The sequence below is a fragment of the Bradyrhizobium sp. LA6.1 genome, from assembly GCF_040547805.1.
In the GTDB taxonomy this organism is placed as follows: Bacteria; Pseudomonadota; Alphaproteobacteria; order Rhizobiales; family Xanthobacteraceae; genus Bradyrhizobium; species Bradyrhizobium barranii.
The window spans coordinates 1-111892 of sequence record NZ_JBEPQK010000024.1; the positions used below are offsets into that span (position 1 = coordinate 1).

General features: G+C 64.0%; 106 protein-coding genes and 2 pseudogenes (1 of these 108 cut by a window edge). 45 read left to right on the forward strand and 63 right to left on the reverse strand.

Features of this window, described 5'->3' with window-relative positions:
- The 3 genes from ABIB99_RS38585 to ABIB99_RS38595 all read left to right on the forward strand — a co-directional run.
- On the forward strand, positions 1 to 350 hold a 350-nt coding region (locus ABIB99_RS38585), incomplete at its 5' end, for a transposase (RefSeq protein ID WP_354180945.1).
- Between the two features lie 701 nt (positions 351 to 1051).
- Complete coding sequence (locus ABIB99_RS38590) at positions 1052 to 2836, forward strand: amidohydrolase (protein ID WP_354180947.1); 1785 nt, start codon at positions 1052 to 1054, stop codon at positions 2834 to 2836.
- 205 nt (positions 2837 to 3041) lie between these two features.
- On the forward strand, positions 3042 to 4799 hold the full coding sequence (locus ABIB99_RS38595) for a hypothetical protein (protein ID WP_354180949.1): 1758 nt from the start codon (positions 3042 to 3044) through the stop codon (positions 4797 to 4799).
- Between the two features lie 176 nt (positions 4800 to 4975).
- Here the strand turns inward: ABIB99_RS38595 and ABIB99_RS38600 are convergent, their stop codons facing one another.
- Positions 4976 to 5215 (reverse strand): hypothetical protein, encoded by a 240-nt coding sequence (locus ABIB99_RS38600; protein ID WP_354180951.1) that lies wholly within the window; start codon positions 5213 to 5215, stop codon positions 4976 to 4978.
- A gap of 107 nt (positions 5216 to 5322) precedes the next feature.
- Here ABIB99_RS38600 and ABIB99_RS38605 point away from each other — a divergent pair.
- Positions 5323 to 5415 (forward strand): annotated as a pseudogene (locus ABIB99_RS38605) (universal stress protein); the annotation flags it as partial.
- A gap of 128 nt (positions 5416 to 5543) precedes the next feature.
- Positions 5544 to 5759, forward strand: a complete 216-nt coding sequence (locus ABIB99_RS38610) for a universal stress protein (protein WP_354180953.1) — start codon at positions 5544 to 5546, stop codon at positions 5757 to 5759.
- A 336-nt stretch (positions 5760 to 6095) separates the two neighbouring features.
- Here the strand turns inward: ABIB99_RS38610 and ABIB99_RS38615 are convergent, their stop codons facing one another.
- From ABIB99_RS38615 to ABIB99_RS38640, 6 genes are all read right to left on the reverse strand, one after another.
- Complete coding sequence (locus ABIB99_RS38615) at positions 6096 to 7043, reverse strand: ABC transporter substrate-binding protein (RefSeq protein WP_354180955.1); 948 nt, start codon at positions 7041 to 7043, stop codon at positions 6096 to 6098.
- Between the two features lie 233 nt (positions 7044 to 7276).
- Complete coding sequence (locus ABIB99_RS38620) at positions 7277 to 7567, reverse strand: ABC transporter substrate binding protein (protein WP_354180957.1); 291 nt, start codon at positions 7565 to 7567, stop codon at positions 7277 to 7279.
- 589 nt (positions 7568 to 8156) lie between these two features.
- Positions 8157 to 8999, reverse strand: a complete 843-nt coding sequence (locus ABIB99_RS38625) for an enoyl-CoA hydratase-related protein (RefSeq protein ID WP_354180959.1) — start codon at positions 8997 to 8999, stop codon at positions 8157 to 8159.
- 662 nt (positions 9000 to 9661) lie between these two features.
- Positions 9662 to 10777 carry a DUF2336 domain-containing protein gene (locus ABIB99_RS38630; protein ID WP_354180961.1) on the reverse strand — a complete coding sequence of 372 codons (1116 nt, stop codon included), beginning with the start codon at positions 10775 to 10777 and terminating at the stop codon, positions 9662 to 9664.
- Positions 10778 to 11165: 388 nt separating this feature from the next.
- A complete protein-coding gene (locus ABIB99_RS38635) occupies positions 11166 to 11894 on the reverse strand; it encodes a sulfite exporter TauE/SafE family protein (protein WP_354180963.1) in 729 nt (242 codons plus the stop codon).
- 47 nt (positions 11895 to 11941) lie between these two features.
- On the reverse strand, positions 11942 to 12130 hold the full coding sequence (locus tag ABIB99_RS38640) for a hypothetical protein (protein WP_354180965.1): 189 nt from the start codon (positions 12128 to 12130) through the stop codon (positions 11942 to 11944).
- 464 nt (positions 12131 to 12594) lie between these two features.
- Here ABIB99_RS38640 and ABIB99_RS38645 point away from each other — a divergent pair, with 464 nt between their 5' ends.
- The 3 genes from ABIB99_RS38645 (at position 12595) to ABIB99_RS38655 (ending at position 17149) form a co-directional block, all read left to right on the forward strand.
- Positions 12595 to 15699 (forward strand): ATP-binding protein, encoded by a 3105-nt coding sequence (locus tag ABIB99_RS38645; RefSeq protein WP_354180967.1) that lies wholly within the window; start codon positions 12595 to 12597, stop codon positions 15697 to 15699.
- 764 nt (positions 15700 to 16463) lie between these two features.
- Positions 16464 to 16925, forward strand: coding sequence for a universal stress protein (locus ABIB99_RS38650; protein WP_085403286.1), 462 nt, complete (start codon positions 16464 to 16466; stop codon positions 16923 to 16925).
- Positions 16926 to 17020: 95 nt separating this feature from the next.
- A complete protein-coding gene (locus ABIB99_RS38655) occupies positions 17021 to 17149 on the forward strand; it encodes a hypothetical protein (protein ID WP_256376431.1) in 129 nt (42 codons plus the stop codon).
- A gap of 66 nt (positions 17150 to 17215) precedes the next feature.
- On the opposite strand, the gene ABIB99_RS38660 is transcribed toward ABIB99_RS38655, so the two are convergent.
- From ABIB99_RS38660 to ABIB99_RS38685, 6 genes are all read right to left on the reverse strand, one after another.
- Positions 17216 to 17782, reverse strand: a complete 567-nt coding sequence (locus ABIB99_RS38660; RefSeq protein WP_354180970.1) for a DUF1697 domain-containing protein — start codon at positions 17780 to 17782, stop codon at positions 17216 to 17218.
- A gap of 171 nt (positions 17783 to 17953) precedes the next feature.
- On the reverse strand, positions 17954 to 18226 hold the full coding sequence (locus tag ABIB99_RS38665) for a hypothetical protein (protein WP_354180972.1): 273 nt from the start codon (positions 18224 to 18226) through the stop codon (positions 17954 to 17956).
- A 244-nt stretch (positions 18227 to 18470) separates the two neighbouring features.
- Positions 18471 to 18737: a DUF3551 domain-containing protein gene (locus ABIB99_RS38670; RefSeq protein WP_085403284.1), complete on the reverse strand. Its 267-nt coding sequence runs from the start codon at positions 18735 to 18737 to the stop codon at positions 18471 to 18473.
- 252 nt (positions 18738 to 18989) lie between these two features.
- Complete coding sequence (locus tag ABIB99_RS38675; RefSeq protein WP_063985328.1) at positions 18990 to 19499, reverse strand: DUF2867 domain-containing protein; 510 nt, start codon at positions 19497 to 19499, stop codon at positions 18990 to 18992.
- A gap of 162 nt (positions 19500 to 19661) precedes the next feature.
- A complete protein-coding gene (locus ABIB99_RS38680; protein ID WP_354180975.1) occupies positions 19662 to 20552 on the reverse strand; it encodes a sigma-70 family RNA polymerase sigma factor in 891 nt (296 codons plus the stop codon).
- Between the two features lie 20 nt (positions 20553 to 20572).
- Positions 20573 to 20881, reverse strand: a complete 309-nt coding sequence (locus ABIB99_RS38685) for a hypothetical protein (protein ID WP_063986663.1) — start codon at positions 20879 to 20881, stop codon at positions 20573 to 20575.
- Between the two features lie 263 nt (positions 20882 to 21144).
- Between ABIB99_RS38685 and ABIB99_RS38690 the strand changes: the two genes are divergently transcribed.
- The 3 genes from ABIB99_RS38690 to ABIB99_RS38700 all read left to right on the forward strand — a co-directional run bounded on the left by ABIB99_RS38690 (position 21145) and on the right by ABIB99_RS38700 (position 23939).
- Complete coding sequence (locus ABIB99_RS38690; RefSeq protein WP_354180977.1) at positions 21145 to 22551, forward strand: DHA2 family efflux MFS transporter permease subunit; 1407 nt, start codon at positions 21145 to 21147, stop codon at positions 22549 to 22551.
- 126 nt (positions 22552 to 22677) lie between these two features.
- The gene (locus ABIB99_RS38695; protein ID WP_063985331.1) at positions 22678 to 23415 is read left to right on the forward strand and encodes an SDR family oxidoreductase; all 738 of its coding nucleotides are present in this window, start codon (positions 22678 to 22680) and stop codon (positions 23413 to 23415) included.
- Positions 23416 to 23441: 26 nt separating this feature from the next.
- The gene (locus ABIB99_RS38700) at positions 23442 to 23939 is read left to right on the forward strand and encodes a DoxX family protein (RefSeq protein WP_063986664.1); all 498 of its coding nucleotides are present in this window, start codon (positions 23442 to 23444) and stop codon (positions 23937 to 23939) included.
- A gap of 58 nt (positions 23940 to 23997) precedes the next feature.
- Here the strand turns inward: ABIB99_RS38700 and ABIB99_RS38705 are convergent, their stop codons facing one another.
- Positions 23998 to 24666 carry a TetR/AcrR family transcriptional regulator gene (locus ABIB99_RS38705; RefSeq protein WP_063985332.1) on the reverse strand — a complete coding sequence of 223 codons (669 nt, stop codon included), beginning with the start codon at positions 24664 to 24666 and terminating at the stop codon, positions 23998 to 24000.
- 213 nt (positions 24667 to 24879) lie between these two features.
- Here ABIB99_RS38705 and ABIB99_RS38710 point away from each other — a divergent pair, with 213 nt between their 5' ends.
- From ABIB99_RS38710 to ABIB99_RS38735, 6 genes and pseudogenes are all read left to right on the forward strand, one after another.
- Entirely contained in the window at positions 24880 to 25713 is an 834-nt protein-coding gene (locus ABIB99_RS38710) for a sugar phosphate isomerase/epimerase family protein (protein WP_063985333.1), read from the forward strand.
- A gap of 19 nt (positions 25714 to 25732) precedes the next feature.
- Positions 25733 to 26812: a Gfo/Idh/MocA family protein gene (locus tag ABIB99_RS38715; RefSeq protein ID WP_063986665.1), complete on the forward strand. Its 1080-nt coding sequence runs from the start codon at positions 25733 to 25735 to the stop codon at positions 26810 to 26812.
- 100 nt (positions 26813 to 26912) lie between these two features.
- A complete protein-coding gene (locus tag ABIB99_RS38720; protein ID WP_063985334.1) occupies positions 26913 to 27581 on the forward strand; it encodes an amino acid ABC transporter permease in 669 nt (222 codons plus the stop codon).
- 9 nt (positions 27582 to 27590) lie between these two features.
- Positions 27591 to 28232, forward strand: a complete 642-nt coding sequence (locus ABIB99_RS38725; protein ID WP_063985335.1) for an amino acid ABC transporter permease — start codon at positions 27591 to 27593, stop codon at positions 28230 to 28232.
- Positions 28233 to 28254: 22 nt separating this feature from the next.
- Positions 28255 to 29097 (forward strand): transporter substrate-binding domain-containing protein, encoded by an 843-nt coding sequence (locus ABIB99_RS38730; RefSeq protein ID WP_428841292.1) that lies wholly within the window; start codon positions 28255 to 28257, stop codon positions 29095 to 29097.
- Positions 29098 to 29123: 26 nt separating this feature from the next.
- Positions 29124 to 29881, forward strand: a pseudogene (locus ABIB99_RS38735) (amino acid ABC transporter ATP-binding protein).
- A gap of 53 nt (positions 29882 to 29934) precedes the next feature.
- On the opposite strand, the gene ABIB99_RS38740 reads toward ABIB99_RS38735, so the two are convergent.
- The 7 genes from ABIB99_RS38740 to ABIB99_RS38770 form a co-directional block, all read right to left on the reverse strand.
- Positions 29935 to 30732 carry an adenylate/guanylate cyclase domain-containing protein gene (locus ABIB99_RS38740; protein ID WP_354180980.1) on the reverse strand — a complete coding sequence of 266 codons (798 nt, stop codon included), beginning with the start codon at positions 30730 to 30732 and terminating at the stop codon, positions 29935 to 29937.
- A gap of 89 nt (positions 30733 to 30821) precedes the next feature.
- Complete coding sequence (locus tag ABIB99_RS38745; RefSeq protein WP_014497603.1) at positions 30822 to 31034, reverse strand: hypothetical protein; 213 nt, start codon at positions 31032 to 31034, stop codon at positions 30822 to 30824.
- Position 31035: 1 nt separating this feature from the next.
- Positions 31036 to 31221 carry a hypothetical protein gene (locus tag ABIB99_RS38750; RefSeq protein ID WP_208089610.1) on the reverse strand — a complete coding sequence of 62 codons (186 nt, stop codon included), beginning with the start codon at positions 31219 to 31221 and terminating at the stop codon, positions 31036 to 31038.
- 79 nt (positions 31222 to 31300) lie between these two features.
- A complete protein-coding gene (locus tag ABIB99_RS38755; protein ID WP_354180983.1) occupies positions 31301 to 31513 on the reverse strand; it encodes a hypothetical protein in 213 nt (70 codons plus the stop codon).
- 706 nt (positions 31514 to 32219) lie between these two features.
- Positions 32220 to 33413, reverse strand: coding sequence for an adenylate/guanylate cyclase domain-containing protein (locus ABIB99_RS38760; RefSeq protein WP_354180985.1), 1194 nt, complete (start codon positions 33411 to 33413; stop codon positions 32220 to 32222).
- A 126-nt stretch (positions 33414 to 33539) separates the two neighbouring features.
- Positions 33540 to 34124, reverse strand: a complete 585-nt coding sequence (locus ABIB99_RS38765; RefSeq protein ID WP_354180987.1) for a HutD/Ves family protein — start codon at positions 34122 to 34124, stop codon at positions 33540 to 33542.
- Between the two features lie 101 nt (positions 34125 to 34225).
- The gene (locus ABIB99_RS38770; RefSeq protein WP_155795412.1) at positions 34226 to 34747 is read right to left on the reverse strand and encodes a hypothetical protein; all 522 of its coding nucleotides are present in this window, start codon (positions 34745 to 34747) and stop codon (positions 34226 to 34228) included.
- Positions 34748 to 35439: 692 nt separating this feature from the next.
- Here ABIB99_RS38770 and ABIB99_RS38775 point away from each other — a divergent pair.
- Positions 35440 to 35739 carry a hypothetical protein gene (locus ABIB99_RS38775; RefSeq protein ID WP_085403273.1) on the forward strand — a complete coding sequence of 100 codons (300 nt, stop codon included), beginning with the start codon at positions 35440 to 35442 and terminating at the stop codon, positions 35737 to 35739.
- Between the two features lie 57 nt (positions 35740 to 35796).
- On the opposite strand, the gene ABIB99_RS38780 is transcribed toward ABIB99_RS38775, so the two are convergent.
- From ABIB99_RS38780 to ABIB99_RS38790, 3 genes are read right to left on the reverse strand one after another with little or no spacing between them, the layout of a single operon-like run.
- The gene (locus tag ABIB99_RS38780) at positions 35797 to 36642 is read right to left on the reverse strand and encodes an SDR family NAD(P)-dependent oxidoreductase (protein ID WP_354180989.1); all 846 of its coding nucleotides are present in this window, start codon (positions 36640 to 36642) and stop codon (positions 35797 to 35799) included.
- Between the two features lie 10 nt (positions 36643 to 36652).
- On the reverse strand, positions 36653 to 37204 hold the full coding sequence (locus ABIB99_RS38785; RefSeq protein WP_354180991.1) for a carboxymuconolactone decarboxylase family protein: 552 nt from the start codon (positions 37202 to 37204) through the stop codon (positions 36653 to 36655).
- Positions 37182 to 37880 carry a TetR/AcrR family transcriptional regulator gene (locus ABIB99_RS38790; protein ID WP_085403270.1) on the reverse strand — a complete coding sequence of 233 codons (699 nt, stop codon included), beginning with the start codon at positions 37878 to 37880 and terminating at the stop codon, positions 37182 to 37184. The genes ABIB99_RS38785 and ABIB99_RS38790 overlap by 23 nt, the downstream gene beginning before the upstream one ends.
- Positions 37881 to 38048: 168 nt before the next feature.
- Between ABIB99_RS38790 and ABIB99_RS38795 the strand changes: the two genes are divergently transcribed.
- From ABIB99_RS38795 to ABIB99_RS38815, 5 genes are all read left to right on the forward strand, one after another.
- Complete coding sequence (locus ABIB99_RS38795) at positions 38049 to 39260, forward strand: ABC transporter substrate-binding protein (RefSeq protein ID WP_354180994.1); 1212 nt, start codon at positions 38049 to 38051, stop codon at positions 39258 to 39260.
- A gap of 4 nt (positions 39261 to 39264) precedes the next feature.
- Positions 39265 to 40158: an MBL fold metallo-hydrolase gene (locus tag ABIB99_RS38800; protein WP_354180996.1), complete on the forward strand. Its 894-nt coding sequence runs from the start codon at positions 39265 to 39267 to the stop codon at positions 40156 to 40158.
- A gap of 11 nt (positions 40159 to 40169) precedes the next feature.
- Positions 40170 to 41138, forward strand: coding sequence for a Bug family tripartite tricarboxylate transporter substrate binding protein (locus ABIB99_RS38805; RefSeq protein ID WP_354180998.1), 969 nt, complete (start codon positions 40170 to 40172; stop codon positions 41136 to 41138).
- 31 nt (positions 41139 to 41169) lie between these two features.
- On the forward strand, positions 41170 to 41709 hold the full coding sequence (locus ABIB99_RS38810; RefSeq protein ID WP_354181000.1) for a VOC family protein: 540 nt from the start codon (positions 41170 to 41172) through the stop codon (positions 41707 to 41709).
- 100 nt (positions 41710 to 41809) lie between these two features.
- Positions 41810 to 42619, forward strand: coding sequence for a class I SAM-dependent methyltransferase (locus ABIB99_RS38815; RefSeq protein WP_354181002.1), 810 nt, complete (start codon positions 41810 to 41812; stop codon positions 42617 to 42619).
- 115 nt (positions 42620 to 42734) lie between these two features.
- Here ABIB99_RS38815 and ABIB99_RS38820 read toward each other — a convergent pair whose 3' ends face one another.
- On the reverse strand, positions 42735 to 45473 hold the full coding sequence (locus ABIB99_RS38820; RefSeq protein WP_354181004.1) for an ATP-binding protein: 2739 nt from the start codon (positions 45471 to 45473) through the stop codon (positions 42735 to 42737).
- A gap of 548 nt (positions 45474 to 46021) precedes the next feature.
- Between ABIB99_RS38820 and ABIB99_RS38825 the strand changes: the two genes are divergently transcribed.
- From ABIB99_RS38825 to ABIB99_RS38840, 4 genes are all read left to right on the forward strand, one after another.
- Complete coding sequence (locus ABIB99_RS38825; protein ID WP_354181006.1) at positions 46022 to 46549, forward strand: hypothetical protein; 528 nt, start codon at positions 46022 to 46024, stop codon at positions 46547 to 46549.
- Positions 46550 to 46583: 34 nt separating this feature from the next.
- Positions 46584 to 47231 carry a cysteine hydrolase family protein gene (locus ABIB99_RS38830; RefSeq protein WP_354181008.1) on the forward strand — a complete coding sequence of 216 codons (648 nt, stop codon included), beginning with the start codon at positions 46584 to 46586 and terminating at the stop codon, positions 47229 to 47231.
- A gap of 105 nt (positions 47232 to 47336) precedes the next feature.
- Positions 47337 to 48314: an ABC transporter substrate-binding protein gene (locus ABIB99_RS38835; protein ID WP_354181010.1), complete on the forward strand. Its 978-nt coding sequence runs from the start codon at positions 47337 to 47339 to the stop codon at positions 48312 to 48314.
- A 23-nt stretch (positions 48315 to 48337) separates the two neighbouring features.
- The gene (locus ABIB99_RS38840) at positions 48338 to 49159 is read left to right on the forward strand and encodes an enoyl-CoA hydratase/isomerase family protein (protein WP_354181012.1); all 822 of its coding nucleotides are present in this window, start codon (positions 48338 to 48340) and stop codon (positions 49157 to 49159) included.
- A gap of 27 nt (positions 49160 to 49186) precedes the next feature.
- Here ABIB99_RS38840 and ABIB99_RS38845 read toward each other — a convergent pair whose 3' ends face one another.
- The 17 genes from ABIB99_RS38845 to ABIB99_RS38925 form a co-directional block, all read right to left on the reverse strand.
- The gene (locus ABIB99_RS38845; RefSeq protein ID WP_354181014.1) at positions 49187 to 50749 is read right to left on the reverse strand and encodes a L,D-transpeptidase; all 1563 of its coding nucleotides are present in this window, start codon (positions 50747 to 50749) and stop codon (positions 49187 to 49189) included.
- Between the two features lie 220 nt (positions 50750 to 50969).
- Positions 50970 to 51188, reverse strand: a complete 219-nt coding sequence (locus tag ABIB99_RS38850; RefSeq protein WP_071916378.1) for a hypothetical protein — start codon at positions 51186 to 51188, stop codon at positions 50970 to 50972.
- A gap of 100 nt (positions 51189 to 51288) precedes the next feature.
- Positions 51289 to 52482, reverse strand: coding sequence for a CaiB/BaiF CoA transferase family protein (locus tag ABIB99_RS38855; RefSeq protein WP_354181017.1), 1194 nt, complete (start codon positions 52480 to 52482; stop codon positions 51289 to 51291).
- An 88-nt stretch (positions 52483 to 52570) separates the two neighbouring features.
- Entirely contained in the window at positions 52571 to 53785 is a 1215-nt protein-coding gene (locus tag ABIB99_RS38860; RefSeq protein WP_502917546.1) for an ABC transporter substrate-binding protein, read from the reverse strand.
- Positions 53786 to 54001: 216 nt separating this feature from the next.
- Positions 54002 to 54697: an ABC transporter ATP-binding protein gene (locus tag ABIB99_RS38865; protein WP_063985355.1), complete on the reverse strand. Its 696-nt coding sequence runs from the start codon at positions 54695 to 54697 to the stop codon at positions 54002 to 54004.
- Positions 54697 to 55446 carry an ABC transporter ATP-binding protein gene (locus ABIB99_RS38870; protein ID WP_247311738.1) on the reverse strand — a complete coding sequence of 250 codons (750 nt, stop codon included), beginning with the start codon at positions 55444 to 55446 and terminating at the stop codon, positions 54697 to 54699. Before ABIB99_RS38870 ends, ABIB99_RS38865 begins: the two co-directional genes overlap by 1 nt.
- A complete protein-coding gene (locus tag ABIB99_RS38875; RefSeq protein WP_354181022.1) occupies positions 55443 to 56723 on the reverse strand; it encodes a branched-chain amino acid ABC transporter permease in 1281 nt (426 codons plus the stop codon). Before ABIB99_RS38875 ends, ABIB99_RS38870 begins: the two co-directional genes overlap by 4 nt.
- Complete coding sequence (locus ABIB99_RS38880) at positions 56720 to 57667, reverse strand: branched-chain amino acid ABC transporter permease (RefSeq protein ID WP_354181024.1); 948 nt, start codon at positions 57665 to 57667, stop codon at positions 56720 to 56722. The genes ABIB99_RS38875 and ABIB99_RS38880 overlap by 4 nt, the downstream gene beginning before the upstream one ends.
- 119 nt (positions 57668 to 57786) lie before the next feature.
- Positions 57787 to 59019: a branched-chain amino acid ABC transporter substrate-binding protein gene (locus ABIB99_RS38885; RefSeq protein WP_354181026.1), complete on the reverse strand. Its 1233-nt coding sequence runs from the start codon at positions 59017 to 59019 to the stop codon at positions 57787 to 57789.
- A 245-nt stretch (positions 59020 to 59264) separates the two neighbouring features.
- Entirely contained in the window at positions 59265 to 60392 is a 1128-nt protein-coding gene (locus ABIB99_RS38890; protein WP_354181028.1) for a mandelate racemase/muconate lactonizing enzyme family protein, read from the reverse strand.
- A 48-nt stretch (positions 60393 to 60440) separates the two neighbouring features.
- Positions 60441 to 61478: a tagatose 1,6-diphosphate aldolase gene (locus ABIB99_RS38895; RefSeq protein ID WP_354181030.1), complete on the reverse strand. Its 1038-nt coding sequence runs from the start codon at positions 61476 to 61478 to the stop codon at positions 60441 to 60443.
- Positions 61475 to 62434, reverse strand: coding sequence for a sugar kinase (locus tag ABIB99_RS38900; RefSeq protein WP_354181032.1), 960 nt, complete (start codon positions 62432 to 62434; stop codon positions 61475 to 61477). The genes ABIB99_RS38895 and ABIB99_RS38900 overlap by 4 nt, the downstream gene beginning before the upstream one ends.
- The gene (locus tag ABIB99_RS38905) at positions 62431 to 63504 is read right to left on the reverse strand and encodes an ABC transporter ATP-binding protein (RefSeq protein ID WP_354181034.1); all 1074 of its coding nucleotides are present in this window, start codon (positions 63502 to 63504) and stop codon (positions 62431 to 62433) included. The genes ABIB99_RS38900 and ABIB99_RS38905 overlap by 4 nt, the downstream gene beginning before the upstream one ends.
- Positions 63505 to 63510: 6 nt before the next feature.
- The gene (locus ABIB99_RS38910; protein WP_354181036.1) at positions 63511 to 64515 is read right to left on the reverse strand and encodes a zinc-dependent alcohol dehydrogenase family protein; all 1005 of its coding nucleotides are present in this window, start codon (positions 64513 to 64515) and stop codon (positions 63511 to 63513) included.
- 8 nt (positions 64516 to 64523) lie between these two features.
- The gene (locus ABIB99_RS38915) at positions 64524 to 65351 is read right to left on the reverse strand and encodes a carbohydrate ABC transporter permease (protein WP_085403252.1); all 828 of its coding nucleotides are present in this window, start codon (positions 65349 to 65351) and stop codon (positions 64524 to 64526) included.
- Between the two features lie 4 nt (positions 65352 to 65355).
- A complete protein-coding gene (locus ABIB99_RS38920) occupies positions 65356 to 66243 on the reverse strand; it encodes a carbohydrate ABC transporter permease (RefSeq protein WP_063986668.1) in 888 nt (295 codons plus the stop codon).
- 61 nt (positions 66244 to 66304) lie between these two features.
- A complete protein-coding gene (locus ABIB99_RS38925) occupies positions 66305 to 67606 on the reverse strand; it encodes an ABC transporter substrate-binding protein (protein ID WP_063986669.1) in 1302 nt (433 codons plus the stop codon).
- Positions 67607 to 67798: 192 nt separating this feature from the next.
- Between ABIB99_RS38925 and ABIB99_RS38930 the strand changes: the two genes are divergently transcribed.
- The gene (locus ABIB99_RS38930) at positions 67799 to 68839 is read left to right on the forward strand and encodes a LacI family DNA-binding transcriptional regulator (RefSeq protein ID WP_063985365.1); all 1041 of its coding nucleotides are present in this window, start codon (positions 67799 to 67801) and stop codon (positions 68837 to 68839) included.
- A 10-nt stretch (positions 68840 to 68849) separates the two neighbouring features.
- Positions 68850 to 69584 carry an SDR family NAD(P)-dependent oxidoreductase gene (locus ABIB99_RS38935; RefSeq protein WP_354181040.1) on the forward strand — a complete coding sequence of 245 codons (735 nt, stop codon included), beginning with the start codon at positions 68850 to 68852 and terminating at the stop codon, positions 69582 to 69584.
- A 10-nt stretch (positions 69585 to 69594) separates the two neighbouring features.
- Here ABIB99_RS38935 and ABIB99_RS38940 read toward each other — a convergent pair whose 3' ends face one another.
- Positions 69595 to 71031, reverse strand: a complete 1437-nt coding sequence (locus ABIB99_RS38940) for a lipopolysaccharide biosynthesis protein (RefSeq protein WP_354181041.1) — start codon at positions 71029 to 71031, stop codon at positions 69595 to 69597.
- A gap of 353 nt (positions 71032 to 71384) precedes the next feature.
- On the opposite strand from ABIB99_RS38940, the gene ABIB99_RS38945 reads away from it, so the two are divergent.
- On the forward strand, positions 71385 to 72452 hold the full coding sequence (locus tag ABIB99_RS38945; protein WP_354098116.1) for an endo-1,4-beta-xylanase: 1068 nt from the start codon (positions 71385 to 71387) through the stop codon (positions 72450 to 72452).
- A gap of 9 nt (positions 72453 to 72461) precedes the next feature.
- Here ABIB99_RS38945 and ABIB99_RS38950 read toward each other — a convergent pair whose 3' ends face one another.
- From ABIB99_RS38950 to ABIB99_RS38960, 3 genes are all read right to left on the reverse strand, one after another.
- Positions 72462 to 73415 (reverse strand): DUF6492 family protein, encoded by a 954-nt coding sequence (locus tag ABIB99_RS38950; RefSeq protein ID WP_354181044.1) that lies wholly within the window; start codon positions 73413 to 73415, stop codon positions 72462 to 72464.
- A gap of 95 nt (positions 73416 to 73510) precedes the next feature.
- Positions 73511 to 74305, reverse strand: coding sequence for a protein-L-isoaspartate O-methyltransferase family protein (locus tag ABIB99_RS38955; RefSeq protein ID WP_354181046.1), 795 nt, complete (start codon positions 74303 to 74305; stop codon positions 73511 to 73513).
- A complete protein-coding gene (locus tag ABIB99_RS38960) occupies positions 74302 to 77772 on the reverse strand; it encodes an ATP-binding protein (protein WP_247311692.1) in 3471 nt (1156 codons plus the stop codon). Before ABIB99_RS38960 ends, ABIB99_RS38955 begins: the two co-directional genes overlap by 4 nt.
- A 135-nt stretch (positions 77773 to 77907) precedes the next feature.
- On the opposite strand from ABIB99_RS38960, the gene ABIB99_RS38965 reads away from it, so the two are divergent.
- The 4 genes from ABIB99_RS38965 to ABIB99_RS38980 all read left to right on the forward strand — a co-directional run bounded on the left by ABIB99_RS38965 (position 77908) and on the right by ABIB99_RS38980 (position 86609).
- Entirely contained in the window at positions 77908 to 84351 is a 6444-nt protein-coding gene (locus ABIB99_RS38965; RefSeq protein ID WP_354181048.1) for a non-ribosomal peptide synthetase, read from the forward strand.
- A 142-nt stretch (positions 84352 to 84493) separates the two neighbouring features.
- Positions 84494 to 84667 (forward strand): hypothetical protein, encoded by a 174-nt coding sequence (locus tag ABIB99_RS38970; protein WP_193375704.1) that lies wholly within the window; start codon positions 84494 to 84496, stop codon positions 84665 to 84667.
- 233 nt (positions 84668 to 84900) lie between these two features.
- Positions 84901 to 85632, forward strand: a complete 732-nt coding sequence (locus tag ABIB99_RS38975; protein ID WP_014497649.1) for a 4'-phosphopantetheinyl transferase family protein — start codon at positions 84901 to 84903, stop codon at positions 85630 to 85632.
- Positions 85629 to 86609, forward strand: a complete 981-nt coding sequence (locus tag ABIB99_RS38980) for an LLM class flavin-dependent oxidoreductase (protein ID WP_354181051.1) — start codon at positions 85629 to 85631, stop codon at positions 86607 to 86609. Before ABIB99_RS38975 ends, ABIB99_RS38980 begins: the two co-directional genes overlap by 4 nt.
- Here the strand turns inward: ABIB99_RS38980 and ABIB99_RS38985 are convergent.
- Genes ABIB99_RS38985 through ABIB99_RS38995 form a run of 3 tightly spaced genes read right to left on the reverse strand, consistent with a single transcriptional unit; the run spans position 86606 to position 89611 of the window.
- On the reverse strand, positions 86606 to 87445 hold the full coding sequence (locus tag ABIB99_RS38985) for an ABC transporter ATP-binding protein (RefSeq protein WP_354181053.1): 840 nt from the start codon (positions 87443 to 87445) through the stop codon (positions 86606 to 86608). The genes ABIB99_RS38980 and ABIB99_RS38985 overlap by 4 nt on opposite strands.
- Positions 87442 to 88242 (reverse strand): ABC transporter permease, encoded by an 801-nt coding sequence (locus ABIB99_RS38990; RefSeq protein ID WP_063985374.1) that lies wholly within the window; start codon positions 88240 to 88242, stop codon positions 87442 to 87444. Before ABIB99_RS38990 ends, ABIB99_RS38985 begins: the two co-directional genes overlap by 4 nt.
- Before the next feature lie 4 nt (positions 88243 to 88246).
- Entirely contained in the window at positions 88247 to 89611 is a 1365-nt protein-coding gene (locus tag ABIB99_RS38995) for an ABC transporter substrate-binding protein (RefSeq protein ID WP_187388095.1), read from the reverse strand.
- Between the two features lie 19 nt (positions 89612 to 89630).
- Between ABIB99_RS38995 and ABIB99_RS39000 the strand changes: the two genes are divergently transcribed.
- Together ABIB99_RS39000 and ABIB99_RS39005 are read left to right on the forward strand one after the other, a co-directional pair.
- Positions 89631 to 89885: a hypothetical protein gene (locus ABIB99_RS39000; RefSeq protein WP_187387811.1), complete on the forward strand. Its 255-nt coding sequence runs from the start codon at positions 89631 to 89633 to the stop codon at positions 89883 to 89885.
- An 87-nt stretch (positions 89886 to 89972) separates the two neighbouring features.
- Complete coding sequence (locus tag ABIB99_RS39005; protein WP_371496430.1) at positions 89973 to 90812, forward strand: Crp/Fnr family transcriptional regulator; 840 nt, start codon at positions 89973 to 89975, stop codon at positions 90810 to 90812.
- Between the two features lie 116 nt (positions 90813 to 90928).
- Here ABIB99_RS39005 and ABIB99_RS39010 read toward each other — a convergent pair whose 3' ends face one another.
- From ABIB99_RS39010 to ABIB99_RS39020, 3 genes are all read right to left on the reverse strand, one after another.
- Positions 90929 to 91954 carry a histone deacetylase family protein gene (locus ABIB99_RS39010; RefSeq protein WP_063985375.1) on the reverse strand — a complete coding sequence of 342 codons (1026 nt, stop codon included), beginning with the start codon at positions 91952 to 91954 and terminating at the stop codon, positions 90929 to 90931.
- Positions 91955 to 92082: 128 nt separating this feature from the next.
- Complete coding sequence (locus ABIB99_RS39015; protein ID WP_354181056.1) at positions 92083 to 93024, reverse strand: SMP-30/gluconolactonase/LRE family protein; 942 nt, start codon at positions 93022 to 93024, stop codon at positions 92083 to 92085.
- Complete coding sequence (locus ABIB99_RS39020) at positions 92981 to 95047, reverse strand: PQQ-dependent sugar dehydrogenase (RefSeq protein ID WP_063986673.1); 2067 nt, start codon at positions 95045 to 95047, stop codon at positions 92981 to 92983. Before ABIB99_RS39020 ends, ABIB99_RS39015 begins: the two co-directional genes overlap by 44 nt.
- Positions 95048 to 95254: 207 nt before the next feature.
- On the opposite strand from ABIB99_RS39020, the gene ABIB99_RS39025 reads away from it, so the two are divergent.
- Together ABIB99_RS39025 and ABIB99_RS39030 are read left to right on the forward strand one after the other, a co-directional pair.
- Positions 95255 to 95488: a DUF6894 family protein gene (locus ABIB99_RS39025; RefSeq protein WP_014497658.1), complete on the forward strand. Its 234-nt coding sequence runs from the start codon at positions 95255 to 95257 to the stop codon at positions 95486 to 95488.
- Positions 95489 to 95497: 9 nt separating this feature from the next.
- Complete coding sequence (locus ABIB99_RS39030) at positions 95498 to 95674, forward strand: hypothetical protein (RefSeq protein ID WP_187387812.1); 177 nt, start codon at positions 95498 to 95500, stop codon at positions 95672 to 95674.
- Positions 95675 to 95695: 21 nt separating this feature from the next.
- Here the strand turns inward: ABIB99_RS39030 and ABIB99_RS39035 are convergent, their stop codons facing one another.
- The gene (locus ABIB99_RS39035) at positions 95696 to 96469 is read right to left on the reverse strand and encodes an enoyl-CoA hydratase-related protein (RefSeq protein ID WP_063985377.1); all 774 of its coding nucleotides are present in this window, start codon (positions 96467 to 96469) and stop codon (positions 95696 to 95698) included.
- A 119-nt stretch (positions 96470 to 96588) separates the two neighbouring features.
- Here ABIB99_RS39035 and ABIB99_RS39040 point away from each other — a divergent pair, with 119 nt between their 5' ends.
- Positions 96589 to 98178: a gamma-glutamyltransferase family protein gene (locus ABIB99_RS39040; protein WP_354181060.1), complete on the forward strand. Its 1590-nt coding sequence runs from the start codon at positions 96589 to 96591 to the stop codon at positions 98176 to 98178.
- 91 nt (positions 98179 to 98269) lie between these two features.
- Positions 98270 to 98500 (forward strand): hypothetical protein, encoded by a 231-nt coding sequence (locus tag ABIB99_RS39045; RefSeq protein ID WP_283018467.1) that lies wholly within the window; start codon positions 98270 to 98272, stop codon positions 98498 to 98500.
- 56 nt (positions 98501 to 98556) lie between these two features.
- Here ABIB99_RS39045 and ABIB99_RS39050 read toward each other — a convergent pair whose 3' ends face one another.
- The 4 genes from ABIB99_RS39050 to ABIB99_RS39065 are packed head-to-tail and all read right to left on the reverse strand — an operon-like array spanning position 98557 to position 102022.
- Positions 98557 to 99843 carry an NAD(P)/FAD-dependent oxidoreductase gene (locus tag ABIB99_RS39050; RefSeq protein ID WP_063985379.1) on the reverse strand — a complete coding sequence of 429 codons (1287 nt, stop codon included), beginning with the start codon at positions 99841 to 99843 and terminating at the stop codon, positions 98557 to 98559.
- Positions 99844 to 99855: 12 nt separating this feature from the next.
- A complete protein-coding gene (locus ABIB99_RS39055; protein WP_063985380.1) occupies positions 99856 to 100587 on the reverse strand; it encodes an amino acid ABC transporter ATP-binding protein in 732 nt (243 codons plus the stop codon).
- Positions 100584 to 101237, reverse strand: coding sequence for an amino acid ABC transporter permease (locus ABIB99_RS39060; RefSeq protein ID WP_014497665.1), 654 nt, complete (start codon positions 101235 to 101237; stop codon positions 100584 to 100586). Before ABIB99_RS39060 ends, ABIB99_RS39055 begins: the two co-directional genes overlap by 4 nt.
- A gap of 26 nt (positions 101238 to 101263) precedes the next feature.
- Complete coding sequence (locus ABIB99_RS39065; protein WP_063985381.1) at positions 101264 to 102022, reverse strand: ABC transporter substrate-binding protein; 759 nt, start codon at positions 102020 to 102022, stop codon at positions 101264 to 101266.
- 179 nt (positions 102023 to 102201) lie between these two features.
- Here ABIB99_RS39065 and ABIB99_RS39070 point away from each other — a divergent pair, with 179 nt between their 5' ends.
- Positions 102202 to 102843: a helix-turn-helix domain-containing protein gene (locus tag ABIB99_RS39070; protein ID WP_063985382.1), complete on the forward strand. Its 642-nt coding sequence runs from the start codon at positions 102202 to 102204 to the stop codon at positions 102841 to 102843.
- Between the two features lie 159 nt (positions 102844 to 103002).
- On the opposite strand, the gene ABIB99_RS39075 is transcribed toward ABIB99_RS39070, so the two are convergent.
- Positions 103003 to 104268 (reverse strand): D-amino acid dehydrogenase, encoded by a 1266-nt coding sequence (locus tag ABIB99_RS39075; RefSeq protein WP_063985383.1) that lies wholly within the window; start codon positions 104266 to 104268, stop codon positions 103003 to 103005.
- Between the two features lie 70 nt (positions 104269 to 104338).
- Positions 104339 to 105667: an omega-aminotransferase AptA gene (gene aptA, locus ABIB99_RS39080; RefSeq protein WP_354181065.1), complete on the reverse strand. Its 1329-nt coding sequence runs from the start codon at positions 105665 to 105667 to the stop codon at positions 104339 to 104341.
- Between the two features lie 149 nt (positions 105668 to 105816).
- On the opposite strand from aptA, the gene ABIB99_RS39085 reads away from it, so the two are divergent.
- The gene (locus tag ABIB99_RS39085) at positions 105817 to 106365 is read left to right on the forward strand and encodes a cupin domain-containing protein (RefSeq protein ID WP_231144261.1); all 549 of its coding nucleotides are present in this window, start codon (positions 105817 to 105819) and stop codon (positions 106363 to 106365) included.
- Positions 106366 to 106511: 146 nt separating this feature from the next.
- Positions 106512 to 106664 carry a hypothetical protein gene (locus ABIB99_RS39090; protein ID WP_166082130.1) on the forward strand — a complete coding sequence of 51 codons (153 nt, stop codon included), beginning with the start codon at positions 106512 to 106514 and terminating at the stop codon, positions 106662 to 106664.
- A 43-nt stretch (positions 106665 to 106707) separates the two neighbouring features.
- Here the strand turns inward: ABIB99_RS39090 and ABIB99_RS39095 are convergent, their stop codons facing one another.
- From ABIB99_RS39095 to ABIB99_RS39105, 3 genes are read right to left on the reverse strand one after another with little or no spacing between them, the layout of a single operon-like run.
- On the reverse strand, positions 106708 to 108969 hold the full coding sequence (locus ABIB99_RS39095) for a xanthine dehydrogenase family protein molybdopterin-binding subunit (protein WP_354181068.1): 2262 nt from the start codon (positions 108967 to 108969) through the stop codon (positions 106708 to 106710).
- The gene (locus ABIB99_RS39100; protein WP_166349723.1) at positions 108962 to 110017 is read right to left on the reverse strand and encodes an FAD binding domain-containing protein; all 1056 of its coding nucleotides are present in this window, start codon (positions 110015 to 110017) and stop codon (positions 108962 to 108964) included. The genes ABIB99_RS39095 and ABIB99_RS39100 overlap by 8 nt, the downstream gene beginning before the upstream one ends.
- On the reverse strand, positions 110014 to 110511 hold the full coding sequence (locus ABIB99_RS39105) for a (2Fe-2S)-binding protein (RefSeq protein ID WP_041955025.1): 498 nt from the start codon (positions 110509 to 110511) through the stop codon (positions 110014 to 110016). Before ABIB99_RS39105 ends, ABIB99_RS39100 begins: the two co-directional genes overlap by 4 nt.
- Positions 110512 to 110750: 239 nt before the next feature.
- Here ABIB99_RS39105 and ABIB99_RS39110 point away from each other — a divergent pair, with 239 nt between their 5' ends.
- Together ABIB99_RS39110 and ABIB99_RS39115 are read left to right on the forward strand one after the other, a co-directional pair.
- Positions 110751 to 111389: a TetR/AcrR family transcriptional regulator gene (locus ABIB99_RS39110; RefSeq protein WP_175618283.1), complete on the forward strand. Its 639-nt coding sequence runs from the start codon at positions 110751 to 110753 to the stop codon at positions 111387 to 111389.
- A 65-nt stretch (positions 111390 to 111454) separates the two neighbouring features.
- On the forward strand, positions 111455 to 111862 hold the full coding sequence (locus ABIB99_RS39115; protein WP_166349719.1) for a DUF4864 domain-containing protein: 408 nt from the start codon (positions 111455 to 111457) through the stop codon (positions 111860 to 111862).
- On the opposite strand, the gene ABIB99_RS39120 is transcribed toward ABIB99_RS39115, so the two are convergent.
- On the reverse strand, positions 111859 to 111892 hold the final stretch of the coding sequence (locus tag ABIB99_RS39120) for an MFS transporter (RefSeq protein WP_354181071.1). Its footprint extends 1232 nt past the window's final position; the window shows 34 of its 1266 coding nt (coding positions 1233–1266); the start codon falls outside the window, past its right edge; it ends in the stop codon at positions 111859 to 111861. The two genes, ABIB99_RS39115 and ABIB99_RS39120, sit on opposite strands and share 4 nt — an antisense overlap.

Here is a 111892-nt window from a genome sequence, read left to right on the forward strand (position 1 = left end):
CAGCGCAGTGGCGCAAGGTCGCCGACCAGCTTCGCCCCAAGCTGCCCAAGCTTGCCGGCTTCCTCGACGAGGCCGAGACCGATGTGCTCGCTTATATGACGTTCCCCCCGCAACACCGGACCAAGCTGCACTCGACCAATCCGATCGAGCGCCTCAACGGCGAGATCAAGCGCCGCACCGAGGTCGTCGGCATCTTCCCCAATGAAGACGCCATCGTCCGCCTCATCGGCGCGATCCTGCTCGAGCAAAACGATGAATGGGCCGTCCAGCGCGCCCGCTACATGACGCTGGAAACCATCGCGCCGTTGAGCGATGATCCCACCGTCAGCCTTCCGGCGATCGCCAGCTGACCTGCCCGGCTCTTGCCGGTGAACGCGGTGACCCACCGCCAGCTACACCACGCAACGGGACACGATCATCGAATGCCGCTAGCGCCGCTATTTGTTGATGTAAGTGACTGAAAAACACTTGCTGGCGCTCCCTAGGGGAATCGAATCCCTGTTTCAGCCTTGAGAGGGCTGAGCAGCAAGAGTGAGTTCGCAGCCGGCGTTTGTGGCTAGGATCAAGAGCCGAGCCCTTGGTTCAGGCGGAGTTCCGCCCATCCATCAAGGACTAGGTTGTTGGCTCGAGCTTTTGTCAGAATTCGCGGCCTAAACTTAGTTCACGAGTCGCGGCACGCTAGGCTGCTTTTGACGAGACTTCGACCTACGACATTTAGCGGGCAACGCGAACTCGGAACTCAATATCGAGCGCGCTTTCCCTATCGACTCTCGGGTTTTGGATTTTGGTGAAAATCGACTCATGATTGTTTGGTTTTTCGACTCGCGAATTTTTGGCAGGCCACGATAAATCAATGGGTTAAGCGACTCGCTTTTGATTGGTCCCGACACGCTTCGCGAGCTTCGGCTAGGCAAACCGGTGCCACAAATGGCAAGCGAAGCGGCGAAGGCTGCCGCGCCGAAGCCCGACGGGCGAAGGCGGGCTGCGAAATCAATGATTTGGGCCTTGACCGAATTTTCCGGTGGACCGGCTGATTTTGTTGGAGCCAGACATGATCAAGATCGCGACACTCCCCGTTGCGACGCGCGATGCCCGCGAGCGCATCCAGCGGCGGATGTGTGGCGCCGTTCCTGCCTCTCTCGTTCCTGCCTCTCTCATTCCTGCCTCTCTCATTCCGGGACTGAACATGCGCAAGCTTCTGGCGATTTTGGTGATCTCGTGCTGGGCCACTTCGGCTTACGCACAAAAGGCCGACCTCATTGTCACGAACGCAAAGATCGTGACGCTGGATCCCGCATCGACGATCGCGCGGGCGCTCGCCGTCCGCGACGGCAAGATCGTTGCAGTTGGCGGCAACGATGCCATGGAAGGCCTGATCGGGCCCGCGACGCGCCGCGTCGACGCCGGCGGACGCACCATCATTCCGGGATTGATCGATTCCCATATTCACGCCGTGCGCGCCGGCCTCACCTACGCCACCGAGGTCAACTGGATCGGCGCAAAGACCATTGGCGAAGCCATGGAACGCTTGCGCCAGGCGGCCAAAGCGCGCCCGGCGTCCTGGATCATCGTGGCCGGTGGCTGGAGCGAGTTGCAATTTGCGGAGAAGCGGCGGCCGACGCTCGCCGAGGTGATGTCGGCCGTGCCTGACAATCCGGCCTACATCCAGCTGTTCTATTCGGCGCTGCTGATGACGCCGAAGGCGCAGCAGGCCCTCGGGATCTCCGCGGATCAGTTGCCGGCCGGGATCACGGCCGAGCGCGCCACATCGGGCGAAACCACGGGCTGGTTCAACGGCTCCATCGTCAGTATCTCCGCGCTGTTCGATCGCCTGCCAAGGCCGAATTTCGAAGAGAATGTCGCCGGAACCCGGCAGTTCTTCACGGAGCTTAATCGTCTCGGAATTACCGGGATCGTGGATCCCGGCGGCTTCAGCATTTATCCCAGCCACTACGCCGCCTTGCAAAAGCTCTGGCGTGAAAAATCACTTTCGGTGCGTGTCGCCTACAGCCTGTTCGCCCAGAATGTCGGCGCCGAATTCGAGGAGTACAAGAACCTCACGCCGTTCCTGCCGATGGGATTCGGCGACGACATGCTGCGATTCAACGGAATCGGCGAGCGGATCACCGGCGCCATGTACAACAACATCGCGCCCGACGCGGCGGCGAAGGACAAGTTCCTCGAGATCATTCGCTGGGCGGCAAAACAAGGGCTGACGGTCACCATCCATTGGCAGGAAGACAAATCCGTCCATCAGCTCCTCGACCTCTATGAAGAGGTCAACAAGGAGACGCCGATCGCGCCGCTGCGCTGGTCCATCGCCCATCTCGACAACACCTCGCCCGAAACGCTGGCGCGGATGAAGGCCCTTGGTGTGGGCTGGACCATGCAGGACGCCATGTACCTCGGAGGCGACCGCATCGTGGCGCAGGCCGGCGAAGCTGCGCGCCAGATGCCGCCCATCGTCACGGCGTTGCGCACGGGCGTCCATATCGGGGCCGGCACGGATGCGCATCGGGTCGCATCCTACAATCCGTTCGTGGCGCTGCAATGGATGCTCGACGGCAAGACCGTCGGCGGACACTCGACGCGCGGCCCGGACGAAACACCCAGCCGCGAAGAGGCCTTGCGCCTCTACACCGTGGGAAGCGCCTGGTTCTGCTTCGACGAGACGCGGCGCGGCACGCTCGAAAACGGCAAGCTCGCCGACTTCGCGATTCTCGACCGGGATTTCATGTCCGTCCCCGTCGAGCAAATTGGCGCCACGGCGTCTCTGCTGACGGTCGTGGGCGGCAAGGCCGTTTACGCAGCGGATGTTTTCGCGAGCGCGAAATAGGAGCTGGAGGGCCGCCGGCCGCTCATAACGGTCTGGCTGCAGGTTCGAGTCCTGCCGGGCCCGCCAGCCTTGGCTCGCTTCGCGAGCAACATCATCAAATGCCGTCATTATCCTTCCAAGCAGTGCAACATCGGCTGAGACACCGCGTTTTTGCAAATCGTGCTAAATGTCTTTACCTGCTTTTCTGCGGACTAGGCTTCTCGAAATGAAGACAAGGGCTGACATTGCAGATCAACTGGCCGCCTTGGCCACCGCCGAACTTGAACGGCAGCGCCATGAGGTCGCTGCCCTGCCCAAGGACTCGCAAACGGTTCTCATAATCGAGGCTTGCCGTGTTGCAGACCTTCAGCACGTCGTTCAGCACATGTCGAATGACCCGCACCACTTCCTTTCCAACTTTGAATTCACTGTCATGGCACGCGGCTGGAATGCATTCTTGGCGCTGTTGCTGCCTTATGTCGGAAAGCTGAAGGGGATTCCCAACGTCGAAAGTACTCCCGAATTCCGGCAGTCGGTGCTCTCAATCATCATGGGCCTCGGGAGCGCGACACTCATGCGCGAAAACGCGGAGATGTACCGTCATGGCATGGCGGAATGCGTCATCGATGGCGATGTTATTACCTTCCGCATGAGTGACCGATGCAGCATCGATCACTTCCTCGATCGCATCGAGGCAGACAAGCTTCGGCGAGTCGAGGCGGCAATGCCAAACGAGAATATCTTCGAGGAATTCATCAAGCGAACCGCAGTTGAAAATCTGGACGACAGGATTCGATCGCTTGTTTACCCATGGCGCTTGAATGAAAAAGTCGCGATGACCGGCTACGACGCAGCACCCGATATAGATGAGCACTACTTTGCGCTTGTAGCTGAAACAACGCGCGATGGCATCGATGAAGCAGGCGTACACCGGGATACCGCCCTGGGATCAATCACAGGCAGAGAACTGCAGCTTGTTGTGTTCCTGCTTACAAGCTTTTACTTGAAACATATTCGCTTTGTGGGCGTAGCGAAGAGAGCGTACCCAGAAATAAACTATCCAATGAGCCTCACGATATGGCAACCAAAAGAGACGCTGATCGAGTCAATCACTGCATTCAACGGAATGGACAAAACGACCGTCGCAGCTGCAATCGACCTACTCACCGTCCGGTCCACTGATGCCGCCTATTTTTCGTCCGAAGCGACGGCCTACTTTCCCATGCTGATCGAGGTAGCGGACAATTATCTTCTCTCTCCCGTGAGCAGCATATTCCGAAATACTTTTCATGGAATCCGGATGCTGCATGAAATGAATAACGGGAAGGCAGCAATAAACCTTCGTGTGCATCGCGAACGTTGGATGATCTCCGAACTTCACAACCTTTTTCTCGGAAATCGTTACGTATGTATGCAAGGCACAACCAAGCTGCGTCGAAACGGAAAGGTCATCACTGACATCGATGCTGCAATTCTGGATATGGTCACCGGCGAGTTGGCGCTTTTTCAGTTAAAGTGGCAAGACTTCAGCTCCAACGATGTCGCAAGACAACGAAGCAAGGCGAAGAATTTCATCGAGAAGGTGGATGCTTGGGCTACAAGCGTTCAGGGCTGGCTCGCCGAATTCGGAACAGGCGCCCTTAAGCGATCGCTGCGTATTAAGAGTTCCACGGATGTCAAGCAGGTGCGGCTTTTCGCAATCGGGCGCTCCGCGGCGCGCTTCCAGAGTTACGGCTTTGCTTCGCAGGTCGAGGCTGTTGCATCAGCCACGTGGCGTCAATTCACGCGGCTACGGTACGAGGTCGGCCTCTCTGAAAATGTCTTCAACGATTTGCACGATGCCATTCAAGCCGACAGGACTACCCTCGTAAAATTGAAGCCTGTTCGCCAAGAAATGCCGATGGGCAGCCACACAATCGTATTTGAAAATCTGTGGAACGAATTCGAGGACGATGACGACGCGGTCTCGCAGGAGCCGATCTAACTAACCGGCGAACAGCTCGTTCGACGTAAATCCAGATCGATTAAGGTGACCGCGCACACTTTTCCTTTGGCCGATTTTTAAGTTCTTGGAAGCCTCAGAATGAGGTGCACCGCCGCTGTAATAAAACAGATGGCCAAGGACGAATGAGGCTGCTTCAGTTCACGGTTTCATTTACCCTACACAACCCGATCTTTTTCAACGCCAATACGGTTGCCGATCATTCCCCCGAGGATGCCAAGTACGACAGCTGCTGGTATGCCAAAAGCGCCGCCAAGGAGCGCCACGCCTATTCCTCCGAGGGATGATCCGGCCAAAACGCCCGCGACAACCCCATAGATGGACCAGCGTAGCTCCTTCGGCCGCGATTTCTGAATGCCACAAATAGCGGCTGCTGCGCGCACGATCTTATTCCTCACGACCTCTCCTCACGGGCGCCTATCTCTGACCGCGATCAAGGACCCGCGCCCCTTATCGGCCCATATTACCATGCATCACTTTGTTCGACGAGCAAAGGAGCCACCGCATGTACGCCAACATTCTCTTGAGCACGGACGGATCGGACGTCGCGCGAAAAGGCGTCGAACATGGCATCAACCTGGCGAAAGCCCTGAACGCCAGGCTGACGATCATCACCGTGACGGAAGCGCTGCCGGTCGATTATGGAGCGGACACGCCTCGGGATGGATTCCGACACAGGACGAGGTCGATAGTTTCGACGCGGCCAGCAAGGCTCGTGCGGGCAAGGTGCTCGATGAAGCGCGCGCCATGTCAGAGCAGATCGGCACGCCTGCAGAACTCCTGCATGTTCCCAATGCGCACCCGGCGACTGCGATCATTGAAACGGCAAAGTCCCGGGGATGCGACCTGATCGTCATGGCCTCGCACGGGCGAAGCGGCCTCAGGCGATGCCGAGTGCGTTCCAACGGCGCTCGCGGCGTCACGCCGGCCTCGGGATGCTGATCAACCAAGTGAAGAATGATCGCGGCGACCTCGAACATCTCGATACCGCAATCGACGGGCCGGAATCCGGCCATTCGGGTTTATCTTCAGATGCTCACCGCGACCGGTGCTGAAAGCTGTGGTGTTGAGCAACGCCAAGCATTGCCCCATAAGCCCTGTTGGGCCCAAACCAGGGAGCGGCGCCGCCGGGGAGTTCGAGGCCCATTCTGCCTGCTGGCGTCAACTCGCAGTCGTTCAATATATCCCTGTCGGGATATTGCGCCTGAAACGGAGCTGGATTTGAAGTCGCCCACGTCGGGCACTGGGCGTCCCTTGGTGGCTGCCCGGCAGCCGCGCTCATTCAACCACCTCGTCGGCGCGTAACAGGAATGATTCCGGTACTTTCAGACCGAGTGCCCTGGCGGTCTTCAGATTGATGACGAGGTCGAACTTGGTCGGCTGCTGGACTGGCAAGTCGGCGGGCTTCGCCCCGCGCAAAATCCTGTCGACAAAGGTCGCGGCAAGCCGCCATAGGTGGGTTGCGTCCACGCCGTAGGACATCAGCCCGCCCGCCTCGACGAACTCTCGGTATTCAAACATCGTTGGAATTCGCGCGGTCAGCGCTCGGGTCGCAATGGCGAAGGTGAGTGGGACGCCGACGGCATAGAGTGCGTCCGCACGGTCCCTGAGGGCCTCGAAAGCCGATGCAACGTCCTCCGCGCGCCGGATTTCCAATATCGTCGCCTCGAGGCCGAGCGCGGAGGCCGCCGCCTGCACCTCATCCATCCTGTTTTTGAAACCGGGGCTATTGGCATTGACCATAACGGACAAGCGGCGGAAACCCGGGACAACCTCGCGCAACAGCTCGAGGCGCTTGCCGGCAAGACTGATGGGGTTGAGCGCCAGGCCGGTCGCATTGCCGTCCGGTCGGGCCAAACTTGCGACGAGGTCGCTGCCAACAGGGTCGCCAGAAATCGAGACAATTGGGATGAGCGATGTCGCACGTTTTACCGCGAGGGTCGGAGATCCCCCCACCGTGACGATGACATTCACCTTGAGCCGGACGAACTCGGTCGCAATTTCGTTGGAGCGTTCGGTATGTCCCTCCGCAGAGCGATACTCGATCGCAACGGTCTGCCCCGCGATCCAACCGAGTTCGCGCAACCGATCCTCGAAATCTTGGGCCGACCAGGCCGGGCCCAAGAATCCGATGATGGGTAGCTTTTTCGTCTGCTCCGCCCGCGCCGGGCTCGGGCCCATAACCGCGGCAACGCCGACGAGCGTGATGAACTCGCGCCGCCTCATTGAGTTACTCGTTTGAAGCGCCCGACTGAGGCATACAACCTAGCATCTTTCAACCGGGAGCCGAGCGAGAAAAGGGCTGGCAGCCCGCCCTAACCGTGCGACGCAATGTCCGCAACGGGTCAAAAACGGCGCTTGGGAAGCCGGCCGGTCACTTCCGGTCCGCCCCGATAAGCGGACCACTTCGCAGTTCGCTTGCACTTCGCATTGGGGCCATCAGTAGAAGTAAGCCGTCCTCACTCGATCACTTCGTCAGTGCGGGCGAGGAGCCCTGGCGGTACAGCCACGTCGAGAGCCTTTGCCGTTTTGAGGTTGACTGCCAGCCACAGCTTGCTCGGAAATTCGATGGGGAGATCGCCCGGGTGTGCCCCCCTAAGGATCTTGTCCACGAAATAGCCGGCGCGACGATAGCACCAGCGCAAGTCAACGCCATAGCTCACAAGGCCGCCGTGGACAACGTGCTCGCGATATCCGAAGACGGTCGGCAGCCGCTTTTCAAGGGCGATGGCACCGATCTGCTCGCTCATGTTGAGCAGCTGGTTTGTCTGAAGGGGATTACGGTGACAGTGCACTCAATGCCTCGGGCCGCTTTCATGGGCTCGAAGGCTTATGGATTAAGTGCACTGTCACCGTAATAGCGTAATAGCCAGCGTTCCGCCTTTTCAAGGCGATCGAATTGTTGGGCAGCGAGCTTCCGATCACAGAGATTGCGTTGCGTCTCGGCTATTCATCAGCTTCATTCTTCGTATTCATGTTCCCGAACGGGGATTACGGTGACAGTGCTGGACTGTCCCCCGTAAGTGAGACACGCTAATTTCTGTGACAGGGGTGCAGTCCAGCACTGTCACCGTAATCGTGCCGAGTCGATCGCATGGGATCTGGGGCCAGAAGGGGTCCACGTCGCCTATGTCCTGATCGACGCGGTGATTGACCTCGAAAGAACGCGCGCTCGCCGTCCCGATGCACTCAACGACTTCTTTATCCAGCCCGCCGCCATCCCAATGAGGCGTGGCACGTCGCCCACCAGTCGAAGAGCGCCTGCCCTTCGGCGAGACTTGGTAGAACCAAATACGCTGGCGATACGCGAACGCGACACGACCGTCCGCGAGCTTGTTGTCACCGTCCCTCGTAAACGGGTGGACGCTTTTGTGCCTCGGCATCACGGCCTTCCTGGAAATCCCTGGTCGTGAGCAGCGCACGATATTGGTCGCCGAGCTTAGCGAGCGCCGTCTGAGAGTCTTCGAGCGCCATATGGGAGGAGGCCAGGGACGTCTTAATCCCGAGAGGGCCGCATGCGGCGATCTTGTTGGCGATCTCGACAGCCTTCGCGAGAGCCGCATCTCGGTTTGGGGCCACTTCCTGAACCGTTCCCATCCGGAGGGCTTCCTTCGCACCCCAATGATCGCCTGTTAGAATGAACCGCATGGCATTTCCCCATCCGGCTTCTCTGGGGAAACGAACCGTTGCACCGCCTCCGGGAAAACGGCCGTGCGTGTTCTCATCCTGACCGAACACCGTGTCTTCCGACGCTACGCGTATGTCCGCTACAAGGAAAAGCTCGTGCGCCATATTCCAGGTGTCGCCATGCACCGCGACAACCAGAGGCTTCGTGAGCGCTGGCCTGGTCCGCCCTAGAGGGTCGATGAAGCCGGGCCCATCCATCATCTTTTTTCCAGACTGAGCGAATGCCTTGTAGGCATCGACATCGACACCTCTGGAGAAGCGGTCGCCATAGCCGAACAGAACCGCCGCACGGAGCGAGGGGTCCCGATCATACTCGTAGTATGCTCTCGCCAAGCCTTCTGTCGCATCCGGATCCAGCCGGTTGTCGATGTAGGGCCGATTGATGCCAATCAGTACAATTTGGCCTCTGCGCTCGATGGTGATCTTCGTCTGCTGATCGTACGGGATGTCCGCCATAAGCCTGGACTGCGCGGCCTCGTCGGTTTGTGATGTCATCGACTTGTCTCCCGATTTCTGGGCCTGCAACGCAACCGTCCCGAAAAGAACGGCCACTACTCACCGCGATCGGTGCTGAAAGCTGTGGTGTTGAGCAACGCCAGGCATTGCCCCATAAGCCCTGTTGGCCCCATACCAGGGAGCCGCGCCGCCAGGGAGTTCGAGGCCCATTCTGCCTGCTGGCGTTAACTCGCAATCGTTCAATATATCCCTATTGGGATATTGCGCCTGAAACGAAGCTGGATTTTGAGTCGCCCACGTCGGGCACTGGGCACTTGCAGAGCTTATCGCGCCAATCGACATCATCGCTGCAATGATGGAAGTCCTGAATCCAATCATAATCGTACTCCGAACGGTTGTTGTTTTCGTGCGGAGCGTTCACGCTGGCTAGAATCGGCTGCTCTGTTGAAAGCGTTTCCTGCGACTTTTTTTGATAAGGATTAGCTAGGTATGCGCTTGAGAAAAGACACGCCGTGGAAAATCACAGCTGCGCGAACGGCAAATCGGTACGCTCACCGTTGCGTGAGCCGCACCCACATCCACGGATGTCTGACGTCGGGATTGCGGTGACAGCGCACTCAGTGAGTCCGGCCGTTTCACGGGTTCGAAGGCCCATGAAATAAGTGCACTGTCACCGTAATTGTGTCGCCGCAATTGCGATCCTAGATCATGCGCCGAGGCTGTTGAAGCGAGCCGCCGAAAACCTCCTCCTTTCGCGTTCGGTAGATGGTGACGACCTCCCGGCACGCTTTGACATTCAACCGGTGGAAATCGATCTTCAATTGATCCAGCTCGCCAACGGTTATCCGGTAGTTGGCCGCGCCCAGGAACAGCAGCGCCATCGTGGTGGGCCATGAGAAATCGAGAGACTTGGCCAGGATCAACACCGGCTCACGATCCTTCTCGATCAATGCCCGTTCCGCGACGTCTATTGGAAGCCCACAGAGCAACGACAGGGCAACGGTGGTCTCGTTGAACTTGAGAGAGTGAGCAAGTTCGAAGACCTTGTCTTCCGTCAATTCGCCTCTCTCGTGCAGTTTGGCCACCGTGCGTTTCGCCGTGAAGTAATCCTTCGACGCCGGGCCAAACCTGGCGTGAATGGCCCCGGTGACATCGACGACGACGCGATGGACCTGATGTTCGATATCCGGACGCTCCCTCTTCAGCTTTTGCCGCACCTCTTCGGAGGCCTTGGCGATCAACTGGTGGAAGAGATGTCGAGGAATATCCTTTCGAAGTCCTACCGATTCAGCGAGGATCGAATCCCCTTCCGACCGCCGCACCAGGTGCAGAAATCCGGATTTGGAGAGGTTCGCCCCGGCATTTGAAGCGACCGAGGTTACGACCTCGGGAGATCCGCGCACCACCAGGACATCGGTGACCGTTTCCGGGACCGTTTGCCGCTTGGAGATTGCAAGCAAATGTTGCTGGCTCTTGTTCTTGGCACACGCAATCAATGTCTCGGTGTCGAGGCGCTCCGACTGACTGAGAACCGGCCATGCGACATCGATGCAGTCGTCGCTTGCCATCTGCCGGGTCAACGCATAGGGCGCATTTGGGCTGCATGCGAGCTTTCCTGCGAGCTTCGCCCGCGCGCTCGTTTCAATCTCCTGCGCGAGACGACCGATGACCTCACCGAACGTCCAGATCTGCTCCTCGGAATAAGTGCCGGCGATCAGGATGTCTGCCGCATGCCAGAGCGCCCGCAGACAACTCTCGGGATTTCCTCTCGCAACTGCTTCGTCCAACTCGGCCAGGAATGACGTGATAGCAGCCATTGATGCGCTCGCAGTTTGAAAATAATCGAACGACAAAAGCGGATTTCAAAGGAATGGACGATGACACCACCCAGACCTGAACACGCGGTAAAATCATTCCGCCGCCTCGGAACGGGCATAAGGTCCGCCTAATCAGATCGATCGAATTTTAGGTATTGCCTGACCTGGAGGAAGCGGACGCCGTCAACAACCCGCCCAACGGAGCTGCACCCGCGAGATCGCGCGTTTTGACCAGCAGCAGCCTCTGGCAAGCGAAAGATGACCTCGGCTGGGACAGCAGCACGGCCCACCGAATGGTTCGGCTCGCGCTCAAGGGATTACGGCGGCAGTGCTACTGCGCGCCGTACTCGAATGGCTGCCATTGTAACTGGAGGCGCGACCGGCGTAACTACAATACCAGCAACAGTCCCGAAACCAGCAAGATGCCGAGGATAATTCGCCGGAACAGCGCGTCATTGACGCAGCGAAAGACGTAAATCCCGAGCGCCGTTCCTGCAACGAGCGCCGGGATGCCGACGGCGAAGTCAGCCAGGACCTTTGTCGACAGATCTCCTCGGATCAGCATGAGACCAAGTGCGAATATCTGCATGGCGGCGATGAAGGGTTGAACCATTCCGCGCTGTTCGGTTTTCGGCACGCCGTGAATGTCACACCATATGGTCGGTATTGCACCGGGCATTGCCGTCAACCCGCCGACAAAGCCTCCGCCGAAGCCGACTAATGCGTTACGTCCCGCATTCATCTGCAAGCGATGAGAAAGCGCCGGCCGGAACAACATGTAGGCCGCGTAGCAGGCGACGGCGAGACCAAAGCTCTCCCTGAAGATCCGGGCGTCTGCAGCTTGCAGCAACCACACGGCGATCGGAACGCCAAGCAATCCGCCGACGACCAGTCCCGAGCTCTGCTTCCAGCGGATGCTTTTTCTCAAGGCCCAAAGACCCGCGGCTTGCACGGTGATGCTGCAGGCCATCATCAGCGGGACCGCCTCCCGTGGTGGGAGAACGTGAAGGAGAATCGCGCCGGCCACCGCCGAAAAGGCAAAGCCCGCGAGGCCCGAGACGAAAGCGCCGCAAAACACAGCGATACTGAGCAGGCAAAACGACGCCATGTCGCCCATGAGCTAACCCTTCTTGTCTGTCAAATCCTGGAATAGCGACCTGGCGATCAGTCCTCGGACGACAGTCCGGGCGGCTCGGGCGGTGTCCCGGCATCGCTCCGGCGGGTCGACGTCAACATCGTGGCTGCAAGGATGTGAAAAATGACAACGCCGATGGCGATCGTTGCGAGCAGCGTATTCTCGCCCGGCGCCGAAATCCGAAGCTTGCGTTCGGACGGCTTTTCACTGACCGGCATTGTCTCGCCCTCCAACATCTGACCGAGAGGCAAACTGGGGCCACGCATTGTCGATCAGGTGGTGGTTCTGTCGAAGGGTGCGCTCTGCCTGCAGCCGTCGCGCATGGTGGAGCGCTTGAAGGAGGCGCCCAAACCAGCCTTCCTTTCGGGAAGACCCCGTGGAGGCGACAAACGAACTCGCTGAAATTGACGCATCGCCTCTGGGTGAAGCTCTGCCGTTAAACAATGGTACGGAGGATGCCACGAGCGACTGAAACATCTTGTGAAGCAACAACCCATAGAACACGCGGGTGAGACGCCGTGCCTTATCTTCCAAGCGCATGACACGAACACCTTGTGTGAGTGACCGGATACGGCTGGAAGTATCGAGCGGGACGCGGGGCCACGCTTTAAGGCGAGCTTAATTTGTTCTTATCGTTTCCTTGATTCTGAAGGGTGTGCTTGCTTTCGGGCCCGCGTACCGGTTGAATATCCGCCTTGCGCACACCTCCGAAGGCATTGTTTTGCTGTACCTATTTGACGAGTTTGTCCTCGACACCGACCGGCGGGAATTGCGCCGTGACGGACGTACGATCCCGTTGCAGCCCCAGGTTTTTGACATCCTCGAATATCTGATCCGCCACCGCACCCGGGTGGTGACCAAGGACGATCTGATCGGTGCAATTTGGGGCGGGCGCATCGTCTCGGAGTCAGCGCTCACCACCCGCATCAACGCAGCCCGTACCGGAATAGGCGATTCCGGCGAGGCGCAGCGGCTGATCAAGACTTTGCCGCGCAAAGGCGTCCGCTTTATTGGCACGGTGCGGGAAGCGGCCAGGGAGGTCGAGAACGCGGTCGTACCTTTGAAAACCGAAATCTCCACCCTGGTGGTCGGCCGGACCCCCTCCTTCGCGACGATCGACCAGATGACGCGGCACGTCCTGTCCGGCAAACGGCAGATGGCTTTTGTCACCGGAGAAGCCGGGATCGGCAAGACGGCCTTCATCGCCAAGGCGCTCGAGCAGCTGACGGAACAGGACTTCGATCAGCTCTATGGGCGCTGCACCGAACGGTTCGGAACAGACGAAGTCTTTCTTCCACTCATCGATGCGCTGGTGAGCCGTTATCGCGCAAACGGTCCGGAATTGATTTCGGCAGTCCGCGCCCACGCACCCACCTGGATCCTGCAATTGCCAGGCGTCATCGACGCATCGGAACGCGCGGCTTTCCAGGACGAAGTGTTCGGCGCGACGCGCGAGCGGATGCTGCGCGAATTTTGCGATCTTCTGGAAGCGCTGAGCATCGACCGCCCCTGGGTTCTTGTTCTCGAAGATCTGCACTGGAGCGACTTCGCGACACTCGACGTACTGTCTCGCTTCGCGCGCGGGAACGGCAAGGCGCGCGTGCTGGTCCTCTGCTCCTATCGTCCGGCCGACAGTTCCGTCGGCGGGCATCCCATCCCTCGCCTGCACCGGGATCTCGAGATTCACGGATATTGCAGCGAATTGCGCCTCGATCGGTTGTCGCGTCCGGAGGTCGAGCGTTACCTGGCATTGCGCTTCGGCGACCAGGAACTTGCCTCCAGCCTGTCAAAGCCGGTATTCGAGCGAACGCTGGGACATCCCCTGTTTGTTGCCACGCTGCTCAAACACTTGATCGACCAGGAGTCGATCATCGAAATGGACGACGGATGGCGCCTGTCCTCACAGGCGGCATTTGTGCAGGACCGCATTCCAGACAGCCTCGTGAACATGATCGGCCACGAGCTCGATCGCCTCACCGACAACGAGCGGCGTCTGCTCGACGTCGCCAGCGTTGCCGGCGAGGAATTCTCCGCGGCCCTCGTTGCGGCCGGCCTGTGCGACGATGCGATCGACGTTGAAAGGGATATCGAAGCGTCGATCCGGAAGGATCAGATCCTCGTTCGTTCGGGGGTTTCCGAGTGGCCCGATGGCACATATTCGGGCTGCTACGCCTTCCGTCACATTCTCTATCAGAACATCATCTACCAGAATCTGCCGCCCGGGCGCCGCGCACAAACGCACAAGTTCCTGGGCAAGAGGCTGGAGGAGGCCTATGCCGGCCGCACTCCTGAAATAGCGCCCGCGCTCGCACTTCACTTCGAGCAGGGTCGCGACTTTCCGAGCGCGTTGCGCTACCTCCGGGAAGCGGCAAAGAACTCGACGAAACGCCTCGGCCATGCGGAGGCCGCAAGCTATCTCACCCGCGCGCTTGGCATCCTCGATCGTTTCGATGCTGCCGACGAATTCTCAACCCGCGTCGCTCTTCTGCGGGAGCGAAGCTGGGCTCTTCGCTCGTGCGGCGACCTCGCCGGCTCCATCCGTGATCTGCGAGACATGATTGCCTGCGCGGAACAAGCGGGCGAGATCAAGCAACAGCTCAACGGCCTCACCGCGGTGAGCAGCCTCTGCTTGCGCGTGGATCGCCACGCCTGCCTCGAGGCCGCTGAAGATGTGCTGTCGCGAAGCCAGGCGCTGGCGGACGACACATTCAAGGCTCTGGTCCAGGGCAGCAGCGCGAGCGTCAACCTGTTCCTCAACGGCTGGCGCAAACAGGACGCTACGCTCTGCGACAGGGCGATCGAGCTGAGCGCGAATGCCACGAATTATGGCATCTTGATCAGGCGCAATGGAATATCCGGTATCGTCGATTGCTGGAGGTCGCGGTACCAGGAGTGCCGCCGCGCCGGCACGGAAGGCAAGCGGTTGGCGCGTCTGGCCGGCGACATCTACACTTTTGTTCTGTTCAACGTTCTTGAATCAATCGCGCTTATTCATCTGGGCGAATGGCGCGAATTGCGACTCGAAATCACGGCCGGCCTCGAACTGGCCGTCAGGAACGCGAACGGGCCCAGCAGCGCATTGTGCCGGCTGACGCTTGCGTGGTTGCACGTCGAAGCGATGGACTTTGATGGAGCCCGTGAGCTCTGCGAAAGCGTCGACGATAGTCTGCTGGTCGGAGATCAGTCGACGTACTTCCACAAGCGGGCCGTCCTTGCCAAGGCCTATGTCGGGCTGAACGACCCGTCGGGAGCTCGCAGGCAATTCGATGACATCGAGCGCCGCAGGCATGAAGAAGGAATCGACATCGAATTTACCGCCGCGACGCAGGTGTATCATTGTCTCGGCGAGTATTACTTGCAGGTTGACGACTTTACGCAGGCTGAGAGCTGTGCGCGCCAGCTCCACGACTATGTGGCCACGGCTCCGGATCTCAATCACCTGGCCCAGGCCCACGGACTGCTCGCGCGTACTGCGCTTGCCATGGGCAATTCAGCGGAGGCTCGGTTGCAGCTGTCCCGCGCGCTGGAGATCGTCGACAGCGCCGACTTCCCGATTGCTTCCTGGCGGGTGTACCGCACGGCCGCCGAGATCTTCGCGAAGTACGGCGACGTCGACAGGGCGGCGACGTATCGCATGCGATTCGTCGATACCGTCCGAAGGCTCGCGCAAAATTTCGAACCCGGGGATCGGCTGCACAAGAGCTTGCTCGCCATGTTGGCGACGCGAACAGCGCAACTGGAATCAATGACCTCTCTGCCTTCGCCGCCCGACAGTGCACGCCATTGACCTGATCCGCCTCGACACGCATGGCGGCCAGGTCTGCTATCTGCCGCTCAGTCGGCCGAAATGGCGCTAAACTGTGCGGCAAGTTGCGATGAAAATGGCTGGGCTACTTTGAGCTTCGCGCCGCGCGCCAATGCTTGCGAACGCCGGCGAGGTCGGATGCTCAGCATATCATCGGGTTATCCCCGTGATCGCAAACTCCACCCGGTTGATCCGAGGGCACTGGCGGAAACGCGTGGTAGGCTGGCGCAGCGATCGATCGCTCGCCCTCGAAGCGAGAGCTCGCCCCCACGCCCTGTTCGGTGTGCCGATCGCCGGTGCGGTGCTCACGCGCCTGGAGCGGCGTGCTGAAGATTGCGGTGACGACCAGTCCGGTCAACAGGGCCTTGGACAGGACTGATCCGACGAGATTTTTGAATGGTGTCATCGTGGTGGTTCCTTTCGTTTGGGGGATCCCCCGCGAGGCAAGAGATCCGATCCACCACCCTTAGACGTGCGTTGTCGCGCGCTTATTCCCAACTCACAAAGTAGTTTCCGAGGCGCGTACAATCTTCTCGGACACGAGACAGAGCTCTACGCCAGATTCGGTTGCCTGCATCGAACGTGAATAAAAGTTTAGTTAGCCGAGAACCGGACGCGTCCACGCGGTGCGAGGCGAGCCTTGTTGAGGCTGTGACGGCGAGACCGAAAACGCGCATGGACCCACGGCGCGTATAAGACCATATTACCCAGGCATCACTTTGTTCGAAGAGCAAAGGATTGGTCGAATGTACGCCAACATTCTCTTGAGCACGGACGGATCGGACGTCGCGCGAAAAGGCGTTGAGCATGGCATTGCCCTGGCGAAGGCGTTGAACGCCAGGCTGACGATCATCACGGTGACGGAAGCGCTGCCGGTCGACTATGGGAGCGGACACGCCTCGGGATGGATTCCGACGCAGGAGGAGGTTGACAGCTATGACGCAGCCTGCAAAGCCCGTGCAGGCAAAGTGCTCGATGAAGCGCGCGCCATGTCGGAGCAGATCGGCACGCCTGCGGAACTGCTGCACGTTCCGAATGCGCACCCGGCGACTGCGATCATTGAAACAGCAGAGTCGAGAGGCTGCGACTTGATCGTCATGGCCTCTCACGGGCGTCGCGGCCTCAGGAAGCTGTTTCTGGGCAGCCAGACATCCGAGGTCCTGGTGTACGGAAGCGTGCCGGTGCTGGTCGTGCCGAAACCGGCATAGTGCAGGGCTTACCCCACGCCACTCGGCTGTTCTGCTGGGCGAGCCCAACCGAAACAAGGCGCCAATCGACCGCTCTCACGCGGCAGGAGAATTTTATGGTCAGTGAAAAAGGCCCGAACATCAAGAAGAAGCAGAAATGCAAAAATTGCGAGGGCAAAGGCTTGCTCAAGAAGGGCGAGAAGGTGGTGAAGTGCCAGCGCTGCAAGGGCACGGGGGTGCGGTGATGTTGAGTTGATGACCGCTCTATTCCCGGGGGATTGCGATGACAGTGCTCTTCCCAGCAATCGATTTTATTTTTGATCAGCCTGGCTGGATCGGGCCGAAGTCACGGCGTCACCGATTCGCCTTAGCGTATTCGTGTTGCGCAACGTGCCGACGCCCTTCAGGCGCCCCGCGCCTAACGCCGAAAGCAAACGCGATCGCGCTGGATCGCCCGTAAAATGGATCCAGAGATCGCCGCCGGCGACGGCTATTCGTTCATCGCTGATATAGCGTGCCAGGGCGTTTTCGCCGCCTTTCGGGATTGGACTGCGCATCACGCGAACAGCGACCCTTTGCGGATCAGCGGTCGCTTCGGCACGAAACGGGTTTGCGCGTAGCAGGCGTCGCCACGCGTCAGCGTTGCGAACGATGATTGCGACATGCTTGCCGAACCGCACGTTGAAGGCGGCTTCGAGATTTTCTTCCAACTCGGAAATCGACGCCTTGTCGTTGTCAAACGTCAGATTTCCCGTCGCGCCGATGGTTCTGGGGTCGTGGAGGCCGAGGCCTTGCGCCATGGCACGCAGCTCGGCCATCGCCAATCGCCGGCCGAGCGGGAGAACCACACTGTAAAGCAGGGCCACATAGGTCGTCATCGTTGGATGGCTCTCGTTCTCGGTCGGCTATCCTGACCAGCGTTATCTTTCACAACGTCAAATATCTTTCGGGGTGCAGTCAAGCACTGTCACCGTAATAGCCCGCACCATGAAGCCACTGCTATTCCGGCCGGCAACATCAAGCTTCGTGCACGCATTCCGGGCGATCCATCACAGAAAGGTCGTGAGCTCATAAGCCAGCACGGCTCCGCCAAGACAGCGCCGCCATGGGTTCACCCCACGGAAAATCTCGTCGAGGGCCCAAATGATGAGGCCGCCTTTGAACACGGTGTCCAGGGCAATAGCGGCAGTGCCCGGCGGCTGCCAGACCCAGCGCAGGACACCGGCCACGATGACGACCCAGAGAACGAGGTTGGGGGCCTGGGCGATCGTGATGTCACCGGTTTCGCGATTCCGAAAGAACCATTGCAGGAACCTGGACATGATCGCGCTCACCTCTCCGATCGCGAAGATACTCGAATACTCCGGTCGCCGCGATTGCGGCCGTCCCGATGCCTGCGATCGAGGGCCGCATCAGGTCTTTCGCGATTTCGGGAGATGACGACGGCAGCGCTGGATGGCTCGCCATCGACGGGCCGCCCGTGCGTCCCGACGCATTGCGGCTGCTTCGGTGGAGCAGCCACATCGAACAAGGGCGCCGTCGCCGGCGCCCTTCATCGCTTGCCGCTCAATCCCGGCTGCGATGCAGCACGTGCCGTTGCTGCTGCGGCGCGTAGGCCCGCATCGGGTTGATACCGCAGCTCTCGTTGGTGCCGCTCGCGGTGGCACGGCACTGCTCATAGGTGGAAAACTCGCAATTGCCGGGGTAGCCCGATTGGCGGCCCTGCAGGCAATAATTGTCCTGCACCTCGGTTGCGGACGCCGCGGTAGAGGATGCCGCAACGGTCAGGGTGGAAACGGCCGCAAGGACGGCGATGGCAAGATGACGATGCATGAGGGAACTCCTGTGTAGCGCTCGCCGGATGCGAGAACTCTCGTGAGCTAACGTTTCGGATCTCGAATACTTCGCAGGCGGAGAGATTAAATCGCTGTTATGTGCCACAGGGGCGGCACGCCCGTGCTCCGCTCCACCACGCACTCCGCACCATCGATAACGCAGGGTGCGTGACGAAAATCCCTGATGGTGGCGGGCTTGTCGCCGACCCAGCACGTACCGAATTTGGTCCAGCCGGCTGGCCGCGCGACCTTACAGTTCAGCTGGCCAGCCCGATCGCTCGGCTCGACGCAAAGACGACTTTACGATCAGGCGATGGAAGGGTGCGATTCCCGCGATATAGGCTCGCCCTCCCAAATGATTGAAGGTCACGACCGTTGTGGCGACAAGTCGGCGGCACAAAGCGGACTCTTCAACCAAAACGGACAAACGGAAGTCGAGATGGCGATCGTCCTCGCCAAGAATAATCTCATGACGACGCCGATCGTAGACCCGAAAGAAATCGATCCTGTCGGTCGCAACGTCATCGCGCAAGTCAGACGATGTCTTAAGACCAAACCCCGCAACCAAAGTGTCCCTTAGAGCCACCAGCCAGCCAACCCACCGCGCCTGCCCCATAAGCATATGGGTGGCGAGGCGCTCGGCGTCGCCCGTCGCATGGCTCGGCAGATCGATCGCGAATGCGTCAGCGAAGCCCGCCTTGGCGTAGAGCGGCTTGAGCACTGAACGTTGCGGCAAATCCACTCGAGCAACGCGCGCCATAGATGTTCTGCCCAGACTGAATGGAAGCGAAGAGGTGGTGGAGACCAATAGCACCCGCGGGACTCTCCAACAAGCGGCGAGGCCACCGGGCAGGTCGGTGCCCCCTTCCCGATCAGCGGTCATTGAAACTCAAGCGCAGACCACGCTGTCGACCACACCCACTCACCCTCCATCCACCACGCACTCCGCACCATCGATAACGTAGGCTGCGTGACGAAAATCCCTGATGGTGGCGAGCTTGTCGGCGGACCAGTTCAAAAGCATGAAATATTTCGGCCGCCCGCTCGGCTCGTTCGGATCGAACACCAGGATCGCGGGACGTCCGTCGACCTGCCCCGTCACCAGGTGCCAGTCGCTGATCTTCGAATAATTGCCGAAATAGCGCGACACCTCGGCCTTGCCGTTCAGCCTGGTGCGGTTGACAAGCTCGAGCCTGACGTCATCGGCGATCATGGCGCGGATCGCGTCGAAGTCGCGGGCATTGAAATAGCCGACATAGGCGTTGAGCCGCGTGCGGTCGGCCTCCGACAGGCCCGGCTGCGGCGCGTCGTCCGGCTCCTCGGCCAACTCGCGCAGCTGCGTGCGCCCACGATGCAGCGCGGCCTTCACCGCCGGCAGGCTGAAAGCCATGATGTCGCAGACCTCGGCAAGCGAGCAGCCGAGCACGTCCATCAGGATCACGCTGGACCGCTGCGCCACCGGCAGTCGCATGAAGGTGCGCAGGCTGGTCGCAGCGATCTGGCGGCTTTCCACATCATCGAGCTGGTCGGCAATCATCTCCACCTCCTCAGCCGAATGCAGCGCCTCCTGCCGGTTGCGGCGACGCAGGAAATCCAGCGCGGTGTTGTGCGCAATGCGAAACAGCCAGCCCTCCGTATTAACGGCGGGCGTGACCGATTGCAGCGCTCCCATCGCCTTGATCAGCGCATCCTGCAGCACATCCTCACCGTCGATGACCGAGCCGACCATGCGCGCGCAGTAGCGATGCAGCTTCGGCCGCAACCGCGCCAGCAGCGCCTCGATATCGATGGTGGCCAGTGGCTCTGACGCCATTGCTCCTCCGCGTCGCCTGGTCAGGACTCGTCCAGCATACGGTAGTTGCCGACGATCCTCACATCACGAACCAGCGGCGGCTCGGCGCAGCGGTCGCGGATGCCGTCCTGGAACGCCTGAAACGCCCTGAGTTTCGGGATCGGGCTCGAGCCGTCCTCGGCCGCGGCCTCGACCAGATGGATGAAGGTGTCGTCCTCCAGCCGCAGCGTCAGATAGCGCACGCCGTCCGGCCCGGCCGCCTTCAATTCGGCAAATACGGCCGAAACCAGCTCGGCGTTCCTGTCGGCCAGCTCGGGCTTGGCCTTGTACCTGATCAACGTCCTTTTCATCGCGCTCTCCTTGCTCATCTCGCGACCTGGCTCGCCCATCGCGCGCCATCTTTCCATTTCGGCATGACCTTCCCGGAAAACCGGTGCCCCGCTTTCCGGATCAAGCTCGCGTCAATGGCCGCGTCATCCCCAAGGACGTTTGGCGGCCGGCGAAGGATGCGGCCGGGAAAAAATTATTTCCGGGCGCATCCTTTGCCCCTCCGACCTCGTCTAGCCGGCAGAACGCGCCGCGACAGGGTGGCGCAACACACGGAGAGAGGGCGATGCAGACCCCGACCAATCGCGCCGAGAAGAACTGGGTGCTTGGCGTCACCGCGCTGGCATCCTTCATGATGGCGCTGGACGCCATGATCATTACGACGGCATTCGCGACCATCCGCGCCGAATTCGGCAGCCCGGTCGAGACGCTGCAATGGACCGTCAACGCCTTCAACCTGACCTTCGCCGTGCTGCTCCTGACCGGCGCCGCGCTCGGCGACCGCTTCGGTCGCCGCCGCATGTTCGCGGCCGGGATCGCCCTGTTCGTCGTTGTGTCGGCGGCCTGTGCGCTCGCCGGCAATGCGACCGCGCTGATCGCCGCCCGCGCGCTGCAGGGCGCCGGCGCCGCACTGGTGATGCCGCTGGCGATGGCGATCCTCAGCGGCACGTTCGGCCGCGAGGAGCGCGCCCGCGCGCTCGGCATTTTCGCCAGCATCACCGGCTGCGCGCTGATCATCGGCCCGGCCATTGGCGGCTTCATCACCGAACATTTCGGCTGGCGCTGGGTCTTCTGGATCAACTTGCCGATCGGCCTGATCGTGATCACCCTGGTGCTGGCACGCTTGCGCGAAAGCTTCGGACCGGCTGCCGCATTGGACATCTCCGGACTGTCGCTCGTCGCCCTCGCGGCGCTGGCGCTGGTCTGGAGCCTGTTGCGCGGCAACGCAGTGGGATGGGCGAGCGCTGAGGTCATGGGCACGCTGATGTCAGGCCTGGTGTTCACCGCCGGCTTCGTGCTCTGGGAATTGCGCGCGGCCGCGCCAATGGTGCCGATGCAGCTGTTTGCATCGCGCGCCCTCGCCTCCGGCATGTCCGCAAGCGTCCTGTTCTACGCCGCGATGTATGGCGTCTTGTTCTTGCTGCCGCAGTTCCTGCAGACCGCGCTGGGCTTCGACGCCTTCGGCGCCGGACTTCGCCTGCTGCCCTGGACCGCGACGCTGTTCGTCACCGCCCCGATCGCCGGCGCCGTCGTCAACAGGTTCGGCGAGCGGCCGCTGGTGGTGACGGGATTGCTGATGCAGGCGATCGGCCTCGGCTGGATCGCGGCGATCGTGAGCCCCGCGGTTTCCTACTCCGCCCTCGTCGCGCCGCTGGTGCTGGCCGGCGTCGGCGTCTCGATGGCGATGCCAGCAGCTCAGAACGCGATCCTGAGTTCGGTCGCGGTGGCCGAAATGGGCAAGGCGTCCGGCGTCTTCAACATGGGCCGCTTCCTCGGCGGCATGTTCGGCATCGCTGCGCTGGTGGCGAACTTCTCGGCCAACGGCGGAGTCGATTCGGCCGCGCATTTCGAGCGCGGATTTGCCGCGGCGATGCGCCTCGCCGCAATGCTGTCGCTGGCCGGCGCGATTGCGGGGCTTTTCCTGCCGGCACGGCGACGGACCGCCGGCGCAACCGCGCCACAGGATGCGTGACGCTGACAGCGGCGGATACCGCACCATTCACTGTTCGTCCCACCCGAACAGTGAAGCCAATTCCAGCGGGATTATCCAGCCAACCTCCCCGCCTATTATCTCCCCATCAAACAGGGAGACCCCACCATGACCACCCAGCACCCACGCACAGCCATCGTCACCGGCAGCTCGAAGGGCATTGGCGCGGCGGTCGCCGAGCGGCTGGCGCGGGACGGCCTCGCCGTCGTCGTCAACTATGCGAGCGGCGCTGCGCCGGCCGAGGCGCTGGTGGCGAAGATCAAGGCCGCCGGCGGAGCGGCGATTGCGGTCAAGGCCGACATCAGCAAGTTGGCCGACGTCCGCGCGCTGTTCGACGCGGCCGAGACGGCGTTCGGCGGCATCGACGTGCTCGTCAACAATGCCGGGATCATGAAGGTCGCCCCATTGGCCCAGACCACCGACGAGGTGTGGGACCAGACCATCGCGATCAACCTCACCGGCACCTTCTATGCGCTGCGTGAAGCGGCGAAGCGGCTGCGCGAGGGCGGCCGGATCGTCAATTTCTCGACCAGCGTGGTCGGGCTTTATCAGCCGACCTATGCGGCTTACGCCGCGACCAAGGCCGGCATCGAGGCGATCACCCACATCCTCTCGAAGGAGCTGGGCGTGAGGCGGATCACGGTCAACGCGATCGCGCCGGGCCCAGTCAACACCGAGCTGTTCCACAACGCCAACCAGCACGACATCTCGCCGATCATCGACCGGACGCCGCTCCATCGACTCGGCGAACCCGACGACATCGCGCGCGCGATCTCGTTCCTGGTCGGGCCCGACGGCGGCTGGATCAACGGCCAGATCCTGCGCGCCAATGGCGGCATCATCTGAAGCCGCATCGTCTGGAGATCATGACCATGAGCGATGCGATCACGGGCGGGGCCCCACGGCACAGCCCCGCGTCCCTGCTGTTGCCTGGCTTGCGAAATTTCTACGAGATCGCCAATCCCGTTTCCTATGCGTTTCTGCGCGTTGCCTTCGGATTGATCCTGTTCACGCACGGCTTGCCGAAATTGCTCGGCGAGTCCCACGGCGCCATGGCCAATCCGTTCGCGAGCTCCATCAATTTCATCACCAATTCATTGCATTTTCCGGCCCCGGTGGCGTTCGGCTATTTCGTGATGCTGCTGGAAACCATCGGGGCCATCATGCTCGCCGCAGGGCTGTTCACCCGCCTCGTCGCGCCGATGGTCGCCGTGCAGATGGCGATGATCTGCCTGATCCATTATCCCAAATGGGCCTGGATCGATCGCGGCATGGAGTACCCGTTCCTGATGGGCCTCGTTGCCCTGCACATGTCGTTTCGGGGCGGCGGGCGATTTTCGGCGGACGGCTTGATTGGACGGGAGCTTTGAAGGCGCGCCGGGCGGCCCTGCCCGCTCCGGCCGCGCGAGGTCTTCACACCGCCGCCGTTCAATCCCCCCGCACACAACGCCACAGCAGATCGGCGATCTCGGCGCGGCGCTGCGCCCTCGCCTTTGACGAGGACATGTCGAAGGCGAATTGCGCCTCGAACGTGTGACGGTTGGCGACCGCGAAGAAGCTCAGCGCATTCAGCGTCATATGCAGTTCGACCGGATCGATGCCGGGCCGGATCGCGCCGCAGGCCGCGCCGCGCTCCAGCACCTTGGCAATCTGGCTGATGCTCGGCTGCGTCATCTCCTTGAGCCTGCGGCTGATGGCCATGTGCCGTCCGCGATGGATGTTCTCGATGCTGACGAGGCGGACGAATTGCGGATGGGCCTGGTGGAAATCGAAGGTGAATTCGGCAAGCCGGCGGATCGCGGCCTCCGGCTCCAGCGCCTCGAGATGAAGATCCTCCTCGGCGGCGCGCATCTCCGCATAGGCCATCTCCAGCACCGCGGTGAACAGCTCTTCCTTGGAGTTGAAGTAGTAAAAGATCAGCCGCTTGGTGATGTTGGCGCGGGCGGCGATGGCGTCGGTGTTGCCGCCGGACAAGCCGTTCTCGGCGAACTCCTCGAAGGCGATGTCGAGGATCTCCTGCCGCGTCCGCTCGCGGTCGCGCCGCTTGATCGGCACCGGCTTCGCCGCCCGCAGGGGCTGCTTCGTCACACCTGGCATCTGGCCCTTCGGTCCTTCACGGCGGCCGGTCGCGGCATCGCCCTCCCTCCATAGCGCAATCGCGGGCCCTTGACATCAATTATCCCATTGGGTAATTAGTAATTAACCTATAGATTAATTAAGAGGGAGGAGACACATGCGCCTGATCGGCCACCGCCGCGCCAGCTCCCGACCACTGCGACTGCCGGGATTGCCTGTGCAGGCGAGCAGGCCATGATCGCGCTCGGCCTCGCCCATCTCACAGCGTTGGAGCTTGCGCCCACGGCGCTGGTTGCCGAGGCGGCGCGAGCCGGGTTTGCAGCCGTCGCGCTACGCTTCATCCCGGCAACCAGCGACGGGCCGGCCTATCCGACGCAGGTCGGCACCGAGGCCCACCGAGCGCTGAAGCGCGTGCTTGACGGCGAGGGCGTGCGGGTCAGCGACATCGAGCTGGTCCAGCTCAAGCCCGCCATCGACATCTCCTCGCTCGCAGGCTGTCTCGAAGCCGGCGCCGATCTCGGCGCCACCGCGATCATCGCTTCGGGCGACGATCCGGATCGGTCCCGGCTCACCGCGCGTTTCGCCGAGCTCTGCCAACTCGCCGCGTCGTTCGGACTGCGCGTCGACCTCGAATTCATGCGCTGGCGCGCGATCGGCAATTTGGCGCAGGCCGCGGCGGTCATCCGCGACGCAGGCCAGACCAACGGCTCCATCCTGGTCGACGCGTTGCACCTGGCGCGCTCCGGCGGCCGGGCCGGCGACCTGATCCCGCTTCCCGATCATTGGCTTCGCGCCGCGCAACTCTGTGATGCCGTCGCCGAAGCGCCAGCAACGGACGCGGCCATCATTGCCGAGGCGCGCGCGGGACGGCTGCCGCCCGGCGACGGCGCTCTGCCCCTCGGCGCACTGCTGGAGGCCCTGCCCGCTGACACCGCCCTCAGCGTCGAGATGCCGTTGCCGGCGCTCGACGCGAGAGAGCGGATCGCCACGGCGTTCAACGCGACCAGGAACTTGCTCGAAGGCCAGGCCCGCGGCGCCAGACGCCGCGACTGCCACGGCTGGGCCTAAACCCAACGGAATGCACGAGATGACAAAAATCAGGATTGGCGTGATCGGCGCAGGATTGATCGGGCGCAAGCATCTGCGCAAGCTGGCCGAGCACGGCGACTACGAGCTCGCCGGCATCGCCGACGTCAACGCCGAGCAGGTCGCGGCCGAGCAGCCCGGCGCACGCGTCTTCGCGGATTACCGGAGGCTGCTCGACGAGGCGCGGCCCGAGGCCGTGATCATCGCATCGCCCAATCAGCTCCACGCCGAGAACGGCATCGCATGCGCGCGGGCCGGCATCCATATCCTGATCGAAAAGCCGGTCACCGATACGCTCGAGACCGCCGCCGGCCTGATCGCGGAGGTCCGCAAGGCGGGCATCCGGTCGCTGGTCGGGCATCACCGCCGCCATCATAGGCAGGTGAAGGCGCTCAAGGCGCTGCTTGGCGAGGGCCGCATCGGCGATGTCGTCGGCGTTTCGGCGATCTGGGCCACGCACAAGCCGGCCGACTATTTCAAGGCGGCGCCCTGGCGGTCGCAGGCCGGTGGCGGGCCGATCCTGATCAATCTGATCCACGAGATCGACTTCCTGCGCTTTGCGGTCGGCGAGATCGTCGCCGTGGAGGCCATCGCCGCGAACCGGCAGCGCGGCTTCGCGGTCGAGGATACCGCCGCCGCGCTGCTCGAGTTCGAGAACGGCGCGCTCGGCACGTTCTTCCTCAGCGACTGCGCGGTGACGCCCTGGACGATGGAACAGGGTCTCGGCGAGGCGCCGGAGTTTCCGTTCAGCGGCCAGAGCAGCTACCGCCTGATGGGCCGCCGCGGCGCGATCGAATTTCCAAGTCTCGATCAATGGACGCAGGAAGGCGGCGCGCAGGACTGGAACAGGCCGATCCAGGCGCAGGCCAATCATGCGGCGTCGATCGATCCTTACGTCGCCCAGCTCGATCATTTCCGCGACGTGGTCCGGGGTGTGACGCCGTCGCTGCAACCGGTCGAGGACGGCGCGCGAAGCCTGCTGGTGACGCTCGCGATCGCAGAGGCCGCGACGGCGCGACGGCGCATCGACCTGCGCGAGCGCTACGCGGCGCTCGGGCAAGGTGAGCAGGCAACGACCTAGAGCACGGCTTTCACCGCCGTCGGACAGACGCGAACGGGCCAAGCCACGCCAAGGGGGCGGCCCGGCCACGCCAAGAGAGCGGCCCGGAGGGAGGAGCGAGGTGAACTACAAGTTCGATTTCGGACCCGTGATCGAGGGCCTGCCGGAGCTGCTCTGGGGCTGTGCCGGCACGCTCGGCCTGGCGCTGTCGGGCATGGTGCTGGCGCTGATCATCGGGATCGGCGGCGTGCTGCTGCGCGATTCCCGGCTCGCGCCGCTGCGCTGGCTCGTCATCGCGTTCGTCGAGACGATCCGCAACACGCCATTTCTCGGCCAGATCTACTTCGTCTTCTTCGCGTTGCCGATGGTGGGCATCCGCCTCGATCCCACGCTGACCGCGATCATCGCGCTCGGCGTCAACGGCGGCGCCTATGCGATCGAGATTATCCGCGGCGGCGTGCAGTCGATCAACAAGGGGCAGGTCGAGGCCGGACTGGCGCTCGGCCTGAGCCGGACCCTGATCTTCCGCCTGATCGTGCTGAAGCCGGCGCTGCGCGCGATTTTCCCGTCGCTGACCAGCCAGTTCATCATGCTGACGCTGACGACGAGCATCGCATCGGCGATCTCGGCCTATGAGCTGACCTCGGTCGGACAGGCGATCGAGACCAATACGTTCCGCAGCTTCGAGGTCTATGGCGTCGTCACGCTGCTCTATCTCGCGATGTCGTGGATGCTGATGCAGATGTTCGCGCGGATCAACGCGCGCTTCCTGCTCTATCCCGTGAAGTGAGGACGGCGCATGGACAAGAACCAGTTCCTGTTCCTGCTCGGCGGCCTGAAATGGACGCTGGCGCTGTCCGCGATCGGCTTCGCGCTCGGCTCGGTCGCCGGCCTCGGCGTCGCGCTGGCGCGCACTTCGGGCCGGCGCTGGCTCGAACGCGGCGCGGCCGCCTACATCGCGCTGTTCCAGGGCACGCCGCTGCTGATGCAGCTGTTCGTCGTCTATTACGGCCTCGCGCTCGCCGGGCTGAAGCTCGATCCCTGGGTCTCCGTCTCGATCGGCTTCACCCTGCATGCCGGCGCCTTCCTCGGCGAAATCTGGCGCGGCTCGATCGAAGCCGTGCCGCGCGGCCAGGTCGAGGCCGCCAAGGCGCTCAGCCTCGGCTATCTCGACCGGATGAAGGATGTCGTGCTGCCGCAGGCGATCCGCATCTCGCTGCCCGCGACGATCGGGTTCCTGGTGCAGCTGATCAAAGGCACCTCGCTTGCCGCCATCATCGGCTTCACCGAGCTGATGCGCGCCGGGACCATCGTGTCCAACCAGAACTTCAAGCCGCTGCTCGTGCTCGGCCTGGTCTGCGCGCTCTATTTCGCGCTGTGCTGGCCGCTTTCGCTCTATGGCGCCTGGCTGGAGCGGCGGCTCGTCACCGCCGCACGATGATGAATTCAACACAGAGGAGGGAATGATGACCAAAAAGACAATCCGGTTCAATCGCCGCCACATGCTGGCGCTCGGCGCCGGCGCGATCGCCTCGCCGTTCGTGCTGTCGCGCGCCGCCTACGCGGTGACGCCTTCGGAGATCAAGGCGCGCGGCAAGGTGTCGATCGGGATCCAGGGCGACAATCCGCCCTGGGGGTTCGTCAATTCCACGGGCAAGCAGGAGGGCCTCGATGCCGATCTCTCCGAGCTGTTTGCAAAAGAGCTCGGCGTAGCCGCCGAATTCACGCCGCTGGCCGTCGCCAATCGCATCCCGGCACTGACGTCGGGACGCGTCGACATCCTGTTCGCGACCATGGCGATGCTGCCGGAGCGCGCCAAGGCGGTGCAATTCTCAAAGCCCTATGGTGCCAACATCATCACCTTCATCGCGCCGAAGGAGATGGAGATCAAATCGCCGGCCGACATGGGCAAATATGTCATCGGTGTCGCGCGCGGCAGTGTGCAGGACACCGACGTGACCAAGGCGGCGCCTCCCGGCACCACCATCCGCCGCTTCGACGGCGATGCGCCGACCATGCAGGCGCTGCTGTCCGGGCAGGTGCAGGCGGTGGGCGGCAACATCTTCTACGTTCCGCGCCTCAACGAATCCAAACCCGGCACTTACGAGAACAAGCTCGAATTCACCAAACTCTATAACGGCGCCTGCACGCGGCTCGGCGAGAAGGAGATCAACGCCTTCGTCAACGGCTTCATCGACAAGATCATCGCCAGCGGCGAATGGGCCAGGATCTATCCGAAGTGGATGAACAACCCGCTGCCGGCTTTCCCCGACAGCATTCCCGGCATCCCCTTCACCGTCAGCTGAGGGAGAGTGCCATGTCGGTCACAGCCATGTCGGTCGCAGCCACGGCGGACACGATGATCGCGATGCGCGGTGTCAACAAATGGTACGGCACCTACCAGGTGCTCACCGACATCAACCTGGCGGTCCGTGCGAGCGAGAAGATCGTCCTGTGCGGGCCGTCCGGATCGGGCAAATCCACCCTGATCCGCTGCATCAATGCGCTGGAGAACTACAGAAGGGCGAGATCGTCGTCGACGGCGTCCATCTCGGCAGCCAAGGCAAGGCCATCGACGCGGTGCGCCGCGAGGTCGGCATGGTGTTCCAGCAATTCAACCTGTTCCCGCACATGACGGTGCTGGAGAACTGCACGCTGGCGCCGATCCGCTCTCGCGGCATTCCGCGCCCGGCGGCCGAAGAGACCGCGCGGCGGCTGCTCGACCGTGTCAAAATCCTCAACCAGGCGGACAAATACCCGGCGCAATTGTCCGGCGGTCAGCAGCAGCGCGCGGCGATCGCGCGGGCGCTGTGCATGGAGCCCAAGGTGATGCTGTTCGACGAGCCGACCTCGGCGCTCGACCCGGAAATGGTCAAGGAGGTGCTCGACACCATGATCGGGCTTGCGACCGACGGCATGACCATGATCTGCGTCACCCATGAAATGGGCTTCGCCCGGCAGGTCGCCGACCGCGTGATCTTCATGGCGGAGGGACGGATCGTCGAGGAGGCGGAGCCGGAACTCTTCTTCAGGGCCCCGCAGCACGAGCGCACCAAAAAATTCCTCGGCGAAATTCTGCCGCATCATTGAAGCCGTGCCGGCGCGGCGCGACGGCGGTCCGGTGTCCACCCTTGCCGGACGCCTCACGCCTCCACCCGATACAGCCTCCACCGCTCCGGCACACCCTTGAGCTGGTGCATGCCGTGATCCCTGAAGCTGATGGTTGATTGTGCCTTCAGCAAATCCTTGACCGCGCTCGAGACCAAGACTTCGCCGGCCCGCGCTTTCGCGGCGACGCGGGTGCCGATGTGGAAGGCGAGACCGACCATTTCGTCGCCGCTGATCGTATACTCGCCCGCATGCAGGCCGACCCTGATCTCTAGCCCCAGCGTGCGCACCGCCTTCTGGATCGCGGTCGCGCAACTGATCCCGGCAGCCGGCGCCTTGAACGTCGCCAGCACGCCGTCGCCCGTCGTCACGACTTCCTTTCCGCGCGAGCTCTTCAGCTCCTTGCGGACGGCTGCGTAATAATGGCCCATCACCTTGGTCCAGCGCGCATCGCCGAGCTTCGCGGCCTTGGCGGTGGAGCCGACGATATCGACGATCAGGATGGTGGCGAGCGCCCGCTTGAGGTCGGTGCCGCGCTCGGCGGAGCGGCGCCGGAGCGCGATAGCTCCGACCAGCGGCTCATAGCGATGGCTGCGGCGCCGCGCGATCGCAGCCTTTGCGTAATCCTGGGCACGCTGCGCCGTGCCGCACCGAACTGTCTTCTCCTGCGGCGAGCGCGTCCAGTAGACCTTGCGCCCGGCACCGGTGCCTTGGACCTCCACGCCGCCCCACTTCAGGAAAACAGCCGAGCCGACGCGCCTGACACACCACGCCTTCGACGTGTATCCCGATACGTTCGACTGATGGACTCCGATGCGAAGGAATTTTGGCATGAACGCGCGGCCAGTCGAAGGAACGTTTGGGCGGACCTGCGACCAACGTATTCGCACATGCCTGCATTGGCAACAGGGCTCCTCGCACCCTACGCTCCCCTGCGAGCCTCCTGCTTGCCGATCGAGCAGCGCCACGCCGCGAGACGTTCGGCTGGATGCTGCGCCATCCATTCGGCAAGCTGCGGCGCTCCCATCAGACAGGACTGCATCGTCACGTCAGCGAAATCCGAGGTCGTGACGATCTGCTCGTGGCAATCTGTCGGCGACGAGAGGCTGCAGAGCACGGCAATGATCTTGATCATGTCACGAGAGCTCCTTCGACGTACTCGGGCTCTGCGTCGCCGCCCGAGTGGTCGACCGCGGCTCGACGGGCCGCTCGCCGTCGGGATCGGCCGGCGGAAACACGGCGTCATAGTTAGCGCGCGCTTCGCGGATCAGCCGCGCACGCTCGCGCTCGGCTCTTGTGACCAGTCGAACAACTTCGCCCATATCGGCTCCACGGGGTGGCAAGAGAGGAAACTGACCAGACGGCCCTGATTGGGCGACCGGCTCACCGCGCAACCCGCAATCACGGGTACGATTCGTATCGCGTGCCGGCCGAACGCGCCGATGACCTCGCCGCATCGACGCTTGATGCCTTTTCGGCGCGCCGCTGATAGTCATTGGCCAACGTCTCGAGACGGGTCGCGACCACGATGTCCGTCATGGTCCGGGCCGCGCGCAGCAGGCTCTGCGCCGTCTCGAGATATTCCTTTCCTCGTCGTGACATCTGCATGGTCATAGGCGCCTCGCGCGGTTTTCTGAAAACATGTCGACAACCGACGGAAATCGACCGAACCAGTCGCGCTCACCCTGCCGGCGCGTCGCCAAACGTTCGACGCACTTTTTCGAGCAAAGGGGCTTTCGCCAAGAGTAGTAGCGGACCAGGCCAAACTTGCCGTCGCACGCGGCACAGCGAGCGGTTCGACTTTCAGAAACTTGGGAACAGCTTGGCATTGTCGTCTCCTCTTGTGGTCGCGTCCGATGTGTCGATCACCTTTTCTGTTGCATCGAGGCAGCCGCACCGACTGTCCTCGACCAAATCTTGCGGCACCAATCGCAACGCCGCCAGTGAAGCCAACCTAGGCGTCCTGCGCGAACATATCTTTCAACAACGCGTCCGATATTGCCCATAAGCACGACTTCCGTCGCGCGCAGGGGACGTACCCCGACAACTGCGCGTTTGCGCGATCGCCCGATTCCGGAACTGGATCGACGTCACAGCGACGCACGCATGCACCGTTAGTCACGGCACATCGAGGCCATGATGGGCGGCGATAGCGACCGTCGTTCGGAGATGCCGGGGTGTGCGGGACGATGGCAAGCTGGCGTTGCCGATGAGGATCAGGATTTCTCCGCCGTGCCGCGCAATCGGTGGCGCGCGGGCCATCGGCAATCCTGCGTCAGCGAGATTTCAACCGGACGGCTGCGGCGAGCATGCCGCCGCCTCAGCCGTGAAACGCAAACAGCTCGATCGGATCGCTGAAGCCGCGCACCTCGTATTTGCCGGCATGCTCGAGCTCGAACTCCCGCTCGACCAGCTCGGCGAAGGCGCGCGAGAGCAGCACCGGTCGTCCCAGCTGCTTGGTCAGGGCTTCGAGGCGGGAGGCCATGTTGACGGCGGGACCGATGACGGTGAAGTCGAGCCGGCTGGACGATCCGATATTGCCGTACATGACGTCGCCGACGTGGACGCCGATGCCGTAGTTCAGCGGCGCGCGGCCGGTCCCGTTGTTCCGTTCGTTCAGCGCGGCCATAGCCTGCCGGGCTTCAGTCACGGCGCGCAGCAGGTTTGCGCAGGCGCCGGGCCCGCTGAGCGGGAAAATGGCGAGCAGGCCGTCGCCGATGAATTTCAGGATTTCGCCGCCGTGCCGCACGATCGGCTCCGACATCGCGTCGAAATAGTCGTTGAGGAGATCGATGACGTCGTCGCGCGGCCAGTTGTCCGAGATCTTCGTGAAGTCACGGAGGTCGCAGATCATGATCGCGGCACGCACCGTCGTGCCGGTGCCGCGCCGCGTGGCCCCGGCCAGGATGAGCTCGCCGGCATGGGAGCCGACATAGGTCTCGAGCAGCGTTCGCGCCAGGCGGTTCTTGACGCGGATCTCGCTGACCAGCGCCAGCACCGGCAGCACGTTCTTGAGCGCAACCAGATGCGCGTCGTCGAAGCCGCCGGGGCGATCGGTCGCGAAGGTGACGAGATGGCGCTTGCCGAGTGTGTGGTGGAGCGGCCAGGCGACGTAGTCGGTCAGACCTTTCGTGCGCATCTCGTCATAGACCGCGTGCCTGCGGCCGAGCGACGGATCGCCTTCGAGGTTCTCGCGGAGTTCGCTCGCACCGTCCAGCATTTCGCTGACAGGGCTGCCGATGAACTCGGATCGCTCGAGCACATCGAAGTCGACCCGCGAGATCTTCGCCTCGCGCATGCCATCCAACCACATGAAGGCGGCGCCGAGCCATTGCGGATGCTGGATCCGGACGTGCATCGTCGACCGCTTGAGCGGAATGCCCGCCTGCTGGAGGCGGATGCACATCTCGGCAAAGATGTTGTCGACGAAGCGCTCGCCGCTCGTGCCGTTGGTCAGCCAGTCGACGACGCCGTCGGATAGCGTGGTGGGGCGATTTTGGTCTGGCGCGGTCATATCCTGCCCGTTCATATCGTGGCTTGCGCGGCGGTCCGCATGATCAGGGCAGATATCGTGTTCCGGCGCCGCGGCGTCAACCTAGCCATGTGCACGGATTGTGCGCATCCGCCGGGCGATTGCCATCTAGCCGACGAGCTGAATCGATCCCAGTACCGCCAGCCCTGAGACGAGTCCCAATCTGGACGCCTGGGTCTGCTCGACCTTCAGCGTGCTGCCGTCGGGGATGACAATATCCTCGCTATTGAGACGAATGCTGCAATCGCCGGAAACCGCGTAAACCAGGTGCGTGCCGGCGAACAAAGGCCGATCGCCGGGTTCCCTGAGTGCCAGCAGCTCGATCTCCGCCGCGCCGCGCCGGGCCATCAGGTTGACGACCTCGACGGGACCCGCCTCGAGCGCGGTCACGACCTCCATCTCGCCGGTGAAGCGCACCGTCGTAAAAGGTTCACGCTCGTCGAAGTCCTGGCTGGGCGACTTCAGCACCAGCCCGCGCCCACCGACGACCATTTGCAGGCGGTCGATGCCGGGCATGTAGGAGAAGGGCCCGGGCGCCACGATCGGCGTGGAGGCAAAGCGCCAGAGCAGGCTGTCCCAATCCTTCGCCGGCGCGTCGGCGCGATGGGCATCCGCGATATCGGTGAAGATGCCGCCGCCGTTCTTCCAGGGCGAGCGGGTGTAGTCTTCGGACTTCAGCAGCGTTGTTTTCATGTCTTGAATCTATCCGGGAAGGCATGTGGCCGAGATCGCCCGCGCATCATGCGCGGGTTGGGCCGGCTTTGCCAACCGGTTTCACCAGCGATGAATTGCCGTCACGCCTTGGCGTCGAGGTTCAGCCTGGTGCTCAGCTCGTTGACGAGCGAATCCACGAACTGGTTCTGATAGGCCGAGATGCCGTTGAAATAGACCGGGCCGCCGGACTGCACCAGCAGGCCGCCGCCGGACACTTCGGCATCCTTGGCACCGCTCTCGGATTGGGTATCGAGCTTGCCCATGGCGTCGTCGAGCTGCGCGGCGGTCTTGTCGTCCATCTCGCCATTGGCTTGAAGCGTGGCGAGCAAGGCCTGGTAGGCACTGCCGAGATCGGCTCCCGTCCCCGTCTCGGCCGTCGCCGAGAACGTGCCGTTGGTCTTGCCGCTGTAGCTCTTGTAGGTCAGCGTCTCCGTGGTGGTGCCGTCGCTGTTGGTTCGATTGTCGAGCAACAGTTCGAACGCGCTGCCATAGGCGCCCGTCGTCAGCATGTTCGGATCGTTCGGATTCTTGTTCTTGCTCGCGCCTGTCTTGTCGGAGCCTGCGGTCCAGTTCGGCGGAACGGTGTAGCTGACGTTGGTCACGGCGCGAATTCCTGTGTGCATTCCAAAGCGCGGAGAATGTTCAGCAAGATGTGTGCCAGCGGCGGCGCCGTTGATTCCTACCGGCTTTCCTTGTCGTAGCGCGCGGACTTCGCACAACGCTGCAAGAATTGCCCGGCAGTTTCATCCCGTCGCGCGATTGTGCGGAGCTTGCACCTGAGTTCGTAGCCCGGATGGATCGCAACGCAATCCCGGGGCCGCTCGCGCGATGAGGCTGTGCTCCCGGATGACCGAAGCTGGCCTCGGCCAGCTGAGCGGCCGCTTCCCCTTGCCCCCGCCGGCGGCAATTTAGGTCAGAAATCTACCCCTTTTGGGTACCTTGCACGAAGCTTGAAGCGCCGCATAATACAGACACTTATCCAAAGGTAATCCGCTCGCGCTTCGGCCAGGCAATTGCGTAACGCGCTCCTCTCAGTGGGAGAATTGCAATGCCCGTGTTGGACTTGCCGTACTGGTTGATCATTGCAGGCTCCGCGTTGGTATTGGGCGGGCTCATTGGCTTAGGGGTCAGCCGCAACAGGCGGGTTGAGAGCGATCCCATTCTGCTCCCGGGCGATTTGACGGCATGGAAAGCCGAGGGATCAGAGACCTCGGACCTTGCGGCTATCCGGGATTCGCACAACTGACGGCTTGCGCCCGTGGCCCATTCTGCGGAGCAAACTCTGGAGAGAGACATGACCCTGCACTTTACGCGCGTCGAGACTCCGGTGCATGAACTTGAAATCTGGATGGCGTGCAGCGGCGGATTTTCGTTCGTGATCAGTAACGAAAACCGCACCGGTCCTGGCCTTCACGGAAAGCCCGGCCTGGTTGCCTCATGGCGCCCCGTTGAAGAAAACAAGTCCGCGATCAAGCTTGGCGGCTCCCCCTTCAGTACCTTCGCCGAAGCCGAGAAGGCCTGCGAGGCCGTCCTGGAGGCACTTGAGCAGATGAGCGAATCGCAAACGCCGAAGATTGCGTCCTCGCCGCAATGAAGAGAGACTCTGCTCGCCGGGGCATCGAATTCCGCGCCGCCGGATTGTGCTGGCGTCTTACATTCCGCTCAGGCCGCTATCCACCGCGAGCGACTGTGCGGTGACGTAGACGCTTTCATCCGACAGAAAGAACAGCACGGCATAGGCGATCTCCCAGGCGGTGGCCTGGCGGCCGAAGGGGACGTGGCTCTTGCCACGCGAGGGCCGGCCGGCGCCGGCTTCGCGGCCGTTGGGGGTGTCGACGAGGCCGGGATAGACGAGATTGGCGCGGATGCCGCGGCGCGAGCCGAGATGGGCGATGTTGCGCATCAAGCCGCCGAGCGCGGCTTTTGAAGAGTCATATACCGCCATCTGCGATCCCGCTTTCAGCGCGGCGATCGAGGAGATGAAGACGATGGCGCCGCCATTGTCGAATTTCGGCATCGCCGCGCGGCAACAGAGCATGGGACCGCGAACGTTGACGTCGTAGATCCTGTTCCATTCCTCGGGGCTGACGGCATCGAGGCCGGTCTTGCCGAAGGTACCGATGTTCAGGACCATGCCGTCGAGGCCGCCCATCGCGCGATGCGCCTCCTCGATCATGCGCTCGACGTCAGGCTCCGACGTGACGTCGGCAGTGATGGCAAAACCCTCGCCGCCTTCGTCGGTGATGTGCTTGACGGTCTGCTGTGCGGACGTCCGGTTGAGATCTGCCACCGCCACCTTCGCGCCCTCACGTGCGCACAAAATGCTCATGGCGCGGCCATTGCCGATCGGATCGGTGGCGGCGTCGAACACGCGCTGGCCGCCGCCGACGATCAGGATACGGCGTCCCTTCAGGCGTCCCCTGCCCGGCGCTTCGCCCAATGACTCCGCGCTTGGTGGACGGACGTAACGCTCCGGCTTGCTATCGATTTCCGCCATCTCAGCCGCCCTACTTCTTGCCGCCGTCATAGACCTTCATGCCGGCCGCGGGATCGAGATCGGTTTCGGTTGCCTCGGTCAGGCGCGCCATCATCATATAGAAGCCGAGCGCGACGATGGCTTCGACGATCTCCTGATCGCTGAAATGCTTTCGCGCGGCAGTGAAGGTCGCCTCGGGCACGCGGACGTTCTCCACGATTTCGCGGCCGAATTTCAGCAAGGCTCGCTCCGCGTCGCTCAATGCGGCAGAGTCGTATTCGGTGCGTTTGACCGCATCGATCTGTCCTTGCGTGCAGCCGACCCCGATCGCGATCGGCACGTGCTGGCGCCATTCATAGGCGCCGCCCTCGAGCTGGGCGGCCTGCAAGATCAAAAGCTCGCGGTTGACGGCTGAGAGCTTCTGCTTGTGCAGGATCGAATTGCCGAGCCGCATCGCCGGGATCATGTTGGCCTCGGCGTGCGCCATCATGCGGAAGATGTTGAGCTTGACCGGCATGCGGTCGAACGAGGCGCGGATATCGCCGCTCGTCGTCTCCGGATCAATCAGGGGCAGCCTTGCCACGCGTTTCTCCCTTGGGTTTTCGTTTCTTGTTGTCTTCGCCATTGCCTGCCGCGATCAGCGACAGGAAAAAGGCGAGATAGCGGTCGATCGCCTCGATCACCTTCGGCCGCGGCGAAGGTGCTGCGCCCATCACGTAATGCTCGAGGCGGATGTAGATCAGGCCGGCCGCGAACAGCCGCGCGGTCTCGCGCGGATCGGGTGTCGAGACCAGGCCGGCGAGCGCAAAACCGCGAAAGTAATCCGTCATCATGCTCTGCTCGCGCGCATAGAAATGGTCGGCGAATTTGGCGCGGATGCCGGGCACGCGGTTACGCTCGGCGGTGATTACTTTCTGGAACTGGTGCTCACGCGGGTCAGACCATTGCTCGACGAGATCAAGCGCAAACTGACGGCAGAACGCGGCCGGCTGGCGCGCCAGCTGCTTGTAGCGCGGCTCTTCCAACCGGCTCGCCGAACTGGCGGGGCCGTGCTCGGCCACGATCGCTTCGAGGATCGCGGCCTTGCCGGAGAAATGGTTGTAGAGGCTGCTCTCGCGGATGCCGACACGGCGCGCGAGCTCGCGCATCGAGGCGCCGCCATAGCCGCTCTGCGCGAACAGATTGAGCGCTTCGGAGAGGATGCGCTCGCGGGTCGTGGGCGCAGCCGCTTCCGCCGCGCTGGAGGTGTGAACAGCCATGTGGCTTGACTAACGAACGATCGTTCGCTAGTCAACCGTACGAACGATCGTTCGTTTCGCCAGTCTGGCGGCAGCGGTCGCGGCCCCGCAAGTCCGCTTCGGGCGCTGTTCTCGCGTTTCAACTCCGCTCCAATGAGAGGCGGAGAGCAATTTTGGGGAGACGACCTCATGGCGCGCTTTGCCCGCCTTCGCCTTCGTGCGGCCTGCATCCTGTTGCCGCTGCTCGCAGCCAGTGCCGTTCAGGCCCAAAGCGCGAAATACGATCCCGGCGCCGACGACAAGACCATCAAGATCGGCACCACCGCGCCGCTGAGCGGGCCGGTGTCCGCCTTCGCGCAGATCGCGAAATCGGCGGAGGCCTATTTCCGCAAGGTGAACGACGACGGCGGCGTCAACGGCCGGCGCATCCAGATGATCATCGCCGATGATGCCTACAGCCCGCCGAAGACGGTGGAGCAGACCCGGCGGCTGGTCGAGAGCGAGGAGGTGCTGCTGATCTTCGGCGGCGTCGGCACGCCGACCAACAGCGCCGTGCACAAATATCTCAACGACCGCAAGGTGCCGCAGCTCTTCCTGGGCTCTGGCGCCGCGAAGTGGGACGATCCCAAGAACTTTCCGTGGACCGTCGGCTGGCAGCCGACCTATCGCGACGAGGCGATCGCCTACGCGAAGTACATCAAGGCGAGCCACGCCAACGCGAAGATCGGCGTGCTCTACCAGAACGACGATCTCGGCAAGGATTATCTGAAGGCGTTGGAGGAAGGGCTCGGCAGCGGCGAGGCGATCGTTGCGCGCGCGGCTTACGAGACCTCGGCACCGACCGTGGATACGCAGATCCTGCAACTGAAGACCGCCGGCGCTGACGTGGTGCTGGTAGCGGCGACGCCGAAATTTGCAGCGCAGGCGATCCGCAAGATCGGCGAGATCGGCTGGAAGCCTGTCACCATCATCTCCAATGTCTCGGCCTCGATCAGCGGCGTGCTGGAGCCGGCCGGCAAAGACAATTCCACCGGCGTGATCTCCAGCCAGTATCTGAAGGATGCGACCGACCCGGCCTCGAAGGACGACGCGGGCTATAAGGAATGGCTGGCGTTCATGGACAAGTACCTGCCGGACGCCAACAAGAGCGACTGGCTCAACGTCTACGGCTACACTATCGCGCAGACGCTGGTGACGGTGCTGAAGGCATCCGGAAACGACCTCACCCGCGCCAATGTGATGAAGCAGGCAACGACCATGAAGGACGTGCGCCTGCCGATGCTGATCAACGGTACCGCGGTGAACAATTCGCCCGAGCATTACACGCCGATGACGAGCCTCCAGCTCATCCGCTTCGACGGCACGCGCTGGGTGCCGTTCGGCGACCTCCTGAAGAACTGAGCCCATGCGGCAAGTCAGGATCGGCAGCATGCGGGTCGATCTCGTCAGCGAGATCCCTTCGCTTGCCTTCGAGAAGACCTGGCTGTTCGCCAACGTCACCGACGAAGTGATCGCGGAGAACCGGAGCTGGCTCGATCACCGCTGTATCGAACCGGAGACCGGACGCTTCATCCTCAGCCACCACTCCTATCTCGTGCGCACGCCGCGCTGGACCGCCATCGTCGACACCTGCTGCGGCAATCACAAGCCGCGGCCGCGCGTGCCGGTGTGGGACAACCTCAACCGGCCTTATCTCGACAACATGCAGGCGCTGGGCGTTGCCCCAGAAGAGGTCGACTTCGTGATGTGCACGCATCTGCATGTCGACCACGTCGGCTGGAACACGCGCCTCGTGGACGGCCGCTGGGTGCCGACCTTCCCCAATGCGCGCTATCTGATGGGGCGCGCCGAATATCGACACTTCGAAGCCGCGCACAATGCGGCGCCGAAGAACCCCGTGAACCACGGCTCGTTCGAGGATTCCGTGCTGCCGGTGGTCGCGGCGGGCCTCGCCGAGTTCGTCGAGACCGATCATCGCCTGTTCGCCGATCGCGACGCAGGCTTGCGCTTCGCGCCGGCACCGGGCCATACCGCCGGCAACATGCAGATCCACCTCAATGGCGGCCACGATCACGCGGTGATGTCCGGCGACGTCATCCACCATCCCATCCAGTGCGCGGCGCCGTGGCTGTCGAACGCCGCCGACGTCGATCCGGCCGCCGCGGTCGCAACACGGATGGCGCTGCTGGAAGAACTTGCGGACACGCCGAGCTATCTGCTCACCGGCCATTTTCCGGCGCCGACTGCGGGTCGCGTGATCCGGCACGGCGAGGCCTACAGATTTCGTTTCGAGGATTAGGGGAAACCATCATGAAGCTGCGCACCGTCACGCTGTCGTTGCTCGCATTGCTGTCGGCGGCGCTGCCGGCACACGCCGAGGATCCTGCCGCCTACCCCACCCACAAGATCAAAATGCTTCTGCCCTATGCGGCCGGCGGCGGCGGCGACGTGATCGGCCGCTTGCTCGCCGACAAGATGGGCAAGACGCTGGGACAGGGCGTCTATATCGAGAACCACACGGGTGCTGCCGGCACACTCGGCACGCAGATGGTCGCGGCGTCGCCGAACGACGGCTACACCATCACCGTCGGCGGGATGACCACGCATGTGCTGGCGCCGGCGATCTATCCAAAACTGCCCTACGATTCGATCAAGGATTTTACGACGATCGGGCGTATCGGGACGTCCTCGATCATGCTGGTGGCGACCAGGGATTTTCCCGCCAATGACATCAAGAGCCTGATCGCGCTTTCCAAGAAGGGCGAGCCGATCCAGTACGGCAGCTGGGGCATCGGGTCGACCGGGCAGTTCTGCGCGGAAATCCTGATGCAGCAGACCGGCATCAAGATGGATCACGTGCCGTTCAACGGCATCGCCAAACTCGCGGGCGACCTGCTTGGCGGCCACATCTCGCTTGCAACGCTGGACATGGCAACCGCAACGCCGCTGGTGAAGGACGGCTCTATCAAGGCGCTGGCCGCCTGCGGCGAGCGCTCGCCGAGCCTGCCTGACGTCGCAACCTACAAGGAACAGGGCGTGCCGTTCGAACGCAGCCTGTCCTGGGCGATGTATGGTCCCGCCGGCCTCGCGCCGCCGATCGCACAGAAATTGTCGGCGGCGTTGAAGGACGCGCTGGGCGATGCCGAAGTGAAGGAGAAGCTTTTGGGGCTCGGCATCACGCCGCAATACGTGCCGGGCGACGAGCAGCGCGACATCAACGCCCGCGACATCGCGGCCTGGAAGCAGGTTGCCAGGGACGCAGGCATCGAGGTCAAGTGACGATCGCGAGCGATCAGAAGGGAGCGCGGGCATGAGCCGCATTTTCGGCGCGGTGCGCCAGAACGGATACGTCGTGCGGGACATCCAGGCCGCGATGAAGCACTGGATCGAGGTGATGGGCGTAGGCCCCTGGTACTACATGGACCGCGTCAAGACCGACTGGTTCCGCCATCGCGGCCAGGACTCCGCGGTCGAGATGAGCATTGCGCTGGCCAATTCCGGCGATCTCCAGATCGAGCTGATCCAGCAGCGCAACGATGCGCCCTCGCTGTACAGGGAATTCCTCGACGCCGGCCACGAGGGCCTCCAGCACATGTCCTACTGGAGCCACGACTACCAGGCGCTCTACGACAAGGCACTCGGGCTCGGCTACAGGATAGGCCATGAAGGCCAGATCGGCGGAGAAAAGGGACGCTTTGCCTATTTCGACACCCAGGCCCATCCAGGAACCATCATCGAAATCTCCGACATCAGCGGCACCAAGGGGCCGTTCTTCGAGAAGGTCCGGCAGGCGGCGATGACCTGGGACGGGACGCGGCCGATCCGCGAAGTCGGCGGAGCGAAACCTTAAAATCCGACCGCCGGGTTGCGACCGGAAGAGGCCGCAGATGCGGTACGACCGCGATCCATGGTAGCATGAACCTCGTGTCCGAACCTTCAGCGAGGCAAGCATGTCCAACACTGACAAGGTTTTCGCCGGCTCGATTCCGAAAATCTACGACGAGTATCTCGTCCCGCTGATCTTTGCCCACTACGCCGCCGACATCGCGAAGCGTATCGCGGCTCTTTCCCCGTCGACGATACTGGAAACCGCGGCAGGTACCGGCGCCGTTACGCGGGCCGTGACCGCGGCGCTGCCTCCCGGCATCCGTTACGTCGCAACCGATCTCAACGAGCCGATGCTCGCGATCGCGGCGCAGCGCCAGGGTGAGGACCCGCGCATGACATGGCGTCAGGCGGATGCCACCGCCCTGCCCTTTGACGAAGCCGCGTTCGACGCGGTCTGCTGCCAGTTCGGTGTCATGTTCTTTCCCGACCGCGTCAAAGGCTATGCCGAGGCAAAGCGGGTGTTGCGACCGGAAGGCACGTTCGTATTCAACGTCTGGGACCGCATCGAGGAGAACGTGTTCGCTGACGACGCCACCGCCGCGCTCGGAAAAATGTTTCCCGATGATCCGCCCCGTTTCATGGTGCGGACGCCGCATGGCTATCACGACAAGGCCATTATCAGAGCCGATCTGGAACAAGCGGGCTTCCGCCACATCTCGATCCAAACGCTTGCTGCGGTGAGCCGCGCGCCGTCGGCCGAGTATGTCGCGATCGCGCTCTGCCAGGGCACGCCGCTGCGCAGCGAGATCGAGGCCAGGGATGCCAGCAAGCTTCAGGCAGCGACCGACCTCGTCGCCGAGGCGCTCCGATCGCGCCATGGGTCCGGAACGGTCGAAGGCAAGATTCAGGCGATCGTGATCGAGGCGCGGTAGTTGGTGCGGGAGCTGCTACGCCAGCGTAGCTAGCAGATTGGCAGCAAGCTTGAGATCTGCTGTTTCAAAGCCCTCGGAGAATCGACCGTATACGTCTCGAAGCAGCCGTTTCGCGCTATCGCGTCGTTTGGTCTCGGCCATGAGCGCCGCCAGATCCGTTGCCGCGCGCAGTTCCCAGGACCGTGCGCCCTGCGCGCGCCAGGTCGACTGATTGCTGGAAGCACGCTTCTGCCTCCTCTCGGCTCGCGCCCGGCGTCGCACTGAGCAGCTTGCCCTTCACGCGGAGCAATTCCGGCATCTGGAACAGCTCACCACTCCCGTTCACCCGATCGATCGCCGCATCGACGAGAGGGAGCCCATCCCCGGCTTGCCCGAGCGTGAGCAAGCCCAGCGCAAGCTCCATGTTGAACTCGGTGGTGAGCAGTTCGTGGCGCGCCGCGTGAATCGGCTTGAGGCCGGCCCGCAGATCGTCGACGCCTTGCCTCACATCTCCTCGCCGGATTGTCAGCTCGGCCTTGCGGCAACGCCCGATCGCCATCAGCGGTCCCATGGCGTTTGCCTCAGCCAGCGAATAAGAGCGATCGATGTAGTGCTGGGCGGCGTCAAGATCGCCGCGCCAGAGGAAGACTGTTCCCGCGCCGGCCAGCACCAGAGCCAGCGCAGCCGAATGCCCCATGGCCTCCGAGGCCTTGACCGCCTCTCTCGCGCGATCCGCCGCCCGATCCGGATAGCCGTGCAGCCAGAGCGTTCGCGCCAGCGCGACGATCGACCGGTAGTGCGGATCGTAGCCCAACAAGACGGAGCCCTGCTGAGCGTGCGACAGGACCCCCATCAGGGACTCGAGCTCGCGGCGCGAGCCAGCGAGATCGCCTGAAAACTGCAAGGCCATGCCGAGGGCGGAATGAGCCAGCGTTCTGATCGCAAGATCGCCGGATCTTTCGGCGAGCCCGTGGCACCGCTGGGCGTAGTCGAGCAAGATCCTGAAATGCCCGCTGCGGCCGTGGAAGATGTACTGCATGTTGAGCAGTCCGGCCTCGTACGCCGTATCGCCCCGCGCTTCGGCAATCGCGAGGCTCCTGTTCAGGGTGTCATTGACGGCGTCGCTCTCCCCGTACATCTGCGACGAGGAGACCCCAAGGCCGGCCTGGAGCCGCATCTCATCGGAACTCCCGACGGTGGCCGCGTCGAGCGCGATCAGTGCACGCTGGGACCAGCGGTGACACTCTGCAAGTAGGGACATCGCCAGGAAGACGTCAACGGCCGCCGCGGCGAGTTGAATCCCGAGCCTGATCTCTCCGCGCTCTCCAAAACACCATTCGAGCGCCGCACGCACGTTGTTCATGCTGGCGAAGTGCAACGCTCGTTCCGCTCCGCTCGCGAAGGTCGACCAGTCGCGGCCCCGCTGTTCCAGCCAATTGCGGTAGTAAGTCGCATGCCGGACTGCGAGGTCATGGGCTTCGTCCTCGGCGATCTGAATGTCCCGCGCGTAGGCACGCGTTGTATCCAAGAGACGGTAGCTCATCATGGTTCCGACCGGACGCGTCGCGACCATCGATTTCGCGATAAGACTGTCAATCGCGCCGAGAATATCCCTCTCGCCGACATCGCGTCCGCAGACGGAGATCACGGCATCGAGCGTGAAGTGCCCGACGAAGGCGGCAAGCCGGCGGAGAACTATTCGCTCCAGATCGGAGAGAAGGCCAAAACTCCAGTCTAGCGTCGCATGCAGCGTCCTCTGGCGGGGCGGCGCGCTCCTCGGTCCAAGCCAGGACAGCCCAAGCCTCTGGTCCAGCAGCGAGGCTGTCCCATGCACGCCATAGCTCTCGACACGGCGGGCCGCGAGCTCGATGGCAAGCGCCACGCCGTCAAGCTTGCGGCACATGTTGGCAACGATGGGCGCCTCGTCGTCGCTGAACTGCAGCTGGGCGCCGCTCGCGCGGGCTCGCTCAACGAAAAGTTGGATGGCCGGAAATGCCCTGGCAATTTCTGCCGTCAAGTCAGCACCCTCGGGCGGACAGGCCAAAGTGTCGAGACGGTAGACATTCTCTCCATCGGCCTGAAGCGCTTCGCGGCTCGTCGCGAGAATGTGAACGTTTGGCGCAGTCGCGAACACCGACGATGCGAACGCGGCGACAGGTTCGACCAGATGTTCGCAGGTATCGAGGATCAGCAATATCCGCTTGTCTCGGAGATAGGCGACGATGCTGGGTGTCGCGTCGCTGGATTGCACCGACAATCCGAGAAGGGAGGCAACGACCGTACCGACCAGTGCCGGATCGCTGACCATGCTGAAATCGACAAAGAGCACCGCCCCATCGAAACTCTGCATCAACCGGTGTCCGACGGCGATCGCGAGCGTCGTCTTGCCAACGCCGCCGGCCCCTACGATCGTCACAAAGCGTGTCGCCTTCAGTCGCGCGGGGATTTCCTCGATCTCGACCTCGCGGTCGATCATCGGAAGGCGCACCGGCAGATTGGCTTGTTGAAAGGACGGCGCGGCGGCTGCTTGCGGTTCTTGATCGACCGAGCGGGCAACCTGGGCAACGAAAGTATAACCCCGCCCGGAGGAGGTCACGATGTAGCGGCTGCCTTCGCCGCCCTCACCGAGCGCCCTGCGAAGGTTGGTCATATGAAAACGCAAGGCACCTTCTTCGACGACCAAGCCAGGCCAGACCTGACGCAGAAGCTCGGCTTTGCTGATCAATTCGTTGGGCCGCGATAGCAGTGCGACCAGGAGATCGTAGGCCCGCCCCTTAAGCTCCACGTGCTCGCTGTTCCGGGTCAGCACCCGTTCGGTCAGATTCAGACGGAACGAACCGAACGAAATAATCTCCGTGTTCTGCGCTGTTGGCATCTATCGGCGTATTCTTGCGTCGCGCGCTACAATTGGCTGATCGCGGAATGGCGGTGGAGACCGGCTTTGTACTGATCGTGATATCCGATCTCCGGGGCAAAGAGTAGTGCTGCGGCGCCACGTCCCGACATGGCGGCCCGCCGTTTTGCGCAGCAATGGCGCCCGCATTTTCGTCTTGAGCGACAATGGCTTGTAAGTTCTCCGACATTCTGTGCGGGACCCGTTTGGCCGGGACGGAAGAGCCCGCGGCATCGCCGCTGAGACCGCCGCTCATAACAAAATCTCGCAGCCTCTAACACTCGGCCTGCCGACCGCCGGGAAGGCGCCGCCGGCTCGTTTGGCGCAGGCTGCTCGCGGCTCCGTGAGGGGCTAACGATCCATAACAATCCATAACGAGCAAATTCCGATCGTCCGCACCAATCTAGCTACAGGACGAGCGGCCAATCGACCCGTTCAAAAGATCTGCGAATGCGCCACGCAGGTCAGAACACGGGGCCGTGAAGTCTCGAGCACGTCAACGGCGCGCAACGCAACGAGGAGATTGAGACATGACCAGCAACCAGATCGTCGATTCCAGCTTCACCGCCATCATCAATGCCCCGAAGGACAAGATCAACATTCCCGAGTGGTGCTTCAACCTGTCCGAACGTGAATATCAGGGCTGCTCGCCGGCGCACATCGCCGCCGGCTTCACGACTGCGCCGGACGGCAAGCGGATGTCCATCAACGTCGAGACCATCGGCGGCAGCCTGATGGTACAGCACTACGTCGAGACTCTCGGCGAGAAGGACCATCTGATCCTCGATTCGACCTCCGACGTCTTCACACCCACCGGACGCACGACCATTCACGTCACCTGGGAATTGAGCGTCAAGGAAATGGAACCCGGCAAGTGCGAGTTCACCAACCGCGTCCGGTCGCACGCGACCGACGAGTTCATGGCCTTCATCGGCAAGCAGGGCATCCCGTTCGACCTGTTCCGTGCGCAGCGCCAGCCCGCTTCGATCGCCCACAATCAGAGCGAAACACCGCTGTTCGCCGCCAGCATCGAACGCGCTGCGCTAGCGAACGCCTGACAATCGCGGCTGCATCGTCACAATGGAGAGTTCCATGACACTTTCTTCCTACGACAAGAGCATCACCGCCCTTCTCGTGGTCGATCCCTACAACGATTTCATTTCGGAGGGTGGCAAGATCTGGCCACGGATCAAGGCCGTGGCCGAAGCGAACAATTGCGTTCCGCACATGCAGCAGGTTCTGCATGCCGCGCGCGATGCGAAGCTTCGGGTCTTCTATGCCATGCATCACCGCTACCGCCCCGGCGACTACGAATCCTGGAAGTACGTCGCGCCGGTCCAGCGGAGGGCGTGGAAGGCCAAGAGCTTCGAGTTTGGCACCTGGGGTGGCGAATTCCGCGCCGAGTTCGTGCCTGAGCCCGGCGAAATCGTCGCCGGCGAACATTGGTGCTCCAGCGGCTTCGCCAACACCGACCTGGATCTCCAGCTCAAACGGCACGGCATCCAGCGTCTCATCGTCATCGGGCTGATCGCGCACACCTGCATCGAAGCGACCGTCCGTTTCGCCGCCGAGCTCGGCTACGACGTCACGGTCGTCAAGGACGCCGTCGCCGACTACTCCGACGAGATGATGCATGCCGCACTCGAGATCAACATGCCGAACTACGCCAGCGCCATCGTGACCACGAAGGAGATCGTCGAGGTGTTGGCGTCGGACCCGTCCGCAGTGGTCGCTGCCTAGTCGGGCCCAACCGATACGAAGGATCCGGACGGGCAACCACGCCATGCAGCCTGGCCGGATCCGACGAGGCAAGAGCAGCTCAGAACCAAATCTGGAGGCTCGATCATGAGACGCCGCGATTTTCTTGGAATTTTCGCCGGGTTTGCATTGTGGCCGTCCTTTGCGAAGGAGGAGCACGGCAAGCCTGTCATCGGCTTCATGAGCAGCCGGACGCCAGACGATTCGGCCCGCATCCTCGCCGCCTTTCGCAAGGGGCTCACCGAGGCCGGCTACGTCGAAGGCCAGGACGCGACGATCGCCTACCGCTGGGCCGAAGGCGACTATGAAAGGCTTCCGGCGCTGGCGGCCGAGATCGTCAGGCTCAATCCATCCGTGCTGATCGCGGCCGGTGGTGAGCCGTCCGCGCTCGCGGCCAAGGCCGCATCGGCCGACATCCCGACCGTCTTCTCTGTCGGCGGAGATCCCGTGAAGATCGGTCTCGTCAGAAGCATGAACCGGCCCGGCGGCAACATGACCGGCGTGAGCCTGCTGGCCACGGAGCTGGAGGCCAAGCGGCTCGGAATCCTGCACGAGCTATTGCCTCGCGCAAAAGTGCTCGGCGTTCTCATTGACCGCGAATTTCAGGAGTCCGGAACGCAAATCCTCGAGATCACGCAGGCCGCGGAGGACATCGATCAGCCCGTCGAGATCGTGTACGCGAGCAGCGACGACGATCTCGCGATTGCCTTCGAGCGACTGAAGATCGTGGGCGCCGAAGGCCTGCTCGTTTGCGCGTCCCCGTTCTTCGACACGCGAGGAAAGCACATCGTGGCTTTCGAGGCACAGGGACGCCTTCCGGCGATCCACCAATTCCGCGAATACGCCGTTCAGGGCGCCTTGATGAGCTACGGCGTCTCCCCGCCCGACGGCTACCGGCAAATCGGACTTTATGCCGGCCAGATCCTCAAAGGCACCTCGCCGTCCGACCTGCCTGTCGTCCAACCGACGACGTTCGAGTTCGTCATCAACGCAAAGGCCGCCGGCGCGGCGGGGCTCGATATCCCGGCGAGCCTGCTCGCACGCGCCGACGAGGTGATTCAGTGAAGCCGAAAAACAAGGAGACTCCCATGACCCGACAGATCATCATCGACAGGCCGTACTCCGGCCTATGGATCGCGACCTTCAACAATCCGCCGATCAATCTGATCGACCCCGACACGATCGGCGAGCTCCAGGAGCTGCTCACGGCGCTGGAGAGCGATGCGGACGTCAAGGTCGTGGTGTTTCGAAGTGCGGACCCGGATTTCTTCCTGGCGCATTGGGACGTGCTCGCCGACAAGGCGAAAGTGGCGGCGATGCCGCCCGGCCCGACCGGCATGCATCCCTGGATCGACGTGCTCGTACGACTGGCGCGCGCGCCGGTCGCCTCCATCGCTGAAATCCGCGGCCGTGCACGCGGCGCGGGAAGCGAATTTGTCCTGGCCTGCGACATGCGCTTCGCCAGCATCGAACGGGGCATTCTCGGACAGTTCGAGGTCGGCCTCGGATCGGTCCCCGGCGGAAATCCCATGGCGCGGCTCGCAGGCCTGATGGGGCGCGGGCGCGGCCTCGAGGTGATCCTGGGCGCAGATGATTTTTCGGCCAAGCTCGCCGAGCGTTACGGTTACGTCAACCGCGCGCTGCCCGACGCGGAGATCGAGGCGTTCGTCGAGGCCTTCGCTCGCCGGATGGCCTCATTCGAGAAGCATGCGCTGGTTGGCGCCAAGGCGCTCATGAATGACGTGACACTGCCGGCGGACAGCGTCTTCCCGCCGGCGCTAAAGGCCTTCTTCACCTCGGCTACTCATCCGGCGACGCGGGCGCGGGCCGCGTCTCTGCTGGAACGCGGATTGCAGCGGCGTTCCGACATCGAGTTGCGGCTTGGTGCGGCGGTGGCGGATCTCAGATGAGATCATACGGACGCTGCGTGCCGCGTCCTACCAGAAGCCCCGCTGCATCGGCTGCGCCGGCTGATAATACTGATACTGGCCGCGGCGGCGCGGATTGACGGGCTGCGGGTTCGGCTGCTGCTGGAAGAAGAAGCCGAAGCCGTTGCCGCCATTGCCCCAGCTGTCATCGCTTGCCATTTCCATCGGCGGCGGCGCGGTCGGCTTGCGGGTGATGAAGCCGCCCTGCGGATGATTGCTCAGCACCGCGACGAACTCGGTGCGGTAGTTGGTCTCGGCACTCAGCGGCTCGTCCGAAATCACGATCGACGAACGCGGCAATGCCGTCGGCCCGATGCGATCCCAGACGTCCTGCGGAATGGTGATGCGATCGAGCGCGTCCTTGGCGTCGTCGCCGTTCTCGATCGTGACCACGCTCCAGCGCAGGCCGGTATCGGCCTTCGCCATCGCGGTGAAGATATGCGTGCCGAGCGGCTGGTCGGGATTGCGGATGGTGACGGGCACCTCGATGCTGGTGTCGAACACTTCGCCGCCGCCATCCGGCGCCGGCTTGTGCGTGTTCCGCCGCACGTAGAGCTTCTGCGTCGCGCGGCTGATGTAGACGGACACCGGCTCAAGCGCGAGCTTGGCGTCGGTCGCAGCCGTCACGGCATCGGCCTTCCTGGTTGCCGCGACCTTTGCCGCCTCCTTGGTGGCGGCAACGGCGTCGCGCTTCGGCTGCGCGGCGGCCTTGGCGGCATCGAGCCCCGACGCAGCGTCGGCGGCCTTGGTCGCAACCTTCTGCTTCAGCTCCTCGGCCTGCGCCCGCGCTTGATCGGTCTTGGCGGCCGCGATCTTCTTGTCGGCGAAAGCGAGCTCGGCGTCGGCCTTGGCCTTCTGCTGTTCCAGCTTGCGCAGCGATGCGGGAAGCGACGCGGCCTCCTTCGCGGCCGCGGCCGCAGCCTTCTTGGCCTCGGCGGCAGCCTGGATCGCCTCCTCGGCTTCAGCGGAGAGCTTGTCGGACCGGTTCGGCACGGCCGCGATGGCCTCGCGCTTCGGCACGAACAGCGAGGGATGAGTGAAATCGATCGGGGCCGCGTCGTTCGGCGAGATGATCACGCGCATGCCGATGTTGGTTTTGTCGAACAGGCCCTCGGCAAAGCCGAAGGGCATCCGCACGCAGCCGTGCGAAGCGGCATAGCCGGGCAGCGGCCCGCCATGCAGCGCGATGCCGTTCCAGGTGATGCGCTGCATGTTGGGCATCCAGGCATCGTCATACATGGTCGAGCGGTGGTCCTTGTCCTTCTCGACGATGGCGAAGACGCCGGCCGGCGTCTCGCGCCCGGTGGTGCCGGTCGACACCGGTGCACGCAGGATCCAGCCGTCGGAATCGTAGAAAGTGACCTGCTGGCTCTTGATCGACACGATCGCCATGATCGGCTCGCCGGCCTCGCGCGGCGCCACCGCCTCGGCCGGCTGGCGGGCCTGCTTGGCCGCCTCGGCGCTTCCGCTCAGCGCCGTCAGGGCAACGGCCGTTGCGAGCGCAACAAGTCCGGGGGGCCGCCAACGCCGCATCGCCATGGTGGATTGCGCCGTCGTCATCAGGTCTTTCATGCCATTCCCCGGTCCAGTACCAGTCCGCGCCTTACGTCGATCACGTCAGATTGCGATCTTTGAATTAAGAATTCGCAGCCACCTTGCGTTCCGTATCCGGCAATATTCGGACCTATCAGGCGGCAAATCTCTCATATACGAGGGCTTGCGCGGGCGGAAGGTGGGCTGGGGCCGGAGCTGGCCCGGGGCTGGTCACGAATCGCTGCGGCACAATGTCCGGTTAGTGGGTTCGACGCCCGATCAGCCGTGTCATTGCAGCGCCGAACAGGCCGAACAGCGCATACACCATGAGCGGCAGAGCGTGCGCGGCAGCCTGCCCGACCGGTTCGTGCTCCACGATTAGCAGGACCGCGAACACGGTCAGGCTCAGGAGGACGCAGATGAGGGCGGCAGCAAGGCCCAGCCTGCGCAGAACGAAGGCAAAGTCGGTGGTGGTCATGACCGCATCCGGGGCGAAGATGAACAGACCTACGCTAGACCCGCCCGCGCCAGCAGGATGTGACCGTCATCACAGAGATGCGGTTCCCGAACGCCGCGGCTCAAGACGCGACCCCGACAGCCTTGCTATCCACCGCGGCCTGGATTTCCGCATCGCTCAGGCCCGCCTCGCGCAACACCTCGCGCGAATGCTCGCCGAGGCGCGGCGCCATGCGATGGATGCCGGCCGGGCTTTCCGAGAATTTCGTCGCGGGCCGCGCCTGCCGGATCCGGCCTTCGGTCGGATGATCGATATCCGCAAACAATGCGACGGCGGCGAGATGCGGCTGCTCGCCGATCTCGGTGAGCCGGGCGAAGGCGGTGTGCGGCACGTCCAGCCGCAGCAATAGCTCCTCCCATTCCGCCGTGGTGCGGGTCGGCCCGATCTCGCTCATGCGGTCGTAGACCTTGTCGATGTTCTGGGAACGAAGCACGGGATCGCGCACCCCGAGCTCCTCGATCAGCTCGGGGCGGCCGACAGCCTCGAAGAACGCGCACCAATTGTCTCCGGAGTAAGGCAGCATCGTCAGCCAGCCATCCTTGGTCTGCACCGGGCGCCGGTTCTTCATCCGCTTGTAGCCGGTCGGGCCGATCGGCGGATCGAACGCGTGCCCGCCCAGCATCTCGATACTGTTGAAGCCGGCGATGGTTTCCAGCATGGGGACTTCGACCATCTGGCCCTGCCCGCTGCGCTCGCGCCGGAACAAGGCCGCGGACACCGCGCCGACCATCGCCATCGCGCAGATCTTGTCGCCGATCAGGCTCGGAACGAATTCCGGCTCCTCGTCCGATCCGATCGATGACGCAAGGCCTGAAGCCGCCTGGATGATCTCGTCGAATGCGGGGCGCGCCGCCCACGGCCCGTCCTGGCCGAAGCCGGTCGCCGCGGCATAGATCAGCCGCGGATTGAGCTTTGCGCAGGCCTCGTAACCGAAGCCGAGCCGCGCCATCGCCGCGGGTCGCACATTGGTGACGAGCGCATCGACCGTCGGGATCAGTTTTGCCAGCGCCGCCTTGCCGTCCGGATGCTTCAGATCGAGCGCGAGGCTGCGCTTGTTACGGTTGACGGCCATGAACTGGCCGCTCATGCCGCGGTTCCGGAACACGCCGGTGTAGCGCCAGGTGTCGCCCGCGGGCGGCTCGACCTTGATGACATCGGCGCCCCAGTCCCCGAGCATCTGCGCGGCGTAGGGGCCGAACAGCACGCTCGTCAGATCGAGAACGCGGATACCGCTGAGGGGGCCGGTCGGTGTCATCGTCGTTTCACTGTCGTTGGAGGAAGCAACTGTAGGACAAGACGGGCGGCCAAGGCTGTGCCAGCCCGCCCGTCACATTGCGTCGATCCTATTCGCCGATCACGTCGCCGAACAGCTCCCAGGATTTGCCGTTGAAGCGCGCCATCTGCAACTGCCGGATCGGCGTCACCTGCTCGGCCGAGGTGTTGAGCTTGATGCCCGGCAGCAGCATCGGCAGCTCGACGTCCTTGAAGGATTGCGTCTGCTTCATCAAATTGGCGCGGGTGAGGTCGTTGCCGGCGCGCTGCAGCACCAGCTCCATGATCTGCGCCATGGTGTAGCCGGTGACGTTGAAGACGTCGGCCGGATCGGCGCCCGAATTGTACGTCTTCATCCACTCGCGCCAGGCTTTCATGCCGGAATCATTCTCCCAGCGCGGATCACCGGGATCCTTCTGGAAAGCACCAGTGACGATGCCGACGGAATTGTCGAGCCCGGCCGGCACCAGCACGGAGCCGACGGAGTTGGAAACGGCGGGAAGGATGATCTGCGGCTTCCAGCCGAGCTCGGCGATTTTCTTGATGGCCTGCGCCGCGAATTTCGGCGTGCACTCGTTGAAAACAACGTCGGCGCCGGCGGCCTTGAACTTGACGATCTGGGAGTCGACGGTCGGATCCGATGTCTCGTAGGTAGCCTCGGACACGATCTGGTTGACGTGCTCCCCTAACCCCTCCTTGAAGCCGGCGAGATAGTCGCGCCCGGGATCCTCGTTCGGCGTGATGACGGCGATTTTGGCATTCGGCTTGTTCGCAAGAATCCACTTGGCATAGATGCGGCCTTCGGTCCGGTAGGTCGGCTGCGAACCGGTGGTCCAGGGAAAATGCTGCGGATCGTTCCAGCGGCTGGCGCCGCTCGACGGGAACAGCTGCGGAATCTTCTTGGCGTTGAGGTATTTCTGCGCGGCGATGTTGGGACCGGTGCCGAGCATCGAGAACATCGCCAGCACCTCGTCGCTCTCGGCGAGGCGGCGAACCTGCTCGACCGTCTTCGACGGCGAATAACCGTCGTCCATGCTGAGCAGCTCGACATTACGGCCGTTGATGCCGCCCTTGTCGTTGAGCATCTTGAAATAGGCGATCTCGGCGCGGCCAATCGCGGAATAGGCGGAGGCCGGTCCCGAATAGGGCATGGTCTGCCCGAGCTTGATCGACGTGTCGGTCGCGCCGGTGTCGTAGTTTCCGGCCGTCGCGGCCGAAGCGGCGCCCAGAGCCGCAAGCAGAGCAACGACTCCACGGACCAGTTGTCTTCCCGGCATGCTCGGCATCTCCTTCCCAGGCAAGACGCATCGACGCGCGAGCTCACAGGCTGCCGCCGGCGCCCTCCACTTTCTTCTTGGTTATCATCGGCCGCATCGATTGCGATGCCGGCGAGCGCGACGATACAAGGATTATGAAGCGTGAGATGTAGCGAAGAATTCAGATGCGTATGCGCATCGCGCAGCCGTTCTATTTTACGCGTGCGTCACACGACAATGTGAGCGTCAGACTTCGAGCCATTCCTGACGCACGGCGGCGTTGGCCTTGAGCTCGTCCGGCGTCCCCTCAAACACGACGCGGCCGTGGCCCATGATGTAGACGCGCTTCGAGATCCGCATCGCGATCGAGAGCTTCTGCTCGACCAGCAGGATTGCGACGCCGGCCTGCGCGATGCGGGCGATGAGATCGCCGACCTGCTGTACGATCAGCGGTGCCAGACCTTCGGTCGGCTCGTCGATCATGATGAGGTCCGGATCACCCATCAGCGTCCGGCAGGTGGTGAGCATCTGCTTCTCGCCGCCCGACAACACGCCCGCGGCCGTATCGGCGCGCGCGGCGAGATTGGGGAACATCTCGAGCATGTCCTCAAGCCGCCATTTGCCGGGGCGGCGCGTGTCCTTGACGCCGAGCAGGAGGTTTTGGCGAACCGTCAGGCTCGGGAAGATATCGCGATGTTCAGGGACATAGCCGAGGCCGAGGTGCGCGATCTTGTAGCTGGGAAGGCCGGCGATGTCCTTGCCCTTGAAGCGGATCGTGCCTTGCGGCGCGACCTCGCCCATGATCGCCTTGACCGTGGTCGAGCGGCCGACACCGTTGCGGCCGAGCAGGCTCACGACCTCGCCCGCGGCGACGTCAAGGTCGACGCCCTGGAGGATGTGGCTCTTGCCGTAATAGGCGTGGAGATCCCTGACCTCGAGCATCAGTGCGCTTCCTCGCCGAGATAGGCTTCCTTGACCTTCGGATCGCGCCGGATCTCTTCCGGCGTGCCCGATGCGATGATGTGGCCGTAGACCAGCACGGAGATGCGGTCGGCAAGGCCGAACACCACGCTCATGTCGTGCTCGACGATGACCAGGGTCTTGCCCTCGGTCAGCCGCCGGATCAGCGACACCGCGCGGTCGGTTTCAGCGTGGCTCATGCCGGCGGTCGGCTCGTCCAGCATGACGACCGTGGCCCCGCTCGCGATGGTGATGCCGATCTCAAGCTCGCGCTGCTCGGCGTAGGTCAGAAGTCCCGCCGGAACATCGCGCCGGTGCGTGAGATGGATGTCGTCCAGGATCTGGGCCGTGCGCTCGCGCACTTCCGGCAGGCTGTCGACGTTCTTCCAGAAAGCGTAGCGGTGTCCCGTCGCCCACAGCACGGCGCAGCGGACATTCTCCCAGACCGACATGCGGGCGAACACGTTGGTGACCTGGAACGAGCGCGACAGGCCGCGCCGGTTGATCTCGAACGGCCGCAGGCCGGAGATCACATCGCCGTTCAGCTTCACCTCGCCCGAGGTCGGCTTGATGTGGCCGCTGATCAGATTGAACGTCGTGGATTTCCCCGCGCCGTTCGGACCGATGACGGCGTGACGCTCGCCTTTCGCGACGCTGAGGTTGAGGTCGCGGATGATGCCGACATTGCCGAAGCGCTTTTCGACGGCGCGGACTTCGATGGCCACGGTCATGCCAAATACCCCCGGTCACGGGCGACCGTCGCAGCCCTGTCCCACGCGTCCGCGATCCTCCGCCAGGTCAGCCGCGCGACGAACGCACCGCCGACGACGAGAACTGCTGCGGAAATCCACGTCACCGGGGATTTCGCATTGAAGGGAATGCCAAACAGGTTGATCGGGTCGCCGCCGGAATAGCGCGCGACCGTCTCGATGGTGAGGATGACGCCGCAGGCGAGCGCCAGGGTCGGCACGACAGCGACGAGATAGGACGGGATCACCGTCCACAGCGTTCCGGCGCGAACCAGCGGCCGGTGCATCATCAACAGGCCGGCGATGCCGCCCGGCGCGAACATCACGATGCCGATGAAGATGATGCCGAAATAGAGCTGCCAGACGCTGGTGAGGCCTGTCAGCCCGAGCTGGAGATAGGTCACCAGGATCGCGCCGAGGATCGGCCCGAAGAAATAGGCGATGCCGCCGATGAAGGTGGAGAACAGCACGAGGCCGGACTGGATCGCACCGAGCAGCGCGGAGTTCGCGATCTCGAAATTGATCGCGGTCAGGCCGCCGGCGACGCCCGCGAAGAACCCGGCAAAGCAATAGGCGAGATAGCGAACGACGTGAGGATCGTAGCCGATGAACTGGACACGCTCGGGATTGTCGCGGACGGCATTGCTGATCCGTCCCAGGGGCGTCCGGGTCAGCGCGTACATCACGATGGCCGACAGCACCAGCCAGAACGCGATCAGATAATAGACCTGAAGCTGCGGCCCGAACGACCAGCCGAACATCTTGGGCAACGCCGTGCGATCCGTGGTGATGCCGGCCTCGCCGCCGAACACCGAGCGCAGGATCAGTGAGGACGACGCCACCAATTCGCCGATGCCGAGCGAGATCATCGCGAACACGGTGCCGGCGCGCTTGGTCATGACCCAGCCGATGATGACAGCGAAGACGAGACCACCGATCCCGCCGAACAGCGGAATGAACGGCAGCGGGATCGGCCAGCCGTGCGACACCACCGCATTCATCATGTGGCAGGCCGCGAAGCCGCCGAGGCCGTAATGCACGGCGTGACCGAACGACAGCAGGCCGGTCTGGCCGAGCAGGATGTTGTAGGAGAGCGCGAAGACGATCGCGATGCCGATCAGGCTGAACGACGTCAGCGAGCCGCCGGAGGAGAAGATCAGCGGCAGGACGATCAGCGCGGCGATGCCGATCAGCCAGACGCCGTAGAAGCGCAGGCCGTCGCCGGCGGGCTTCGATGTCGAAATCGGTTTGGCGGTCATGACTCGCGCGTCCCCATCAGGCCCATGGGGCGAACGATCAGAATGAGCACCAGCAGCATATAGGGAACGATCGGCGCGACCTGCGCGATCGTGACGTTCCAGATGTCGGTGAGGACCGACGGTCCCGTCGACGGATCGAGCGGTCCAAACGCACTCGCCAGCGAGCCGTTCAGCGCCACCGCAAAGGTCTGCACCAGTCCGATGACGAGCGAGGCGACGAAAGCGCCGGGCAAGGAGCCGAGGCCACCGAACACGATGACGACGAACAGGATGGGCCCGAGCGCCGCGGCCATGTCCGACTGCGTCACCAGCGCCGGACCGGCAATGACGCCGGCAATGCCGGCGAGCGCGCTGCCGACGCCGAACACCACCATGAACACACGCCCGACATTGTGGCCGAGATGCCCGACCATGTGCGGATGCGTCAGCGCCGCCTGCACGATCAGGCCGACGCGGGTGCGCTTGAGCACGACCAGCAGCGCCACGAAGATCACGACCGACACGGCCAGCATGAAGATCTTGTAGGCGGGATAGTTGGTCGAGAAGATCGTGAAGGCCGGGAAGTCGAGCAACGACGGCACGCGATAGTCGACCGGGCTCTTGCCCCAGATCATCGACACGATTTCTTCGATCGCAAAAGCCAGACCGAACGTCAGCAGCAATTCCGCGACATGGCCGTGCTTGTGGGTGTTGCGCAGGCCGTAGCGCTCTACCGCCATGCCGATGGCGCCGACCAGCAGCGGCGCCAGCACCAGCGCCGGCCAGAACCCGATCCACTTCGTGAGCTGGAAGCCGAAGAAGGCGCCGAGCATGTAGAAGCTGGCATGCGCGAAATTGAGCACGCCCATCATGCTGAAGATGACGGTCAGCCCGCTCGACAGCAGGAAGAGCAGCATGCCGAACAGCACGCCGTTCAGGGTCGAAATGACAATGAGTTCAAGCACAGCGCACTCGTCTCTGTCCGGGGCCTGATGGCCCCGGTGAACATCGCCCAATCAAGAATAGTCCGGCCACCGCCTTCCCGCGACCGATGGCGGCCGCGGGAAAACGACGGCTGTCGTGATTACGGCCGCGCCATCTTGCAGGTCGTGGGGACCATGGCCTGCGCCGTGTCGACCTTGGAGACGAGGTGCCAGCCCCAGCCGGTGTTTTCCTCGTCGAACGGCTCGTTCTCGGTCAGCCTGCCGAAGGAGGAAATGTAGATCGGCTGAAGGAACTGGTGGTCGTCCTTGCGCATGATGCCGGAGCCGCCGTCCAGGACCTCGAACTTCAGGTCCTCGAGCGCCGCCGCCACCTTCACGGGATCGATCGAGTTGGCCTTCTCGGCAGCCGCCTTGAACATGCGCATCTCGTTGACCGCACGCGGGTACCAGAGCGACAGATTGACCTTGGCGCGGAACGCCTTCTCGTAATCCATCGCGACCTTGTTGCCGGAATTCGCAAAGCCTTCGGTGATCTGGAAGACCTGATGATCGAGACCGGTCTGCTTGACGGCAGTGGGGCCGCCGGCGCCGCCGGCATAATAGGTGTACCAGTTGACCTTCAGGCCGGCGTCAGCGGCAGCCTTGAGCAGCAGCGCGAAGTCCTGGCCCCAATTGCCGGTGACGACGCTGTCGGCGCCGGACGCCTTGATCTTGGCGATATAGGGCGAGAAATCGGTGACCTTCAGCAGCGGATGCAGCTCGTCGCCGACGATCTGGATGTCGGGCCGCTTGGCGCCGAGCATCTTGCGCGCGTCGGAGCGGACGGACTGACCGAACGAATAGTCCTGGTTGATCAGGTACACCTTTTTGATCGAGGCGGTGTCCTTCATGTAGTTGGTGAGCGCCTCCATCTTGATGTCGGAGCTCGCATCCCAGCGGAAATGCCAGTAGCTGCACTTCTCGTTGGTCAGGCTGGGATCGACGGCGGCGTAGTTGAAGTACAGCACTTCCTTGCCGGGATTGCGCGTGTTGTTCTTGGTGACGAAATCCGACAGCGCCGCGCCGACGGACGAGCCGTTGCCTTGCGTGATGTAGTGGACCCCGGCGTCGATCGCCTTCTGGGCCTGCACCAGGCTTTCCTGCGGATTGGTCTTGTTGTCGAGCGGCACGATCTCGATCTTGTGGCCGAGAATGCCGCCCTTGGCGTTGAGCTCGTCGGCCAGATACTGGAATGTCTTCAGACCACCCTCGCCGACGCTGGCACCACCGCCGGAGAGCGGATCGATGTAGCCGATCTTGAGGGTGTCCTCAGCCGACGCGGCATGACCGAGCATCGGGGCGATCACGGCAATGGCCAAAGTGAGCTTGCGCATTTTTTCGTTTCCTCGCTGGCTATCGACTTTAGTCGATGGGCTTTTTGCGCATGTTGCAGCGCAATTGCAGATCCCTAATGAGCAGAACGAACTTTGATTTTCAAGCTCGGCGAGACATGGCTCCGGCCATCGTTATGAAATGTGAAGGCGGCTACCCGTCTCGCCGGCAGCTTTCCGCGACGAGGAATAGAACGCAAGGGGAAACTGGCCTGCGCGGCGTCCGACGACGCAGGTGTCGCAGCCGCCTACAGGCTGCGATAGTCCGCGATTCCTGACAGGTCGGGCGTGAATCCGAGCCCCGGTTCCTCGCCGAGGACGATCGTACCATCAGTGACATTGGCAACGGCACCGCAGAACCGGTCGCGCAGCGGATTGTCGTTGGCATCGACCTCGAGCCAGCCGTCGCCGCCGATGCCCGCCAGCAGATGCGCCGAGGCGAGCAGTCCGATGCCGCCGCCGAGATAATGCGGGCAGAACGTCTTGCCCGCCTTCAGAATGTCGCGCGCGACGCCAGCGCATGCGCTCAGCCCGCCCCATTTCGCGATGTCAGGCTGAACGACGCCGAGCACGTCTTCGGCCAGGACGTCCTTGAATCCCTCGACGCTCGAAATGTTCTCGCCCGCGGCAATCGGCATTTTCGCGGCTGCCCGCAGCCTGCGCCATTCCTCGCGCGGCCGGTCGGCCCGGATGGGCTCCTCCAGCCAGCGCAGATCGAACGCGGCCAACCGCGGCAGCATCTCCAGCGCCTGATCGACCGACCAGCCCTGATTGGCATCGGCGGCGAGCATGCCCGCACCGACGATCGCGCGCAGCGCGGCCAAATTGGCGAGATCGGTCTCGGCACCGAAGCCGACCTTCAGCTTCAACGCGCGATGGCCACGCGCGTGCGCGGCTTCGGCCGTCTGCGCGGCGCCGCCCGGATTGATGCCGCTGGCATAGACCTTGATCCTGCGCGACTGCCCACCGAGAAGCCGCCACAGCGGCAAGCGCTGCCGACGCGCGGAGAGGTCCCACAGCGCGAGATCGATGCCGGAAATCGCCTGCGCGAACGGACCGGGCTCGCCGCATTGAAGCGCCAGCACTTCGGTACCCTTCGTCAGGACCTCGAAAGCCTGGGCGGGACCGTCGAACCTGCGCCCGACAAGGCCCGGAGCCAGCACTTCGTTGACAAGCCGGGCACGGTGCTCGGCGCCCGGTGCAGGAAAGTTGGACCAGGCTTCGCCCCATCCCTCGACACCGTCCTCGTCGACTGCGCGAACGAAGACGGCCGGACGGTTGAGCATCTTGCCGAACGACGTCACCACCGGCGTCGCCAAGGGATAGCGATAGCAGAAGGCCTCGATCGAGCAGATGGTGAAGCTGTCAGTCGTCATATTGCAGGTCCTGCGACCGAGGTGAGACCACGCGGGACCGTTACCATCTTAGTAGGCGCGCGCGAAGTCACCTTCCTGCTTGATATCAGCGAACACCGGGAAGCGCGCCTTCCACGCCGTACCCTTGGCCGTGGTCAGTTGATTGAGCCGTTCCAGCACCCCGAGGCCATCCTTGCGCAGGCTGGCCGATACCGCTGCGCGGTCCGGAAAGTTCTTCAGGACGGCATCCAGCCAGATGGTGCGGCCCGCCAGGAAACCGCTTGCGCCTGCGGCATAGGAGTAGTCGAGCACGCGCTCGAACTTTTCAGGCGCAGCGCCGCCCGACAGCAATACCCAGGGGATGCTGCGTTCGCGGCAGATATCGCCGATCGCATCGAACTCATTCTGCGCGGCCTTTGCTTCCGCGCTGCCGTCACGCGCCGGCAGGCTGTTGGCTGCAAGCGGGCTCTCCAGCTTGAGAAGATCGACGCCGTATTCAGGCTTTGCGAATTCACGCACGCTGTCGATGACGAGGCCCGGGAGCTTGCCGGGCGATTCCACGTAATCGGCCGTGTGATTGGCGCTGCCGAGGAACGGGTAGACCAGCAACTCGAGCACGTACGGGATATCGTGACGGGCGCAGTCTTCGCCGATTTCGCGCACGAAACGCTTCTGGTGCTCGTTCACCGCGGCATCGGCGTCCGGCCGGTACCAGGCCAGCACCTTGACGGCGTCGCCGCCCATGGCGCGGATCTTCTCCACGCTCCAATTGGTGATCGCGCGCGACTTGCGGCCGCCCGCGGTTTCCTCAACGCGGTGCTCTTCCAGCGTCATGATCAGGCCGCAGCGCGGCGGCAGCAGGTCGATCGCGGCAGGCACTGCGAAGTTCGGGTCGAACAGCATCGAGCTGCAATGCGGCGCGAGGTTCTCGACGAGGAGGCGCTTGGCCGCCGTGACGTCGGAATATTCGACCTGGTCCCGCGTGATCCCCTTTGCCTTCGCAATGGCGTCGAACAATGGCGGCCGCTGATCCAGCGCGACCATGCGAAAATGGCCATCCGCGTCAGCAAGCCGTGCCAGGCCGCGGTTCTTTCCAATCGTTCTCATGGCTTCGTCCTCATGAATACAAGACACTCGTTGATCTCGGGGATTCCGTTACGGCCGCCGGCGTGGCGGCATTTCATGGCGGCCGTCGCCGCCGAAAACGCCATGGCGGCGCGCACGTCGAGGCCGGCGCCGATCGCGAGCGCATAGGCGCCGTGGAAGACGTCGCCCGCGCCCGTGGTGTCGACGACGTCGACGGCGTAGGCGGCCTGCTGGTGCAGCTGGCGGTTCTCGTACCAACTCACGCCGCCCGCGCCGCGCGTGACGGCGATGACGCGGCAGCCGAAGCGCGCAAGGGCTGCGAGAGATTTGCCTTCGGCCGAGCCGGCAAAGGCAGCGAGCGCGGGCTCGGAGAAGATGGCGTGATCGGTCAAGGGCAGCAGCCGCTCGAATACCTCGGCATCGGCCATGTCGCCGTCGAGCACGGTCGGGATGTTGCGCGATCGCGCTTCGCGAAACAGCGTCGCGGCTCCCTCCACCCAGCGCGGATCGGCCAGCACGGAGGATGCGCGCGCGACAGATTCGAGCGGAAGCCAGTCTGCGGCTTCCGGATAAAGGCCGCGGAAATTGACGATCTGCCGCTCGCCGCTGCTGTCGACGATAATCCCGGAGACCGACGAGCGGCCATCGGGAAACAGCCGGAAATTCTCGACATCGACGCCTTCGGCCGTGAAGGCCGATTTCATCTCGTGGCCAGCGGCATCATTCCCTGCCCGCCCCCAGAACGCGACGGATGCGCCGAGCTTTGCCACCGCAACAGAAGCATTGGCGGCCATGCCGCCGCCAAGCGTGCCGTACTCGACCGCCTTGATCTTCTCGCTTCCACCCGCGAACGGCCGATCGACGCGCCAGACCTGGTCGAGCGCGGATAGCCCGAGGCAGATCACGTGCACGGGCTTCGCGCCGGACGCGAGGTCGGCCAGCGCCGAGAGATCGCCGATGTTTGCCGACGCACTCACCGCAAGACCTGTCCGTTGGATGCAGCGAACAAATGCGTCTTGCCCGACTGTGGGCGCAGATTGATGCGATCACCAACCTTCGGCCGCAGCGCCGGATCGACCCGCGCGATGGCGGATCCGCCGGCGAGATCGAAATGGATCAGCGTGTCCGAGCCGAGCGGCTCGACCAGCTTGACTTTGATGGCGATGCCATCGGCGGCATCAGTGGCGATGGCAAAGTGTTCGGGGCGAATGCCCAGCACGGCGTTGCCGGCCTTGCTCAGGCGGCCAGCGGTCTCGCCGTCCAGCGGCACCACCGTTCCGCCTTGCAACAGGATCGCGCGCTCCTGACGCCATTCGACCGGGAAGAAATTCATCGCGGGCGAGCCGATGAAGCCGGCGACGAACTGGTTGGTGGGCCGCTCGTAAACCGTCTCCGGTGTATCGTATTGCTGGATCGTGCCGCTCTGGAGCACGACGATCCGGTCGGCCATGGTCATGGCCTCGATCTGGTCATGCGTCACGAAGACCATGGTGGTCTTCAGCTCCTGCGACAGCGCCTTGATCTCCGCCCGCACCTGCCCGCGCAGCTTCGCATCGAGATTGGAGAGCGGCTCGTCGAACAAAAAGGCCTTGGGATTGCGCACGATGGCGCGGCCCATGGCGACGCGCTGGCGCTGGCCGCCGGACAACTCCTTCGGCTTGCGGTCGAGATAGGGCTCGATGTGCAGCAGTGCAGCCGCACGCCTCACGCGGGCGTCGATCTCGGCCTTCGGTGTGCCTCTCAGCTCCAACGCAAACGACATATTGTCGTAGACCCGCATGTGCGGGTAGAGCGCGTAATCTTGGAACACCATCGCGATATCGCGCTGCGCAGCCTGGACGCCGTTGACGCGCCTGTCGCCGATGTAGAGATCGCCGGACGAAATCGGCTCGAGACCGGCGATGATGCGCAACAAGGTCGACTTGCCGCAGCCGGACGGGCCGACGAAGACGACGAATTCGTGGTCCGCGATCTCCAGATTGAGATCGGGGATCACGGTGAAATTGCCGTAGCGCTTGGTGAGGTTGCGGATCGAGATCGAAGCCATGATTGCTCAGTCCAGCGCCAGCACGGGCTTGATCAGCTCGCCCTTGGCGAAGCGGGCGAAATTCTCTGGCAGAGCCGACAGGCCGAACTGACCGTCGACCAGGACGCGGTACTCGTCCTTGTATTTGCGCAGCAGTTCGACATTGGGCTCGAAATCCGAGACCGGGAAATAGAAGGTCCGGATCATGTAAAAGTCCTTGCGGCGGAAGACCTTGCCTTCCTCGATGGTCCAGGGCGCGGCGTTCTCGCCGACCAGCACCAGCGCGCCGCGCGGCAGGACCAGCTCGATGCCGAGGTTGCGCGCCGCATGCGCGCCGGAGCATTCCATGATGAGGGCGAAGCGCTTCGAGGCATCTCCGACCGGGTGCGCCTTTGCGCCAAAGGACTGCGCGATCTTCAGCCGTGCCGCGTTGGGATCGGCAACGTGGATGTCGTCGTAGCCGAGCGCGCGGAGCGCCAGCACGACGCCAAGGCCGACGGGCCCGGCGCCCATCACGAGGACCGGCCCCGCCTCATTCGGCGGCACAATGCGGCTGACGAAGCGCACGGCGTGGCCCGACGTGCCGATGGTGTCGAGCAGCAGCGGCGCAAGGCTGTCCTCGATATCGTCTGGCACCGGCAGCAGGCAGTTTTCCGGCACCGGCACATATTCGGCATAACCGCCCGGCCTGTTCCAGCCGATCAGGCTGGACACTTCCAGGCACATCTGGGTATCGCCGCGCTTGCAAGCCGCACAGTGACCGCAGTGCAAGGGGATATAGACGGCGCAGCGGCGGCCGTGCAGGCGATGACCGGGCTGCTCGACCACGCCAAAGATCTCGTGGCCCGCAGTGAACTCGGCGCCCTTGTGCCAGAGCTTGAAGTCGGAGCCGCACAGTGCGGTGCGCGAGACGCGGACGAGCACTTCACCTGTGCCGACATCGGGCATCGCGACGCGCTCGATGGTGATGCGGTCATTGCCGTGGAAGACCGCGGCCTGCATGATCGAATTCGGACGGGGCGACACGTTCATTTCGATACCTAGCCTTTCACCGCACCGAGCGTCAGTCCGGACACCAGCCAGCGCTGAACCAGGGCCGCCAGCACCAGCGGCGGCAACGCGATCAGCGTTGCTGCCGCCATGAGGGCGCCCCATTGCGTCGAGCCTTCGCCGATGAAGTTGAAGGCCGCCGCGATCAGCGTCTTGGTGTCGCCGTTGGAGAGCACCAGCGCAAACAGGAAGTAGTTCCACGAAAACACGAAGGCGAGGATCGCCGAGACGGCGACGCCTGACGCCACCAGCGGCAGCGCGATGCGCCAGAGGATGCGCGTGACGCTGCATCCATCCACTTGCGCCGCCTCGAACACGCTGCGCGGAATGCCGTCGAAGGACGGCAACAAAACCCAGATCACGATCGGCAGCGTGATGACGGCATGGCTGAGGATCAGCGCGGTGTAGGAGCCGATCATGCCGACCTGCCGGAACATCACGTACCACGGCAGCAGGAACAACGTTCCGGGCGCCATGCGCGCGGCGAGCGTCAGGATGGCCGGCCACGAAATCCGCGTCCAGGAGACCGCGAAGGCTGCAGGAATTCCAAACAGCAGACCGAGTGCGGTCGAGCCAACGGTGACAATGAGACTGTTGAGCGCGTAGCTGAGGAACGGCGTGGTCCTGGTCAGCTCGACATAGTTTTCCAGCGTCGGCGAGAAGCTCAGCGTCGGCGGATACGCGGTGACCTCGAACGACGGCTTGAACGAGGACAGCACCATCCAGACCGTCGGCGCCATGATGAGCACGCCGGCGAGCAGGAGCTGCACCGTGTTGAGCCAGCGGATCCAGCGGTCGGTGTTGGCGGCATCGTTCATGACATCACCAGGCCACCGCGCCGCGGAGGCGATTGAAGGCGAGCACGGCGCCGAACACGATCGCCGTCAGCGTCAGCATCAGGGCACTGGCATAGCCGATGTTGAAGAATTCGAAGCCGACCCGGAAGCCGTAGATGTTGAGCGTGTTCGAGGCGTTGCCCGGGCCGCCCTGGGTCGTGATGTAGATGATGTCGAAGAAGCGCAGCAGATCGACGCTGCGCAGGATCGCCGCGGTGACGATGGTCGGCAGCAGCAGCGGCAGCGTGATGCGCTGGAAAGTCCTGAATGGAGACGCGCCGTCGATCTGCGCCGCCTCGTAGACGCTCGGCGGCAGGGATTGCAGGCCGCCCAGCACGATCAGGGCGACATAAGGCGTCCACTGCCAGCTGTCGATCAGAGCCACGGTAGGAATGACCCAGGTCGGCGAGGCCAGCCAGTCCGACGGCGGCAGGCCGAACGACTGGAGGATATAGTTGGCAGCACCGAGCGACGGATCGAGGATCACCAGCCACATCATGCCCGCCACCACCGGCGGCATCATGAAGGGCGAAATGAACAACGAGCGCACGATCCCCGGCAGCCGCTTGGCGTGGAACAGCACCAGCGCCAACCAGACGCCGAAGACGAGCTGCAGCACCAAGGACAGCACGAATAGCGCAATGGTGATCCACAGCCCGTGCCAGAATTCGTAATCGGAGATCAGCTTCGAATAATTGGCGAGGCCAGCGAAGGACTGCTTGCCGGTCGAGGAGAAGGTCTGGAAGCCGAGCCAGATCGTATAGACGACCGGAAACGCGATCATCGCGACCGTGAAGACCACGGCCGGCGCCGATAGGGCCGCCATCTCCAGCTTCTGCCGGTCCTGCGTGAGTGTCGCAGCCGTATCAGACATGCGTTCGTATCCTCGATCGAGTTGGGTGCCGGCAGGCAGCAAGCCTGCCGGCATGAGGCCGTTAGTTCAGCGCGATTAGCGCATCCAGGGCCTTGTCGGCATCCGCGCAAGCCTGATCGACGGTCTTCTGCTTCAGGATCAGATCTTGCACCGCCTGCCCGATGAACTCGCGCGATTGCGGATTGGCGACGATGGGATAGCCGACCTCGGAGGAGCCCTTGGTGGCGAGCACGTCGAGCGCGGCCTGCCATTCCTTCCGCACCGGCTCCTCGTCGATCCACTTGCGATATTCAGGATCCTTGGCGACCGACGGACGCGGCGGGGCAATGCCCTGAAGCGCCATCTTCTTCTGCACCTCGGGGCTGGTCGCCCACTGCACGAAGTACCAGGCCGCATCCGGCTGCTTGCTGTGCGAGGACACTGCCATGCCCCAGCCGATCGTGGTCGGCACCTGGCCGGCATCGCCCGCCGGGAACGGCAGCAGGCCGGTGTCCTTCAGGCGCGCGCCGCCTTCCATCACCGTGCGCAATTCATTCGACGACTCAAACGCCATCGCGGCGCGGCCGCCGCGGTAGAGCGCCGAAATCTGCTGGAAGCTGTAGTTGACGACGCCAGGCGGTCCGAAATCGCGCAGCAGCCGGCTATAGGTGTCGAGCGCTTCCTTGCCCTTGGCTGAGCAGAGGTTCGACTTGCCGTTTGCGACATAGCTGCCGCCGACATTGTGCAGCATGTTGCTGAAGGTATAGGCGATCGCGGGCTTGAGGCCGCGCGAGACGAACGGCGTCACCGTGCTGTCGCAGCTCTTGATCTTCTCGGCAGCGGCCTCGACGTCCTTGATCGTCTTCGGCGCCTCGAGGCCGCACTTTTTGAAGATGTCGGTGCGGTAATAGAAGATCGGGCCTTCGATGTTCATAGGCATGCTGGTCAGCTTGCCGCCGAAGGTCGCGGCCTTCAGCAGGGCCTGGCTCAATCCGTTGGGGTCGTATTCCTTGGCCACCTCGTTCTTGGCCATCGCGGTGAGATCGCCGTACCAGCCGGCGGCGGCGAACTGCTCGCCCTCGCGCGAGGGCAGCGTCATGAACACGTCCACCTCGTCGCTGTTCGCATTCATGACGGTCACCAGACGCTGGCGCATCTGCTGCTCCTGATAGCCGTCGACCTTGAGGGTCATGCCGGTCAGCTTCTCGAAATCGGCCTTGTAGGTCAGCAGCGCCTGCGACACCGGATTGTTGTTGGCGAGAAAGGTGACGGTCTTGCCCTTGAACTTCATCCAGTCGAAATCGGCGGCGTGCGCCTGCGCGGTCGCCGCAGCAATCGCGAGAACGGGCAACGCGACGTGGGTCGCGAGCATCCTGGCCTTCATCGAACTCTCCTCCCGGCTGGCCGCCTTAAGCTGGCGGACCATTTTGAAAACGTTTGAGCAGCGCTTGAAAACGGTTACAAAATAGACCTCGCATTCGCCGTGTCAAGCGATGGACAAGCCGCACAATCTGCGGCAGATTTGCGACATTGCCGCTACCATGCGGTTCGCTACGCCCGATGTAACGTTACATTCATGAGACTGACCAACGCCAAGTCTGTGAAACAGGGCATCCGCGCCGTGGCGGCCCGCGCCGGCGTCTCGACGGCATCGGTCTCGCGCGCCCTCAACAACCCCGACGCGGTGAGCCCTTCCTTGCGGGCGCGTATCGAGCAGGCCATCGACGCGCTCGGCTACATCCCGCATGCGCCGGCGCGCATCCTGTCGTCACGCCGCTCGCGCACGCTTGGCGCAATCGTTCCAACGATCGACAACACGATGTTCGCGCGCGGCATCGCCTCGCTGCAGCAATATCTGTCGTCGGTCGGATACATGCTGTTTCTCACCACGAGCGGCTACGATCTCGACGTCGAATTGCAGCAGGCGCGCAATCTGATCAGCCGCGGTGTCGACGGCCTCGTGCTGCGCGGCGATTGCCATCACGACGGATTGCGCAAGCTGCTGGCGGACAATGCCGTACCGTTCATCAATGTCGGCATCTACCAGCCCGACCGGCCCTATCCTTGCGTCGGCACCGACAACGAAGCCGCCGCCCATCGCGCCGCCGCGCATGTCATCGAGCTCGGCCATCGCCGCATCGGGATCGTCTCGGCGCTCCAGCGCAACAACGACCGCGCCAGCGCGCGCGTCGCCGGTTTTCGCCGCGCGCTGACGGAGAACGGGCTCGAATTGCCTTCGCAATGGCATGTCGAGGTGCCCTATACGCTGGACGACGCGCGCGAGGCGGCGCGCTATCTCCTGGGCCTCGAGGACCGTCCGACAGCCGTTGTCTGCGGCAACGACGTCATCGCCTATGGCGTGCTGCTCGAAGCCGAGCGCAGCGGTTTTTCGGTGCCGCGTGACCTATCGGTGGTCGGCTTCGACGACCTCGACTGGAGCCGGCATTTGCGGCCGAGCCTGACCACGATCCACGTACCGACCGGAGAAACCTGGCAGCGCGCCGGCGAATATCTGGTGCGCAGCCTCGCCGGCGAGCAGACCATCATGCATCGCGAGATCGACTTCTCGCTGGTCGTCCGCGAGTCGACGGCTGCGCCTCCGAAATCCCTGAAGTGAGACATTCCCGATGAATCCGAATTTTTCTCTCGCCCCCGGCTTTCATGCCGTCGTGATCGGCGGCGCCGGTGACATTGGCGCCGCCATCAGCAATCAATTCTGCGATCTGGGTGCGACAGTGACAGCAACGGGTGCGAACGAGGCCGATCTTGCCCGCACCCTCCTCAAACCGCGCGCGGGTCTCACGCTCGCGACGCTCGATGTCACCGATGACGAGGCCGTCATGTCCTTCGCCCGGAAACACAAGCGCGTCGACGCGCTGATCAACTGCGCCGGCATTCTCGCGCGCGACAAGGAATTCGAGATCGAGACCTTCATGAAGGTGCTCGACGTCAATCTCACCGGCACGTTCCGGACCTGCATGGCCTTCCATCCCCTGCTCGCGGAGCAGACGGGATCGATCGTCAACATCGCTTCGATGAACGCGACGCTGGCGCTGCCGCGGATTCCCGCCTATTGCGCCAGCAAGGGCGGTGTCGTGATGCTGACCAAGGCGCTGGCTTTGAAGTGGGCCGAAGAAGGCATCCGCGTCAACGCGGTCGCGCCCGGCTATGTCGAAACCGCGATCAACGCCGCCGGCCGCAGCGATCTTGCGCATTATCAGCGCATCGCCGACCGCACCGCCTTCAAGCGCTGGGGACAGCCGGAGGACATTGCCGGCGCCGTTGCCTTCCTCTGCATGCCGGCTTCGCAATATGCGACCGGCACCGTCATTGCCGTGGATGGCGGCTTTCTCGCGGGGTAGCGCGCGGGTTCTATACGCCCAGCGCCTTGCGGTTGAACGTCCGCAGGAAGCGCAGCGACAACGTCCGCACGTTCGCGACGTTGAGCAGCCAGGCCGCGGCAGCGTAAGCAACCCCGCCCGCGGAGCTGACGACCATCAACGCCACGATACCGGTACCGCCGACTTGCGTCCGCGCAATGAGGATGGCGCCCGCCATCGCCGCAGCCGAAGCCGCAACGCCGGCGAGACGGTTGACGTCGAACGGCACGGGATGGGCGTGGCGCATCAGGGCAACGGCGACGACGAAGCCGAGCGCTTCGGTGGCGAGGGTGGCGAGCGCCGCGCCGTAAAGCCCGTAGCCGGCCACCAGCGCGAACATCAGCGTCACGCTCAGAACGAGCGTGAGGAACGATTGCGCCGCCAGCATGAACGGCCGCTCGGCGAGCTGGAAGCTGATCTGCACATAGAATTGATTGGCGATGCCGAAGAAGCGCGCGAGCACCAGCGTCGGCAGCAGCGCCGATACGCCGGCGCGGAAATCGACACCGACGAGCGTGCCCGCGACCTGGTCGGCCGCGAGCGCGAGCCAGACGGCGACGGGGGCGACGACGACGAGCAGCAACTCGAGGCTCTCGCTCAGCCGCTCCCGCGTCGTCTCGTTGTTCTTCTCCGACAGCGACCGGAACACCAGCGGCACGGTTGCCGCGGCGACGCTGGAGGCGATCATGACCATGAACTGTCGCGGCAGATCGGCGGCGACGCCGAAAATGCCGGCGGCGTCCTTGCCGAGCAGATAAGCGACGATGAGCCGGTCACAGGCCGAATAGACCGCAACGGACAATCCGGCCAGCGTCAGCGGCAGGCCGTAGCGCGCCAGCTGCATGAACTGGCTGCGCTCAAAGCGCGCGATCTTCGTGCGGTCGCCGACGAGATTGAGAATGATGCCGGTGAGCGAGCCCAGGCCGAACGCGGCGAGCAATCCCAACCCACCCCAGCCGAGCCAGATGCCGAGCAGGCCAAAGCCGACGCTCGACACGCTGCGGACGATCGAGATCGCCGCGAACCTGTAGGGGCGCAATTTGGCGCGCTCGAATTCCTGGCCGACATCGACGGCATTAGCCATGATCGCCACGAACATGCTGGCGAGCAGCAGCTCGACGCTGAGATCGCTGCGGAACAGAATGACCAGCGGTGTGGTGGCGCAGAGCACCGCAGCCGTCAGCGCGAAGGCGACCATCGCCGTGCCGCGAAAATCCACCTCCGCCGACATCGCCTGATAGCGGGACACCGACAGCTTGATCCAGGCGAAGAAGATCGCGCCCAATATGCCGGCAAGGCTGATGCCGACGACATAAACGCCGTACTCGGCCGGCGTCAGCAGCCGCGTGTAGGCCGTGACCGCGAAGAAGCCCACCGCTGCGGGCAGGATGTAGGCGACGAGATAAATCGAGAAATGGCGGTTCAGCATGCGAGCACAGGACCGGCAACGGTGTTGCGATGGTGACGGCCGTTAATCAATGACCTTGGCGGGGCGAACGAACTGCGCCGCAGCATCTCTCAAGAGTGTCACATAAGTCTGCAGATCGGGCGGCGAATGAGGCTGAGAGGCCGCTTTCGCGCGTTAGCGTTAAATTTGCCCTTTCCCTGGAGCGGTTGCTGCGATCACGACACGAAACCCTGATCCAGACTGGAACAGCGATGCAGCGCCACGCGCGTTGCGCACCGGACATCCGCAAAGGTTAACCCAACGACAGGAAACTCCGGCGTCGCAAGGCGCCGCTTGGTACGATGGCGCATTGGTTCCAAAAGGAACGTCCCACCGTGACCAGGCTCGACAGACGCGAATTTCTCCTCGGCGGCGCCGCAGCACTCGCGGCGGGGGCATCGGCGTCCGCCGCGCCGGCATCAAAACTCGCGCAGCGCCGTCCGGGCTTTGGCGCTGCGGCGACGCTCTGGGACCTGCAAGCCGATCCCAGGCTCGGCGAAGCCATCAGCACCTATTGCACCCAGGTGGTGCCGGTGCTCGAGCTGAAATGGCCGATGCTGCGGCCGAACGCGCACACGTTCAACTTCGAGCGCGCCGACGCGATCCTGGATTTCGCCAGGGAGAACGATCTGACGATGCGCGGCCACGCGCTCGCCTGGTATCACGACATTCCGGACTGGACCAAGCAGATCAAGGACACCAAGGGCGTCGAGAGCGCCTATGTCGACCACATCGGCACCGTCGTGTCCTATTACAAGGACAAGCTGACGTCGTGGGACGTCGTCAACGAGCCGATCCCGGACAATCCGAAGAAGATCACCGACCGGCGCGACACGTTCTGGACGCAGCATCTGGGCAACCGCTGGATTCCGCTGGCCTTCCGCACGGCGGCCGCGGCCGATCCCTTCGTCAAGCTCGCGATCAACGAATATGACATCGAGTCGGCGAAGGACTCGTTCATTGCCAAGCGCGCGGCGTACCGCAACCTGATCATGGACCTGCTCGACCAGGGCGTGCCACTGCACGCCGTAGGCCTGCAATCGCATCTGCATGCCGAGCTCGAGATCGACACGCATGGGCTCGCCGAATTCGTCACCGAGTTGCGCTCCTGGGGCCTCGATGTGCTCGTCACCGAGCTCGATGTCGACGACCAGAAGCTGACGGGAAGTCCTGCGGAGCGCGACGCCATCGTCGCCAAGCGCGTCGACGATCTCCTGACCGCGATCTCGACCAGCGGCCCGGTGCGCTCGATCCTGACCTGGGGCCTCTCGGATCGCTATAGCTGGATCAACGGCACCTTCGCCCGCGCGGACAAGCAGCCGAACCGCCCGTTGCCGCTCGACGGCGAATTCAAGCCGAAGCCGTTCATGGACGTCATCAGCAAGTTCACGAGGGACGCCTGAGACGCGGCCTTAGCGCGTCTTCGCCGGCACTTCGAATTCGGCCGCATCACCCATATCTTCAGGAGACAGGCTCGGGCTGCGTCGATCCCGCGAACTGAGGTGGAACACGTCGCGGATGTCGTCGATCGAGGTCGACGAATAGGACTGGATGCAGAGCGCGACCTGTTCGGGCGAGGCCGCGCGCATCATCGCTTCGATGGCGGGACGGTCGAGGGGCGTGTCGTCCCAATGCGAGACCGCAATGCTGTCTTCGGTGACCCGATGGGTGGCCAGATGCGCGGGCGACTTCGCGACGAAGTGTCCGTACATCAGATACTCCGAGAACTTCTTCTTCCGGCACAGCGCCAGAACCCAGTTCAAGCCCGTCGCCGCCTTGATGGCGTCGGTCATCGCGCGCGCGGTGTCCTTGTCCCAGACCAGCGCGTTGCCGACATAGTCATCGGCGGGGAACGAGCGTTCCTTGATACCGAGAAGCTGATCGACGGTGCGCAGCCACAGCCCATGCAGCGGATGGTCCGCGCCGATGTCCTTCGGGGTAACGAACAGCGGTGTCTTCTCGGCGCCGGCATATTGGCCAACGTCGAATTCGCGGAAGAACAGATTGTCCGAATCCAGGATGCAGACGCGTTGCTCCGGCGCGTTGAGGACGCCGGCGATCTTGAGGATCTGCTGGATGTGCCAGCCATGCACCGGCGACGACAGCAGCGACAGCCAGACGCGGCGCTTGCTGAGGAACTGAAGCGCCGGCGGCAGCGCCCACAGCCATTTCGGCAGATAATTCGAGGCCGGAACGATGACGCGCTTGTCGGACGCGAACCGCTCGAACAGCGGTACGTCCTCATCGTTAACGAGAACATAATGCCGCGTGTATCCCGAGAGCCAGGTGTCGATGCTCTCGCTGAGCAGCGAAAAGCGTTCGATATCCTTGGCGTAGCTGGCGGTCAGCAGGGCAACGGAATGCATGGAGCGCGCTCGAATGGCCATCAAGCCGCACTCATAGCCGCACCGCGAGATGCTGGAAACTCACAAACGGAATCAAGGTAAAACGAAACGAAGCATTAGCCATCCGACGGCAGCCCCTGCTCGATGCCGCGAAAACGCAGTGGCGCCAGCGCGGAGGCGCGCTGCCACCAGTCGGCGACGCGGTCGTCGAGTGCGGTCACACCGCGACCCTGGCCGGGGAAGATCCGGATCTGCTGCACCGCCTCGGCCTCGAACCCCCTGCCCTTGCGCGTGATCTTGAGGGCGGCGCCCTCGCGGTCGCGCTGCGTCAGCGGCGCCAGGAGGCGGCCGTGCGGGCGGAGCGACTGAAGCCAGAGCGGATGCGGGTGCGGGAAGCCGGCATGAACGATGATCACGTCGGCCGGTTCGCCGATCTCCTCGCATCCATCGCCATGCACGACCTCGACATTGCGATAGGGGCGAAGGTAGTTCGCGGCACGCGCCGCAAGCCGCCCGTCGCATTCGATTGCACGCACCCTGCCCCTGGGCCCCACGATCTTCGACAACACCGCCGAAAAATAGCCGAGACCGCAGCCGATCTGGACCACGCGGTCCTTCTCCCCGACGTCGAGCAGATCGATGAAGTGCGCCCACAGGCTCGGCAGCCCGGTGTCGAGCTTGCGGCGCGCATCGATCGCGACCAGCACATTGTCGTAGAGATGAACGGGATCGGGATCCGGCGTCAGCCGGTAGCTGCGCGCCGCCTCGCTCTTGATGCGCCAGGGTCCCTTCGCCAGAAAATCCTCGCGCGGGATGGCGGCGAGCGCTTCGAGCAGGCGTGGAGAGGCGATCCGCTCTCGCTTCGCAATCAACTCGACATAGCGCGCACGCGCGGCGGCAAGATCGCTCATTTCATCGCATCGGCCTGTTCAAGGACGGGCACGTCTCCGCCGAGCTCGCTGAGGAGCTGCATCGCCTGCTTCAGGTCCGGAGTATAAAAGCCCTCGCTGAACTTGCCGACGATCGGCAAAAGCAGAAGACTTGCGTGCTCGCGCTTGCCGGCTTGGTGCGACAGGCGCGCAAGGCTGACGGCGGTCCGAAGCTCCCATGACAGCGCGCCCTGCTTGCGCGCGGTCTCTAGCGACAGGGCGAACAGGTCCTCGGCCTCCTGCACCGATGCCGGATCACCGTCCGACATCGTGATCTCGCCCTGCAGCCGATAGACCTCGGCGAGATAGGAGTGATCGCCGGTCCGTCTCGCGGTCGCGAGCGCGCCGTCCAGCGCGCGCAAGGCGGCATCGCGCATCCCGACCTTGGCATAGGCTTCCGCAAGCAGGCAGCGGAACCAGCAGCCGGCGAGCCAGGAATCCATCGCCTCGTATTCGTCGAGGCCGAGGCGCATCTGGCTGAGACCTTCGTCGGCCTCGCCGAGCTGGGCCAGCGCCCAGCCGCGCAGGATCGCCGCCTGCTGCTTCCAGTGCAGGAAATTGTGCTCGGTGGCGATGATCATGGCGCGGTTGGCGTGGTCGCGCGTGCCCTCGACGTCGCGCAAATGCTGGCACAGATAGGCGCCGAACACGAGCGCGAAGGCGAGCGTGAAGGGATGGCGGATCTTCTCGGCATTCGCGATCGCCTGCTCGCTGTGCTGGCGCGCCGCGTCCGGCCGGCCGAGGAACCAGAGGAGATAGCCGAGATAGGACAGCGAAACGACGCCGGGATCGGTACCGTGCCGCTCCATCAGATCGGAGTGCAGATCGGGACTGTAGAGGTTGATGCAACGGTGCAGATGGTGCTGGGAGGCGGCAAAACGGCCGCGATAGAGCATCGTCATCGCGATCGAGCGGTGCGCCTCGATCAGATAGCCGGTCTGCTGCGCCGGCTGCGTGCGCTCGTTCAGCCGTTCGCGCTTGGCGAACTTCAACAGCTCGACGCTCAGATCGTGCGCGCGGCTGAGATCGGCACGGATGAAATGGCAGACCCAGAGCCCGCGCGTGGCGGCGAAGGCCTTCTCGTCGTCGTCGAGCTGCTGACCGAGCTCGAGCGCGCGGATGTAGTTCTCCTCGACCTCCTGCACGGCGTAGCCCTTGGCGGCAATCAATGCGTTGCCGAGCGCGATGCGCAGCTCCAGCTCCATCTCGTCGGCGCCCTGCATGCGTGCATTGGCCTGCACGACGCTCAAGCCCCGGCGCAAATGCCCGATCGCCTCCAGATTGGCGCCGCTCTTGGCCGCCTGCTTGCCGGCCTTGAGCCAGAAGCTGGCGGCGCCCTCGCTCTGGCCGGATTCGGTGAGGTGATGGGCGAGCAGCTCCGGTTCGCGCTCGGTCTTCTCCGGATACATCTCGGCGAGCACCTGCGCGATCCGCGAATGCAGCTTGCGCCGCTCACTGTGCAGCAGGCTGTCGTGCGCGGCGTTCTGGATCATCACGTGCTTGAAGGAGTAGAGCGCGCCCGGCGGATGGCCGCGGCGCATGATCAACCCGGCCTCCTCCAGATGATTGAGCGCGGCCTCGATCTGCTCCGCCGGCGTGTTGGCGACCGCGTGCAGCGTCTCGTAGGAGAACTCGCGACCGATGGTGGCGCCGATCTGCGCGATGCGCTTGAACGGCCCCATCCGGTCCAGCCGCGCCATCAGCGAGTCGGTGAGGGTCGCCGGGATCGCGAGCTGCCGCCATGGGCCCGACAGCACGTAGCGCCCGTGCCGCTCGGTCAGGAGGTTGGATTCGAGAACGGTCTTGGTCAGCTCTTCCAGGAACAGCGGCACGCCGTCGGTCTTGACGATGATCTCCTCGACCACCTCCTTGGGAAGCTCGCGGCCCGCGACGCGCTCGACCAGCGTCGTGCGCAGCTGCCGGCTCAGGCGGTTCAGCACCAGCGTGGTGATGTGCGAATGCGCGTTCCAGCTCGGCTGGAATTCGGAGCGCGCGGTGATGATGACAAGGACCGGCTGGTTCTGCACCCGGGCGACGAGGAGGTCGATCACCTCGCGGGAGGTCGGGTCGATCCAGTGCAGATCCTCAAGCGCGATCACCAGCGGCATGTCGCGCGCAAGGCCGAGGAAATGATTGACCAGCGCCGCGACGGTCGCATCCTTCTGCTGCTGCGGCGACAGGTCGAGCGGCGGATAGCGGTCTCCGGTCGGGATCGACAGCAGCGCGGCAAACAGCGGCGTGACCTGCTCGATGTCGCCATGGGCGGCCGCGATCGCGGTCTCCAGACCCGCCAGCGAGGTCGCGGATGGATCCTCGCGGTCGAGGCCGAGCGAGAATTTGAGCTGCTCGGAGAACGGATAGAAAGCCGTGGAAGTGTAATAGGGCGAGCACTGGAACGAGACGTGTCCATGGCGGTCGCCCGCGATCCGGTCGAAGATCTCCTGGATGATGCGCGACTTGCCGATGCCGGGCTCGCCGAACTTGACCACGACCTGGCCGTCGCCGTCCTTGACCTGCTGCCAGCGCCCCATCAGCAGCGCGATCTCCTCCTCGCGGTTGACGAGCGGCGTCAACCGCCCGCCCATGGCAGCGGCGAAGCGGGTTTCCGCCCGCGAGGCGCGCACCACGTGCCAGGCCTGCGTCTTCTCCGAGATGCCCTTCAGCGCATGGACACCGAGATTGCGGTAGTCGAACTTTCCCTTCAGCAGCGACTGTGTCGAGGACGAGATCACGACGCCGTTGGGTGGCGCCAGACCTTGCAGGCGCGCGGCGAGATTGACGGTTTCTCCGACCGCGGAATCGCGCTCCTCGGTGCCTTGGCCAACGAGGTCGCCGACCACGACGAGACCGGTTGCGATCCCGATGCGGACGGCGGGCGCGTGGCTCAGCGCACCGCGCGGCTCGATCGCGCGCGCAGTCGACAGCACCCGCACGATCTCGAGCCCGGCGCGCACCGATCGCTCGGCATCGTCCTCATGCGCGGTCGGATAGCCGAAATAGACAAGGATACCGTCGCCGACAAAGCGCGCGGCAAACCCCTCGTAATGTTTCACCACCCGGACACAGGTCTCGCGAAAGCTCGCGATCATGTCGCGCACGTCTTCCGGATCGAACTGCACCGACAGCGAGGTGGAATCCACCATGTCGCAGAACATGGTGGTGAGCTGACGCCGTTCGGCACCGACTTCCGCCCGGACTTGCGGGCGCGCGGCCGTATCGGGCTTCTCGGCGGTCTCAGCGTGGAATAGCGCCGACATCGCGCGCTGAAGCCGCTTGCGATCGCCGAGCGGCAATCCGAGCTCGACCAGGTCGGATTCCGTCAGGTCCCCCATCACATCGAGATCGAGGCGGTGCTGCGCGAAGAGATCGGTGTAATGTCCAAGACCGACGCCTTCGAGCCAGCGCTTCAACCCGCCTTCCGTCCCCGTAACAGGTTCATTCTCCAGCATGGTGATTCTGCCCGACCTTCACTCCGTCGAAGGGCTTTAGGCCCCTCAACCACAGATTTTGGGGCCCGAACTTCACCTCAGACTGGACGCGTTCCCTAAGTCTTGGGAAGAATAGCTCAATCAGATCAAAAGGGAATGGCATTGTCCCACATTGCATCCGTAGCGGGAGAGGATTCGGACAGCGCAGGCGCCGAAACCAGGACGTTTGCCGATATCGGCGGCCTTCTCGACTTTTATGCGCGCAAGACGCCGTCGGCACCGGCTCTCCTCGCGCCGGGCCGGCCGGCCCTCACCTACGGCAAGCTGGGTGAGTTGGTCCAGCAACTGGTCCGCACCCTGCGGGGGCTCGGCATTGCCCCTGCCGACGGGATCGCCGTTGCGCTGCCGCGCGGCGCCGACAGCGCGCTGGCGCTGATCGCGGTCGCCTCGGCCGGCGCCTGCGTCCCGGTCAATCCCGATCTGACGGCCGACGAGCTGCAGCGCTATTTCAGCGAATTGAAGCTGACCGCGCTCGTCACCCGGGCCGACATGAATTCACCAAGTCGTGACGTTGCCAAGGCACTCGATATCGCGGTGATCGATTTCGTGCCGGGGCCGAACGACAATCTCGGCGGCTGCGCGTTCATCGGCCCGGCAGTCGGGCCGGCCAGCACAAGCGGCGCCTCGCGCGGCGACGATGACGCCTTCATCCTGTTGACGTCAGGCACGGCGGCGCGGCCGAAAATGGTGCCGCTGACGCAGCGCAATGTGTGCCTGTCCGCATACAATGCCGGCCGCGTGCTGTCGCTCGCAGCCCACGACCGCCTGCTCAATGCCCTGCCCCTGTTTCACGCTCATGGTCTGATCTCCGGCCTGCTGACGGCACTTGCCGCGGGCTCCAGCGTGATCTGCACCAACGGTTTCGACGCATTGTCCTTCTTCGGCTGGATGCGGGAGCTGCGACCGACCTGGTACACGGCGGTGCCGACCATCCATCGCGCGCTGCTGACGGCGGCCGAGGCCGACCCGGACCGCGCCCGCTCGTCATCGCTGCGCGTGATCCGCTCGGCCTCGTCCTCGCTCGCACCCGCGATCCTGAACGGGCTGGAGGCGATGTTCGGCGTTCCCGTGCTCGAGACCTACGGCATGACGGAAGCGGCCTCGCAGATCGCGGCCAATCCGTTCGAGCTGCGCAAGGTCGGATCGGTCGGCCGCGCTGCGGGCCCCGAGATCGCGATCATGGACGGGGCGGGCCGCACGCTTGCGAGCGGCGAGCACGGCGAGATCATGCTGCGCGGGCCGAACATGAGCCGCGGCTATTATAATGACGAGGCGGCGACACGGGCCGCCTTCCGCAACGGCTGGTTCCGGACCGGCGACCTCGGTTATCTCGACGCCGACGGCTATCTCTTCATCGTCGGCCGCATCAAGGACGTCATCAACCGCGGCGGGCAGAAGATCTCGCCCCTGGAGGTCGAAGAGGTCCTGCTGAGCCATCCGGCGGTGCTGGAGGCCGGCGTGTTCGCCGTTCCGCACCAGAAGCTCGGCGAAAACGTCGCCGCCGTCGTGGTGCTGCGCCCGAATTCCGAAGCAACTCCGGACCAGCTTCGGCAGTTCGCGCGCAAACGTCTTGCGGCCTACAAGGTGCCGAGCCTGATCCGCGGCGTGGCCGCACTGCCGAAAGGCGCGAGCGGCAAGGTCAAGCGCAACGCGCTGGCCGATCTGATCGCAACCGCGGAGCATGGCGTCGAAGCGCAATTGCCGCGCAACGCGCTGGAGACCCAGCTCGCGGGGATCTGGGCCGGTCTGTTGGAGCTGCCGCAGGTCGGCACCGACCAGGATGTCTTTGCGCTCGGCGCGGACTCGCTCGCGGCGACGCAGATGCGCTCGCGCTTGCGCGAACGCTTCAATGTCGAGTTCTCCTTCGAGGACATCTTCGATTGCGCCACGGTCTCAGCGCTTGCGGCCCGGATCGAGACCGCCACAACCCATCGCGAGACGATGGTGCCCGCATGGCGCCAGGCGGCGGCAGCCGACGCGCCGCTGTCGTTCCAGCAGCAGCGGATGTATGTGCTCTCGCGGCTCGATCCGACCCGCTACAATTACAACGTCGTCGAAGTCGCCGTTCTCAAGGGACTGGTCGACGTCGCCGCGCTTTCTGCGAGCCTCGCCTCGATCTGCGCGCGCCACGAGGCGCTGCGCTCGGTCTTCATCGAACGCGAGGGCGAGCCGGCGCAGCGGGTGCTGCAATCACCTCCGCGATTCGAGCGGATCAAGCTCAAGCCCTGCGCCGCGGACAAGCAGGGCGCAATCATCCGGCGCGAGGCGCTCGTGCTCGCGCAATATCCGTTCGATCTCGCGCGCGAGCCGCCGCTGAAGGTCACCCTGCTGTCGTTCGACAAATCCAGCCACGCGCTGGTGGTCAACGTCCATCACCTCGTCACCGACGGCTGGTCGCAACGGCTGTTCTGGGAGGAGCTTGCCGCCCATTATTCCGCTGCGCGCAAGGCAAGCGCGGTGACGTTGCCCTCGCCCGCCTTCCAGTATCGCGACTTTGCGCTATGGCAGCAAAGCTGGGCTCAGACGCCGGCGGCGAAGGAGCAGCTCGATTACTGGCGGACCCAGCTCGACGGTGTCACCACACTGCCGCTGCGGACCGACCGGCTACGGCCGGAGGTCTGGAGCGGTCACGGCGCCCGTCACTATCTCGAATTCTCCAAGGCACTTTCGGCCGATCTGCGCGCGCTGAGCCAGGACCAGGGCGTCACGCCTTTCATGACGCTGCTCGCGGCTTTCCAGTGCCTGTTGTTCCGCCACACCGGACACGAGGATGTCGCGACGGGATCGCTGATCGCCAACCGCAACCAGATCGAGAGCGAGCGACTGATCGGACTGTTCGCCAACACCCTGATCCTGCGCAACGATTTCGGCGGCGATCCGGGTTTTGGCGAGATGTTGCGGCGGGTGCGGCAGGTCACGCTGGATGCCTACCGCAACCAGGACCTTCCGATCGAGGAAGTGCTGCGCGCGCTGCAGATCGCGCGCCGGAGCGATGGCAATCCGCTGTTCCGGATCATGTTCATCCTCCAGAACGCCTCGATCGAGGCGGCACGTTTCCCCGGCCTGTCGACGCGGCGGCTCGAGGTCGACCCGAAGGTCGCGCGCTTCGACATCACGCTCGAACTGGTCGAGGCCGACGGCCGCTTCACCGGCTTCTTCGAATACGCCACCGATCTGTTCGACGCTGCGACCATCGAAGGCATGGCCGCTCAGTTCAAGACCCTGCTCAAGGCCGTGATCGCCAATCCGGAGCAGCGCATCTCGCGCCTGCCGCTCCTGTTGGAGGCCGAACGCCGACAGTTGCTGGCGAAAGGCCAGGGCGTGGTGGCCAATTTCACCACGCGCGGCAATCTTTGTGAACGCCTCGAGCGCCAGGCGAAGAAGACACCGAACGCAGTTGCCGTGTCGGACGGACACACCTCTCTGACCTACCGGGAGCTCGCCCGCCGCAGCCAGGCGGCCGCACGCTGGCTCGCGCGCGAAGGTGTCGGCGCCGAGAGCGTTGTCGCCTTGCTTGCAGATCGCGGGCCCGACCTGCTTGCCGCGATGATCGCCGCGCAGCGCGTGGGCGCAGCCTTCCTCAATCTCGATCCCGACCAGCCGCCGGCGCGGCTTGCGACCATCCTCGGATCGAGCTGCGCCCGCATGCTGCTGACCGGGCGCGCCCAGTCGGCCATGGTCGAGGCGCTGCTCGAACCGCTGGTCGAGCGCATCCATGTCGCCGAGCTCGAGGACGCGATCGCACCCGGATCGACCAGGCCTGTCCGCGCCGCGCGGCGCGCAGCTGCGAGCCTCGCCTATCTCATCTACACATCCGGCTCCTCCGGCGCGCCAAAGGGCGTCATGATCGAGCAGCGCGGGCTGTCGAACCATCTGGCGTCGCTCATTTCCGAGCTCGGCATTACGGCCAGCGACGTGATCGCCCAGACTGCGCCGCAGAGCTTTGTCATCTCGGTCTGGCAGTTCCTTGCCGGTCCCATGGTCGGCGCGCGCGTCCATGTCTGCGCCAACGCAATCGTGCAGGACCCGATCCTGCTCGCGCGGGAGATCGAGCGCGAAGGCATCAGCGTGCTCGAGATCGTCCCGTCGCTGCTGCGGGTGATCCTCGACCGCATGGACGACGCGCAGGTCCAGCGCGCCTTTGCGGGATTGCGGCTCCTGATCTCGACCGGCGAGCCGCTGCCGGTCGATCTCTGCCGCGCCTGGTTCGCCCGCTGCCCAAAGGTGCCGCTGATCAACGCCTATGGCGCGTCGGAATGTTCCGACGACGTCTCGCTGCATCGCCTGACCAACGCGCCGGCGGCGGCGGCGAGCAACGTCCCGGTCGGCGCGCCGCTGCCCAACACCCAGCTCCATGTGCTCGATCAAAACCTCCAGCCGCTGCCGGTCGGCGTGACCGGGGAGCTCTGCATCGGCGGCGCCGGTGTCGGCCGCGGCTACATCAATGATCCCGCGCAGAGCCGTCAGCGTTTCCTGCCCGATCCGTTCTCGCGCCAGGAAGGCGCGCGGCTGTACCGGACCGGCGACCTCGCCCGCCGCCGCGCCGACGGCACCATCGAATGCCTCGGCCGCGCCGACCATCAGGTCAAGGTCCGGGGCTACCGTATCGAACTCAAGGAGATCGAGAACGCGCTTGCCGACCATCCCGCGGTGCGCGCCGGCATCGTCGAGCCGCGCCGCGAGGCGAGCGGCGATGTCAGGTTGATTGCCCATATCGTCGCAAGGGCCGGCAGCCAGAGCAGCGCCAGCGAGCTGCGCGACTTCCTGAAGAGCCGGTTGCCGGGCCATGCCATCCCGTCCGCATTCCTGTTCCTGGACCAGATGCCGCTCAATGCCCATGGCAAGATCGACCGGTCGGCGCTGCTGGCGCCCGCGCAGCAGGACGCCTCCGGACCGGACGCCGCCGTGCCGGCGCGGCACTTCACCGAAAAGGTGCTCTCGGACATCTGGGTCGACCTGCTGAAGGTCGAGAGCCTCGGCGTGACGGATAATTTCTTCGATCTCGGCGGCCATTCGCTTCTGGCGGGCCAGGCGATGGCGCGCGTCGCCCGTGCGCTCGGCGTGTCGCTGCCGATCAAGACCATCTTCGAGGCTCCGACGATCGAAGAGCTCGCCCGGCGGGTTGACGAGGCCGTGGCAGCAAAGCCGCGCAAGCCGGCAACAGGCATGCTGCGGCCTGCTGAAAGCGGGCTCCCAACGCTCTCGATCGCACAGGACCAGATGATGCGGATCGAGCAGAACCTGCCGGGCCTGCCGTTATTCAACCTGCCCTTCGCCTTCCGCCTCCAGGGCCCGCTCGATCCGACCACCCTCGCGCAGGCGTTCGGCGACATCGTGCGCCGCCACGAATCGCTGCGGACCGGATTCGGCCGGAGCGGCGAAGAGCCCGTCAGTCGCATCGCCACACCCGGCGAGCTCGGACCGGCCCTCACCATCGAGGTCATCGGCGACGGACGTCCCCACGACAACAAGCGGCGCAAAGCCCTCGAACTCAGGAAGATCGATCTCCTGATCGAGCAGGAGACCTACGCTCCGTTCGACACCGCGCGGCCGCCGTTGTTGCGGGCGCGGCTGTTGCGGCTCCATGCCGACGATCATGTGCTGCTGCTGACGCTGCATCATGCCATTGCCGACGGCTGGTCGATCGGCGTGCTGTTCGAGGAGCTGTCCAATCGCTATGCGGCGCTGGCCAGGCGTCCGTCCGTGCCGCTGCCGAAACTGCCGCTCGCCTTTTCGGACGTCGCCCGCTGGCAGCGCTGGTGGTGCGGCACCGACGCCGCACGCCGCCAGGCCGCCGACTGGACGGAGAATCTGCGCGGCGCGGCCCCCGTCTTCGACGGTGAAGCAAGCCCCGGCGCGTCCACCGGGCATCACCCTGTCAGCCTCGAGCGCGAGCTGATCGGCCGGCTCACGGCGTTCGCCGGCCGGCATAACAGCACGCTGTTCATGTGCCTTCTCACCGGCCTGAAAGCCCTGCTGCTGGCGCAGAGCGGCCGCAACGACATTTCGGTCGCCACCGCCATGGCCAATCGCGCCCAGCCGGATACCGACCGGGTCGTCGGTCCGTTCGAGAACACGGTGATCGTCCGTACCCGAATCACGCCGGAGCTGTCGTTCGCGCAAGCCCTGGCCCGGGTACGCCAGAGCGTGCTCGACGCGCATGCGCGCCAGGAGTTGCCGTTCAACATCCTGGCCGACCATCTGGAGCAGGAGGGGATCGATCCGGCCTCGCTGCTCCAGGTCTATTTCACCCTGCAAAATCCGCTGCGCCAGCCGCTCGATCTGGCTGACGTCACGATCGAATCGATCGGCAACGTCGCGCGCGAAGGCCAGCCGGTGCTGCCGATCGACCAGACCTGGCTGTCGCTGATGCTCAAGGAGCGCCCCACCGGAATCACCGGCTCATGCAATTACAAGGGCGAGCTGCTCGATGGCCGCAGGGTCGGTGAGTGGATGGCGCATCTCGTCGCGCTGCTGGATGCGGCCGTCGCCCACCCCAACACGCCGCTCGGCCGATTACTCGCTCGCAGGGCGGCATGACCGGCTGTGCGGGCCGGGAGAACACAGGTTCACTCGCCAAAGCTGTGAATGACCAAGTTGCATCTTGATTATTTGGCGCCAGCGCGCAAGATTATTCCCTCGATTTGATTTGGACGATTATTTTCAACCGGGGGAGTATGTTATGGGTTTCATCAAATTTACCAAGGGTACCTCGTTGAGCGACAAGGACCGCAAGGCCCTGCAAAAGCTGCTGGGCGCCGAGAAGAAGAAGCTCCAGTCCGCGCTCAAGGATGTCGATGCCAGCCTTTCGATGCTGGGCGGAGCGAAGAAAGCCAAGAAGAAGAAGAAGAAGTAAGGATCGTCGGCCGGGACGCCGCACGAATCCTCAGGCTTCACTTTCCGGATATGGGCCGCTCGCTTGTCGAGTTGGGGTCTCGCACAAGCTTGCGCCTGTAAACCGGCCTGCAAATCGACAAGAAATTGCCCGGGTGGACCGTTAGAAGCGGTCCGCTCAGTTGATTCTTGCTCAGTTGATTCTTCCGTCAGGGCCGGAGACTTGGCCTCCGCCTGACGCCATGGGCCTTATTGATGGCAGACGACAGAATTGAACTGTTTGTCGGACTGATCGAGACCATTGACGCTCCGGGCGCAGTCGATGCGTGCCGACGCCTGCTTTCGGTCGACGAACGGATCCGCGCCGACCGCTTCATGTTCGAGCGGCATCGGCGGCAGTATATCTTCGCGCACGCGATGCTGCGCCTGGCGCTGTCGCAGGCCGCACCGAACGTCGCACCCACCGATTGGTCCTTCGGGGCCGGCCGATACGGGCGTCCGTTTGTCGCGGCGCCCGCGACCTCGACCGCGCTGCATTTCAGCCTGTCCCATGCCGATGGCTGCGTTGCCTGCGTCGTGTCCGGGCATGAGACCGTCGGCGTCGACGTCGAAACCGTGTCACGGCGGGTCGCGCCACTGTCCACCGCGCTTCGCTTCTTTGCGCCGGAGGAGGTCGAAACGTTGCGCGGACTGCCGGAGCCCGCCGCGATCGAGCGCTTTTTCGACTATTGGACGCTCAAGGAGGCCTATCTGAAGGCAAGGGGGTTTGGGCTCAATCTGCCGCTCGACGCTTTCGCGATGCAGGTGTCCCGGGAGGCCATCGAGATCAGCTTCAAGCCCGATATCGCCGACGATCCGCATGCATGGCGCTTCTCGCTGTGCTCGCCGTCGCCCTCGCATCGCCTCGCGATCGCCGACGGCTCCCGTGCGCACGGCGGCCTTCCCATCACCCGCAATTCCTGGCCGTTCCAGGAAGCGGCTGAATGACGCCCCCGCGGCTGCGCGTCTTTCCCGCGATCTCGCGCAACCGCGATCCCAAGAAATATGTCGGCGAGCTGATGCGGGTGGCACAGTTCGCCGACCGCAACGGCTTCGAAGGCATCCTGCTGTTCGAAGGCAACGACGTGTTCGTCGAGCCCTGGGCGATGGCCCAGCACATCATGGGTGAGACTACGCGAAGCTCGCCGCTGATCGCGGTCAATCCGGTCTACATGCACCCGTTCGCCGCGGCAAAATTCGTCTCGTCCTTTGCGCAGCTCCACGGCCGCAAGGTCTATCTCAACATGATCACGGGGACCGCGGTCAGCGATTTGCAGGGGCTGGGCGACGAGCAGTCGCATGCGGACCGCTACGTCCGGCTCGGCGAATTCGTCGCGCTGATGCGCCAATTGCTGGAAAGCCCCCGCCCGGTGAATTTCGAGGGCCGGTTCTACCGCGCAAGCAATCTGCAACTTCGCCCGCGCCTGCCGGCGGAGCTGATGCCGGAATTCCTGGTCGCGGGCCAGTCGGAGGCGGCGCAGCGCGTGGCGAAGGAGACCGGCTGCATCAAGATGCAGATGCTGCCGCCCGATCTCGATCGCGGCCTCGATGCGCCCGGAATGAACTTTGGCATCTTCGCCCGCGAGGGACGCGACGAGGCACGGCAAGCCGCGAAGGCACGCTTCCGCGACAATCCCGATGATCGCGAGCTGCTCGCGCTCACCGTGGAGAACAGCGATTCCGTGTGGAAGCGGCGGCTCTATGACGGCCAGAGCGGCGAGCTCGCGGACAACGGTTACTGGCTGCTGCCGTTCCTCACCTTCCAGGCCGACTGCCCCTATCTCGTCGGCAGCTACGCCGAGATCGGCGCAAAGCTGAGGGATTTTGCGGCTAAGGGCCTGACCACGATCATGCTCGACATGGTCGCCGACGAGGCCGAGATGCAGCACGTCCGTAAGGCGCTCGCGGCGAGCGGGATGTTCTAGGACGTCACGCCGAGCGGACTGAGCCGTGCCAGCGGCTCGCTGCCTTCCGGCCGTCGCAAGAGCTGCATGACATGCCGCTTCAGGCGCACGAATTCGGGTTCGGTGACGAGATCGTGGCTCCGCGGCCGCGCAAACGGCAGCACGATGTCCTCGATCACCCGGCCGGGTCTTGCGCTCATCACGACGATGCGATCGGCGAGGAACAATGCCTCGTCGATGTCGTGGGTGACGAAGACCGTGGTGGTCGGGATCTTGCTCCAGATGTCGAGCAGGACCTCCTGCATCATGCCGCGCGTCTGCGCGTCGAGCGCGCTGAAGGGCTCGTCCATCAGCAGCACCCGCGGCTGGTTGATCAGGACTCGCGCGATTTCCACGCGCTGCTGCATACCGCCCGACAATTGCGCGGGATAGAACGCCTCGAAGCCGGAAAGGCCGACCAGCTTCAGGATCGCGTCGGCGGCGCGGTCGCGCTCCCTCCTCGCGAGACCCCGCATCTTCGGGCCGAAGGCGACATTGTCACGCACCCGCTTCCAGGGAAACAGCGTGTGCTGCTGAAACACCATGCCCCGGTCCGGGCTCGGGCTCTGGACCTGCTGGCCGTCGACCGTGAGACGGCCAGCCGTGATCGGCAAATGCCCGGCCAGCGCGCCGAGCAGCGTGGATTTTCCGCAGCCGGAGGGACCGAGGATGCAGACGAGCTCGCCCGGCGCAATCGCGACATCGAGACCGCTGACCGCTTCGAATGCATCGCCGCCCGATCCGAGCGAAATCGAGACATCGGCGAAGTCGATCCGACCGACGCTGTTCGTGCCGATATCCGCGACCCGGATGTTCATCGCGCCACCTTCGGGCTACGCCAGGGCATCAGAAGCCGCCCGGCCGTCGTCAGCAGCCAGCTCGATCCCATGCCGAGCAGGCCGATGATCAGCATGCCGACGATGATGTCGGCGTAGTTCTGGAGCGTGTAGGCTTCCCAAGTGTAATAGCCGATGCCGAACTGGCCTGAGATCATCTCCGCGGTGACGAGGCAGAACCACGAGGTGCCCATGCCGATTGCAAGCCCGGTGACGATGCTGGGCGCGGCGTCCGGCAGCACGACCTCCCTCAGGATCGCCAACTCCCCCGCGCCGAGGCTGCGGGCGGAGGCAACCAGCCGGCGGTCGACATTCGCGACACCGTGGACGGTGTTCAGCACGATCGGAAACAAGGCACCGATGAAGGTGATGTAGATCATCGAGAGTTCGGACGACGGAAAGATCAGGATCGACAGCGGTATCCATGCCACCGCCGGTATCGGCCGCAGCAATTCCAGCGGCGGCAGCAAAAGATCGCTCGCGGCGCGTGACCGGCCGATGGCAAAACCAAGGATCACGCCGATCACGACCGCCGCCCCGTAGCCCGCGAACACCCGCCAGAGGCTACTGGTGATATGTGCCGTCAATTTCGGCGAACGAAACAGGGCGAGCGCGGATTGAGCGACCTCGACCGGCGGCGGCACGTTGCGGAAGGTCACGATCCCCAGATTGAGATGCGTGGTCGAAGCGACCTGCCAAAGGGCGATGCAGGCCAGGATCGAAAGGCCGCGGACCATCCAGCGGATGCCCGCAGGTCGCGCCGGGATAGCGGTGGCCATCGCCTCACCGGCTCGCGACGAGGGACTCGCGCGCGGCCGCGAAGTCGAGCACCGCGCCACCGTTCTTCTTCGACCAGCCCTCGGCCGCCTGCTTGAGCAGGAACGCGCTCAGCTCGCCCTTGGACGACCGCACGAACCAGGCCTGGTTTGCAAACAGCTTGATGCCGCTCTCGCGATCCTGAGCGTAGACGACGCGGATGGTCTTGCCGTCCTTCTCGAGGCCGGCGAGCGCCTTGAGCGCGTTCTCGGGCGAGGCATAGTGGCGTACATGAGCCTCGTCCTTGACCCAGATCTGCGCGACGCGGCTGAAGTCGCTGATCTGGTCGCCCGTTGCGGCGTCCTTGGCACGAAGCGGAAGCTGCGCGTAGTTCTTCAGTTCGGAGTCGTAATCGCGTCCCGCCTGCGCCGCCGCGATACGGATGAACTTGTCGGTCACGAACTGGTTGATATCGAGATCACTGTCCGCGCGCTTGAGCAGCTTCAGCGTCTTGATCGAGGTTGCGACCGCCTGGCGGTACTCCGGCTTCCAGGTCACATCGCGGGTCTGGAGACCGAGCGGTCCGTGAAAGAGGTAGTCGACCTCCGCCTCGATGCCGGTCACCTTCGCGATCAGTTCGCTGTACTTCTCCGGCTCTTCCGCGATCAGGCGATCCGCTTCCAGCGCTGCGCGCAGATAGGCGACGACGATCTCGGGATATTTCTCGGCATAATCGGCATCGACCAGCCCGCCGTGGAATGTCGGGGCATTGGCCTGCGCGCCGTCAAAGATCTTGCGCGCGAAGCCGCGCCACGGGAACAGTTCGGCGAACGGAACGAAGTCGGCATGCGCCTCGATCTTGCCGGCCTGCAAGGCCGGCCCCGCAACCTCCGGCGCCTGCGTGATGATGTTGACGTCGGTCTCGGGATTCCAGCCCTTGGCCTCGATCGCGCGGAGCAGCATGCCGTGCGAGGTCGAGGCGAAGGGAACCGAGATGGTCTTGCCCTTGAGCTCATCGAGCGATTGCACCGGCGAGCTCGACGGCACCACGATGCCGTTGCCACTGCCCTTGGTGCTGCCGGACAGCACGCTGATGAAGAGGCTACGGCGTCCGGCCTTCTGGAACGCCACGCCGTTCAGCGAGCCCGGAAAGTCAGCCATCGCGCCGAAATCGAGCTTGCCTGCGACCATCTCGTTGGTGAGCGGCGCGCCGCTCGTAAAATTCTTCCACTGGATGTCGTAGGTGACATCCTTGTACTTGCCGTCATGTGGCAGAAATTTCTCAAGCAGCTTGAGCTCGCGAATGAGCAGTCCGCCGGTCGCGCAATTGATCGTCGTGTCCTGCGTCCCGACTGCCACACGGATCGTCTCCGCCTGGGTCGGCGCGAACATCGCAACAGTGATGGCCACAATGGCCACACTGAATCTCAAAGAGCTGAATTCGATCATCGAACTGTCCTCGGGAGGCCGGGCGCGTGCCGGCGGCAACGCTGGCCGGCACTATCGAAGGCGCGGCGCAACGCTTGAAGCAATTACTTGCGTCGCTGTCGCAGGACGTTCGCGTCATGATTCCGTCGCGCAACGACGCAAAGGATTTTCTCAGGACGGAGCCATGGACAGAGGAATCGTTTCGCTGCCGGTCGCCGCACACATCAAGCTTTGCTAAGTGATTTGGAACGATCGCAAAGAGATGGACATCGCACCACCGCCGCACTTACCTATTCGCAAGCCCCTGGAGAGCTGACGGATTGCGATGACCATACTCAAGGAAGCTGCCGCGACCGAGCCTGCCGCTTTCGCCGACCGGCCTCATGCAGGCGTTCCGTTCGACTGGACCGACCACAAGAAGACGCGGCGGGTCCGCAGCACACGCGCGAGGCCCGCAAGCTCGGCGCTGTTCATGAGCGAGACGATCGACGGGCTGAATGCCGGCGCGCATTTCCTCGACCGTTTGTCCGCGTCGGAGCAGGCGCGCGTGCACGCGGCCGGCCGCATCATCACGGTGCCGCAGGGCGAAATGGTATTCAGCCAGGGCGATGGCCACGACGGCATCTTCATCATCCGCCGCGGACAGGTGCGGGTCTACTACACCGCGCCGTCGGGCCGCGAGATCACGCTCGCCTATTGGACGCCGGGACATTTCATTGGAGGCCCCGAGATATCCGGCGGTGGCATTCACATGTGGTCGGGCATCGCCATCGAGGCCTGCGAGATTACGACACTCTCCGGCCCCGCGCTTGAGAAGCTGTTGACCAGCATGCCGAGCTTCGCGCTGGCGCTGATCGACGGCCTCATCGCCAAGGGCAAATGCTACTCCTCGATGGCGCAGATCCTCGGTACGCGATCGGTGATCGAACGGCTGGCGCAATTCCTGCTCACGCTGTCGGAATTGCATGGCACGGCCGACGGCGACACCATCGTCATCAACCGCAAGATCACCCATGACCAGATCGCGGCCATGGTGGGCTCGACCCGGCAATGGGTGACGATGATGCTGAAGCGTTTCCAGAACCGCCGCATCATCGCCATCGACGGCAGCACCATCCAGATCAGGCGGATCGACCTGCTGGAGCAGATTTTGTTCAAGGATTAGGCGCGGCGGGTTGTCTCCGTGCGCACGGTGACAGTCGAACTCGCGGAGAGTCCCCCTCACCCGGAATTTGCTTACGCAAATTCCGACCTCTCCCCGCAAGCGGGGAGAGGTAAACTTCACCGCGCCTCTTCAAACCCGGCCAGCACCGAGGTCAGGTTCGCGCCCAGAATATCCGAGAGATAGCCGCCCTCCTGCACGAACACGGTCGGCAGGCCCAGCTTCGCGATCGCCTGGCCGATGCGGCGGAAGCCCGGCGTGGTGACGGCGAGGCCCTTCAGTGGATCGTGCTCGGAGGCATCGAGGCCGAGCGCGATGACGAGGGCGCCGGGTGCAAAGGATTCGATCGCCTTGCGCGCGACATCCATCGCCTGGATGTAGCCGTCGTCACCGGTGCCGATGGCCAGGGGGATGTTGAGATTGGCGCCGAGGCCGGGTCCTTCGCCGCGCTCATGCGCGTAGCCCCACACATAAGGATAGTACGCGATGGGGTCAGCGTGGATCGACACCGTGTAGACGTCAGGGCGTGCGTAGAAGATTCCTTGCGTGCCGTTGCCATGATGGACGTCGACGTCCAGGATCACGACGCGCTCATGCTTGAGCCGCAGATGCGCGGCTGCGATCGCGCTGTTATTGAGGAAACAGAAGCCGCCGGCCATGTCGCGGTAGGCGTGATGGCCGGGCGGACGGCAGAGTGCATAGGTCGCATCCTCGCCGTCCATCACCATCTGCGCTGCCGTGACCGCAACATCGGTGGCAGCGCAGGCCGCGGCCCAGGTGCCGGGACCGATCGGCGCCGCGGTGTCGGCGGTGTGCCAGCCGAGCTTGCCGACGATATGAGTGGGATAGGTCGCGGCATGACGCACGGGATGGATGTTGCCGATCATCTCCGGGCCGGAATCGCCGAGCGCGGTCCAGGCGTCCCAGGCTTCGCTGAGGAACGACAGATATTCCGGGCTGTGAATCCGCGCACGCGGCCCCTGCCCGAATGTCGTCGGTTCGACCAGCTGATGCTTGCCGTCTTTCAACCCCTTGAGCAGGCGATCGGCGCGCTCGGGCTGCTCCGTGGTGCGCTTGACGACACCGCGAACCAGGAAGAATTGCGGATCGTGGCTGCGATGCAGTTCGGTATGGACGGCTTTCACTCAAACACTCCGTGGTCGCGTTGACGGTGCCCACAGATGTCTAAATGCCTGCGGCGGCCAGATGCAAGCAAGAAGAATGCCGCCGCTTTGGTGCTGCTCTGCGCCGGAGGCAGACCGCCCGTGATGCTCTAGCAGCGCCCGCGCTGGAGGCAGTGCTCGCGGCCCTGCTGGTCGGTGCGGAAGGACTCGACGAAGCCGCCCTGACGCTGGGTGACGAAGACGGTCTTGCCGTCGCTGCCGCCGAAGGCGAGATTGGTCGGCTCCTTGCCCTTCAGCGCGATCTCCCGCTCGACCGCACCATTGGGCTTCATCAGCGCGATGGTGCCCTTGAGGATGCGCGCGACATAGAGACGGCCGGCGACGTCGGTGCGCAGGCCGTCGACGGTGTCGGGCTGGAAGGCTTTGACGAGTTTTGCGCCGGTGAGCTCGTTACCGCGGACGGTGTAGGACCAGATTTCGCCGCTGCTGGATTCCCCGACATAGAGCGTCTCGCCGTCAGGGCTGAGGTCGATGCCGTTGGTGGTGCCCATCGCGCGCGGCGCGGGCATCACCTGCCCCTGCACCGTGCCGTCCGCAGATTTGGCGATGCGCCAGATGTGGCCTTCCCTGCCTTTCCAGTTCGGATCGCTCGCATAGATCGTGCCGTCGCGCGCGACCGTGATGTCGTTGGGCTGGTTCATCTCGTCGGAATGAAACCAGACGACGGGCTCGCTCGCGCCCTTCGGGATCGCGAAGATGTTGTGCTTCTTGTAGTCGGCGATGAACATGGTGCCGTCACGCGCAAAGCGGATGGCGTTGCCGACGCTGCCCGCGGGCAGTGCCGTAAACTGCTCCGAAGCCGCGCCGCCCACCGGCAGCTTGCCGATGGTGCCGGGCTTGCCAAAGTTGACCACGAAGAGATTGCCGTCGAGATCGGCCGCCGGCCCTTCGATGCCGAAGGTGTATTCGCCCGACGGCGTCACCTGCACGCTTTCGAACAGCTTTGTTTCAGCATGGGCCGGCGATGCCGCGATGACGAGAAGGAGGCTACTGCACAGGCACCAGAAATTCCTGCCGAATGTAATAGCCATCGTCGTCGCTGCACTCGCCATTCAGATAGGGATCGGCAGGCCGGAAGAATCGGCTGAAGCCGGGTTTGTCTACAGCGCTCCTTTGTGTCACGACAACGACCTTGCCGGCCGGTATTTCGCCGCATTCCTTGTTGGTCTTGCCAAAGAACTTGCGCTGCGGCGGGCCGGACTTGATCCGCATCCGCGTGCCCGGAACCATTTTCGCAACCAGCAGGTCCGCGGTATCGAGCAGGCGCGTGTAGCCAGGTTCGGTCCTGGGCAGGCTTTCGCCGCCCGGCGGCATCAGCTTCTCGGCGCCGATACCGCGCAGCCGCGTGCGCAGCTTCCCGGAGTCTGGATCGCCCGGATAGATCCAGCCGTCCTGCGACAGCATGAAGCGCAGCACCGTCGCGTCCTTTTCCGCATCCGATTGCCCTGCCTTCAGGCCGAAATCCGAGTGGCAGCCGACGCAGTGCTTTTCGACGAGCCCCTTGCGCAGCGTGGTGAGCCGGACACTGTTCTGCGCGTCTTTGGCGACGAAGGCCGCGAGCTGGTCGATCATCGCCTGGCTGCGCATGTCGCAAGGCAACGGCGGCGGATCGCCAGCAGCGCGATCGATGCGGATTACCGTCTGGTTCTTGTCCTCGACCAGCCAGATTGCGCCGTCCTCTGCGACCGTCATGCCGACGGGCGCTCCTTGCGGCCGCGCGCCGTTGACGCGGTGCCAGCCTGCGATCAGTTCGTCGAATGGCGCGGCGGCGACTTCTCCGGCGTCGGTCTGAAAGCTGTGGGTCGGATCTGCCGCGCAACTGACGTGGTAACGCACCGGCGCCGGGGCGGGCTTCGGGAAGCCATGGTCGTCGACGTCATAGAAGAGGACGCGGCTGCCGGTCGGACGATAGCCGTGCAGGCCGACTAGCAGCTTGCCTTCCAGCTCCGGGAATTTCGCGCCGTGATAATAGAGCATCGCCAGCGGCGCGCCGTGCGGCGGCATCAGAGAGAACGGTGCCTTGTAGAGCGCATTGGCCGTGCAGAGCGACCTGTAGACCCCGGATTGCAGCACGGGCTTGAATTCGGGGCTCGGCGTCGACAGGTCGTAGCAATAAGGCCAGCCATAATGCCTGCCCTGCTCGATCGCGTTGATCTCCTCGTTCGGCTTGAAGATGTCGGGCAGATCGCGGCCGTTCTCGCCCTGCAGGAAGGCGTAACCAGGATCGGGAAAATTCGGATGCAGCGCCAGCGCCATCGAGTTGCGCAGGCCGCGCGCATAGACGGTGTGCGGCGGGTCGGGATCGGCCGGCTTCAGCGCCGGGAAGATGCCGCCTGCGGGCGGTGTGAACAGCCAGATCGAGGCCATCGCGGACGCGCCCTCGGCCGCCGCGCATGGTTTTGTGATCGGCGCCGACGTGATGCAGTCGTCGCTGTGCGAGCCGACATTGACGAACAGCCGCCCGTTCCCGTCAAAGGCGAACTGCTTGAGCGGATGGGCACTCTCGTCGAGCCTGGTGCCGTCAGGCAATGTGATCCGGCGGCCGGGCATGTGCCGGATGATGGTCTCGACCGTGCTGCGGGGATTGTCGGCGAGCGGATCGAACCGGAAGATCGTCTCCGCGGTCGAGGCGTACAGCTTCTTGTCCGGGCCAATCACGAGACCGAACGGATATTCGATTGCGGTCAGCAGCTCCTTGAACCGCTGCCCCTGCGGCGCATGCGGATCGAGCAGCAGCAGCCGTCCATCGGTGTGGCCCCAGCCCCCCATGTCGGCGACCACGAACAGGTCACGGCCTGGCACCTGGATGATCGAGCGCGGAAATTTCAGGCGATCCTCTTCGCTGGCGACGAGACCGGCGCAGAATCCCGCCTTCATGTCGATCTGGATTCTGGGAAAGGCGAGATCGCCGCTGCCACAGGTTTCCGTGCCGATCGCGTAGCCGCTTTTCCTCACCGGCTCGGAGGAGGCTCCCGGGGCAAGACCGAACAGCGCTCCGGCGACGATCGCCGCAAACAAGCTTCGGCGTTCATGCCAGAATGTGAGCTGGTTCACGGCGATCCCCCGGACTTTCGGTCCAAAGTTGTTCCATGCCATGGGAACGCCGTCCAGTTGATCATCACCCCCCTGTGATCAAACCCGCTCGGGCCTTCGCAGCGACCAATCTCCGTAGATTCCCTTACCGGGCTCGCCCCGAATGTTTCGCGAAGGCCTCGGGTGGTATCGATTTGCCATCCCAGTCGCTCCCGACAGGAGACGCATATGGTCCAGGTCTATTTTCACTGCTCCAACACCGAAGGCACGCTGATCGATCGCAGCGGCACCGCGGTGGCCAGCCTGACCGAGGCGCGTGACCGTGCGGCCCAGATCATGCACTCGATGATCTACACCCCGGGTGCCGAAGACTGGCGCGACTGGGTGATCCATGTCAGCGGCTCCGACGGCGAGGAGATCTTCGACCTTCCCTTCACCGCCATGCTCGGCAAGCCGCATTGAGGTGATGCCGTGCTGTTCGCTTCATTAACCCTGCTCTGCCAGCCCCTCAACTTCGTCGCCACCAAGTGGCAGAAGCTGGTGCGGATCGCAGGCAACCCCTACCGCCCCGAACTTCACTACATGCGCGGGCCTGGCCCGAAATGGCACGCCAAATATCAGGCCAGCCGGCTGGACCGCGGGCTCTGAGCGCAGTCCGCGGCTGCTCCTCTACTTCCCCGTAAACTTCGCCTTGCGCTTCTCGACGAAGGCGGTGCGGCCTTCGATGGCGTCGGCGCTCTTGCGGATCGTGGCCTGAACCTCGATCTCGCGGCGGAACTGCGCCTCGTAAGCCGCATGCTCGCTCTCCTCGACAAGCGCACGCGTTGCGACCAAAGCGCGCGTCGGGCCGTCCGCCAAACGGCGCGCCAGGACCAGCGCCTCGTCCATCAGCTTCGCGTCGTCGACGACCTGCCGCACCAGGCCGATCTCCTGCGCACGTTCGGCCGTCAGGGGCTCGTTCAGCAACATCAGCTCGAGCGCGCGCTGCCGACCGACCAGCCGCGGCAACAGCCAGGTCGAACCGAGATCGGGCACCAGGGCGATCCGGCTGAACACCTGGATGAAGCTCGCCGACCGCGCCGCAACAATCATGTCGCCGGCCATCGCAAGGCTGAAGCCGCCGCCGGCCGCGACGCCGTTGACGGCGACCACGACAGGCACGCGGCATTCGCGCAACGCCTTGAACGCGGGCCAGTAGAACCGCATCACGCCGGCGGCGATGTCCTCGCCCAGCGCTTCCGATGCCTTCAAATTCTGTCCTGAGCAAAATCCGCGCCCCGCGCCGGTGAGGATCAGTGCGCGAATGCCCTCATCCCCAGTCATCTCGGCGACGGCGGCGGCGAGCGCGCCGAGCAGGTCCGGCGTCATCGCGTTCAGACTCGCCGGCTCGTCGAGCGTCAAGATCCCAACCGCGCCATCCCGCGCCTGTTTCACACCTGCCATGTCTCGTCTCCCTTTGGATTTTCTCGTTGGCGGCAATGTGCCATCCTTCGCACGCCCCGCCAATGCTGCAGCTTCCGCGTGAAGCCAGAACAACCGAATCCAGAGATCAAGACGACATCATGCCTCATCAGTTCAGCCTCGCCCAAGCCGTCCGCAAACCCGCCGTCACATCCAAGGGCGGCATCGTCGCCTCGCAATCGCGACGGGCGGCCGAAGTGGGCGCGCAGGTGCTGGCGGCGGGCGGCGACTGCGTGGACGCGATCGTCGCGACCACCTTTGCGCTGAACGTGCTGGAGCCCTGGAACAGCGGCATCGGCGGCGGCGGCGCCATGGTGCTCTACCGCGCCAAGGAAAATCGCACCGAGGTGATCGACTACGGCATGTGCGCGCCACAGAGCCTGCGCACCACCGACTACCCGCTCAGCGGCGAAGGCGCGGCCTCCGATCTGTTTCCCTGGCCGCGGGTGAAGGACGATCGCAACATTCACGGCCCCGGCTCGGTCGCCGTGCCCGGCGTCGTCGCCGGCATGGAGGAGGCACATCGCCGCTACGCCAAGATGCCGTGGAAGGATCTGGTCGCGCCGGCCGCCGCGCTCGCCGGCGAAGGCCTGCTGGTCGATTGGTGGACCACGCTGACGATCGCGGCATCGGCAGCCGATCTCAGGCGCTATCCCGCGAGCGCGGCCACCTTCCTGAAGGATGGCCTGCCGCCGAGCGCGCCGTGGGGCATCAAGTCCGAGACGCGGCTGCCGTTGGCCACGTTGAAGGCGACGTTGTCGCACCTCGCCGCTGCCGGTCCGCGCGATTTCTACCAGGGCGATCTCGCCAAAAGCATCGCATCCGACATCAAGGCCGACGGCGGCTCGCTGTCGGTGGAGGATCTCGCCGCGTTTCGCGCCCATCTGCGCGAGCCGCTGGCGATCCCCTATCGCGGCGGCAAGGTGTATGCGACGCCGGAGCTCACGGCCGGACCGACAATGGCGCATGCGCTGCGGCTGTTGCAGCAGAGTCTGAAGCCGGGAAGCGCACCCGACGCGACCACCTACAGCGAATATGCGGTGGCGCTGCAAGCAGCCTTCCGCGAGCGGCTCAAGGACATGGGCGATGCCGACGGCAAGCGATCGCTCGGCGCCGAATATCTGGCGCCCGCCTGCACAACGCATTTCTCCGTGGTCGACCGCCACGGCAACATCGCAGCGGTCACGCAGACGCTGCTCTCGTCCTTCGGCTCGAAATACGTGACGCCGCACACCGGCATTGCCATGAACAACGGCATCATGTGGTTCGACCCGACGCCGGGCACCACCAACTCGCTCGCTCCCGGGAAGCGCTGTCTCTGCAACTACACGCCCGTCATCGCCGAAACGAAGGACGGCAAGCGTCTCGCGGTCGGCGCCTCCGGCGGCCGCCGCATCCTGCCGTCGGTGATGCAGCTCGTGTCCTTTGCGATGGATTTCGGCATGGACCTCGACACGGCCATCCACCAGCCGCGGATCGACGCAAGCGAAGGCGCGGTCGTGATCGGCGATATCAGACTGCCGGCAGACGTGCGCAAGACACTTGCCGCACGCTTCGATTATGAAGAGACGCAAGTGCAGGCCCTGCCGCAGAAGTTCGCCTGCCCCAGCGTGGTGATGCGCGAGGACGATACGAATTCGGGCGCGGTCGAGATCTTCCAGCCCTGGGCCGACGCTGTCGCCGAATCCTGAGCGTCACGACTCCTCCGCATTTGCACGCGACACCGCGATCGATGTTCGTTCGTCGAACGGACAGATGCGTGCCTAACAGGAGAGATTTCGGATGAAGAAACTTGCGCTCGCCGCAACACTGATCATCGCGGCCGGCTTCACCATGCCAAACGCCGCATTCGCCAGGGGCGGCCACGGACATGGTCATGGCCATGGCCACGGCCATCATGGCGGATACCATGGACATCGCCATGCCACTCATCTCGGATGGCACCACGGGCGCAAGGTCGGCTGGCGCGGCAGGGGCTGCCCGCCCGGCCTGTGGAAACAGGGTCGCTGCTGACGCCCTATCTGCAAGTCATGCAAGGCGTCGCTCCTGACGGGGCGGCGCCTTCTTCTTCAAACGCCCAGCCGATCCCGCACCCGGCCCGTGATCACAGCAGTCGCAACCCCCAAGGGCCAAAATGCGTGCATCGGAATCGGCTTGATACCCGTGACGGGCATGTCGATCTCAGCCTTGGCACCGCCGATCAGCCGGCGCGCGAGCTGCGCGCCCATCGCGGTCGAGAGCGCGACGCCGCGGCCATTGCAGCCGAGCGAGATCAGGACGCTCTCCGCCGGCTCGTGCACATGCGGATAATGATCCTTGGTGATGGCGAGCCGGCTGTTCCAGCCATGCGTCCAGGCGGCGCCCTTGAGCTGCGGCCATAGCCGCTCGGCATAACGCATGAGATAGGCGACGTCGTTGGGCGACTTGATCCAGCGCATCGGGCCGCGGCCGCCCATCAGCAGGCGGTTGTTTTGATCGATCCGATAATAGACGGTGATATGACCGCTCTCGTAGAGCACCGGCCGTGTCGGCATGATCGAGCGGGCGACCGCGTCGGAGAGCGGCGCGGTGGCGGCAATCGAAGAGAATACCGGCACGATGGTACGGCGGAGCGCCGGCCAGAGATCGTCGGTGAAGCCGTTGGTGGCGAGCAGGACCTTGTCGGCATGCACCACCGCGCGCGGCGTCTCGATGCGCCAGCGCGCGCCGTCGCGACGGAGCGACAGCGCCGGCGTTTCGCCATGGACCTTCGCGCCCGCGGAAATCGCGGCGCGCGCGAGGCCACGGGCGTAGCTGAGCGGATGCAGATCGCCGCCGCGCGAGTCCAGCATGGCGCCGATGTAGCGGTCCGTGCCGGTCATCTCGCGCAACTGCTCGCGGTTCAGATATTGCACCGGCATGCCGCGGCGCATGCATTGCTGCGCCGTCTTCTCGATCGCGGCGGCGCTGGCCTCGTTGTAGGCCGCGCGCAGCGTGCCATTCTGCCGCGCTTCGCAGGGGATCTGGTAACGGCGGATCAGGTCGTGCGTGAAATTGGTCGTGCCGTAGGAGAAGTCGATCATGCGGCGGCCGAGCTCGGCGCCGAAATCGGCCTCGATCTGATCGGGGTCATGCTTCAAGCCGGGATTGGTGTGACCACCATTATTGCCCGATGCGCCCCAACCAGGTTCCTGCGCCTCCAGCACCAGCGCCTCGACACCTCGCTCCGCCAGATGCAAGGCCGTGGACAGACCGGTGTAGCCGCCGCCGACGATCGCGACGGGGACGGTCTTGTCCGCGTCGAGCGGCGGCGTGGCAACCGGCGCGACGGCGGTGTCGGCATAGAGCGAGGGCGGCAGAGGCAGGCGCGTAGTCATGACGAGGACCGATCAGAGCGGATGCAGCACGCGGCGCAAAAAGTCCTGCGTGCGCGGGTGCTGGGGTTGATTGAGGACGGCCTTCGCCGCGCCCTGCTCGACGATGACGCCGCCGTCGATGAACAGCACGCGGTCGGCGACGTCGCGGGCAAAGCCCATCTCGTGGGTGACGACGACCATGGTCATGCCGTCATCGGCGAGCTTGCGCATCACGCCGAGCACGTCACCGACCAGTTCGGGATCGAGCGCCGAGGTCGGCTCGTCGAACAGGATCGCCTTTGGCTGCATCGCGAGCGCGCGCGCGATGGCGACGCGCTGCTGCTGGCCGCCGGAGAGCTGCGGCGGATGCGCGTCGGCCTTTTCGGCGAGGCCCACCTGACCGAGCAGCGCGCGGCCGCGCTCGAGCACCTGCGCACGCGGCTCCTTCTTTACAAAGAGCGGGCCTTCGACGACGTTTTCCAGCACGGTGCGATGCGGGAACAGGTTGAAGCGCTGGAACACCATCGAGACCTGGGTGCGGACCTTCACGATGGAGGACGCATCGCGGTCGACCTTCAGCCCCTCGACGTTGATCTCGCCGCGGTCGTAGCTTTCCAGCCCATTGATACAGCGCAGGATCGTCGACTTGCCGGAGCCCGAGGGGCCAATGATGCAGACCACCTCACCCTTCTGGACGGAGGCCGTGATGCCCTTGAGCACCTCGTTCTGGCCAAAGCTCTTGTGGACGTCGGTGAGCTCGATCATTTCTTGCCCGCCCGCTTCTCGAAGTGACGGACCAGCAGGATCAGCGGGATGCTCATGGTGAGATACATCAGCGCCACCAGCGTGAACACATTGGTGTTCTTGAAGGTCGAGGATGCGATCAGCTTGCCTTGCAACGCGAGCTCGGCGACCGTGATGGTGGAGGCTTGCGACGAATCCTTCAGCATCATGATCATGACGTTGCCATAAGGCGGCAGCACGATGCGCACCGCCTGGGGCAACACCACGCGGCGCATGGTGAGCCACCAGCCCATGCCGATCGACTGCGCCGCCTCGATCTGGCCCTTGTCGATCGCCTCGATGCCCGCACGGAAATTCTCGGCCTGGTAGGCCGAATAGGCGATGCCGAGCCCGAGGATCGCGGCCTGCAAGGCCGACAGCGTGACGCCGAGATCCGGCATCACGAAATAGAGGTAGAACAACAGCACGATGATCGGGATGCCGCGGATCACGTTGATCAGGCTGGCGCTGAGCATCGACAGCACCTTGATGCCGGAGACCCGCATCATCGCCCAGATCAGACCCAGCACCGTCGAGAGCAGCAGCGAGCCGATGGTGACGACGATCGTCAGCGCGACACCGCTCATCAGGATCGGGAAGAATTCGACGGCGTCGTGCCAGAAGCCTTTCATCGGTCAGCCTTACCAGCCTCTGTCGATCAACCCTGCGCCTTCTGACCCCACTTCTCGAGGATCTTGTCGATGGTGCCGTTGGCCTTCAGCTTCGCCAACGAGGCGTTGATCTTGCCGAGCAGCGCGGCCTCGCCCTTGCGGACGCCGATGCCGACCGAGCCGACGGTGACGGGCTTGTAGCCGTCGACGAGACGTACCTCAGGGAAACCACCCTGCTTCAGATTGTAGGCGAGGATCGGATAGTCGGCGTAGCCGGCCTTGAGGCGACCGGTGTTCACGTCGCGCAGGATGTCAGGGATGGTGTCGTAGGCCTTGACGTCGGCGAACAGGCCGGACTTCTTCAGCGCATCGACGAAGGCGGTGCCGACCTGGGCGCCGACCGTCTCGCCCTTCAGATCATCCTGCGTGGCATAGGCCTTGGTGTCGCTCTTCGGGACCACCAGGCCTTCGCCGTAGGTGTAGATCGGATCGGAGAAGTCGACGACCTCCTTGCGCGGCGCGGTGATGAACATCGCCGCCGCAATCATGTCGATCTTGCCCGATGTGAGCGACGGGATCAGCGCCGAGAACGCCATCGGCTCGATCTGCACGCTGAGGCCGGCGTCCTTGCCGATCTCGGTGACGATGTCGACCATGATGCCCTGGATGGTGTTGGTCTTGGTGTCGAGGAAGGTGAAGGGAATGCCTGTCGGCGTCGAGCCGACCTTCAACGCCTGCTGCGCCGAAGCCGGCATCGCCGCTGCAATCGCGAGCGCCGCGACCGCGGCCAGACCAAAACGCTTCATCGCATCCCCCTTTGGGCTTGGCCGATGTCGGCGCTCGCGCATGTCGTGATCAGACGTTGCGGGCCAAGCCGTTTCGGCCTATTTTCACCAATATGAAAATTTGGTCACACTTTCGCGGGCGATGCAAGCGGTTTTCATGCACATGAAGGAAGCGGTTTGACGTGAGCGGTGGCAAAAGAATGCGCAAACCGGCCGCCGCAAAGCCGGCGAAGGTGAAAGCCAAGGCTACCACCAAGCCGGCCGAGCCCGCGATGGATGTCGCGGTCGGCCGCCGTATCCGCGATCTCAGGCGTGTCAGACAATTCTCGCTCGAGACCGTCGCGGCGCGCACCGACCTGTCGATCGGCTTCCTCAGCCAGATCGAGCGCGGCCTGTCGTCGCCATCGCTGCGCGTGCTGGCAACGCTCTCCGACGTGCTCGGCGTCGGCATGGCCGCTTTGTTCGGTGCGAGCCCAAGTCCCGACGGTGCCTCCGACCAGGTGGTGACGCGCGGGCTTCAGCGGCCGGAACTGAAACTCTGGCGCAGCGGAATTTCGAAGCAACTGCTGAGCGCTGCGGGCAGCGACAACCGGCTCAACCTGTTCCTGGTGCATATCGATCCCGGCGGCTCCGCGGGCGACGAACTCTATACCCATGACGGCGAGGAAGCCGGCCTCGTGCTCGAAGGCGAGATGATGCTGACGGTGGACAGCGAGACGTGGTCGCTGAAGACGGGCGACAGTTTTCGGTTCGCTAGCCGAAGGCCGCACCGGTTTTCCAATCCGGCCAATGATGCGAAGGCTGTGGTGCTGTGGGTGAATTGCGTGACGGGCGCGGGGTAAGCCCGTGCTCACCTTCCACCGCGCACGGCGAAAGTAAGAAAAGCCGCGACGTCTCCACATCGTCATTGCGAGCGAAGCGAAGCAATCCAGACTTTCTCCGCGGAGGCACTCTGGATTGCTTCGTCGCTTCGCTCCTCGCAATGACGGGCGGATGGAGTCTTAGCCGAACCGATACTTGTACCGGTCCACCGTCAGCGCACTCACATCGACCTCCGGCTTCCTGCCCGACAGCATGTCCGCGAGCACGCGGCCGGAGCCGCAGGACATGGTCCAGCCGAGCGTGCCATGGCCGGTGTTGAGGTGGAGGTTGCCGTATTGCGTCGGGCCGATCACCGGCGGGCCGTCCGGCGTCATCGGACGCAGGCCGCTCCAGAACGTCGCCTTGGAGAGATCGCCGCCGCGCGGGAACAGATCGGTCAGCGAGTGATCGAGCGTGGCGCGGCGGGCGTCGTAGAGCTGGCTCGAATAGCCGGATATCTCGGCAGTGCCGCCGACGCGGATGCGATTGCCGAGGCGGGTGATCGCGACCTTGTAGCTCTCGTCCATCACGGTCGATTCCGGCGCGCCGGAGGCGTCCTTGATCGGCACCGTGATCGAATAGCCCTTCACCGGATAGACCGGCAATGAGATGCCAAGCGGTGCAACGAGCCGCGACGACCAGCTTCCGAGCGCGAGAACGTAGGCATCGGCCTGCAACGAGCCCGCACTGGTCACGACACCACTGACGCGCGCGCCATCCGTGACGATGCGATCGATGCCGGTGTTGAACATGAAGCGCACACCGAGCGCTTCGGCATGCTTGGCCAGCGCCTGCGTGAACATGTGGCAGTCGCCGGTCTCGTCCTGCGGCAAGCGAAGCCCGCCGGCGAACTTCTCCTTCACGGCGGCGAGCGCCGGCTCGACCGCGATGCAGCCCTCCCGGCTCAACACCTCGAAAGGAACGCCATACTGCTTGAGCACGGCGATGTCCTCACCGGTGCCATCGAGCTGCGCCTGGTGGCGGAAAAGCTGCAGCGTGCCCTGCGAGCGCTCGTCATACTGGATGCCGATGTCGCGGCGCAGGTCGCGCAGGCAATCGCGGCTGTATTCCGCGATCGGGATCATCCGGCTCTTGTTGACCGCGTAACGCGCGCTGGTGCAGTTGCGCAGCATCTTGGAGAGCCAGACCCACATGACAGGATCGAGCTTCGGCCGGATCACCAGCGGGCCGTGCTTCATCAGCAGCCATTTGATCGCCTTCACCGGCACGCCGGGACCGGCCCAGGGCGACGAATAGCCGGGCGACACCTCGCCCGCGTTGGCGAAAGAGGTCTCCAGCGCCGGCTCGGGCTGACGGTCGACGACCGTCACCTCATGACCGGCACGCGCAAGGTAGTAGGCAGAGGTGACACCGATGACACCGCTGCCGAGGATCAGAACTTTCACGCTTCGTCAAACTCCCGCGGCATCACGCTCGCCGCTGCAAGAACAAACTCCGCAACGGCGAGAGCAATTATCAGGCCACCCGCTTGATGGCGTCGCCGAGGATCGAGACCATATCGTCGATATGGCTCTTCTCGACGATGAGCGGGGGCGACAGCGCGAAGCTATCGCCGCTCATGCGGAAGTACAGACCGCGATTGAAGCAATCGACCATGACGTCGTAACCACGCGCGCCGACCGCACCGTCACGCGACGACAGCTCTACCGCGCCCATCAGGCCGCAATTGCGGATGTCGACGACGTTCGGCAGACCCTTCAGCGAATGCAGCGCATCGCCCCAGTATTCGGCAATCGACGCACCGCGCGTCAGCAGGCCCTCGTCCTTGTAGATGTCGAGCGTCGCGATGCCGGCGGCGCAGGCCGTCGGATGCGCCGAATAGGTGTAGCCGTGGAACAGCTCCATCTGGTTCTCCGGGCCGACCATCAGGCCGTCGTGAACCTTGCGGCTCGCGAACACCGCGCCGCAGGGAATGGTGCCGTTGGTGATGCCCTTGGCCGTCGTCATCAGGTCCGGCGTGACGCCGAAGAAGTCGGCGGCGAATGGCGTGCCGAGGCGGCCGAAGCCGGTGATGACCTCGTCGAAGATGAGGAGGATGCCGTGCTTGTCGCAGATCTCGCGCAGGCGCTTGAGATAGCCCTTCGGCGGCGGCAGCACCGCGGTCGAGCCCGGCACCGGCTCGACGATAACGGCCGCGATCGTCTCGGCGCCGTGCAGGCCGACCAGACGCTCGAGATCGTCGGCGAGCTCGGCGCCATGCTCAGGCTGGTCCTTGGCGAAGGCGTTGCGGGTGAGATCGTGGGTGTGGCGGATGTGGTCGACGCCCGGAAGATGGGTGGCGAAGGCGCGGCGATTGGCGACCATGCCGCCGACCGACATGCCGCCGAAGCCGACGCCGTGATAGCCGCGCTCGCGGCCGATCAAACGGGTGCGGCTCGCCTGGCCGTTGGCGCGGTGATAGGCGAGCGCGATCTTCAGCGCGGTGTCGACCGACTCGGAGCCGGAGTTAGTGAAGAAGATGCGGTCGAGGCCCTTCGGCGCGATCTCGGCGAGACGCTCGGCGAAGTCGAATGCCAGCGGATGGCCCATCTGGAACGACGGCGCGAAGTCCAGCGTCATCAGCTGGCGCTCGACCGCTGCGGCGATCTGCTTGCGGCCGTGACCGGCATTGACGCACCAGAGGCCGGCGGAGCCGTCGATCACCTTGCGGCCGTCGACGGTGGTGTAGTGCATGCCCTCGGCCGAGGAGAACAGGCGCGGCGCCTTCTTGAACTGACGGTTGGCCGTGAACGGCATCCAGAACGAGTCGGTATTGATAGTGTTCGGAATCTGATGAAGGGTCACGGGCCACGCTCCTTTGCTGACGGGATAGCAGAGGCACGGCTTCGGAAGCGCAACAAGTCCTTTTCTGGTCACCTGCAAGCCATTGATTTCACTGGGGCTGCCGGTCCATATTTGCGCGATCCGCAACACCTGCAACAGGGACCAGGGGCATGAGCGTCGACATCGGTAGACGGCTGCGATTCATCCGGGCGCACCACAAGCTGTCGCAGCGCGAGCTCGCCAAGCGCGCCGGCGTCACCAATTCGACGATCTCGCTGATCGAATCCAACCAGATGAACCCGTCGGTCGGCGCGCTCAAGCGCATCCTCGACGGCATCCCGATGGGGCTCGCCGAGTTTTTCGCGCTGGAGCCGGAGTCACGGCGCAAGATTTTCTACCGCGCCGAGGAGCTGACCGAGGTCGGCAAGAAGCCGATCTCGTATCGCCAGATCGGCGACAATCTGTTCGGCCGCAGCTTGCAGATCTTGAAAGAGCGATACGAGCCCGGCAGCGACACCGGACGCGTTCACCTCGTCCATGACGGCGAGGAAGGCGGCATCGTGATCTCGGGCAAGCTCGAAGTCACCGTCGAGGACGAGCGCCGCATCCTCAATCCCGGCGATGCCTACTACTTCGAGAGCCGTCGCCCGCATCGCTTCCGCTGCGTCGGCGGCAAGCCGTGCGAAGTGATCTCGGCCTGCACGCCGCCGACGTTTTGAGGCGCATCGACATTATCCGGAATCTTACGGAGTGCCCCGGTATCTTACGGATCTTGAGGCATCTCAATCTCCGCGCGTCGACCCTCTATATGTTGCGAACCCAAGCCGAGAGACATTCCGGCGCCGCTTCATAACTGGGCTCGAAGATGAAGATCACGCTCGCCAATGCAGAGGCCGCGCTCGATGAAGTGCAGCGCGACACCGACAAGCTCCATTCGCAGGAGCTGCGTAAGGCTATTGCCGACTACATCGAGACGCAGCGAGAAGCGCTGAAGGCGCTCCGCAAGAAACTGCATTAGCAGGACGCGGCGGAACGAGAAGATCTCGTCCCGCCTTTTTGCCTCAGCGCTGCGTCAACAACTCCTCGATCTTGATCGGAAAGCGGCGGACACGCACGCCGGTCGCATGCCACACCGCGTTGGCGACCGCGCCGGCGCTGCCGGTGATACCGATCTCCCCGACGCCCTTGATGCCGAGCGCATTCACATGCGGATCGTGCTCCTCGACCATGATCACGTCGAGCGGCGGCACGTCGGCATTCACGGGGATATGGTACTCGCCGAGATTGGCATTCATGATCCGGCCGCTGCGGCGGTCGGTGATGGCTTCCTCATGCAGCGCGAAGGACATGCCCCAGATCATGCCGCCGAACAGCTGGCTCTTCACCAGATGCGGATTGACGATGCGCCCCGCCGCGAACGCACCGACCATGCGGGTGACGCGGACCTGGCCGAGCTCGGGATCGACCTTCACCTCCGCAAACACCGCACCATGCGCGTGCATCGCATACTCTTCCATCGCCGCAGGGTTCGGCGCTCCGGTGCCGCGGGCTTCGAGTTCGGCAACGCCCGCGCGCGCGAGGATCTCGACGTAGCTCTCGCCACGGGTCTCGTCGTCGCGCCGGATCAACCGGCCATCGCGCGCGATCACGCCGGCATTGCCGGCACCAAACAACGGCGAGCGCTCGTCGTTGGTGGCGAGATCGGCGAGTTTTGCGACGACGGCCGCACCGGCACTGTGGATCGCAGCACCCGCGGTCGCGGTGTGCGCCGAGCCGCCGGCGATGCCCGCGTCGGGCAGGTCGGATGAACCAGCCTTGAACTCGACACGGTCGATGTCGAGCCCGAGTTCGTCGGCCGCGATCTGCGCGAGTGCCGTCCAGGCGCCCTGCCCCATGTCATGCGCGCCGATCTCCATCGCGCCACTACCGTCGCGGCGGAGCACCGCGCGCGCTTCGGCCTGGAACATCAGCGCCGGGAAGGTCGCGGTGCCCATGCCCCAGCCGACGAGAAGGCCAGCATCGTCGCGCATCTGCCGCGGCTGGAGCGAACGCTTCGACCAGCCGAACCGCGCCGCGCCCTGCTCGTAGCAGGCACGCAGCGCCTTGGACGAGAACGGCTTGCCAGTGATCGGCTCGACCTCGGCGTAGTTCTTCAGGCGGAAAGCCAGCGGATCGATGCCGCAGGCCCAGGCCATCTCGTCGATCGCGCTTTCGAGCGCGATCGAGCCGGTGGCCTCGCCGGGCGCACGCATGAACAGCGGCGTGCCGGTGTTGACGCGCACGGCGTCATGCGAGGTGCGGATCGCCGGGCTGGTGTAGAGCGTATGCGAGGCATCCGCGGCCGGCTCGTAGAAATCATCGAACGTGCTCGACACGGTCCGGGCGTGATGATCGAGCGCAGTCAGGCGCCCTTCGCCGTCCGTGCCAATGCGCAGCCGCTGACGCGTCGGTGCACGGTGACCGACCGGGCCGTACATCTGCTCACGGCGCAGCACCAGCTTGACCGGCTTGCCGACCAGCTTTGCCGCCATGATGCCGAGGACCGGCGGACCAGCCATCAGCCCCTTCGAGCCAAAGCCACCGCCGAGGAAAGGGCTGCGGATGTGGATCTTGTCATGCGCGATGCCGAACAATTCGGCAACGCGCGCAAGCGACAGCATGAGACCCTGGGTCGGCATGTCGATCTGCAGACTGTCGCCATTCCATGCGGCCACAATCGCATGCGGCTCCATCGCGTTGTGATATTGCGGCGGCGTTTCGTAAATCGCGTCGATCTGCTTCTCGGCCGCGGCAAGACCCGCCTCGACATCGCCGAGGTGATTTTCGGTGGGGTTGCCGACGCCGACGACCGGCGGCACATAACTCTCGCCGGCATCGAGGCCGACCAGCGCGGGCAGCGTCTCGTAGCGCGGCGCCAGCAGCACCGCGCCTTCCGTCGCTGCCTCAAGCGTCTCGGCGATCACGACGGCGATGGGCTGGTTGGCGTAGCGGACCTCGTTGCTCTGCAAGACCTCCATCCGGAACACGAACGGATTGGTCTTGATCTCCGGATCGATTGCGAGCTGCGGCTTGTGGTCTGGTGTCATGACGTCGACGACACCGGGATGGCGTTTTGCGGCAGCGACATCAAGCGAGGTGACGCGGCCGTGCGCGATGCTGGCGACGGCCATCACGGCAAACAGCATGCCGGGCGGATGGTTGTCGGCGGCGTAGGTCGCCTGCCCCTTGACCTTGAGGACGCCGTCGCGGCGGGTCAGCGGCTGGCCGATGCTGGAGCCGTGGCGCAGATGGGCGGGAGAGCTGGATAGATTAAGCTCAGGCATGGATGGCTCCGGACGTCGAGGCAAAGGGAGAGGCCGGCAGCGCGGGAATACGCGCGGGCGTACCAGCGGCGGCAAGGGTCAGCGCACGCACGACGATGCGGCGTGCGAGCTCGATCTTGAAGGCGTTGTCGCCGGACGGCTTTGCGTCGGTAAGCGCGCGCCAGGCGGCTTCCTGAAAAGCGTCGCTCGTCGGCGCGACGCCCTTGAGCACATCTTCCGCGGCGCGGGCACGCCAGGGCTTTGCGGCGACGCCGCCGAGCGCCAGCCGCGCCTCCGCGATCTTGCCGTTCTCGATCCGCAACGCAGCCGCGGCCGAGACAACGGCGAAGGCGTAAGACGTGCGCTCACGAATCTTGAGGTAGCGCGCATGCGCGGCGAAGCCGCGCGCCGCAGGCGGCAGCCGCACCGCGACGATGAGGTCGCCGGGCTCGAGCGCCGATTCACGCTCGGGCGTATGGCCCGGCAGGCGATGCAGCGCGTCGAGCGCGATCTCGCGGCGGCCGTTCCTGCCCTCGATCTCGACGACGGCGTCAAGCGCGACCAGAGGCACGCAGAAGTCCGACGGATGCGTAGCGATACAGCTTTCGCTCCAGCCGAGCACGGCATGGGTGCGGTTCTCGCCCTCGCGCGCGTCGCAGCCCGAGCCCGCCTCGCGCTTGTTGCAGCGGCTGGCGGTGTCGTAGAAATACGCGCAGCGCGTCCGTTGCAGCAGATTACCGCCGACGGTCGCGGCATTGCGCAGTTGCGCGGACGCACCGGACAGCAGCGCCTCGGCGACGGCCGGATAGGATCTTGCGAAGTTTGCGTCATGCGCGAGATCGGCGTTACTCACCAGCGCGCCGATGCGCAACGATCCGTCGGCGAGAGTCTCGATCTGATCGAGTCCGTCGAGATGCGTGACATCGACCAGCCGATCCGGTCGGCTGACGCCGCCCTTCATCAGATCGAGCAGATTGGTGCCGGCGGCGAGATAAACAGCGCCCGGCTTAGCGGCCGCCGCAACGGCCTCGGCCACTGTGGCCGGCCTGACATAATCGAACGGTTTCATGCGGAGCGCCTCTGATTGGATTCGTCCGTGCCGGCCTGGGCTTCCAGCACGGCATCGACGATGCCGGCATAAGCGCCGCAGCGGCAGAGATTGCCGCTCATGCATTCGCGGATGCGCTCGGGATCGTTGCCGGCCTGCGCCTCTTGCATCATGCCGATCGCGCTCATGATCTGGCCGGGCGTGCAGAAGCCGCACTGAAAGCCGTCATGTGCGATGAAGGCCGCCTGGACGGGATGAAGCTGGTCGCCGCGCGCCACGCCTTCGATGGTGAGGATGTCGGCGCCATCATGGCTGATGGCGAGAGCAAGACAGGAGTTGATGCGCTTGCCGTCGACGAGAATGGTGCAGGCGCCGCACTGGCCGCGATCGCATCCCTTCTTGGTTCCGGTCAGATGGAGGCGCTCACGCAGGAGATCGAGCAGCGTGACGCGCGGATCGTCGAGGACGAAGTCGCGCCGCGCACCGTTCACGGTGAGGCTGATGGAGTGGTTCATACAGGGCTCCGATCAGATATGGACATGAGTCATCGCTCAGCGCGCCACCTCCGTGGCCGCTGTCGATATGCGTTGGCCAGGCGGAACCCAGCCAACATCTCAAGGAAGATACGGAGGCACCCTCCGGTTAACAAGGGCTGCCTGAAAATATTTGGAATTCGTCGAAAGCCCGTGCGCATACAACGCGATGCAGCCTTGCTAGGGTTCAATCTAACCAATTCGTGATCTACATTACCGCCATGGACGACCAGACCGACCAGATTCGGAAGCCTCGCGCCGACGCCGTGCGCAATCGCGAGCGCGTGCTCGAGGCGGCGAAAATCGTGTTCAACGCGGGCGGTCCCGAGGCAAGCCTGGAAGCCGTCGCCAAACGCGCCGGCGTCGGCATCGGCACGCTCTATCGGCATTTTCCAACTCGCGAGGATTTGTTCGAGGCGGTGTACCGGCGCGAGGTCGAGCAGCTCAGCGAGCTTGCCGAGCAATTGAAGAACGCCAAGGACCCGGTCGATGCGCTGCGGCGCTGGCTGCGCTCCAACGTCGAATTCGTTGCCACAAAAAAGGGCATGTCGGCCGCGCTGGCGCTGACGTTCCAGAGCTCATCGGAACTCGCGGCGTTCTCGATGGACCGGCTCACCAAGGCGATCGGCTCGCTGCTCGACCGCGCAGTCGCGGCCGGCCAGATGCGCGGCGATGTCAGCCCGGAGGATCTGCTCAGGGCACTCGTCGGCATGTGTTACATGCACGACCAGCCCGGCTGGCAATCCTCGGTGCTGCGCATGCTCGACGTGTTCGTGGACGGGCTGCGGGTGCAGCCGGCCGGCAAGGCCAAGGCGCGTGCCGCCAAGCCTACGAAGCCGGCGGTGAAACGGAAGCGATAGCACGCCGTATTTCCCTGAGGTCGTGCTAGGATTGGCATCGCCGGGATTTCAACGCGGAGCCTGTCATGCGCATCGTCGCCTTGCTCGTCGCTATCAGCGTTATCTTCAGCTCCGTCTCAGCACGCGCCGGCGACGTCGCGGCGGCGCAAGGCGTCATCCGCGCCCAGGAACAGGCTTTCGCGCGCGACGATGCTGCGGCGGCCTATTCCCACGCCGCGCCGGCGATCAGAGAAATCTTCCCCGCCCCTGACATTTTCATGTCCATGGTGCAAAACGGCTACGCGCCGGTCTACCGGCACAAGAGTTTTGAGTTTGGCGAGAGCAAGAGCGAAGGCAACTGGATCTCCCAGCACGTCCACATCATCGATGCCAATGGCGAAGCCTGGGAGGCGCTCTACACGCTCGAGCAGCAGGCGGACGGCAGCTACAAGATCACCGGCTGCTCGCTGCTGAAGCTGGGGCGAGAAGTTTAGGTCGCAAAACCCGGTCCCGTCTCGACCGCG

What these genes read in the sequence shown, in the direction of transcription:
- ABIB99_RS38590 (WP_354180947.1), top strand. Translation starts at nt 1,052, where the DNA reads ATGATCAAGATCGCGACACTCCCCGTTGCGACGCGCGATGCCCGCGAG.
- ABIB99_RS38595 (WP_354180949.1), top strand. Translation starts at nt 3,042, where the DNA reads ATGAAGACAAGGGCTGACATTGCAGATCAACTGGCCGCCTTGGCCACC.
- ABIB99_RS38615 (WP_354180955.1), bottom strand. Translation starts at nt 7,043, where the DNA reads ATGAGGCGGCGCGAGTTCATCACGCTCGTCGGCGTTGCCGCGGTTATG.
- ABIB99_RS38620 (WP_354180957.1), bottom strand. Translation starts at nt 7,567, where the DNA reads ATGAGCGAGCAGATCGGTGCCATCGCCCTTGAAAAGCGGCTGCCGACC.
- ABIB99_RS38625 (WP_354180959.1), bottom strand. Translation starts at nt 8,999, where the DNA reads ATGACATCACAAACCGACGAGGCCGCGCAGTCCAGGCTTATGGCGGAC.
- ABIB99_RS38630 (WP_354180961.1), bottom strand. Translation starts at nt 10,777, where the DNA reads ATGGCTGCTATCACGTCATTCCTGGCCGAGTTGGACGAAGCAGTTGCG.
- ABIB99_RS38635 (WP_354180963.1), bottom strand. Translation starts at nt 11,894, where the DNA reads ATGGGCGACATGGCGTCGTTTTGCCTGCTCAGTATCGCTGTGTTTTGC.
- ABIB99_RS38640 (WP_354180965.1), bottom strand. Translation starts at nt 12,130, where the DNA reads ATGCCGGTCAGTGAAAAGCCGTCCGAACGCAAGCTTCGGATTTCGGCG.
- ABIB99_RS38650 (WP_085403286.1), top strand. Translation starts at nt 16,464, where the DNA reads ATGTACGCCAACATTCTCTTGAGCACGGACGGATCGGACGTCGCGCGA.
- ABIB99_RS38655 (WP_256376431.1), top strand. Translation starts at nt 17,021, where the DNA reads ATGGTCAGTGAAAAAGGCCCGAACATCAAGAAGAAGCAGAAATGCAAA.
- ABIB99_RS38660 (WP_354180970.1), bottom strand. Translation starts at nt 17,782, where the DNA reads ATGACGACCTATGTGGCCCTGCTTTACAGTGTGGTTCTCCCGCTCGGC.
- ABIB99_RS38665 (WP_354180972.1), bottom strand. Translation starts at nt 18,226, where the DNA reads ATGTCCAGGTTCCTGCAATGGTTCTTTCGGAATCGCGAAACCGGTGAC.
- ABIB99_RS38670 (WP_085403284.1), bottom strand. Translation starts at nt 18,737, where the DNA reads ATGCATCGTCATCTTGCCATCGCCGTCCTTGCGGCCGTTTCCACCCTG.
- ABIB99_RS38675 (WP_063985328.1), bottom strand. Translation starts at nt 19,499, where the DNA reads ATGGCGCGCGTTGCTCGAGTGGATTTGCCGCAACGTTCAGTGCTCAAG.
- ABIB99_RS38680 (WP_354180975.1), bottom strand. Translation starts at nt 20,552, where the DNA reads ATGGCGTCAGAGCCACTGGCCACCATCGATATCGAGGCGCTGCTGGCG.
- ABIB99_RS38685 (WP_063986663.1), bottom strand. Translation starts at nt 20,881, where the DNA reads ATGAAAAGGACGTTGATCAGGTACAAGGCCAAGCCCGAGCTGGCCGAC.
- ABIB99_RS38690 (WP_354180977.1), top strand. Translation starts at nt 21,145, where the DNA reads ATGCAGACCCCGACCAATCGCGCCGAGAAGAACTGGGTGCTTGGCGTC.
- ABIB99_RS38695 (WP_063985331.1), top strand. Translation starts at nt 22,678, where the DNA reads ATGACCACCCAGCACCCACGCACAGCCATCGTCACCGGCAGCTCGAAG.
- ABIB99_RS38700 (WP_063986664.1), top strand. Translation starts at nt 23,442, where the DNA reads ATGAGCGATGCGATCACGGGCGGGGCCCCACGGCACAGCCCCGCGTCC.
- ABIB99_RS38705 (WP_063985332.1), bottom strand. Translation starts at nt 24,666, where the DNA reads ATGCCAGGTGTGACGAAGCAGCCCCTGCGGGCGGCGAAGCCGGTGCCG.
- ABIB99_RS38710 (WP_063985333.1), top strand. Translation starts at nt 24,880, where the DNA reads ATGATCGCGCTCGGCCTCGCCCATCTCACAGCGTTGGAGCTTGCGCCC.
- ABIB99_RS38715 (WP_063986665.1), top strand. Translation starts at nt 25,733, where the DNA reads ATGACAAAAATCAGGATTGGCGTGATCGGCGCAGGATTGATCGGGCGC.
- ABIB99_RS38725 (WP_063985335.1), top strand. Translation starts at nt 27,591, where the DNA reads ATGGACAAGAACCAGTTCCTGTTCCTGCTCGGCGGCCTGAAATGGACG.
- ABIB99_RS38730 (WP_428841292.1), top strand. Translation starts at nt 28,255, where the DNA reads ATGATGACCAAAAAGACAATCCGGTTCAATCGCCGCCACATGCTGGCG.
- ABIB99_RS38740 (WP_354180980.1), bottom strand. Translation starts at nt 30,732, where the DNA reads ATGCCAAAATTCCTTCGCATCGGAGTCCATCAGTCGAACGTATCGGGA.
- ABIB99_RS38745 (WP_014497603.1), bottom strand. Translation starts at nt 31,034, where the DNA reads ATGATCAAGATCATTGCCGTGCTCTGCAGCCTCTCGTCGCCGACAGAT.
- ABIB99_RS38750 (WP_208089610.1), bottom strand. Translation starts at nt 31,221, where the DNA reads ATGGGCGAAGTTGTTCGACTGGTCACAAGAGCCGAGCGCGAGCGTGCG.
- ABIB99_RS38755 (WP_354180983.1), bottom strand. Translation starts at nt 31,513, where the DNA reads ATGACCATGCAGATGTCACGACGAGGAAAGGAATATCTCGAGACGGCG.
- ABIB99_RS38760 (WP_354180985.1), bottom strand. Translation starts at nt 33,413, where the DNA reads ATGACCGCGCCAGACCAAAATCGCCCCACCACGCTATCCGACGGCGTC.
- ABIB99_RS38765 (WP_354180987.1), bottom strand. Translation starts at nt 34,124, where the DNA reads ATGAAAACAACGCTGCTGAAGTCCGAAGACTACACCCGCTCGCCCTGG.
- ABIB99_RS38775 (WP_085403273.1), top strand. Translation starts at nt 35,440, where the DNA reads ATGACCCTGCACTTTACGCGCGTCGAGACTCCGGTGCATGAACTTGAA.
- ABIB99_RS38780 (WP_354180989.1), bottom strand. Translation starts at nt 36,642, where the DNA reads ATGGCGGAAATCGATAGCAAGCCGGAGCGTTACGTCCGTCCACCAAGC.
- ABIB99_RS38790 (WP_085403270.1), bottom strand. Translation starts at nt 37,880, where the DNA reads ATGGCTGTTCACACCTCCAGCGCGGCGGAAGCGGCTGCGCCCACGACC.
- ABIB99_RS38795 (WP_354180994.1), top strand. Translation starts at nt 38,049, where the DNA reads ATGGCGCGCTTTGCCCGCCTTCGCCTTCGTGCGGCCTGCATCCTGTTG.
- ABIB99_RS38800 (WP_354180996.1), top strand. Translation starts at nt 39,265, where the DNA reads ATGCGGCAAGTCAGGATCGGCAGCATGCGGGTCGATCTCGTCAGCGAG.
- ABIB99_RS38805 (WP_354180998.1), top strand. Translation starts at nt 40,170, where the DNA reads ATGAAGCTGCGCACCGTCACGCTGTCGTTGCTCGCATTGCTGTCGGCG.
- ABIB99_RS38810 (WP_354181000.1), top strand. Translation starts at nt 41,170, where the DNA reads ATGAGCCGCATTTTCGGCGCGGTGCGCCAGAACGGATACGTCGTGCGG.
- ABIB99_RS38815 (WP_354181002.1), top strand. Translation starts at nt 41,810, where the DNA reads ATGTCCAACACTGACAAGGTTTTCGCCGGCTCGATTCCGAAAATCTAC.
- ABIB99_RS38820 (WP_354181004.1), bottom strand. Translation starts at nt 45,473, where the DNA reads ATGCCAACAGCGCAGAACACGGAGATTATTTCGTTCGGTTCGTTCCGT.
- ABIB99_RS38825 (WP_354181006.1), top strand. Translation starts at nt 46,022, where the DNA reads ATGACCAGCAACCAGATCGTCGATTCCAGCTTCACCGCCATCATCAAT.
- ABIB99_RS38830 (WP_354181008.1), top strand. Translation starts at nt 46,584, where the DNA reads ATGACACTTTCTTCCTACGACAAGAGCATCACCGCCCTTCTCGTGGTC.
- ABIB99_RS38835 (WP_354181010.1), top strand. Translation starts at nt 47,337, where the DNA reads ATGAGACGCCGCGATTTTCTTGGAATTTTCGCCGGGTTTGCATTGTGG.
- ABIB99_RS38840 (WP_354181012.1), top strand. Translation starts at nt 48,338, where the DNA reads ATGACCCGACAGATCATCATCGACAGGCCGTACTCCGGCCTATGGATC.
- ABIB99_RS38845 (WP_354181014.1), bottom strand. Translation starts at nt 50,749, where the DNA reads ATGAAAGACCTGATGACGACGGCGCAATCCACCATGGCGATGCGGCGT.
- ABIB99_RS38850 (WP_071916378.1), bottom strand. Translation starts at nt 51,188, where the DNA reads ATGACCACCACCGACTTTGCCTTCGTTCTGCGCAGGCTGGGCCTTGCT.
- ABIB99_RS38855 (WP_354181017.1), bottom strand. Translation starts at nt 52,482, where the DNA reads ATGACACCGACCGGCCCCCTCAGCGGTATCCGCGTTCTCGATCTGACG.
- ABIB99_RS38860 (WP_502917546.1), bottom strand. Translation starts at nt 53,785, where the DNA reads ATGCCGAGCATGCCGGGAAGACAACTGGTCCGTGGAGTCGTTGCTCTG.
- ABIB99_RS38865 (WP_063985355.1), bottom strand. Translation starts at nt 54,697, where the DNA reads ATGCTCGAGGTCAGGGATCTCCACGCCTATTACGGCAAGAGCCACATC.
- ABIB99_RS38870 (WP_247311738.1), bottom strand. Translation starts at nt 55,446, where the DNA reads ATGACCGTGGCCATCGAAGTCCGCGCCGTCGAAAAGCGCTTCGGCAAT.
- ABIB99_RS38875 (WP_354181022.1), bottom strand. Translation starts at nt 56,723, where the DNA reads ATGACCGCCAAACCGATTTCGACATCGAAGCCCGCCGGCGACGGCCTG.
- ABIB99_RS38885 (WP_354181026.1), bottom strand. Translation starts at nt 59,019, where the DNA reads ATGCGCAAGCTCACTTTGGCCATTGCCGTGATCGCCCCGATGCTCGGT.
- ABIB99_RS38890 (WP_354181028.1), bottom strand. Translation starts at nt 60,392, where the DNA reads ATGACGACTGACAGCTTCACCATCTGCTCGATCGAGGCCTTCTGCTAT.
- ABIB99_RS38895 (WP_354181030.1), bottom strand. Translation starts at nt 61,478, where the DNA reads ATGAGAACGATTGGAAAGAACCGCGGCCTGGCACGGCTTGCTGACGCG.
- ABIB99_RS38905 (WP_354181034.1), bottom strand. Translation starts at nt 63,504, where the DNA reads ATGGCTTCGATCTCGATCCGCAACCTCACCAAGCGCTACGGCAATTTC.
- ABIB99_RS38910 (WP_354181036.1), bottom strand. Translation starts at nt 64,515, where the DNA reads ATGAACGTGTCGCCCCGTCCGAATTCGATCATGCAGGCCGCGGTCTTC.
- ABIB99_RS38915 (WP_085403252.1), bottom strand. Translation starts at nt 65,351, where the DNA reads ATGAACGATGCCGCCAACACCGACCGCTGGATCCGCTGGCTCAACACG.
- ABIB99_RS38920 (WP_063986668.1), bottom strand. Translation starts at nt 66,243, where the DNA reads ATGTCTGATACGGCTGCGACACTCACGCAGGACCGGCAGAAGCTGGAG.
- ABIB99_RS38925 (WP_063986669.1), bottom strand. Translation starts at nt 67,606, where the DNA reads ATGAAGGCCAGGATGCTCGCGACCCACGTCGCGTTGCCCGTTCTCGCG.
- ABIB99_RS38930 (WP_063985365.1), top strand. Translation starts at nt 67,799, where the DNA reads ATGAGACTGACCAACGCCAAGTCTGTGAAACAGGGCATCCGCGCCGTG.
- ABIB99_RS38935 (WP_354181040.1), top strand. Translation starts at nt 68,850, where the DNA reads ATGAATCCGAATTTTTCTCTCGCCCCCGGCTTTCATGCCGTCGTGATC.
- ABIB99_RS38940 (WP_354181041.1), bottom strand. Translation starts at nt 71,031, where the DNA reads ATGCTGAACCGCCATTTCTCGATTTATCTCGTCGCCTACATCCTGCCC.
- ABIB99_RS38950 (WP_354181044.1), bottom strand. Translation starts at nt 73,415, where the DNA reads ATGCATTCCGTTGCCCTGCTGACCGCCAGCTACGCCAAGGATATCGAA.
- ABIB99_RS38955 (WP_354181046.1), bottom strand. Translation starts at nt 74,305, where the DNA reads ATGAGCGATCTTGCCGCCGCGCGTGCGCGCTATGTCGAGTTGATTGCG.
- ABIB99_RS38960 (WP_247311692.1), bottom strand. Translation starts at nt 77,772, where the DNA reads ATGCTGGAGAATGAACCTGTTACGGGGACGGAAGGCGGGTTGAAGCGC.
- ABIB99_RS38965 (WP_354181048.1), top strand. Translation starts at nt 77,908, where the DNA reads ATGGCATTGTCCCACATTGCATCCGTAGCGGGAGAGGATTCGGACAGC.
- ABIB99_RS38970 (WP_193375704.1), top strand. Translation starts at nt 84,494, where the DNA reads ATGGGTTTCATCAAATTTACCAAGGGTACCTCGTTGAGCGACAAGGAC.
- ABIB99_RS38975 (WP_014497649.1), top strand. Translation starts at nt 84,901, where the DNA reads ATGGCAGACGACAGAATTGAACTGTTTGTCGGACTGATCGAGACCATT.
- ABIB99_RS38980 (WP_354181051.1), top strand. Translation starts at nt 85,629, where the DNA reads ATGACGCCCCCGCGGCTGCGCGTCTTTCCCGCGATCTCGCGCAACCGC.
- ABIB99_RS38985 (WP_354181053.1), bottom strand. Translation starts at nt 87,445, where the DNA reads ATGAACATCCGGGTCGCGGATATCGGCACGAACAGCGTCGGTCGGATC.
- ABIB99_RS38990 (WP_063985374.1), bottom strand. Translation starts at nt 88,242, where the DNA reads ATGGCCACCGCTATCCCGGCGCGACCTGCGGGCATCCGCTGGATGGTC.
- ABIB99_RS38995 (WP_187388095.1), bottom strand. Translation starts at nt 89,611, where the DNA reads ATGTTCGCGCCGACCCAGGCGGAGACGATCCGTGTGGCAGTCGGGACG.
- ABIB99_RS39000 (WP_187387811.1), top strand. Translation starts at nt 89,631, where the DNA reads ATGGCCACACTGAATCTCAAAGAGCTGAATTCGATCATCGAACTGTCC.
- ABIB99_RS39005 (WP_371496430.1), top strand. Translation starts at nt 89,973, where the DNA reads ATGACCATACTCAAGGAAGCTGCCGCGACCGAGCCTGCCGCTTTCGCC.
- ABIB99_RS39015 (WP_354181056.1), bottom strand. Translation starts at nt 93,024, where the DNA reads ATGGCTATTACATTCGGCAGGAATTTCTGGTGCCTGTGCAGTAGCCTC.
- ABIB99_RS39025 (WP_014497658.1), top strand. Translation starts at nt 95,255, where the DNA reads ATGGTCCAGGTCTATTTTCACTGCTCCAACACCGAAGGCACGCTGATC.
- ABIB99_RS39035 (WP_063985377.1), bottom strand. Translation starts at nt 96,469, where the DNA reads ATGGCAGGTGTGAAACAGGCGCGGGATGGCGCGGTTGGGATCTTGACG.
- ABIB99_RS39040 (WP_354181060.1), top strand. Translation starts at nt 96,589, where the DNA reads ATGCCTCATCAGTTCAGCCTCGCCCAAGCCGTCCGCAAACCCGCCGTC.
- ABIB99_RS39045 (WP_283018467.1), top strand. Translation starts at nt 98,270, where the DNA reads ATGAAGAAACTTGCGCTCGCCGCAACACTGATCATCGCGGCCGGCTTC.
- ABIB99_RS39050 (WP_063985379.1), bottom strand. Translation starts at nt 99,843, where the DNA reads ATGACTACGCGCCTGCCTCTGCCGCCCTCGCTCTATGCCGACACCGCC.
- ABIB99_RS39055 (WP_063985380.1), bottom strand. Translation starts at nt 100,587, where the DNA reads ATGATCGAGCTCACCGACGTCCACAAGAGCTTTGGCCAGAACGAGGTG.
- ABIB99_RS39060 (WP_014497665.1), bottom strand. Translation starts at nt 101,237, where the DNA reads ATGAAAGGCTTCTGGCACGACGCCGTCGAATTCTTCCCGATCCTGATG.
- ABIB99_RS39065 (WP_063985381.1), bottom strand. Translation starts at nt 102,022, where the DNA reads ATGAAGCGTTTTGGTCTGGCCGCGGTCGCGGCGCTCGCGATTGCAGCG.
- ABIB99_RS39070 (WP_063985382.1), top strand. Translation starts at nt 102,202, where the DNA reads ATGCGCAAACCGGCCGCCGCAAAGCCGGCGAAGGTGAAAGCCAAGGCT.
- ABIB99_RS39085 (WP_231144261.1), top strand. Translation starts at nt 105,817, where the DNA reads ATGAGCGTCGACATCGGTAGACGGCTGCGATTCATCCGGGCGCACCAC.
- ABIB99_RS39090 (WP_166082130.1), top strand. Translation starts at nt 106,512, where the DNA reads ATGAAGATCACGCTCGCCAATGCAGAGGCCGCGCTCGATGAAGTGCAG.
- ABIB99_RS39095 (WP_354181068.1), bottom strand. Translation starts at nt 108,969, where the DNA reads ATGCCTGAGCTTAATCTATCCAGCTCTCCCGCCCATCTGCGCCACGGC.
- ABIB99_RS39100 (WP_166349723.1), bottom strand. Translation starts at nt 110,017, where the DNA reads ATGAAACCGTTCGATTATGTCAGGCCGGCCACAGTGGCCGAGGCCGTT.
- ABIB99_RS39105 (WP_041955025.1), bottom strand. Translation starts at nt 110,511, where the DNA reads ATGAACCACTCCATCAGCCTCACCGTGAACGGTGCGCGGCGCGACTTC.
- ABIB99_RS39110 (WP_175618283.1), top strand. Translation starts at nt 110,751, where the DNA reads ATGGACGACCAGACCGACCAGATTCGGAAGCCTCGCGCCGACGCCGTG.
- ABIB99_RS39115 (WP_166349719.1), top strand. Translation starts at nt 111,455, where the DNA reads ATGCGCATCGTCGCCTTGCTCGTCGCTATCAGCGTTATCTTCAGCTCC.